This window comes from Streptomyces sp. NPDC002787, from assembly GCF_053592095.1.
Genome location: NZ_JBSFVC010000012.1, coordinates 1 through 112,943, shown reverse-complemented (window position 1 = coordinate 112,943; position 112,943 = coordinate 1). Strand labels below are relative to the sequence as shown.

Below are 112,943 nucleotides of genomic sequence, written 5' to 3'. Positions count from 1 at the left end.
GGTCACACGGCCGCCCTGGCCGGCGGCCGTCGTGCCGGAGGCGCGCCCGTCGGACACCGTGAGGGGGCGGTCGTACATCGCCTTGACGAGGTCGACGCCGGGATCGGTGAGCAGCGGGCCGACGATCCCGGAGACGAAGTCGGAGGAGAACTCCTTGAGGTCCGCGTCTATGAAGCAGACGATGTCGCCGCTCGTGACGAGGAGGGAGCGCCACAGGACCTCGCCCTTGCCGGGGGCGGTGGGCATACGGGGCAGGATCTCGTCGCGGTGGACCACCGTCGCCCCGGCCGCCGCGGCCACCTGGGACGTACGGTCGGTCGAGCCGGAGTCGACGACCACGATCTCGTCGACGAGCGGGACCTGCAGCATGAGGTCATGGCGGATGATCGCGACGATGTCGCCGACCGTCGCCTCCTCGTTCAGCGCGGGCAGGACGACGCTGATCGTCTGTCCCGAGGCCCGTTTCGCGGCCATGATCTTGTGGAGCGGGCGGTCGGCCATGGACCAGGAGCGGGTGCTCAGCCAGCGCTCGACTTCTTTCAGCACAGTGCGCGGCTCCTCTGCGTTCATCTCGCGGTTCGGACGGCTCTCTCAACTGTCCTGGCCTTCGGTTACAGTCTTGGACAACGCTGGTGACCATCGCATGTCGGTGTTCGTGTGCGTATACAACCAAATACCGCTCATCCAGAGGGGCAGAGGGATACGGCCCGATGAAGCCCCGGCAACCCTCCAGCCGGTCTCGTGACGATCACTGTCGATCACCCCGCGAGGCTCCCGGCTAGGGAAGGTGCCAAATCCGTCTCACGGCGAGATGCGTCGTGAGGAAGATGAGGAGAAAGGGCCTCGCCTCACATGGCTGCGCAGACTGTTGTAACCGAATCCACGAAGACCGTCGACCTCGGCCCCGCCGCCGCCCTCAGCTGTCGCGAGTGCGGTCACCGCGTTCCGCTGGGACCGGTCTTCGCCTGCGAGGAGTGTTTCGGGCCGCTGGAGATCGCGTACGACTACTCCGCCTACGAGGCGGAGGAGCTGCGGAAGAAGATCGAGTCCGGGCCCGCCAACATCTGGCGTTACGCGCCCCTGCTGCCCGTCCCGGCCGATGTCGCCGACAAGCCGAACATCAACCCCGGCTGGACCCAGCTCGTCAAGGCCGACAACCTGGCGCGTGAGCTGGGCGTGACCGGCGGGCTCTACATCAAGGACGACTCCGGCAACCCGACGCACTCCTTCAAGGACCGCGTAGTCGCCCAGGCCCTGGAGGCGGCCCGCGCCTTCGGCTTCACCACCCTCTCCTGCTCCTCCACCGGCAACCTCGCCGGTGCCGTGGGCGCCGCCGCCGCGCGCGCCGGTTTCCGGTCCTGTGTGTTCATCCCGCACGACCTGGAGCAGGGCAAGGTCGTCATGGCCGCGATCTACGGCGGCGAGCTCGTCGGCATCGAGGGCAACTACGACGACGTGAACCGCTTCTGCTCCGAGCTGATCGGCGACCCGGCCGGCGAGGGCTGGGGCTTCGTCAACGTCAACCTGCGGCCGTACTACGCGGAAGGGTCGAAGACGCTCGCGTACGAGATCTGCGAGCAGCTCGGCTGGAAGCTGCCGGACCAGCTGGTCGTGCCGATCGCCTCCGGGTCGCAGCTCACGAAGATCGACAAGGGTCTGCAGGAGCTGATCAAGCTCGGGCTCGTCGAGGACAAGCCGTACAAGATCTTCGGCGCGCAGGCGGAGGGGTGCTCGCCGGTGTCGGTGGCCTTCAAGGCCGGGCACGACGTGGTGCGGCCCCAGAAGCCGAACACCATCGCGAAGTCGCTCGCGATCGGCAACCCGGCGGACGGGCCGTACGTCCTCGACATCGCCCGGCGTACGGGTGGGGCCGTGGAGGACGTGAACGACGAGCAGGTCGTCGAGGCGATCAAGCTTCTCGCGCGGACCGAGGGGATCTTCGCGGAGACCGCGGGCGGGGTGACGGTCGGAGTCACCCGGAAGCTGATCGAGAACGGGGTGCTCGACCCCTCGCTGACGACGGTCGTCCTCAACACGGGGGATGGTCTGAAGACGCTGGACGCGGTGGCCGGGACCGGGCTCACCGCGACGATTCGGCCCAACCTTGATTCGTTCCGTGCGGCTGGTCTTGCGTAAGGCTCGTTACCGCTAGTTGTTCGGCTGCGGGCCTGTGAGGGCTGGTCGCGCAGTTCCCCGCGCCCCTCAGGTTCGCTGCACTTCCCGGAGGTTTCACATCATGTCCGTCAACGTACGCATTCCTACCATCCTTCGTACCTACACCGGTGGTCAGGCCGAGGTTCAGGCCGAAGGAGCGACCCTCGCCGAGGTCATCGCCGACCTGGAGAAGAACCACAACGGGATCGCCGCCCGGGTTCTGGACGATCAGGGCAAGCTGCGGCGGTTCGTGAATGTGTACGTGAATGACGACGATGTCCGGTTCGAGCAGGGGCTGGAGACGGCCACGCCCGACGGTGCGGGCGTGTCGATCATCCCGGCCGTCGCGGGCGGCTGACCCGCGGTCAGTACCGGCCGGTAGTAACCGTCGGTAACAATGATTACCGAGCGTTCATCGAATTGCCCCCTCCGCGAGAGAAGCGGAGGGGGCAATTCTCTATGATTGAGCACGGTACAGTTGGGGAACCCGGGCCGATCACCGTAGTGATTTCATGCCGGGCGCATATTTGATCGCGCCGCACGCCCTATATGAAGTAGCCAAAGTGTGCATGACTTTTGCGTGTTTCATTCCTTTTGTGGGGCCCGACTTGCCCTGAATTCGGGGGAATTGTTCGTACATTCCCGACCGGTCGTGTCCAGAATTCTCGTCCGATTGCCCTGTTGCAGAGGGCAGTTGGACAGATACATTCGGCCGCGGTCGACGCGTTCCGGCGCACACCCCCAACCGTTGGGGGGTGAGGTCTGACCCGGATCCACGAAGTGTGGATCTGTGCAAGGGCCAGTAATAGGGGAGTTAGGCATGGCTCAGGGCACCGTCAAGTGGTTCAACGCGGAGAAGGGGTACGGCTTCATCGCGGTCGACGGTGGTGCGGATGTATTCGTCCACTACAGCGCGATCCAGATGGACGGTTACCGCACCCTGGAAGAGGGCCAGCGGGTCGAGTTCGAGATCTCGCAGGGTCAGAAGGGGCCGCAGGCGGACATGGTCCGGCTGGCGGCCGGCTGAAGTACGCGCCGGGTTTCAACGCAGCGACGTTCTTCGTTCTTTTCGGGAGGGCTCGCACCCCGTACAGGGGTGCGGGCCTTCCTGCGTGTGGGGGTGACCTAGAGGCTCCGAGCCGCTGACGAGCCGCGTCGAGCCGCTGCCGGGAGGGCGCGCGGGGGCGCGTTCACCTGCGGATCACCGAGAGGCGCTTGCACTCGCAGGGGGCGAGTGCTAATCATTGGCGTTAGCACTCTGAAGGTGAGAGTGACAACGAGGACCGGGTCGGTGAGGCCCGCAGGCCATGTGGGGCAAGGAACCACGAGGCAGGCAGGCCGTCCGTCGCGGGCGCCAGCGCGGTCCGGAGCAATCCACCCCAGTCCGGGAGGACCACTTCACATGGCCAAGATCATCGCGTTCGACGAGGAGGCGCGGCGCGGCCTCGAGCGCGGCATGAACCAGCTCGCGGACGCCGTCAAGGTGACGCTCGGCCCCAAGGGCCGGAACGTCGTCCTCGAGAAGAAGTGGGGCGCCCCCACGATCACCAACGATGGTGTGTCCATCGCCAAGGAGATCGAGCTCGAGGACCCGTACGAGAAGATCGGCGCCGAGCTGGTCAAGGAAGTCGCGAAGAAGACGGACGACGTAGCCGGTGACGGCACGACGACCGCGACTGTCCTCGCCCAGGCGCTCGTCCGCGAGGGCCTGCGCAACGTGGCGGCCGGCGCCAACCCGATGGCCCTGAAGCGCGGTATCGAGAAGGCCGTCGAGGCCGTCTCCGGTGCGCTGCTCGACCAGGCCAAGGAGGTCGAGACCAAGGAGCAGATCGCCTCCACGGCCTCCATCTCCGCCGCCGACACCCAGATCGGCGAGCTGATCGCCGAGGCCATGGACAAGGTCGGCAAGGAAGGCGTCATCACGGTCGAGGAGTCGCAGACCTTCGGTCTGGAGCTCGAGCTCACCGAGGGCATGCGCTTCGACAAGGGCTACATCTCCGCCTACTTCGCGACCGACATGGAGCGCATGGAGGCGGTGCTCGAGGACCCCTACATCCTCATCGCCAACTCCAAGGTCTCCAACGTCAAGGACCTGCTCCCGCTCCTGGAGAAGGTCATGCAGTCGGGCAAGCCGCTGCTGATCATCGCCGAGGACGTCGAGGGCGAGGCCCTGTCGACCCTGGTCGTCAACAAGATCCGTGGCACCTTCAAGTCCGTCGCCGTCAAGGCCCCGGGCTTCGGTGACCGCCGCAAGGCCATGCTCGGCGACATCGCCATCCTCACGGGCGGCGAGGTCATCTCCGAGGAGGTCGGCCTCAAGCTGGAGAACGCGACCCTGGATCTCCTGGGCCGCGCCCGCAAGGTCGTCATCACCAAGGACGAGACCACGATCGTCGACGGCTCCGGCGACACCGACCAGGTCCAGGGCCGGGTCAACCAGATCCGTGCCGAGATCGAGAACTCCGACTCGGACTACGACCGCGAGAAGCTCCAGGAGCGCCTGGCGAAGCTCGCGGGCGGCGTGGCCGTCATCAAGGCCGGTGCCGCGACCGAGGTCGAGCTCAAGGAGCGCAAGCACCGCATCGAGGACGCCGTTCGCAACGCGAAGGCGGCCGTCGAGGAGGGCATCGTCGCCGGTGGTGGCGTGGCCCTGCTCCAGGCCTCCACGGTCTTCGAGAAGCTGGACCTGGAGGGTGACGAGGCGACCGGCGCCAACGCCGTGAAGCTCGCCCTGGAGGCCCCGCTCAAGCAGATCGCCGTCAACGGTGGTCTCGAGGGTGGCGTCATCGTCGAGAAGGTGCGCAACCTGCCCGTCGGTCACGGTCTGAACGCCGCGACCGGTGAGTACGTCGACATGATCGCCGAAGGCATCATCGACCCGGCGAAGGTGACCCGTTCCGCCCTGCAGAACGCCGCCTCCATCGCCGCGCTCTTCCTCACCACCGAGGCCGTCATCGCCGACAAGCCGGAGAAGGCCGCCGCGCCCGCCGGTGGCGGTATGCCGGGCGGTGACATGGACTTCTGATCGACCCTGGTCGATCACCGTCCCGCGTGTACCGAGGGCGGCACCCCCTGCCGAGTCAGGGGGTGCCGCCCTCGGGCGTGTCCGGGGTCACAGTCGGTGGGATGCCGCGGTGGAATTCCGTGACGGGCGGGGTGGTTGAGCAGAGAAGAACTTACATGCGTGCGCATGTAGTGCATCTTCCGCTCGATGTCCGTACGACCCACCGAGGAGCCCCCACGTGACCACCGCCTCCACCTCCCGTGCCGCCGAGGTGCTGTCCCGCCCCGTCACGATCAACGGTCTGACCATCCCCAACCGGATCGCCATGGCCCCCATGACGCGGGTGTTCTCGCCCGGCGGTGTGCCCGGCGCGGACGTGGCCTCGTACTACGGGCGGCGGGCTGCCGCGGGGGTCGGGCTGATCGTGACCGAGGGGACGTACGTCGGGCACGAGACGGCCGGAGACCTGGACGGGGTGCCCCGGTTCGCCGGGGAGGAGCAGCTCGCCGGGTGGGCGAAGGTCGCCGAGGCCGTGCACGCCGGGGGCGGCACGATCGTGCCGCAGCTGTGGCACATCGGCACCGTCCGGCAGCAGGGCAAGCTCTTCCCGGACGCCCCGGTGTTCGGTCCCTCCGGACTGAAGGTCGACGGCACCGAGGCCGAGGGCGGCCGGGCCATGACGCAGGCCGACATCGACGAGGTCATCGCGGCCTTCGCCAAGTCCGCCGCCGAGGCCGAGCGCATAGGCATGGACGGCGTCGAGCTCCACGGCGCCCACGGCTATCTGATCGACCAGTTCCTGTGGGAGCGCACCAACCGCCGTACGGACTCCTACGGCGGTGACCTCGTCGCCCGTACGAAGTTCGCGGCGGAGATCGTGGCGGCCGTACGGGACTCCGTGTCCGCGACCTTCCCCGTCATCTTCCGCTACTCGCAGTGGAAGCAGGAGGCGTACGACGGGCGGCTCGCCGAGACGCCCGAGGAGCTGGAGGCGCTGCTGAAACCGCTGGTCGCGGCCGGTGTCGACGCGTTCCACGCCTCCACGCGCCGCTACTGGCAGCCGGAGTTCGAGGGCTCCGAGCTCAACCTCGCGGGCTGGACGAAGAAGCTCACCGGCAAGCCCACCATCACCGTCGGCTCGGTCGGCCTGGACGGCGAGTTCCTCGCGGCGTTCACCGGTGAGGGGGCGACCCTCAAGGGGATCGACGACCTGTTGGACAGCCTGGAGGCCGAGGAGTTCGACCTCGTCGCCGTGGGCCGCGCGCTGCTCCAGGACCCCGAGTGGGCGGCGAAGGTGCTCGACGGCCGCTTCGGTGAGCTGAAGGCGTTCGAGCCGGCCGCGCTGGGCTCCCTCAGCTGAGGATCTTTCGCCAACTCTCCTCATTACCTGGCGGTAGTGATCTAATTCCGTCATATGCGTCGTTGTAGGGTCGAGCCCGCAGCGTCGCCCGGCACCCCAACGGCCGCTCTTCCGGTGGCAGTTGGGGTGTTCTGTTGTGTGCGGCCGCTCCCCTTCACCCCCCTCCAGGAACGGGACGAGAGATCCAATGGCACGACACAAGCTCACCCTCAGGAGCAAGCGCCTCATCGCGGCCGGTGCCGCCGTGGCGGCCGTGGCGGGCGGTCTCGCCGTCGCCGCCACGGCGGGAGCCAGCGAGACCGTCGGGAAGGCGTCCGCGAACGCGTCCGTGGACGCGTCGGTGAAAGCGTCCGTGAAGGCGCCCGTACAGAAGGTCGTCGTCAAGACGGTCTTCGCGCCGGCGGACACCGCCGACCTGGCTCCGGCGGTCACCTACAACACCGAACTCGTGCCACTAGCCGGGCGGGTGCAGGTCAAGGAGGAGCTGCGGCGGGACGGCGGTACGCGGATCGAGTTGCGGCTGCGGGACCTCGTCGCGAACCGTACGTACGGCGCCCACGTCCACACCAAGCCGTGCGGGAAGCTGCCCGCCGACGCCGGGCCGCACTACCAGGACAAGCTGGACCCGAAGCAGCCGTCCGTTGACCCGGAATACGCTAACCCCGAGAACGAGGTGTGGCTGGATCTGAACACCAACGACGACGGCTCGGCGCGTTCCGTCGCGGTCGTCGACTGGCGGTTCCGTGACGGCGGGGCCCGTTCCGTGGTGCTGCACGAGACGGCCACCTCCACCCACGAGGGCCACGCGGGCACTGCCGGTGCGCGGCTGGCCTGCGTGAACGTTCCCTTCAAGTAGTCCGTTTCCGGCTTCAGTTGGTTGACTCAGGCAAGCTCGCTGGGCTTGGGTGAGGCGGAAGACCGCTTCACCCTCAGCGAGGAGTCGACGAATGACAGCAGTCGGTGATCTTGTCGTGCGCACCCGGGCCGGTGCGGTGCGCGGACGGGGAGAGGATGGTCTCGCCGTCTTCCGGGGGATTCCGTTCGCCGAACCGCCCGTGGGGGAGGCCCGGTTCGCGGCGCCGAAGCCCGTGCGTGCCTGGGAGGGGACCCGGGAGGCGTACGACTTCGGCCCGCCGCCTCCGCAGGAGTCGGGCATCCAGGGCCGAATGGGCACACTGGACGGGCCCCTGGGTGACGACTGGCTGACGGTCAACGTCTGGACCCCGGAGGCGGACCCGGCCGCCCGCCGCCCGGTGATGGTGTGGATCTACGGCGGCGCCTACAAACTCGGCCACTCCGGCAGCCCCGGCTACGACGCGCGGCATCTCGCGCGGGCCGGTGATCTGGTCGTCGTCACCTTCAACTACCGCGTGGGTATCGAGGGTTTCGCGAGCATCGACGGGGTGCCCGCGAACCGGGGCCTGCTGGACCAGGTCGCCGCGCTGGAGTGGGTGCGGGACAACATCGAGGCGTTCGGCGGTGACCCCGGGCAGGTCACGGTCTTCGGGGAGTCGGCGGGAGCGGGTTCCGTCGCCTCGCTGCTGGCCATGCCGAGTGCGCGCGGTCTGTTCGGGCGGGCCATCGCGCAGAGCGTGCCCGGTACGTTCTTCTCCGACGCGCTCGCCCGGGACATCGCGGCCGAGATAGCCAAGGAGGCGGGCCTCTCCCCGACGGCCGCCGCGCTGTCCTCCGTCGATCCGCGCCAACTCACCTCGGTGGGCGAGGCGGTGGGCGCGAAGATGCGACAGTACGAGGACCGGTGGGGGCAGGTCGCGCCCACCGCCACGCCCTTCTCGCCGGTCGTCGACGGTGAGGTGCTGCCGTGCACCCCGTGGGAGGCGCTGGCGGCGGGTGCGGGCCGGGACGTGGAGCTGCTGGTCGGCCACAACCGCGACGAGTTCCGGCTGTTCCTCGTCCTGGCCGGGCAGCTCGACAAGATCGGCGAGGAGCAGGCGGCCTGGGCCCTGCGGACGTTCGCGCCGGGCGGCCCGGACGGTGAGCGGGCCTACCGCGCGGCCTACCCGGACGCCACGCCCGCCGCGCTGTTCGAACGCGTGCAGACGGACTGGCTGTTCGGCATACCCTCGCTCCGGCTGGCCGAGGCGCAGGTCGCGGGCGGCGGCCGGGCGCACCTGTACGAGCTGACCTGGCCGGCCCCGGGCTACGGCGGTGTGCTCGGCGCGTGCCACGGCCTGGACATCCCGCTGGTGTTCGGCACGTACGAGGCGGACCTCGGTCAGCTGCTGTTCGCGGGCAGCGGGGTCCCGCCGGAGGCGAAGGCGCTGACCGACCGCTTCCAGACGGCGTGGACGGCGTTCGCGCGCACCGGGGAGCCGGGCTGGCCGGCGTACGAGGGCGGCGACGGTGGCCGGCTGACGCAGGTGCTGGATGTGGAGCCGGAGGTGAGGCCGTATCCGGAGGAGGTCTCGCGGCGGCTGTGGCAGGGGTACGAGTTCGCGGCGCTGCCTCTGCGGTCGGCTCCCTCGGCCTGACCCGCGCTCATGAACCTTCCCTTGGATTCCCGCCAAGATTGCTGACAGGACGGGGCGAGCGATGATGCCGGTCCCGCGAGTGCTGCGGGCCCGGCGCCGTGGATCAGGCGTAGTCCTTGAGCTTCTCGGTCTTGAGGGTGATGTTGACGGGGGCGGGTAGCTCGACGGTTGCCCCCCAAGGGTAGGTAGCGGCCTGCTGGTAGCGGCCGTCCTTGGGCTCGCTGAAGACCTTGAGGGTGTTGTCGTCGCGGTCGATCAGCAGGTAGACGGGGATGCCGGCCGCCGCGTAGCCGAGGGGCTTGTCGGTCCTGCGACGGTGGTTGGTGTCCTGGTCCCGTGAGGTGATCTCGAGAGCCATGAGGAGTCCGTCGGTGTCGGACCACTCGCCGTGGCCCTTGAAGTGGCCCCGAGGGGCGAGGATCCCGTCCGTGCGGGTGCGGCCGTTACGGTCGGCCTCGCTCCTGACGCCGGAATTCGGGTAGAGGCTGAGGTCCGGCCGAAGCTGCAGGAACCGACGGCACAGCCACATGTAGATGCAGCTGTGAGTGCCGTCCCCCGGCAATTTCACCTGCAGCTTCCCGCTGATGTACTCAAGCCGGAAGGTCTCGGGGCAGCGGCGCTCCAGTTCCTCGAACTCCTCGACGCTGAGGGGCTCTTTCGTTCGGACCTGCCCGTCGACGAATTCGAGGCGTACGTGCGCCGGGGCCGCGTCGGCCAGTTCCTCGAAGTCCTCAGCAAACCACTTCGGGCCTTCCGTCATACAGGTGTCCTGTCTTGTCGGCGGTTGTACATAGCGGCACGGATCTCGGCTGCGTGGGTGTGGACTGCCGCTGCGGGCAGGGGCGTGTTGGCGTGGGCGGGGGCGCGTTCGCCTCGGCAGGCGCCGCACATGCCGCCCGGCAGGGCCTCCGGGGGGCCCGGCGTGCCGCACTCGGCGCACTCCAGCATGCGGAGGGGCGGGCGTGCCGCTTCCGGGTTTCGTTCCGGTTCCGGTGGGAGCTTGCTGAGGAGACGGGTGCGGAGGATGGCCGCCGGGCTGTGGACCGGGGTGGGGAGGCCGGCGGTGAGGGCCCGGTGGATGGACTCGTCGGTGGCGCCGCGTTCGAACCAGGGCAGCAGGAGCGGGGCCAGCGCCGCGCAGTCCGCCTGGGAGAGGGAGAGCGCGGGGGTCGCGCGGCCCAGGGCCGCGAGGAGGATGTGGGCGCGGGAACGGGTCGGGGCCTTCTCCGGCTCCCGCGGTACGTCGCCCCGTGTGAACCTCGCCCACCAGTCGTCGTCCCGTGCCGTCCGGGAGAACCACGATCGGGTGATCCAGCGCTCACTGCCCGAGGCGGCGGTCACGCGCTCACGGCCCCGGCGCAAGTGGCCCGCCTCCTGGAGCCTGTTGAGGGCGGTGCGCAGGGCGCACTGGCCGTACGGGAGGGTCTTGGCCAGCGTCTTCACGCTGATGTCGGCGCCGTTGGGGAGGCGGTCGATGAACGCGGCGATGGCTGCTTCGCGGGGTGGGAGATCGGCGAAGTCGTGGGCCGTACGGGGAAGTTGGCCGGGGGCGGCGCGCTTGCCGTAGCCCGGGTTGGCCATGGGGTGGCGGGTATCGGGGGCCGGGAGAGCGTGCGCGGGCAGGAAGGCGGCACTAAGCTTGGCAGTAGCCATGGGGATCGAACTTGTCCTTCGATCTCGTAGGTCAAGCCCCCGCAGGTGCTGGTAACACCTGGCGGGGGCTGTTTCGTCTGCGCGCACGCTATCAGCAATGTCACCGTGCGTGGCAAGCCGAATGCGGCAAGTCAACACGCCGGGTGGGAGGGTGGGTTGAGGCCCACCCTCCCCATCCTTACAGAGAGGGCTCGGGGCTCGGGGCTTGAGCTTCGGGGCCGGTTCGGCCGGTTCGGTCCGTGCGTCAGCCCATGCTCTTGGCGCCGTCCAGGGACTCCCGGATGATGTCGGCGTGGCCGGCGTGCTGGGCGGTCTCGGCGATGATGTGCATCAGCGTCCTCCGGGCCGACCACCATGCGTCGCCCTCGAACCACGGGGCCTTGGGCAGCGGATGCGAAGCGCCCAGGTCGGGCAGGGCGGCGACGACTTCGGCCGTCCGGTCGGCCGTCTCGGCGTACGCGGCCAGCACGTCGGCCAGCGTCTCGCCGGGCAGCATCCGGAACTCGTCGGCCCGCCGGGCCCAGTCCTCCTCCGTCATGGCGGTGAAGTCACCCATCGCCGACGGGCCGTTCTGGATGAAGTCCACCCAGTTCCGTTCCACCGACGTGACGTGCTTGATCAGGCCGCCGAGGCACAGTTCGCTGGCGGTGGTCCGCTGCCCGGCCTGCTCGTCGGTGAGGTCGCGGGTGGTGAAACGCAGGAAGTGGCGGTTGTTGGCCAGCGTTTCCAGCAGGTCGGTGCGCTCGTCGGTGGTCAGGGCCGGGGCGTTCTCGGTGGTGTTCATGACTGAACGGTAGGGGCCATGTAGGCCAGATCCTGACCGCTTGGGTCGGGAGTGCCGGAGATCTTCGACGAACGCGGTCCAGGCCTGGGCCCGGAACACGAGCTTCGGGCCGAGGGGGTCCTTGGAGTCGCGCACGGGGATGAGGGCGGCCACGGTTCTACCCCGTGGACGTACGTGACGGCCGGCTCGGCGAGGTGATGGGCCGCGAGGGCGGTTACGTACAGCTGCGGCCCGTCGGCGGCGGCCGGGAGTGGGACTGCCCGCCGGACGCCTTGCGGGACGTACCGCCGCCTGAGCTGCGGCCCAGGTCGGTTACCGGTTCACCTTGAAGTGGTGAGTGGCCTGCTCGTTCATCCAACTCAGGCGGTCGATCTTGGCGTCGAGGTAACCCGCTGCGAAGAGCCGGGCGACGATTCCGGTCGGGGTCCGGTACGACTGCTCGTCGCGCTTGTGGCGTTGTATCGCCTGGTCGAGCCAGACCTCGGGAGGGGTCTGGTGCGCGTTGCGGAGTTCCGTTCGGCGCATCCGGGGCGCGTCGAAGCCGAGATGGGCGTCGAGCTGCGCGACTGTACGCAGGTGGTCGAACCGTTCCCACGCGTCCGCGTACGCGGCCTCGCTGAGGGCCAGGTGTTCGGTGAAGACCGGGCGGAGCTGTCCGTGCAGATGCTCGGCGCCCGCCTGGCGGCCGAGCGTTCTGCGGGGGCCGAGGAGCAGGGCCGCGGGCCCCGGCTCCCCGCTGACCGGCGAGTGGGCCTGGGGCTCGGTGAGGACGCGGACCAGGGTGTGCCAGCGCTCGGCGGCGAGCGCGGCGACCCCGGCCGCGTAGATCACCGTCGTGGCGGAGGCCCGCGCGAGCAGCAGCAGGGCCTCGTCGCCGTCGCCGTCGACGGACTTGCCGAGCTGCTCGATGTCCCGCATCCACCAGCGGTCCGTCGTCTCGCCGCCCCAGTACGCGGCGGTGGCGACCAGGGAGAGGAGGAGTTCGGACTCGGCCTCCAGGACCTTCAGCCGGCGCTGGTGCTCGGCCTCGGCGTCCGGGACTCTCCAGGGGCCGGTGGTGTGGACCGGCAGGGTGGCGATGCGGCTGAACTCGCGACGCAGGGTGTCATGCAGGGTGATGGCCTGCTGGGTGCCGGACAGGGCGCGCTTGGCGGAGGCGACGGCGATGGCGATGCTCGCGGGGTGGCGGCGCTCGGTGTCGACGAGGGCGTCCACGGCGTCGGCGACCTGGCCGAAGAAGGTGTCGGCTTCGGCCTGGACGTACGTGGCGCGGCGGTGCGCGAGCAGGTCCTGGGCGTGGGTGGAGAGTTCTTTCGGGTCGGTCCAGTAGGAGGCGAAGACGCGGTCGGTGCTGCGGGCGAGCGCGTTGCGCAGGGCGGGGTCCCAGGTGGCGGACCAGCCGGTGACGACGAGGCCGTAGTCGGCGAAGACGCGGTCGAGGAGCGCGTCGACCTTCGGCGTGTAACGGTCCAGCTCCTCGGGGGTGTTGAGCATGCTCGTCGGGTTGAGGTAGTCGCCGTGGACATGCACCACGAGGCAGTTGAGGGTGTGCGGCGGGGCCAGGCCGACCGCGTCGTCCGGGTGCGCCACGACCGTCGGCTCGACCCCCGCCTCGCGCAGCGCGCTCTCCATCAGCCGGTCGAAGTTGGTCGTCAGCACGATCCGTACGTGCCCGGCGGCGACCAGGCGCGCGATCGCCCGGTGCGCGGCCGTGGGCTGCTTGCGGCCCTCCTCGCGGTCCTGCTCGTTCGGCTCGAAGTAGGACCGCAGCAGCGCCTGCCGCTCGTACGGGGTGCTCGTCAGCGCGGCCAGCAGGGAGTCGTAGGTGGCGGGGTGGCCGAAGCGCTCCTCGTACCAGGCGTGCGGGTCGCCGATCTCGGTGGCGCCCTCCGCCGACGCCAGCCGCTCGATCAGGTCCTGCTGCACGTCCCACGCCGACGGCATTCCCGCCGAGATCGAGGCCCCGGCCCCGAGCAGGACGGCGTACCCACCGGGGGTGGCGCGCAGGGCGAAGGCGAGTTGTACGTACGGTTCCACGGCTGACCTCCACGTACGGCGGCACGACGGGGCACGACGGGGCACGGCGGGGCATGACGGAACGGCGGTCGCGCGAGGGCGGGACGTCCTGCTGTCCAGCTTACCGTCATGCTGACGAGAAGTGGAGGTGTGAGGGATCGTGTGGGGCGTCGTGCGGGGCTCCATGTGGTGGTGAAGTCCCGTGGGATTGCTACAAGTTGCCCAGCGGTTCGATGTCCATGCGGATCGGCTCGCCCCAGATGCGCAGCACCTCGTAGTCGGTGAACTCGTAGACCAGGCGGTAGGCGATCGCCGGGCGGGGGCCTCTGCGCTGGGCGGCGAGGTAGAGCTCGGCCTCGCGGCGGTCGCGGCGGGGGGTGCCGCAGAGCTGCCAGACCTGGCCGTTCCACGCCTCCGGGAGCCAGCGCTGCTGGGGTTGGGGGCGGTCGTCCCGAACGCCGTAGCGGGACGGGGTCGGGGTGGCCGGGCCGGTGGGGCGGGGCGGACCGTAGCTGTCGTTCAGCTCGGTGCGGCGGGCGGTGCGGCGGCGGGTCTCGCAGAGCAGGCAGAGGTCGGGGGCCTCCTCGTCGACCGGGCCGTTCGGATGCTCCGCGCAGCGCGTCGTCGGAGCGGCCGTCGAGACCGTGTCGTCCAGCAGCTCCAGGGCTCGTCTGATGTCGGCCTTCACCTCGTGCAGCCGCGCGTCCGGCGTGTCGGCGTTCAGCGCCTCGCCGTGCTCCCCGAGCAGACGCAGGGCACGGCCGAGGGCGGTGAGCTGGGCGTGGTTCACGGGGCTCGGTCCTTCCCTGGGAGACATCCGAGACATCTGAGATATCCGGGACATTCGAGATGTCGGAGACGTCAGCGATCCCCACCACCGTGCCACACGCCACTGACAGTGGCCCCGGAGGCCGGGCTTCCGCCTGCCTCGCCGCGCGGGCTCAGCCCCTGGCCGCCGCCAGGGCCGCCCGCAGGTGCCCCTCGTTCTCCGTCAGCAGGCGGGTGGCCGTGGGCGCGTCCACGCCGCTCAGGAGGATGAGGATGGCGTTCTTCACCTGGCCGCCCGAGGCGGTGAGGGCCGTGTCGATCTCGTCGTCCGTCGCGCCCGTGGCGAGGGCGACGATGCGGTGGGAGCGGGCGCGGAGTTTGTCGTTGGTGGCGCGGACGTCGACCATCAGGTTTCCGTAGGTCTTGCCGAGGCGGATCATGGTGATCGTCGAGAGCATGTTGAGGACCAGCTTCTGCGCCGTGCCCGCCTTGAGACGGGTCGAGCCCGTCACCAGCTCGGGGCCCACGACGATCTCGATGCCGTGGTCGGCGGCGGCCGCGAGCGCGCTGGCCGCGTTGCAGGACAGGCCGACCGTCAGCGCGCCGGCCGCGCGCGCGTGCTCCACCGCGCCGACCGCGTACGGCGTGCGGCCCGAGGCGGAGACGCCGACCACCGTGTCGTCGGGCGTCAAGCCGAGCGCGTCGAGGTCGGCGCGGGCCAGCTCCGCCGAGTCCTCCGCCCCCTCGATCGAGGTGACCACGGCCTCCCGGCCACCCGCGATGAGCCCCACGACCTGGGACGGCGCCGTATTGAAGGTCGGCGGGCACTCGGAGGCGTCCAGAACTCCCAGGCGGCCCGCCGTGCCCGCGCCTGCGTAGATCAGCCGGCCGCCCCGGGCCATCCGCTCGGCGATCGCGTCGATCGCCGCCGCGATCAGCGGCAACTGCGCGGAGACGGCCGTCGGCACCGCCGCGTCCTCGGTGTTCATCAGCTTCGCGATGTCGAGGGTCGGAAGCTGATCGATGTCCGCGAGCTCCGGCCGGAACGCCTCGGTGGTCAGCGACTCCAGCTCGGCGCGCACGGAGAGGTGGTTGGGAAGAGCGGAGGCGTTGGGGGAGGTGGCCATGGTGACTCATTCCGTACGGTGCGGTGCGGTGCGACTGTGTCTTCAGGGCGGACGCCGTGGTCGTCTGCGGGGGCGGGGGCCTTGCGGTCGTCTGCGGGTGCGTCGTGGTTGGTCGCGCGGTTGCCCGCGCCCCTGACGGGGCCCTACCGCGAAGGCCCTCCGACCCGGTGCCGATGAGCCAGCGCCTCGTACGACGCCGACAACGCCGGGGCCGCCGACTCGTACGTCTTCTGCGCCACTCCGATGAACAGGCAGTCCACCACCAGCAGTTGGCTCGTCCGGGACGACATCGCCGCCGGCCGCAGCTCGCTCTCCCGGGCCGTCGACGTCGTCAGGACGTGGTCGGCGTACTGGGACACCGGCCCGTCCGGCCGCCCGGTGATCGCGATCGTGGTGGCCCCGTGGTCGAAGGCGACCCGCAGCGGCTCGATGACGTCGCCCGTCGAACCGGAGTGGGTGATCGCTATGGCCACGTCCTTCGCGCGGAGCTGCACGGCGTTGGTGACGGCGAGGTGCGGGTCGCTGTGCGCGTGGGCTATCAGCCCGATGCGGAGCAGTTTCTGCGTGAGGTCCTGGGCGACGAGGCCGGACGCCCCGACTCCGTAGATGTCTATGCGGCGGGCCCCGGCGAGCGCCCCGACCGCCGCGCCGAGCTGGGCCATGTCGAGTCCGGCCGCCGTGTCCGCGAGGGTCTGCTGCTCGTCGTAGGCGAGCTTGGCGACGACGTCCGGCAGCGGGTCGTCGACCGCGATGTCGGCCGTGACGGAGGGTGCGCGGCCCGACTCCTGGTGGGCGGCGAGGCCGGCGAGGGCGAGGCGGAGGTCGCGGTAGCCGGGGTAGCCGAGGAGGCGGGCGGTGCGGACGACCGTGGCCTCGCTGGTCCCGGTGAGCTCGGCGAGGCCGGTGACCGTGAGCGCCGCGCAGCCCGCCGGGTCGGCGGCGACGGTCTCCGCGACGCGCTGCATCGAACGGGTCATGGAAGGGGCCAGCGTCCGCACCTTCGCCGCGAGGGCGGCGGGGGCGGGCGGCGCGGACGTGCCGTGCCCTCCGGCCGGGCGGCCTGCGGCTTCCACCGGTCCTCCAGGTGCGAAAATTTCCTTCACGTCATCGCTCACCTTATGAAAGATATTTTCTGTTCGGTCGTGTGGTCAAGGGTGCGCACAATGGACGCATGAGTACCGGCAGTGACCCCGTGAGCCCCCTTGAGCAGGCGCTGCACGCGGCCCGCGCCCTCGTGATCGCCGATCTGGTGGCCGGGCAGGTCGCCGAGGCGGACGTCGTGTCGATGGTCGAGGAGTCCGTCGTGCAACGCCGCTGGTGGGTCGAGCAGTGGCCGGACGGCGCGGCCTACGTCGCCGGGCTCGTCGCCCAGGACGTCCAGGACGCCCTGCTCGAACGGTACGGCCGTTGGCCCCTCTGCCCGGTCTGCGGCGCCGGCGACCCGCACGCGCTCGACGTGGAGCCGGCGCTGGGGCCCGACCCGCAGTGGGTGTGCCACAAGGCGGGCGTGCGGGTCTCGGCCGTGGGCTCGCTGGCCACCGCCTCCGGAGGGGCGCCGCCCTCGTGACCCTCTACATCGACCCGCCCACCTGGCCGGGGCACGGGCGCATGTGGTCCCACCTCGTCAGCGACGTGTCCTTCGACGAACTGCACGCCTTCGCCGGGCGACTGGGCATCCCCGAGCGTGCCTTCGAACGCGACCACTACGACATCCCGTCCCACCGCTACACGGAGGTCGTACAGGCGGGCGCCGTCGAGGTGGGCTCGAAGGAACTCCTGCGCCGACTGACCGGGGCGGGCCTACGCAGACCGAAACGCCGGGGGCCACCGGCCTGAGGGGGCCGGCCGGCCCCGGTCAGCCGACCGCCGGGCCGCCCGTGTACGCCCGGCCCCTGCCTCAGGCCCGCAGGCGCAGTTCGTATGCGTACTGCTGTCCGTGTTCGGCGTCGTCCCAGTCGTCGCTCACCTTTTCGAAACCTGCCCGGGAGACCACGCCCTGTGACGGGGTGTTGGTCTTTTCGACGACTGCGAACAGGGAGCGCACGTCTCCCCGCTCGCGGGCCCGTTCCCGCGCCCAGGCGGTCAGTGTGCGGAGGGCCTCCGTCGCGTAGCCGCGGCCGCGCGCCCCCTCGACCAGGTCGTAGCCGATCTCGACGCGGCCCTCCTCGTCCGGCGCCCCGTGGTAGCCGAGCGCGCCCACGGCCAGCCCGTCCTCCTTGCGGACCAGGACGAACATGCCCCACTCCGGCCGGTGCACCCCCGCCTCGTACGCCTGGAACACCAGGCCCGCCCCGACCCGCGTCCCCTCGACCGGTCCGCCCTCGATCCACTCGAAGCCGCCCGTGCCGCCCTCGGCGAGATCGGCCGCGGCCGCCGGGTGGACGCCCTGGAGGACGACGCGCTCGGCGTCGATGTGCAGTGGGTTGCTCCACCGCCACTCGGTGACGGGCGCGCGCCCCGGCAGCTCGCCCCGGCCGGTGGCCCACAGCAGCGTCGCCCAGGGGTCGTCACCGGGCCTGACGTGCGGGAAGAGACGCGCGAGAACGGTCTCGCACAGCTCGACGGGCGGTACGGACGCGGACGCCGGGAGCCCGAGGCCCTCCGCGATGTCGTACGTGTGCAGCAGCACCTCGGTGACACCCATCGCCGCGAAGCCCTCACGGTCGGCCGCGCGGAACGGATACGGATGGAAGGCCCGCACCGAGCGGGGGGTGGTGTGCAGGGTGGCGGCGAACAGCACGCCGGTCGTCCGGATCACCTCCAGCACGTCGGCGTTGCCCTCGCACTCCTCCATCGCGATCTCGAACGGTACGTACCGCCCGGTCGGCCGCCCGGCCAGCTGCCCCGCGTACGCGATCAGATCGGACGCGATGTGCTCCGCCGTCCCACGACAACTCCACTCCAGACGCCCGGCCCTGGTCCCCTCCCAGTCCCGCTCGACCACCGTCCCCAGCACCGCGAGGCTGTGTTCGACGGCTTCTCGTACCTGTTCCCCACCCATTGGTCGCATGGCGGCGAGGATAGGAGGCATCAGCGGTCGGTACGTACCGGATTTACGGCGCCGGCGCCGCTCCCGGCCACGAGACGGGACGCCCTCGTACGGCGGTGCAGGCGCAGCGACACGGCCGTCGTCCCGACGGCGGCCGCGGTGATCGCGCCGCCCGCCCAGGCCGTGGACGCGAAGCCGAAGCCCGCGTCGATGACCGCACCGCCGACCCAGGGCCCGCCGGTGTTGCCGAGGTTGAACGCGGCGGTGGTGGTGGCACCGGCGAGGGTCGGCGCGGCGCCGGCGACGTTGAACATACGGGCGTTCAGGGCGGGCGCGGTGTAGAAGCAGGACACCCCGAGGAGGAAGGAGAGCAGGACGGCTGCGACGGCGTACTGGGCGAGCAGCGCCAGGGCGACGAGGAGAACCGTCGACGCGGCGACACCGCTGAGCAGCACCCCGAAGAGGTGCGCGTCCGCGAACCGCCCCCCGACCGCCGTACCGAGCAGCGCACCGATCCCGAACAGCGCGAGCACCGTCGGCACCCACCCGGCGTCCAGCCCCGCCACCTCCGTGAGCAGCGGCGCGAGATAACTGAACGCGCAGAAGACCCCGCCCGCGGCCAGCGCCACGATCGTGATGGAGAGCCAGACCTGGGGTTCGCGGTAGATCCGCACCTCCTGCCCCAGCCGGGGCCGTTCCTCGGGCCGGGGGATGGCCGGCACGAGCGTCACGACCCCGACGAGCGCGATCGCCGAGGCGACGGTCACCGCCCAGAACGCCGACCGCCACCCGAAGTGCTCCCCGAGGAACGCCCCCGCCGGCACGCCCAGCACATTCGCGATCGACAGCCCGCCGATCATGATGGCCAGCGCGCGGGCACGCGCGTTGACCGGCACCATGGCGACGGCCACGGCCGCCCCGACCGCCCAGAACCCCGCGCAGGCGAACGCGCTCACGATCCGGGAGGCGAAGAGAACACCGTAGTTGGGCGCGACGGCGCCCGCGACCTGCCCGAACCCGAAGACCGTGATCAGCGTGATGAGGGTCGTACGGCGGGGGAGGCGCAGCGTCGCGACCGCCAGCAGGGGCGCCCCGACGACCATGCCGATCGCGAACGCGGAGATCAGCAGCCCCGCCCGTGGAATGGACACGTCCATGTCCTCGGCGATGGGCGGCAGCAGCCCCGAGAGCATGAACTCGCTGGTGCCGAGCGCGAAGACGGCGAGCCCGAGGACGTAGACGGAGAGGGGGACGCGGAAGCCGGGACGCTGGGGACGGTGGGGATGGTGGGGGCTGTGGGGACGGCCGGGATGTCGGGGATGGTCTTCCGGAGCGGCGGAGGAGGACATGTTCATGGGCAACCGGCGGCTCCGGGAACGCATTCCCCGGCTATAGGGGAGGCGTGACGGGGCACTCGTGTTCTCCCGACCAGCCGAGGGAGCAGAATCTTGATCATCGCCATCATCGTCGGAGTGTGTGTGGTCCTGGCCGCGCTGGCCTTCCTCGTCCCGCGTCTGTCCCGCCACCCCGAACGCGGTACCCAGCGTTCGCTCGGCACCGGCGCACGGGCCGGTGGCAAGGCGCCGGGCGTGCTGGGCAGGCTGTTCAGCAAGCCGTTCCGGACGAGTTCCCGCGCCGTGGGCCGCAGCGGCGCGGCCGGCCGCCGCACCCGTGGCCGTATGCCCTTCTGACCTCCATACTGAGCGGCAAGATCGCGTTCCTCGTCCGGCCGTAGGAACGAACAGGAGGAGACGCGCTCGACAGGAGGAGCCGTCCCGACACGAGGAGACGCTCCCGACAGGAGGAGACGCTCTCGATGGGGACCGTTGTGCATGTCCCGCAGACGCGGGACATGATCGGGGACGAGCTCTCCGGGGACGAGGCGCTCACCGCGCTGCGGCACTACGGAGGCCGTCGGCTGCTCCTCGACGCGTTCGCCCGGTTCCGCTACGCCGACGGCTTCACCAACTCCCGTTCGCTCGCGTTCCAAGTGGTCCTGGGACTGGTGCCGTTCACCATCGCGCTGGTCGGTGTGGCCACCACCGTGCACACGGAGAGCGTGGGACGGATCATCGAACTCACGCTGGGCCGGATCGTGCCGGGCGCGAGTGCGAGTCTGGTCGAGGACGCGCTGGACGCCACCGCGCGCAGCGCCGGTTCCGGGGTGTGGAACGCCGTCGCCATGTGGCTGGGGCTGGCCTTCGCCCTGCTCAACCTCGCTTCGGCGATGGGGCAGGTCGAGCGGGGCGCCAACCGCATCTACGGCATCGAACGGGACCGGCCGTTCCTGGCCAAGTACGGGCGGTCCCTGCTCCTCGCCCTCACGGCGGGCATGCCGATGGTCCTGGGGTTCCTCGTGCTCGTCGCGGGGGACGCCGTCGGGGAGGCGGTGGTTCAGGCCCTCGGCTGGCCTCAGGGCCTGCTCGACTGGTGGCGGCCCCTCGAAGTGCCCCTGGGCGTGGCGCTCGCCTGGGTCGCGTCGGCGGTGATCTTCCGCTGGGCTCCGCGCAGGGACCAGCCGGGCTACACCTGGCTGGCGTTCGGCTCGGCGGTCCACCTGGTCCTGTGGATCACGGCCACGTGGCTGCTCGCGCTCTACGTGGCCGAGAGCGGCTCCTTCGGCGCGGTATACGGCCCGCTGACAGCGTTCGTCGCCCTGCTGCTGTGGGCCAACCTGACGGGTGTGGCCCTGTTCCTGGGCATCGCCTTCGCCGCCCAACTGGAAGCGGCCCGGGCCGGCATCACGGAGGCCATCCAGCCGGATCCGGGGCCGGGTCCGTGACACCGGGCCGCGGGGCCGGGCTGTGAAGCTCGGTCCGCCGTCGAAGCTCAGGTCGCCGTCAGCTCGGTCAGCTCCGTCCGCAGGTTCTCCCGTGCCCGGTCCTCCCACTCCCGTTGCCCGTACGGTGTCCTGAACAGCCGTGGCAGGGCGAGGAGTTGGCCCAGTACGGCCGCGCGCCCCGTGCGGAAGGCGTCGTCCGGGACGAACCCGTACTCCTCGCGGACGGCGGCGGCGTAGGCGGCGTACGCCTCCGGTGCCGACGCGAGAATCGCGAGATCCGCGTCGCAGAGCACCTGCCCGTTCGGGTCGTCGTCGGCCGGGTCGTGCGTGACGGTGAGGCGCACCAGGCGGGCGACCTCCGCCACCTTCTCCTCCGGCACCCCGGCCTCCGGCAGCGCCCGCTCCGCGAGCCGCGCCGACCGCTCCTCGTTCGTCGACCGCTCCGGCAGGTACACCGCGTCGTGGAACCACGCGGCCAGCCGCACCAGGTCCGCGTCCGCCGCGTACTCCTCCAGCAGGTCGATGTGGTCCAGCACCGCCGTCAGATGCTCCACTGTGTGGTACTTCCGCTGCGGCTCCGACCACCGCTTGATCAGATTCGCCGAGTAGGGCAACGGGTCCGGGTGGCACGCGCCCTCGCGGGCGGAGAGCAGAGCCTGAAGCCAGCGGGCTTCCAGCGGATCGAGGGACATGGGGCCATTGTGCCGTGGCGGGAAATCCCGGGCGCCCTGGCCCCGACGAGGCCCTAGCGTGGATCCCATGACTACTGCTGACGCACACGACGTACGTGACCCCGAGCTGCCCGGGCGGCTGCTGACCGGTGAGCGGGATGTGCTGGTGCCGTTGTTGCGGGGGCGGCCGGAGGGGGACTTCGGGGCGGGGACCTGTTGTCCGGGGTGGAGTGTGCGGGATGTGCTGGCGCACTGCTCGGCCGCGCTGTCACGGGTGGTGGAGGGGCGGTTCGAGGAGGGCGTGTTCAGCCCGGAGTCGAACGGCCGGGACATCGCCGAGCGGGACGAGTGGCCGGTCGCGCGGATCGTGGACGAGCTGGAGCGGGGCATGACCGACGCGGGCCCCGTCATCGCCGAGGCCGGCGGCGCGCTGGACGGCATCGCCCTCGGGGAGTGGGTGCACGCCGGTGACGTACGCGAGGCCTGGAACCTGCCCGGAGCGTACGGCGGCGCGCAGCTCGGGCCCGCTCTGGAACTGCTGGCCCACCTCACGCGCGTACGCGGCACCCTGCCGCTCCACGCCGACCTCGACGACCTGGACGAGCCCCTGCGGCTGGGGGCGGCGAGCGGCGACGCCCCGCCCGCGCGCTACATCGGCGATGCCACCACCCTCGTACGGCTCTGCTCCGGGCGGCGCCCGCCCTCCGGCACGGCGTACGAACTGGCCGGCGCCACCGAGGCCGAACTCAACCTGTACGGCTGAACCCGGCCCTGGAGGCCGCGTGCGTCAGCCCCAGACGGCCAGGAACTTCGCCGCGTAGCCCTTCTCCTGGCCGGCCGCGTTGGGGTGGAAGGACGCCGTCGCGTCGGACGTGTTGACGCCGTGGACCCACGGGTCGGTGCCGCAGGCCCCGTGGCCGGTGAACTGCTTGCGCATGTCGACGCGTACTCGGGGTTGGCCGCCGCCCACAGACGCGGGTAGTTCTTCGCATTCCCCGCTGTTGCCGCCGCTGTAGCTGCTCTTACGCCATGCCGCGGTCCTCCGTCCTTACGTACGCCCCACTGATGACATCGCCGCCCCCAGATCTCCTGGGACATCCCGGCCCGCTCGTGCCGGTGGCGCAGTTCCGCGCCGGGCATCGCTCGCGTGGACTGGGACGGTCGATGGTCTTGGGCTTCGGTATGGGGAAACTCCCTCTCGCGCAGCCGGACTTGTTGCGGCGCGCCCCAACAAGGGTAGACGCGGAGGGTGGTCGTCCGCGTGCGAACCGTGACGGCCGCGTCCAACACTCCGGGTTGTTGCTAAATTGGACTAGACCTGTTGTCGTCCTTCGTAGCCCGACGGAAGGGGCCCCATGACCACGCGCGCGCTTCTGGAGGTGATCGCCCTCGACGCCGAGGACGCCGTCGCCGCCCAGGCCGGAGGTGCCGACCGGCTGGAGCTGGTGGCGGACATGGCGGCGGACGGGCTCACCCCGGCGGTCGCGACGTTCGTGGAGGTGCGGGCCGCCGTGGACATCCCGGTACGGGTCATGCTGCGGCTGGCCGACGGGTTCGCGGCGGGGAACGTGGACGCGCTGGTGCGGGTGGCGTGTGACATGCGGGCGGCCGGGGCGGAGGAGTTCGTGCTCGGCTTCCTCGACGCGCGGGCCGAACCGGACCTGCACGCGGTGGAGCGGGTGGTCGCCGAGCTGGACGGGCGGCCGTGGACCTTCCACCGGGCGATCGACCGCGCCGCCGACCGGGACGCCCTGCGCAAGCAGCTCGCGGACCTGCCGGGGCTGGACACGTACCTCACGGCGGGTTCGGCGAAGGGGGTCGACGACGGCCTGCCGGTGCTGCTGGCCGAGGCCGCGCTCCGGGGTGAGCCGGGCTATGCCCAACGTCTCCTCATCGGCGGGGGCCTCCGCCTCGACCACGTCCCCGGCCTACGCGCCGCCGGGGTCGACGCGTTCCACATCGGCGGCGCGGCCCGCCCCGCCGGCTGGACCACACCGGTCGCCGCCGACGCCGTACGGCAGTGGCGTACGGCCCTGGACACGCGCGTCGGCCGCGCCGCCCGGACGGCGTCACGCTGAGCGTGGCTGTTCCGAAAAGCAGGGGGCGCAGCCCCTGCTTGTCAGGGGCGCGGGGAACTGAGCGAGCAACCACGCACCACCCGCAGTCGCCCACGTACCTCAACCCCCCACCCCCTCACCCCCCGAGCAACCCGCAGGGCTTACGCGTTCGGGTCGAACGAGATCCCCGACGGCATCGCCGCCGCGAGGTTGGACGCGAAACTTCCGTCCTTGAGGCCGAAGTTGGCGCTGCCGAAGTTGTACGCGACGAGGGTGTCGCGGATGGCGGTCGACGGGTAGCCGTTCCAGCCGACCAGCGGCGGGTACTGCCACGTGCCCTCGTGGTTCTCCGGCGGCTCGTCGTTCGAGCCCGCGAGGCGGAAGCAGTGCGTGCTGATGCCGTCCTTGTGGTAGACGATCTTCGGGTGGGTGCCGTCCCAGCGGACCGAGGACGCGGCGTGCACGGTGAAGTCGCCGTGGTTGGACGTCGAGACGTACCGCGCGCTGCCGTTCTGCACCCAGACGACGACGTGCTCCCAGTCGTGCCGGTGGCCGCCGATGCTGCTGTTCGCGAGCGCCTGGTCCTTCTCGAAGTAGAGGTCGTACATGATCGCGCACCAGCCGTTGTTGCACTTGTGGCGCGAGTAGCCGTTGGTGTTGTTCAGGTCGGAGGCGTCGCGGCAGTCCCCGCTGAGTGAACCGGTCGGGCGGAGGCCCCCGTTGACCGTGCCGGTGGAGCCGATCGCGGGGGTCGGGTAACAGCCGTCGGTGTCGTAGTCGTACGCCGGCTGCCAGGTCGTCTCCAGGGCCTCCGCGTTGGCGGGCAGCGCGGCCGGCGGAGCCGCGTACGCGCTGCCGGCGATGCCGACGACCAGCGCGAGGGCGCCCCCGACGGTGAGCACGGATCTTCCTGTGCGGGAGCTTGTCTTCACTGCGTCCTCCTGGTGGACGGCGGCGTGGGGGATGCCTGCGTGGGGATGGCGGGATGGCATGCGCAGGTCAGATTCGCCGTACTCGCCGGTAGTCCACAAGTGTCGGGAGGTGTCGGAGTGATGAAGAATCAATCAATGTGGAAACCCTGTGAGTTGGGCTTCCGAGGCGCGGAGGGCCCCGCCGCACGGCGTGACATGACGTCACATCACGGATCGATATCCGCCACGTAGTTGTTGTGTGCGAAGTCGCCGCGCGGACCGTCCCGGAGATCATTTCGCGCCCGCCCACGTGCATAGTTGTCTCGCCCCAGCCAAGCGGGGGCATGACAAGTTTCAGTCACACGGGGACGGGCTCCATGCCATTCATACGCCGCCGCGGCCTCACGGCCGCAGCCGCCGTGATCGCCGCGATCATGGTCACCACCACTGCCTGCAGCAAGACCGAGGAGAACGGGGCCCAGGCCTCGTCCTCGACGACCGCCCAGGCGGACGCGGGCGACAACATCGACACCGGCGAGAACGAGAGCGGCGGTGACACGACCGTCGGCGGCTTCAAGCTCCCCAAGGGCGTGCCCACCGACCTCACCGGTGACGATCTGCAGAAGTGGAAGAACGGTGGCTGGCAGGACTTCGGCGACTGGGCTTCGAAGGCGGAGGACTTCGCCAACCCGTACATCGAGAACTTCTGGACCCCGGAGCGCATCGCCGAGGCCGAGGAGCGGATGGCGGACCTGCCGAACATCGCGGAGGCGGGCAACACGGCCAAGGGCGGCGGCAAGACCACCCAGGCCTGGATGCCCGACGGCAAGGTCAAGAAGCAGACGGCCACCAAGGTCAAGGCGACCTACCACAAGAACGCCGCCCCGGTCGGCAAGCTCTTCTTCACCACACCCCAGGGGTCGAGCGTCTGCTCCGCCGCCGTCGTGAAGGACCCGGCGCACCCCGGCAAGTCCAACCTCGTGTGGACCGCCGGGCACTGCGTGCACGCGGGCAAGGGCGGCGGCTGGTACCGCAACATCGCCTTCGTCCCGTCCTTCAACAACACGGGCAAGCTGAACATCAGCCAGGCGTCGAAGAACTTCCGCGCGAAGAACGTCTCCCCGTACGGCATCGCCTGGGCCGACTGGGCCACCACCTCCGGCACCTGGATCAAGGGCGGCGCCGCCAGCCAGGGCACCGTGGCCGCCGCGTACGACTACGCCGTCCTCCACGTGAAGCCGGAGAAGGGCTCCAAGTCACTGGAGGAGCGCCTCGGTTCGGCCCTGCCGGTGTGGTTCAACGCCCCCGCCGCCAACAAGGTCAAGAACATGAAGGTCCGGGGCTACCCGGCCGAGGCCCAGTACGACGGCTCGAAGATGTACCACTGCCAGGGCGCCACCAAGCGCTTCGTCCTCGGCTACAGCTACCCGAGCGACTACCCGGCCCAGTACATGGTCGGCTGCACGATGAACGGCGGCGCCTCCGGCGGCCCCTGGTTCATGAGCCACAAGGGCCGCACCTACCTGGTCTCCAACAACTCCCTCAGCGACCGCGCCTCGTTCATCACCGGGCCACGCCTCGGCAAGAACGCCAAGCAGGTCTACCTGGCGACCAGCAACAAGTTCAAGTAGAGCGCCCTCGCACCTGATCGGCCCCTGGTGACCCTCGGTCGCCGGGGGCCGTCGCGCGTGCACGGCCACGTACATTTGGTGGCATGAGCACGTCTGAGAGGTGGGAGCTGTTGCCCGCCGGCATCCGTGAACAGGTCGACGGGTACGTCCTCCAGGACGCCTACTTCCAGGCGGTGCGCGTCGTCTTCAGGGCCGGTCGCGCTCTGGGCCTGGGCCTCCATGACGCCGAAGGCGTCGTCCACGACCGTTACGCCCACCACGGCGACCGCGTCGCCCGCACCCCCGACAGCCCCCTCGACCCGGAGTCCCTGGCCGCCCTCGCCGCCGGCTGCCCCGGCCGCGTCACCGCCATCGAGGCCGTGTGGGACGGCGACACGGTCCACGACTGGTTCGTGGAGTTGCTTGCCCTGACGACCGACCCGTCGGGGGAACACCGGCTGGCCACCATCTACGGGAAGACGGCCAAGCGCTACCTCGGTGAGGAGGGGGAGGGGGCCGGGGGCGGGGGCCACCCGTCGGCTTTGGCCGCCGACCGCTGCGGCCGAGCCCTGGCCGCCCGCCTCTCGGTGCCCTTCCACTTCGCGAGCCCCGACATCCCGGACGAACAGGCCAGGTGGACCGGCTGACCCGTTCGCGTACGGCCGACCTCGTACGGCGACCCGTACGGCGACACCCATCCGGGTGGCCACCGGTCCTCGGGTGACGGCCCTGGCGTCGCGGGAGTAGGCGAGGCGTGTCGTGGCGGCCATCATCTCCCTCATGACCGAGCCGGCCGGGCTGAGCGATCTGAACGGTCTGGCCGGTCTGGCCGGTCGGGCCGACGAACCTCGACCAGCGGATGAAAGGGAGTCACCAGCCATGTCACTCGCCCGCGTCCACAACTTCTCCGTCTCGCTCGACGGCTTCGGCACCGGTGAGGGCCAGAGCCGCGACGCGCCCTTCGGCCATGCCGGTGAGGGGCTGCACCAGTGGATGTTCGCCACTCGTTGGTGGCACGAGGCGACCGGCCGGTCGGGCGGGACCGGCGGCCTCGACGACGCCTTCGCACGGCAGTTCAAACCGGGGATCGGCGCGGAGATCATGGGCGCCGGGAAGTTCGGCTATCCCGGATGGCACGAGGACCCGGAGTGGAAGGGGTGGTGGGGACCCAACCCGCCCTTCCACACACCGACCTTCGTCCTCACCCACCACCCCCGCCCGTCGATCGAGATGGAGGGCGGCACGACGTTCCACTTCCTCGACGCCTCACCCGCCGAGGCACTGGAGGCGGCCCGCGAGGCAGCGGACGGCCGGGACGTACGCATCGGCGGAGGGGTCACCGTGATCCGCGACTTCTTCACCGCCGGGCTCATCGACCACATGCACGTCGTGGTGGCCCCCGTCCTGCTCGGCCGAGGCGTACGCCTCTGGGACGGACTGGAGGGCCTGGAGAAGGACTACGAGGTCGAGGCCGCCTCCTCGCCCAGCGGGGTCACGCACCTGACGTTCACCCGCGCCGGTCTGCCCGCCAAGCCCTAGACGAGGTCCTGGACGAGGCCCTGGACGAGCTGCGGCGGCAGGGGGGCCGCGTGGGTGACGATCAGGCCCGAGACCGCCCGGGTGAGGGTCACGTACAGGCGGCGCAGGCCGGTCCGTTCGTCCGGCTCGCCGTCGACGACCGCGCGCGGCTCGTCCAGCACCACGTAGTCGTACTCCAGACCCTTGGCGAGCGACGCCGGTACGAGGGTGAGGCGCGTGTCGTACGTGGTCTCCTCGCCCGGCGCGAGATGGCCGATCCCGGCCGCCGCGAGCGCCTCGGCGAGCGCGGGCACCCGGGCGTCGGCGGCGATGAGCCCCACCGACCCCTCGTTGCGCAGCAACTCCTCGCAGGCGTCGACCACTTGGGAGTCGTCCGTGCTGGGCCGTACGTCGAAGAAGCCCGGGTTCTCACGCACCGACGCCACCGGCGTCAGGCCCGGCGCGATGTGGGGGAGGAGGCGGGAGGCGTAGGTGATGACGTCGGTCGGGACACGGAAACCGGCGGTCAACTCCTCCACATGGGCCTCTACCTTGCCGAGGTGCGTCAGGGCCTCCTCCCAACTCCGCGTCGCCCAAGGGGTGGTGCCCTGCGCGAGGTCGCCGAGGACGGTCGCGGAACCGGTGGTGCAGCGGCGCCCGACCGCCCGGTACTGCATGGGGGACAGGTCCTGCGCCTCGTCGAGGACGACATGCCCGAGGGAGTGGGTGCGCTGCACGAGGTCGGTGGTCTCGTCGATCAGCACGGCGTCGGCGGCCGACCACCTGGCCGACTTCACGCTCCGCGCGGGCTTCGCCCAGAGGATCGTCTTCTGCTCGTCCTCGGTCAGGATCCCGTCCGCGTGCGCGGCGAGGAAGTCCGCGTCGGAGAGGAGCCGCAGGACGAGCCTGGCGGGCTCGACGGGCGGCCAGATCGCCTTGACGGCCGCCTTCACGGCGGTGTTGCGGGCCACCGCGTCCTGCACCCGGTCGTCGGGCGCCTCGCCGGACCGTTCCATCTGCACCAGCACGGCGTGCGCGATCCGCTGCGGCAGGGCCTCGCGCGCGGCCCCGTAGCGGATGTCCCGGTCCAGCAACTCCCGCACGATCTCCTCGAGTTCGTACGCCGGGACCCGCCAGCGCCGCGAGCCCCGGACGACCACGACGGGCTCGGTGGGGAGGGTGACGTGCGACCGTACGGCCCGCCGGAGCACCTCGGCCATCCGGGCGTCGCCCTTGACGACGGCGGCCGCCGCCTCGTCCGTGCCCCGGACCTCCACATGGGCGACGAGGTCGTCGACGGTGGCCTGCTTGACCTCCAACTCGCCCAGCGCCGGGAGGACCTGCTCGATGTAGTGCAGGAAGGAGCGGTTCGGGCCGATGACGAGGGTGCCGGTGCGGGAGAGGCGCTCGCGGTGGGCGTAGAGGAGGTAGGCGACCCGGTGCAGGCCGACGGCGGTCTTTCCGGTGCCGGGGCCGCCCTGGACACAGAGGCTGCCGGACAGGTCCGACCGGACGATCTCGTCCTGCTCCGGCTGGATCGTCGCCACGATGTCCCGCATCGGGCCGACGCGCGGGCGCTCGATCTCCTGCTGGAGCAGCTTGCTGGTGGCTGCCGCCTCGGACGGGTCGGACAGGTGCTCGTCCTCGTACGCGGTGAGGTCGCCGCCGGTGTAGCCGAAGCGTCTCCTGAGGCCGACGTCCATCGGGTCCTTCTTGGAGGCCCGGTAGAAGGGCTGCGAGACGGGAGCGCGCCAGTCGATGACCATCGGGTCGCCGTCCGCGTCGTGCACATGCCGACGCCCGATGTAGAACCGCTCCCCGTCCGCTCCCTCGGCCTGGTCGGCGCCGGGGGCGTGGAGGTAGTCGAGGCGGCCGAAGAAGAGCGGGGTGTGGCTCAGGTCGGCCAGTGCCTTGATCCGCTCGTCGATCTGGTGCGCCAGCACCTCCGCGTTGACCCAGTTCGCGGTGACGTCCCTGATGTCCAGCGCCTCCACGTCCTCCCGCATGGCGCGGAGGGCTGAACGGGAGGCGGCGAGGTGGGAGCGCTCGCGGGAGAGGGGGTCGGCGGGGTCGGTCGGGCCGGTGGGGTCGGTCGAGTCGGTGGCGCTGGCGGTGTGCGCGGACAAGGGGGTGCCTCCGGGGGCCTACGGGACCTAGGGGTCTGCCTGGCGGTGGGGCTGCCTGGCAGTGGGTTCGCCTGGCGGCGGTGACCGACCGGTTTCCGTCCGGGCGGTGGCGCTCCACGGGCGGGAGGCGGGCAAGAGCGGAGAGTTTAGGTGAGGGGACGGGGCGGAGGCCAACGGATTTTCCGCGCGTGGCCCGGATCTGCCCGCGCCGTACCCCTAGGGGCTTGTACGTCGCCAGTACCACGGGTGGGCAGGACCTGAGGGCGAGCCGGGGCTCAGCGGGTTCACTCCGGAGACCGACGCAATCCAAAGGCGCGCGTTCCACCATGGAGACATGAGTGCAGCGACCTTCATCCCAGCCTCGGCCTCCGGCCGACCCGGTCCGCCGCCCGGCGCGACCGGCCTCGACGACCACCACAACCGCCACCGCCTCGCCGACGCCCTCCGTGCCGTCAAGGTCTTCGCGGGCGCCGCCTTCAGCGTGATCGTCCTCGGCGAGTACGCGGAGGAAGCGGGCATACGCCGCCGGTGAGGCCCCGCCCACCGCACTGAGATCCCGTGAGACCCGCTGAGCCCCGCGCACGACAGGTCCAGCGTCCACGGGCCGACCACCCCTGCAGACCTTCGTCCCGACGGCAGACCCTCGTCCTGACGGCAGACCCTCGTCCCGACGACAGACCCTCGTCCCCGATGACCCGGCACCGCTGCCCGCACTCAAGGCGGCCTCGGTCCTCGGCGACGCGGTACGGCCCGGCAGCCGCCCAGGCCAACGCCCCTCAGCCGCCCGGCCCCGTCCCGCAGCCGCCCCGGCCTCCCCTCAGCTCTCCGTCAGCAGCTCGTCCGCGTCCATGATCCGGTAGGCGTAGCCCTGTTCGGCGAGGAAGCGCTGGCGGTGGGCGGCGAAGTCCTGGTCGATGGTGTCGCGGGCGACCACGGAGTAGAAGTGGGCCTGGTGGCCGTCGGCCTTGGGGCGCAGGACGCGGCCGAGGCGCTGCGCCTCCTCCTGACGGGAGCCGAAGGTGCCGGAGACCTGGATGGCGACGGTGGCCTCCGGAAGGTCGATGGAGAAGTTGGCGACCTTCGACACGACCAGGACGTTGATCTCGCCCTCCCGGAAGGCGTCGAAGAGCTTCTCGCGCTGCGCGTTGCTGGTCTCGCCCTTGATCACGGGCGCGTCCAGGTGGGCGCCCAGCTCGTCGAGCTGGTCGATGTACTGGCCGATGACGAGGATCTGCTGCCCCGCGAACCGGCGGACGATCGCCTCGGCCACCTTCCGCTTGGTCGCCGTCGTGGAGCAGAAGCGGTACTTCTCCTCCTGCTCGGCGGTGGCGTACGCGAGCCGCTCGGAGTCGGTGAGGTTCACCCGGACCTCGACGCAGTCGGCGGGCGCGATGTAGCCCTGCGCCTCGATCTCCTTCCAGGGCGCGTCGAACCGCTTGGGCCCGATGAGGGAGAACACGTCCGACTCGCGCCCGTCCTCCCGGACGAGCGTGGCCGTCAGCCCCAGCCGCCGCCGCGCCTGCAGATCGGCGGTGAACTTGAAGACCGGAGCGGGAAGGAGATGCACCTCGTCGTAGACGATGAGTCCCCAGTCACGGGAGTCGAACAGCTCCAGGTGCGGGTAGACGCCCTTCCGCCGGGTCGTCAGCACCTGGTACGTGGCGATGGTGACCGGCCGGATCTCCTTCCTCGTCCCGCTGTACTCGCCGATCTCGTCCTCGGTCAGCGACGTCCGCTTCACCAGCTCGTGCTTCCACTGCCGGGCGGAGACGGTGTTCGTGACGAGGATGAGGGTGGTCGACTTGGCCTGGGCCATGGACCCGGCCCCGACCAGCGTCTTGCCGGCACCGCAGGGCAGCACGACGACGCCGCTGCCGCCGTGCCAGAAGTTCTCCACCGCCTGCTTCTGGTAGGGCCGCAGCGCCCAGCCGTCCTCGGCCAGCTCGATCGGGTGGGCCTCACCGTCCACGTACCCGGCGAGGTCCTCGGCGGGCCAGCCCAGCTTCAGCAGCGTCTGCTTGATCTGCCCGCGCTCGGAGGGGTGCACGGCGACGGTGTCCGGGTCGATCCGGGCGCCGACGAGCGGAGTGACCCTCTTCGACCGCAGGATCTCCTCCAGCACCGGCCGGTCGGTGGTGGTGAGGACCAGCCCGTGCGTCGGGTGCTTGGAGAGGGTGAGCCGGCCGTAACGGTCCATCGTCTCGGCGACGTCCACGAGGAGCGCGTGCGGCACCGGATACCGGCTGTACTGCACCAGCGCGTCCACGACCTGCTCGGCGTCATGCCCGGCGGCCCGCGCGTTCCACAGCCCGAGCGGCGTCACCCGGTAGGTGTGAATGTGCTCCGGCGCCCGCTCCAGCTCTGCGAACGGCGCGATGGCCCGCCGGCACTCGTCCGCCTGCTCGTGGTCTACCTCCAGAAGCAGCGTCTTGTCGGACTGGACGATGAGTGGACCATTCACGCGCGACACCCTTTCGATTCGGCCCGGACCAGCGGCTGGTCATCGTGGGCTCCCCGGCGCTACGGCCAAACGTCCAGTGTGCCTGATCGTTCCGCCTGGTCGCCGGTCTCCCCGTACGGCCCGCCCCATCTCACCAGTGTTATTGGATGTCTATTCATTCCCCTGAGTGGCGGGAATTCAGATTTGCGGCAATGGTTCCGAAGAATGGCGAACCGTGCAGCCACCCACCCCGGCCGACCCCGCCGATCCGGTCACCCCGTCCGTCTCCCCGCAGGGCACCACCCTCGGCTACGCCCTGTTCGCCACGCGCTGGCTCCAGGCGCCGCTGTACTTCGGTCTGGTGGCGGCGCAGGGGGTGTACGTCTACAAGTTCTTCAACGAGCTGTGGACGTTAATCGTCCGGTGCGTGAGCGGGAGTGCCACCGAGACGTACGTCATGCTCGCGGTGCTCAAGCTCGTCGATGTCGTCATGATCGCCAATTTGCTGATCATGACGATCGTCGGCGGCTATGAGACCTTCGTCTCCCGCATCGGCCTCCAGGGCCACCGCGACCAGCCGGAATGGCTCTCGCACGTCAATTCCAACGTGCTGAAGGTCAAGCTGGCCACCGCCATCGTGGGCATCTCCTCCGTCCATCTGCTCCAGATGTTCGTGGACGTCCACCACACCTCGCACCACTCGCTGCTGTGGGGCACGGTGATCCACATGGCGTTCATCGCCTCGGCCGTGCTCCTGGCGTACATGTCGGGCCCGATGCTGCGCGAGGACAAGGGGCACGAGACCCACCACGGCGCGCCGTCCGGCCCGCCGCCCGGCGATCCGAAGGGCCCGCACGGGCCGAAGGAGCCCACGGAGCCCAGGGATCTGCAGGAACCGCCGGGGCCGGTGGAACCGGCGGAGCCGGCCGGGCCGAGGGCGGCCGGTGCCGCCACCGCCGGGCCGCGGCCCCCGGCCACCCCGGCGGCGCCCCCGGCCCCCGCCCCGGCCGGGCCCTCCGCCCCCGTCCTCTTCCGGGCTCCGCTGCCGATCCCGGCCCAGGCCACCTCGTACGAGAACTACGAGACGTACGAGAGCCGGGGCGCGCCCACCCCCTACGAGCCCTACGAGACACGGTTCACGCAGGGCGGGACGGGGCTCGTGCAGTACGAGACCCGGCGCACGGCCCGCGGGGCCGAGACGGGGGTCGAGGGACGGGTGCGGGCGGCCGGGTTCCCGGCGCGGAAGCTGCTGGAGGAGTTCGACGAGAGGCACCCGCGCTCCTTCGACCGGCGGCTGCTCGCCCGGCTCGGGACGCTGGACTTCGTCGCCGCCGCGCGGAACGTGGTGTTCGTCGGCGCCCCCGGCACCGGCAAGACGCACCTGGCGATCGGGCTCGGTGTACGGGCCTGCCAGGCCGGGCACCGGGTGCTGTTCGCGACCGCCACGGAGTGGGCCGCGCGGCTGGCCCGGGCGCGGGCCGAGGGCAGGCTCGCCGAGGAGCTGTCCGCGCTCGACGCCTGCCCCCTGCTGATCCTCGACGAGGTCGGCTACCTCCCCTTCGACCCCGACACCGCCCGGCTCATCTTCCAGCTCGTCGCACACCGCTACGAGCGGGCCTCGCTGATCGTGACCAGCGACCGCCCGCTCGGCCGTTGGGAGGAGATCTTCGGCGGGGCCGCCCCGGCGATGGTCGACCGCCTCGCGCACCACGCCGAGATCGTCCGCCTCGAAGGGGAGAGCTACCGGCTGCGCCGCGCTACTTCAGCAGGCTGACGTTCTGGATCAACGGCCCCTCCACACCGACGCCCTCGCCCACCAGCGTGCCGAGTTCGGGGAGGGGCAGGGGCGGGTTCGCCGCGGCCGGAGAGGCGAGCGCGCCCACCAGGGCGACGGCGGCGACGGCGGAGAGGAGCGTGGCGAGGGGACGCATGCGTACGGGTAGGCCTTTCGAGCGGAGCGAGTCGATCTCGATCGGACACAGGGTGGCTGCCCCGCCACCCGCGCCACGATGCGTACGCCCCCGCACGACCGCTCATCGGGGGGAATCCGGGGGTTGGCCTGCATGAACGCAGGTATACGTCCGAATGGGTGATGAGCGGGAAACGCCTTGATCAACTCGGTCGAGGCGGTCGAGGCGGTCGACTTGGTCAGATCGCGTCGTCCGCCAGTTCCGCGACGCCCGTGATGCGGTGCAGCGGGTACGTCCGCACCTCGTCCGCCGTGTGGTCGTACGCCGTCACGAAGCCGCCCTCGACGCGGACCGGGGCGATGACGCGCTGGCTGGCGGAGCCCTCGGCGTTGACGTAGCCGATCCACAGGGCCTCGCCGGTGAGGACGGCGGCCTGCATGGTGGCGAGGGTCTCGGCGGAACTGGTGCGGGGCATCTCCCCGGCCGGGGCCATGCCGCCGCCGGTCGTCTTGTGGGGCGTGGTGGAGGCGAGGTCACCGGCGCGGATCGCGCGGATCGCGGCGCCCAGCAGCGTGTCGTCCGGGGACGGAGGGCCGTCCGGGACCGGCTCCGGGGGCGTGCGGGGCGGGGTGCGGCGGGCGTGGGCCCGGGTGATCAGGACATCGCCCTCCGCGGACTCGGCGGCCGGCGCGTACCCCATCCCGCGCAGCCCGTCGAGCAGCGTCGCCGGGTCGGCCTGGGCGGCGAGGACGGTCGGCGCGAGACGGCGCAGCCCGAGCCCCTGCGACCGCTTGTCGGCGAGGATCTCGCTGAGCATCGCGTCGTCGTCACAGCGCACGTACGCGGACGCCGCGCCGATCCGCAGATGGCCGTGGCGCCGGGCGACGTCGTCGATCAGGTACGCGAGCGGCTGCGGAACCGGCGTACGGGAGTGCGCGGTGAGGAAGTCGTGCAGGTCGGAGGCGCTGCGGCCCGCGTCCAGCGCCCGGCGCACCGAGCCCGGCGTGAACCGGTACACCGTCGCGCCACCCTTCGACTCCACGTCCGCCAGTACGCCCAGCATGTCGGCCAGCGGACGCTTCAGCGGGCCGGGCGCGACGGCCGTCAGGTCCGCCTGGAGCAGGACGTGGTCCAGCGGCTCGGGCAGCAGCGGCGCGAGCAGCCGGGCGGCCCGGGAGGCGGCCGCGGCCTGCTCGGCGACGGGGTCGGGAGCGGGCACCGCGTGGGCCGGCAGGGGGACGTGGTGGGCCGGGAGCTTGTCGCCGGGGGTCTCCGGCAGGTCGGCCGGGGCCGCCGGCTCGTGGGGGAGGCCGAGGAGGGCGCGGCCGTGCGTGGACAGGGCGCCGCGGCCGGTGACGCCGAGCGACTCGGCCTCGGAGAGGGTCCACCGGGCGATGCGGGCGCGCAGGTCGTCGGGGCGATGGGCCTGCGCGGCCTGCGGGGACTGTGAGGACTGTGCGGGCTCTGAGCGCTGCTGTGGCTGGGACTGCGGGGCCGGGGATTGCCGGCCGCCGCGCGTGGGGCGTTCCCAGTGGAGGCGGGCCAGTACGGAGTCGGGGGTGGCCGAGGTGCCCTCGGGGAGCCCGGCGAGGAGGGCGAGGACGCGGTGGCGTACCTCGGGCGCCGCGGAACGGTCCAGGCCCGGGCCCAGCGCCGACAACGTACGGTCCTTGGCGTCCCGTTCCCCGATCACGCCCGGCGTGCGGGTCGCCGTCAGCCAGGCCGTGGCGAGCCGCGCCCAGCGCTCGGCGGCGGGCAGCTCCAGCCACTCGTCGTACGCGGGGGTCGCGGCGTACCGTTCGTCGGCCTCGCCGTCCGAGGCCAACAGCCCGGCGGCGTAGGCGAGTTCGACCCAGAAGGCGGCGACCGGCTCGGGCAGGTCGAGGGCCGCGGCCGTCCGCTTCAGGTCCCGCACGCTGAGCCCGCCCGCGCGCAGGACGCCCGGGCCGCCCTCGTCCCAGTCCTTCATCAGCTCCTCCACGGTCGCCAGCGCGGTGTACGCCTGGCCGGCCGCCGTCGCGTCCACAACCTGTGGACGGTGCGCGGCCGAGGCCTCGACGGGCGGGGGTACGGGCTGGACCTCCCGGTGCGCGCGGCCCCCGCGCAGGTGCAGGGCGACCTCGCGGGGGATGACGACCGTGCCGGGGGCGGTGGGCAGGAGGAGGCCTCGGTCCAGGAGCCAGCGGAGGTGGGGCGCCGGGTTGGCGGTGACCTGGCCGTACGGCGGGCCCCAGACGAGGCGGGAGAGGACGTCGAGGGACTCGGCGGGTGCGGAGGAGAGGAGGGCCGCCATACGGGGGCGGTCGGTGAAGAGGGTGGTGAGGGAGGTGACCGCCGAGACCGAGTCGTGGGTGCTCGGGAGGCCGACCGTCCCGACGATCTCCTGGACCCGGCCCGGTGACATGCCCGAAGTGGCCTCCGCGACGGTCGGGCCGAGGCCGGTGGGGGAGGGGTGCTGGGGGGAGGGGGCGAGGAGCTCGCGGGCCGTGCGGACGAGGCGGAGGCGGGTCTCGGGACCCCAGACGAGGGCCTGGTCGCGGAGCGTGCCGAGGGCGCGGGGCAGGGCGGCGGTGACGGCGGGGTCCGCGTCGTCCCCCGCCAGGAGGGAGGCGAGGTCGTCGTACGACGCCGGGTCGGGGGCGACGGCCAGGGCCTGGGCGGTCTGCAGGGCGAAGCGGTCGAGGCGTTCCAGGGCGCGGACGACCGAGGCGCGGGTGCCGGCGCGGGTGGCCAGCTGGGTCAGGTCGGTGGGGACGGGCGTGATGAGATCCGGCCGTGCCCTGAGCAGCACGGCGAGCGAACGGTCGTCGCGTCCGCGCAGGGCTTCCGCCAACGAACGGGGGGCTCCACCGGCCGGCGCCGCCTCCGTGGGGGTGTGCTCCTCGGTGCTCATCCGGCCAACGGTAGCGGAGGGGTGCCGCCGAACTGGGGCGCCCAGTAGCTCGGGGGCGCGTTCTTGTGTGGCGGGTGGGGGTGCGGGCGTGGGTGTGTGTGCGGGTGCGGGTGCGGGTGCGGCCTAGCTGGTTGGCCTGGCTCCCGCCCAGCCTTGGTCATGAGCTCCGGGTGCGGGGAAGCGATACGGTCGGAGGAGTATGCGCGCCAACCCCGGAGGGGCTTCGTGGGGATTGAGAGCGACCAGGTCGTCTATGAGTACCTGAGCCGGGTCGGTGACCTGGCCCAGCAGCGGCAGTTGCCGTCGGCGACGCGGATGCGGCTCGTGTCGGGGCTGCGGGACGAGATCGACCGGCGGCGGGCGAAGGCGCCGGTGGACAGTCCGGCCGCCGTGCGGCGCATCATCGCCCGCCTCGGCACCCCGGACGAGGTCGTCGAGGCGGTGGGTGCCCCCGGGGACGTACCGGAGCCGCGGGCCGCCGCCGTGCCCGTGCAGCGGGCGACGAGTGGTGAGGGCGAGGACGAGGCGCCGCCCAAGGGGTTGGCCAAGGGCCTGCGGCGGGTCGTTCCCCGGCCGCGGCCCGCGGCCGACGTGCCGCCGCCCGTGATGCGGGACGGGGCCGCTCCTCCGCATCTCGCTCCGCTGCACGAGGTGGGTGGCGGGGATGCGCAGCCCGACTGGTGGCGGGTCGGCGGGGGTGCCGGGCCGGGGGGTGGTGATCTCGGGTTCGGGCTCGGGGATGCCGTGCCGGGGTTTGTCGGGGGTGTGGAGATTCCGGAGTTGTTGAAGCCGCCGCCGGTGAAGGAGGAGGGGGAGGGCGAGGGGAAGGCCGTCGAGAAGGCGGAGGTTGCCGCGGCGGTCGTGGCGGAGGAGGACGGGGGGCGGCGGCGGTGGGTGCCTCTGCCGCGGTTGCGGCCCGCGGGTGGGGGGTGGAGTAATCCGCTGTTGTTGCTGGCCGCCGCGTTGTTGGTGGCGGGGGCCGTCATGGGGAGCCTGGTGCCGTTGGGGCTCGGGTGGTTGATCGCCTATCTGTCGCGGCGGTTGTCGGCTGCCGAGTCCAAGTGGGCGGTCATGGGGATCCCGGGGGTTGTGGCTGGTGGGTGGGTGGTCTGGTTGTGGGGGCGGAGTGAGGGGCGGTGGGGGGATCCGATCGCGCGGGGGCATATGAACGACGCGCTCGTGGAGACCTGGCCGTGGGTGCTTCGTGTGGCTGCCGTGTCTTCCGCGCTGTATCTGCTCTGGCGTTCCCAGCGGGCTCTGTGACCAGGGGTTTTTCTCGCCCCCGCCGCCCTTACCCGTCCCATCCCCAGGGGCGGTGCCCCTTCGACCCCCGTCCGCGGGTTCGGTGGGGGTTCTTGCGCAGTTCCCCGGGCCCCTGAAAAGCGGGGGCGGTGCCCCTTCGACCCCCGTCCGCGGGTTCGGTGGGGGTTCTTGCGCAGTTCCCCGCGCCCCTGAAAAGCAGGGGCTGGGCCCGTGCTTTTCGTCACCACGACCCACCCGCACCCGAGTCGCGGCCGCCCGCCGACCACAATGGGCGCATGGACTCTCGCGTGTTGACCGTCGGGTTTGATCTCGACATGACGTTGATCGACTCGCGGCCGGGGATCCACGCCTGTTACGAGGCGCTGGCGGCGAGGACGGGGACGTACATAGACGCCGACCTGGCGATCACACGGCTCGGGCCGCCGCTGGTGGACGAGCTGGCGTACTGGTTCCCCGCGGCGGACGTCCCGGCGATGGCGGACCTCTACCGGGGGATGTACCCGGCGATCGCGATCGCCGCGACCCCCGCGATGCCGGGCGCGCCGGAGGCGATAGCGGCGGTCCGGGCCGCCGGTGGACGGGCGATCGTGGTCACCGCCAAGTACGAGCCGAACGCCAAGCTGCACCTGGAGCACCTCGGCATCGAGCCGGACGTGGTCGTCGGCGACCTGTGGGCGGAGGCCAAGGCGGCGGCGCTGCGCGAGCACGGCGCGAGCGTGTACGTCGGCGACCACACCGGCGACGTACGCGGCGCCCGCACGGCGCGGGCGTACGCGGTCGCCGTCGCCACCGGGCCCTGCGACGAGCGGGAGCTGCGCGAGGCCGGCGCCGATGTCGTCCTCACCGATCTGACCGGCTTCCCGGAGTGGCTCACCGGGCACCAGCGGACGCGCTCCCGGTAACGCCTAGAAACGCGCCTCGCGCGCCCTTCTGCGCCCCGCCGCGACGGACTGGAGGACTCCGGCGCCCGCGAGAAGGAATCCCACGCCCATGAGCATGCTCAGGACGAACATGTAGGTGGGGAACGGAGTCGTTCCGAGGAACAGCGGGGCCACGGTGACGAGTGTGGCCACGGCGCCGACGATGAAGACGACGCCACCGGCACGGATCAGTCGGTCACCGGGTTCGGCGGAATTCGGTTGGGTTTTGTCACGCACCCGACCAGGGTAGTTCCCAGCGCGAGGGAACAGTCGGCCGACGTCTTGTCACCTGCCGCCGGACCAATAGGCTGGGACCGGCGGGTCCGACGACCCGCTGTAGCGCTGTCCAGAGCAGTTTGCGCACACCCAGAACACCTTCAGAACACGTTCACCACACCTTTCAGACGCAGTTTCCGACGAGTACGAGGACGAGGACAGACGTGCCTACCGGCAAGGTCAAATGGTTCAACACTGAGAAGGGCTTCGGCTTTCTCTCCCGCGACGACGGCGGTGACGTCTTCGTCCACTCCTCCGTACTGCCCGCCGGTGTCGACACCTTGAAGCCGGGCCAGAAGGTCGAGTTCGGAGTCGTCGCGGGTCAGCGCGGCGACCAGGCGCTTTCCGTGACGATCCTGGAGCCGGCCCCCTCGGTGGCCGCCGCCCAGCGCAAGAAGCCCGACGAGCTCGCCTCGATCGTGCAGGATCTGACGACACTCCTGGAGAACATCACGCCGATGCTGGAGCGGGGCCGCTATCCCGAGCGGACCGCGGGCAAGAAGATTGCGGGGCTACTGCGCGCTGTCGCCGACCAGTTGGACGTGTAGCCCCGCCGACTCCCGGAATCCTCAAGGGAATTCGAGCGCGTCCGGGCCGAGGGGCGGTACCAGCCCCTCGGCCGCCGCGCGGGTGAGCAGTCCCCTGACCGCCGCGTAGCCGTCCTCGCCCAGGTCCGCCGTGAACTCGTTGACGTACAGGCCGATGTGCTGGTCGGCGACGGCCGGGTCCATCTCCTGGGCGTGTGCGAGGACGTACGGGCGGGAGACCTCGGGGTCGTCCCAGGCCGCGCGGACGGACGTACGGATCGTCTCGGCGACCTTCCTCAGCGTCTCCTCGCCCAGCGAGCGCTTGGCGATGATCGCGCCCAGCGGGATCGGCAGGCCCGTCGTGTCCTCCCAGTGCTCGCCCATGTCGGCGAGCTTGTGGAGCTTGTAGTTCTGGTAGGTGAAGCGGGCCTCGTGGATGACGAGACCGGCGTCGACCTTCCCGTCCCGCACCGCCGGCATGATCTCGTGGAACGGCATGACGACGATCTCGCCGACCCCGCCGGGCAGCGTGTCCGCCGCCCAGAGGCGGAACAGCAGATACGCGGTCGACCGCTCGCTCGGCACGGCCACCGTACGGCCGGTCAGGTCCGTGCCCGGCTCCCGCGTCAGCACCAGCGGGCCGCAGCCCCGGCCCAGCGCGCCGCCGCAGGGCAGCAGGGCGTACGTGTCGAGGACGTACGGCAGGACGGCGTACGACACCTTCAGTACGTCGAGGTCGCCGCGCTCGGCCATGCCGTTGGTGATGTCGATGTCCGCGAACGTCACGTCGAGCGCGGGCGCGCCGGGGATGCGGCCGTGGGCCCAGGCGTCGAAGACGAAGGTGTCGTTGGGGCAGGGCGAGTACGCCATCCGCAGGGTGGCGGTGGCCGCGGGGCTCGGGGGCGTCGTCTCAGGGCTCATGGGGGTCCCAACTCTCCAGTACGGGCGTCAGCTTCCCGAAGGCCTCGGTGAGTGCGGTGAGCGCGTCGCCGATGCGCCAGGCCGCGCGGTCGCGGGGGCCGACGGGGTTGGAGACGGCGCGCAGTTCGAGGACGGGGGTGGTGTGCGCGGCGGCGGCCTCGGCGACTCCGAAGCCCTCCATCGCCTCGGCCAGGGCCCGGGGGTGACGGGTGCGCAGGTCAGTGGCGCGCGCGGCGCTGCCGGTGACCGTGGAGACGGTGAGCACGGTGCCGGTGCGGGCGGCGGTGGCGGTCGCGGCGGCGCGTACGAGGGCCCGGGGCGGGTGGTGGGTGACGGTGCCGAAGCCCAGGTCCGTGACCGGGAGGAAGCCGTCCGGCGTCTCGGCGCCGAGATCGGCCGCCGTGATCTCGTCGGCGAGGACGAGAGAACCGAGGGGTGCCTCGGGCAGGAAGCCGCCCGCGATACCGGCGGACACGACCAGCCCGTACGGCCTGCCCGCCAGCGCCGCCGCGGTCAGCGCGCCGGCGGTGGAGGCGGCGGCGAGGGCGGGGCCCACACCGGCGGCGAGGAGGTCGACGTCGTGCGGGGGCGTCCCACGGCGGTGGAGCGTTGCCGCCGGGAGCCCCACCTCGGTGGCGGGGCCCGGAAACGCCCGCGCCACCGCGTCCCGTTCGGCGGGGACCGCGGTGGCTACGAGGATGCGCATGGGCGGCGGGCGGGGATCAGGCGTCCGGGTTCGTGAGCTTGAAGTTCCACACGCCCTTGATCGCCGTGCCCTCGGGGTTCTGCTCGACGACGCTGATCGTCAGCGACTTCTGGGCGGTCTGACCGGGCTGGGTGGCGAAGAGCGCGGCGTCCTCGAAGGACCAGTACGTCTCCTTGTACGTGTTGCTGGTGGCCTGCTCCCCGTTGATCCACAGGGCCCAGCCCGTCTTCGCTACCTCCGTGTCGACACCGATGCGCAGGACCTCGCCCTGCGCCAGCTCGATCGACTTGGAGGGCTTCTTCTCCGCGCACTCCTTGGCCGCGGCGGCGTCGAGGGTCCGGTAGCACGCGGCCTCGGAGCTGATCGAGTCGGTGCCGATCGTGACGGTGGCCATCGGCGTCGGCTCATCGCAGGCCGACAGGACGAGAAGTCCGGCGGAAACAGCGCCGAGAGTGGCTGCGGCGCGACGGGAACGCTGGAGGGTCATGGGCGAAGGCTATCTGGCCCGTCCAGGGGTGCCCCTACGTGGGGTACGGCGTGCCGGGTCCGGCGGCGGGGCGGGCTCCGTTTCACCGGGTCACACGGGCCGCGGCACGGGGCACGGGGCGAGGTGGGTCGTCCGCGCCGGGTCAGGCCACGCGGGCGCGGGGTGCGCCGCCGTGGCGGGCGGAGGAGAGGAGGCCGCGGACCGTGGTGAGCCAGCCGGCGGCGACGATCACGGCGGCCACGGTCAGACCGAGGGTGCCGTTGAGGGGGAGGGCGATGCCGACGGCGCCGCCGACCACCCAGGACATCTGGAGCAGGGTCTCGGAGCGGGCGAAGGCGGAGGTCCGGACGAGTTCGGGGACGTCCCGCTGGATCAGGGCGTCCAGGGACAGCTTGGACAGGGCCTGCGAGAAGCCGGCGACCGCGGCGAGGCAGGCGATGAAGAACGTGCCGAAGAACAACGCCGCCGTGACCGCCACGGCGAGTTCGCCGGCGACGACGGTCACGATGATCAGTTCCGGCGAGCGCTGCCTCACCCATGCCCCGACGGCCGTGCCGAGCGCGTTCCCCGTGCCGGCCGCCACGGCCACCATGCCCAGCGAGAAGGCGGCGCTCTGCCCGTGCAGCGGGTGGACGCGCAGCAGGAACGCCAGGAAGAAGATCAGGAAGCCGGAGAGACAGCGCAGGGCGGCGTTCGCGCCGAGCGCGTGCGTGACCGCCGGGCCGACCGTCCGCAGCCCCGGGCGCTTGAGGGTGTTGCTGCGGTGCGGGCCGTGCAGATGCTCGGGGTCGGCGGCGAGCAGGGCCCGGTCCTCGCCCTTCGCCGAGTCGACCTTCGCGGGGAGCGTGAAGGAGAGGAACGTACCCGCGACGAAGATCACGAAGGCGCCGTAGAGCGGCCAGCGCGGGCCGAGCGCCTGCAGTCCGGCGCCGATGGGCGCGGCGACGCCGGTGGCGAGCAGACCGCACAGGGTGACCCGGGAGTTGGCCTTCACCAGGGAGAACCCGGGCGGCAGGAGCCGTGGCACGACCGCGCTGCGGACCACGCCGTACGCCTTCGACGCGACCAGGACGCCGAGCGCGGCGGGGTACAGCTCCAGGCCGCCGGTCTCCACCGCGCCGACGAGGATCAGGGCGAGCAGGGCGCGGGCCAGCATGGCGCCGGCCATCGCGGCGCGGCGGCCGTGCGGGAGGCGGTCCAGGAGGGGGCCGATGACGGGGGCGAGGAGGGCGAACGGGGCGAGGGTGATGGCGAGGTAGAGGGCGACCCGGCCGCGGGCCTCGTCGGTGGGGACGGAGAAGAAGACGGTGGAGGCGAGGGAGACGGTGATCATCACGTCGCCGGCGCCGTTCACTCCGTGCAGTTCGATGAGTTTGCCGAGGCCGGATTCACCGGCGCCGTGGGCGTGGGTGGCCTTGCGGATGCCTCGGGCCGGGCCGGTGAGGGGGAGGTGCAGGGCGCGGCCGACCGAGCGGACGGCGCCGGTCACCCGACCCGATCCGCCCGCTCCGCTTCGCTCGCCGGCGGTCACCTCGTCATAGTGCCCCGAGAAAGGGGGACGTAGTGCGTTTACCGCTCGGATGGCCCCGGGCACGGGTGGGTGCGGAGGTGTCCGGAGCGCGTTTGCCGTCTGCGGGTCTGAAAAGCACGGGGCGCAGCCCCTGCTTTTCAGGGGCGCGGGGAACTGCGCGATTAGCCCCCACTCACCCGCACCCGCCCCACAACCCCACGCCCCCACCCCCTCCGCGGCCAAAGCCGAGCGCAGCGGAATCGCGGAACCCTTACGTCGGTGTGGGCGCCGAGCCTCGGAGAAGGTAGCGTGCATAGCGCGCCTGCGGCGGTTGTTCTCGGCCGCGCGCCTCTCGTTCATCCCGCAGAATGGATGACATAGGTGCGCCCGAGTGCGATCGGGCGCGGACGTCGACGCGGCCCTCCGGTCCGCTCCGTCCGCACCCCCGCCGAGGGAGGCGCACTCGTGAGACGGCGTAGGAGAGAAGCGATACCTGTGAGCGCAGCGACCACGCGAAGCCGCACCCCCGACCGCCTGTGCGCCGAGGCCGTCGACCTCGCCCGCGCCGCCGCCGAGGAAGCGGCCGCACCAGGGGTGGTGGGTGAGCACGCCGGCCTCGTCTCCGAGGGCGACCGTGTTGTGACGCACTTCTTCGAGTGCAAGGAGATGGGGTACCGCGGCTGGCGCTGGGCCGTCACCGTCGCCCGGGCCTCACGGGCGAAGTTCGTGACGCTGGACGAGGTCGTCCTGCTGCCCGGCCCGGACGCGCTGCTCGCGCCGGAGTGGGTGCCGTGGAGCGAGCGGCTCCGGCCCGGCGACATGGGGCCCGGCGATCTGCTGCCCACCGACGCCGAGGACCTGCGTTTGGAGCCCGGGTTCTCCGGCGAGGACGAGCCGCTGCCGAACTCCCCGGTCTCGCACGACATGGCCGAGCTGGTGGAGGCGGAGGACGCCGAGGTCACCGCCGGGGTGCCGGCGCATCTGCCGCTCGCGCCGACCCGTGGATCCATCGCCGCCGTCGCCGAGGAACTGGGCATGCGGCGCGCCCGCGTCCTGTCGCGGTACGGGCTGCACACGGCCGCGGACCGGTGGGAGGAAGGGTTCGGGGCGAAGACCGCGATGGCCCAGGCGGCGCCCGCGTCCTGTGTGAGCTGTGGGTTCCTCGTACCGATCGGGGGGTCGCTCGGGCAGGCCTTCGGGGTGTGCGCGAACGAGTTCGCGCCGGCGGACGGGCGCGTGGTCTCACTGACGTACGGATGCGGCGGGCACTCGGAGGCGGCCGTGATGCCGAAGCCGCCGCGGCCGGCCCCGCCGCGCCTGGACGAGACCCGCGTGGACCCCTTCCCGCTGCGGCCGTCGCCGGACTCCGGGTCGGTGCCGGTGGAGGAGGCCGAGTCCGAGGCCGACCTGGGGCACTCGTAGGCCGCCTGCCGGGAGAAGTCAACCTGCCCTTCTGGACAATGTGTGCCGCCTGGGAAACCTGCTGTGATGTGTACACGCCCTGAGCGTCGCCTCGGGGCCCACACACAACGGGGAGTTCCAAGTGAAGACCAGACTGACGGCCGCTCTCGCCACGACCGGTGTCGCCACCTCGCTGCTGGTGGCCCTGCCCGCGGCGGGCACGGCCAGTGCGGCTCCGCTGATCTGTGAGCCGGGCTCGCGGTCGGTGAGGTGGGTGACCACCGACCGGGCGCGGGTGCTGACGCACAAGGTGAAGGGGTACGAGAAGGGCTACTCCGGCGGCAGCCGGACCGTCTCCCGGACCCTGGGCCACGACAAAACCGTCACCTCCGGTTACAGCATCGGCGGCGGTGCCAGCGCCGGATTCGGCGTGAAGAAGGTCCTCGTGAGCCTTGACGCGAACGTCGAGGGCTCTTACACGCACTCGAAGTCGAAGACCACGACCAGGAGCGTCACCGTCACCGACACGCTGACGAAGAAGGGCCAGTACTTCTTCTACCGGGGCACGGTGAAGGCCTCCGGCACCTGGCAGGGCTTCTACTGCGACAAGGGCACCAAGTGGATCGAGAAGACGTGGGGGAAGGCCCAGACCTTCAGCGCCCAGGTCGACGGCGCCGTCCGCTGCGGTGAGAGCGTGAACAGCAAGAGTCTCGGGCGCCTGGTCCAGCAGAAGTACTGCTAGCGATGTGAAATTTCCCCGCGCCCCCGTTTCGTCGGAGGGCCGCAGGCCCTCCAGGGACGCGGGGAACTGCGCGACCAGCCCCCACCGACCCGCACTCGCCCGGACGACCCGAGCCCCCCACCCCCTGGGCGCCCGGCGTAAGCGGCGCAGCCACCCGGTACCTTCGTGCACCAGGCGACAGGGAAGGTGAACCGTGAGCAAGTTCGTGCGGCCGGCGGCCGAGGGTGCGGACCCGTTCGGGACGGCTCGGCTGCGGCGGGGAGTGCTGGACGCCTGGGCGACCAGTCCGGCCCGGTTCCGCGAGGACGCCAACGCCGAGGAGGATCTCGTCCTCGGCGGTTACCGGGACCGTCTCGTCGTGGAGCTGGCGCAGAACGCCGCCGACGCGGCGGCCAGAGCGAAGGTCCCCGGGCGGCTGCGGCTCACCCTCCGGGACGGCGTCCTCGTCGCCGCCAACACCGGCGCCCCGCTCGACGCGGCCGGCGTGGAGTCGCTGTCCACGCTCCGCGCCTCCGCGAAGCGGGAGCCCACCGATAGCGCTGCCGGCGCGGTGGGACGGTTCGGCGTCGGCTTCGCCGCCGTGCTCGCCGTGACCGACGAGCCCGCCGTCGTCGGGCGGCACGGCGGTATCCGCTGGTCGCTCGGCGAGGCCCGGCTGCTCGCCGCCGACACCGCCCGGCACAGCCCCGGCCTGGGGGACGAGATCCGCCGGCGTGACGGGCATGTGCCGCTGCTGCGGCTGCCGTTCGCGGCCGAGGGGTCCGCCCCGGACCCGTACGACACCGTCGTCATCCTGCCGCTGCGCGACGCGGCCGCCGCCGATCTCGCCGAGCGGCTGCTGCACGCGGTCGACGACGCGCTGCTCCTCGCCCTGCCCGGCCTCGACGAGGTCGTCATCGAGGTCGGCACCGGTGACGTACGGACGTTGCGACGGAGCGTGGAGGGGGCGCACGTCGTCGTGGAGGACTCGCGGGACGGGGTCACGCGCTGGCGTACCGTCGCCGCGCACGGGGCGATCGAGGCCGGGCTGCTCGCCGACCGGCCCGTCGAGGAGCGGCTGCGGCCGCACTGGTCGGTGACCTGGGCCGTACCGACCGGGCCCGACGGCGCGCCGGTCCGGCCTCGCACCAGCCCCGTCGTGCACGCGCCCACACCCAGCGACGAGGCCCTCGGCGTGCCCGCGCTGCTCATCGCCTCCTTCCCCCTGGACACCACCCGGCGGCACGCCGCGTCCGGGCCGCTCACCGACTTCCTCGTCCAGCGCGCGGCGGACGCGTACGCCGAACTCCTCGCCGCCTGGGAGCCGGTGAGCGAGGGGATCATCGACCTCGTGCCCGGCCCGCTGGGCAAGGGCGAGCTGGACGGCGCCCTGCGCCAGGCGATCCTGGAGCGGCTGCCGCGTACCGCGTTCCTGCCGCGTGCGGTGGCGCCCGCGCGGGACGGCCGCCTCCAGGACACCGCGGCGGCGGTGGAGGCCCCGGAGGCCGACACCTGGCCCGACGTCCCCAACCCCTTCCGGGGTCACGAGGACTCCGGCGCCCCGTCGGTGGAGGGCGCCGAGGCCGACGAGTGGGCCGACGCCCCCTTGGCCCTCCGCCCCCGGGACGCCGAGGTCGTCGAGGGCGCCGGTGCCGAGACCGTACGGGTCCTCGCCGACGTCCTGCCCAGCCTGCTGCCCGCCGGGCTCGAACGGCGCGCGGAGTTGCGTACGTTGGGTGTCGCGCGCCTGCCGCTGGGCGACGCGATCGACCGGCTCGCGGGGCTGGAGAAGGCGCCCGACTGGTGGCGGCGGCTCTACGACAGCCTCGCCGGGGTGGATCCGGACCGCCTGTCCGGCCTTCCCGTCCCGCTCGCGGACGGCCGCACGACCATCGGGCCCCGGCAGGTGCTCCTGCCGACCCCCGACGGGCCGCAGACCGCGCCCGAGACCCTCGCCCGCCTCGGTCTGAAGGTCGCCCATCCGGACGCCGCGCATCCGCTCCTGGAGAAGCTGGGCGCCCTGCCCGCGACCCCGCGCGCCGTGCTCACCACCCCGCAGGTACGGGCCGCCGTGGCCGCGTCCCTGGACGACGACGGCGGCGTGTGGGACGAGGAGGACGGACGGCCGGACGCCGACGAACTGGCCGACCTCGTCCTCACCCTGGTCCGCGACGCCGCACTCGACCCCGGCGACGAACCCTGGCTCGGCGCCCTCGCCCTGACCGACGAGGACGGCGAACTGGCCCCCGCCGGTGAACTCGTCCTCCCCGACAGCCCCTTCGCCCGCGTCATGCGCGAGGGCGAACTCGCCTTCGTGGACGCCGAGTTGGCCGACCGCTGGGGCGAACAGCCCCTGGCCGCCTGTGGAGTGCTGGCCAACTTCGCCCTCGTACGCGCCACCGACGTCGTCCTCGACCCCGACGAACTGGAGCCGCGAGACGGGGACTTCGCCGAGCCCGACGACGCCGGGCTGCTGGACGCGGTGGACGTGTGGTGCGAGGACATCCTCGACCGGTTCCCGGACAGCCCCGTACCGCCCGTCGCGACCGAGATCGTCGCCGTGCGCGACCTGGACCTCGTCGACGAGGACCGCTGGCCGGAGGCGCTCGCCCTGCTCGCCCGCCCGCCGCTGCGCGACGCGCTCGTCCAGCCGGTACGGATCCTGCTGCCGGACGGCACCCACGAGGTCGTACGGCCCTACACCGCCTGGTGGCTGCGCGGCCACCCCGTCCTCGACGGCCGCCGCCCGGCGGGCCTCCTCGCGGCCGGCGGCGACCCGCTCCTGCACGGCCTGTACGACGAGGCCGACGCCACCGGCTTCGACGACGAGCAGGTCCTGCGGGCGCTGGGTGTCCGTACGTCGGTGGCCGCGCTCCTGGACGAGCCGGGTGGCGCCGCCGAGCTGCTGGACCGCCTGGCCGACCCGGACCTGCCCGTGGGAGCCGCCCAACTGCACGGTCTGTACAGCGCGTTGGCCGAGCTCGACCCCGAACAGGTGACGCTTCCGGACGAGTTGCGTGCGGTGGTGGACGGCGAGGTGACCGTCGTGGACGCCGCCGACGCCGTGGTCGTCGACTCGCCCGACCTGCTGCCCTTCACCTCCGGCGTGCCGCTCCTCCCCGTACGGCCGTCGCGGACCGCCGAGTTGGCCGAGCTGTTCCAGGTGCGGCGGCTCAGCGAGTCGGTGACCGGGGAGGTGGACTCGGAGGGCACGGAGCACGACGTACCGGAGCCGGTACGGGTCCTGCTGGGCTCCCGGACCCCCGCGAGCTACTTCGAACACGAGGAACTGATCGTGGACGGCGTCGAGCTGGACTGGCGCAGGACCCGGGACGGCGTCCTGCACGCCGCCACCCTGGAGGGCGTCGCGGCCGGCCTGGCCTGGGCGGCGGGCCAGTGGCCCCGTCGCTTCGAGGTGGCCGCGCTGCTGGAAGGCCCCTCCAGGACGGAGGAGTTGGCGCGGGACCGCTGGTTCGACTGAACATGTCCGAACAGCGGGCCGAATCCGAGAACGTACGGGCAGGAGAGGCGGGTACCACGATGGCCGCACGGGTCACGGCGGTGAGCGCGAACGCGACGTACTCCTTCAGCAAGCCGAACCGCACGAGCATCACGCTGCTCACCGGCCTCGGCGTCGAGGGCGACGTCCACGCGGGCGAGACCATCAAGCACCGGTTCCGTATGACGTACGAGCCGGACGCGCCCAATCTGCGTCAGGTGCACCTCATCCACGAGGAACTCTTCGACGAACTGGCCGCGAAGGGCTTCACCGTCGCGGCCGGTCAACTCGGCGAGAACGTCTCCACGCGCGGGATCGACCTGCTCGGCCTGCCCACCGGCGCGCTGCTGCACCTCGGCGACGAGGCGATCGTGGAGGTCACGGGGCTCCGTAACCCGTGCTCACAGATCAACACGTTCCAGAGGGGGCTGCTGCAGGAGGTCGTCGAACTCGACGCGGTGACGGGGGACTTCACCTTCAAGTCCGGGATCATGGGTGTGATCAGGCAAGGGGGCACGGTCCGCCCCGGCGACGCGATCGACGTCGAACTTCCCGTCGGCCCGCATCGTCCGCTGGAGCGCGTATAGCGGCTTTTGCCGGAGGTGGGGGAGGCCACTGTGATCCGGGCAACATCTTCACGAGAACCGCAAAACTCGTACAACCATTCGCAACACTCGTGGATCTGATCACCCGAGCCGACGGCTTTCTCCGGAGTCACTCGACTCCCGGAAGGCGACCGGGGCTCATCAGACCTGAACCGGATCCCGCGCGACCGACCTGTCCGCGAGATCCCTTCCACGTGGGGAACACATTTTGCACAAGCGTGCCATCGTGGGTGCCGTCACCGGCGCCCTGGCTCTGACCGCCTTCATCGCGCCGGCCGCGCAGGCGGACAACATCACGAGCGGCAACACCAAGATCTCGAACGTCGTCGTCAACGGCGGCAAGTCCGTCGTCGTCGGCGCGACGGCCAAGAAGTCGGTCAAGCTCAAGTTCACCGTCACGGACAACTCCGGTGTCTGGCGGGCCGCCGCGTTCCTGTACCGCGGTTCGAGCACCAACAGCATGGACACCGCCGCGCCGTCCAGCGGGACCTGGATCAAGTGCACCAAGGTCAGCTCCACGAAGGCGACCTGCTCGGCGACCTACACCATCGAGGCCGGGAACAACGCCTTCAACGCGCACGCCGGCACCTGGAAGACCTGGGCGATCGCCCAGGGCAAGGACGCCGACTTCGTCGAGCGGGAGAACATCAAGTCCTTCAAGGTCCTGCGCGCCGGCCAGCTCGTGGGGACGAACGCCGCGCCGGAGCCGGTCGCGAAGGGTGCGACCGTCACCGTCACCAGCAGGCTGACCCGCGCCAGCTGGGACGCCGGCAGGAACGCCTCGTTCGGCGCCCAGTCGGTGCAGCTGCAGTTCAAGGCGAAGGGCGCCTCCGCCTACAAGACGGTCAAGACCGTCAAGTCGGCTGCCACGGGTGACCTGAAGACCACCGTCAAGGCGACCGTGGACGGTACCTACCGCTACGTCTTCGCGGGCACGTCGACCACGGCGGGCGCGACGGCCACGGGCGACTCCATCGACGTGAAGTAAGCAGCGAGCCCAAGGGTTCACCCCCTCTCGGACGCCATGGCGTCCTGAGGGAGGCAGGGGGGAGGCGCCGGGCGCACCGGTGCCTCCCCCCAACCTGCCGGATCACGCGGGTCAACGGACCCGCGGTCACCCCGGGCCCGATGTGACGACGACCGTCGGGCCCCACTTCTCCACCGGGGGAACACATGCGTATTCGAGCCACCGTGGCCGCCGTCTCCGGCGCCCTCGCTCTCTCCGCCCTCGCCGTGCCGGCCGCGCAGGCCGACGACTCGGCGGTTCCGGCGTGGGGGACGGTCTCCGCCGGTGCCGGGCAGTCCGCCTTCGGCGCCGCCACCGCCGCCGACGCGGCCGTCGGGGACCTCGACGTCTCCTTCTCCGCCATGAAGGTGAACGGCGGCAAGCCGATCGTCGTCGGCGCCACCAAGCACCGCAAGGTGTCGGTCACCTACAAGCTCACGCACGCCGCGGGCCTCGACATCACCTCCGAGGACTTCGCCAACGGGCCGTTCCTCTACCTCAAGTCGATGCCCGGCTCGGTGCTGGACGACTTCGAGGAGCCGGTGCTCTTCGGCGACAACGCCGCGACCTGCAAGGCCGCCTCCTCGACCACGGCCACCTGCAAGGCGGTCATCGACATCAGGCCGGGCGCGGGTGACCTCACTAACGCATACGCCAAGACCTGGAAGGTCGGTGGCCTCGCCATCCGCGGCGACGAGGCCACCGGCCAGCTGGACGAGGCCTGGCAGGGCAACCTCGGCACCGTGAAGCTCCAGCGCGAGACGAGGCTCACCGGCGCCAACGCCGCCCCCGAGCCCGTCAAGAAGGGCAAGACCATCACGGTCACCAGCAAGCTGACCCGTGCCAACTGGGACACCAACAAGTTCCCGGGTTACGGCGGCCAGCCCGTGAAGCTGCAGTTCAAGAAGAAGGGCACGTCCACCTACAAGGACGTCAAGACGGTCAAGACGTCCTCCACGGGCGCCCTGAAGACCACCGTCAAGGCCACCGTCGACGGCACGTTCCGCTATGTCTTCGCGGGCAGCTCGGGCACGGCGGCCGTGACCTCGGCGGCCGACGCGATCGACGTGAAGTAGATCGCGGCAGCCGTAGGAGGAGTTGGCGCCGGCTTCGGGTTCTCCCGGGGCCGGCGCCCTTTCCGTAAGACGGGAATCCGATCTCCGTAAGAGCTGCGCCAAGGGTTTCGTATACGTGATCCAAGAGTGCGTATGTCCGGGCCAAATTCCCGTCTGCGGTGGATTCGCTCCGGGGAACGCGTGTTCAGATCATCCGGGCCAACAGGCCCCACGATCACTCTTTCTCCACTTGGGGAACATATGCGCACAAGAGCCACTGTGGCTGCCGCTGTCGGCGCCCTGGCCTTCTCCGCCCTCGGGGTACCGGCCGCGCAGGCGGCGGACTCGGCGGCGGCGAGCGGTACTCCGTACACGCTGAACGTCAGCTTCTCGAACTTCAAGGTCGCCAAGTCGGTCAGGGTCGGCGTCGGCGGCAAGGTCAGCACGGCGGTCTCGTTCACGCTGACCCACGGTTCCGGCGTCGACATCACCGCGAAGGACTTCTACGCCGAGCCGTTCCTGTACCACGGCACCTTCGGCGACGACGACACCCCGCAGCTCTTCGGCGACGACTTCGCCACCTGCGAGGTCACCTCGTCGACGACCGCGAGCTGCACGGGCACCATCGACATCCGGCCCGGCGAGGGCGATCTGCTCAACTCGCAGGCCGGGACCTGGAAGGCGGGGGCCGACGCCATCGCGTTCAACGGCCAGGACCCCGCTCAGGGCCAGATCGACTACGGCAAGGTCGGCTACAAGGAGCAGGGCGGGCTCGCGTCCACCCTCGTCCAGCGCCTCGCGAAGCTCACCGTCAACGCCGGGCCGGAGCCGGTCGTGAAGGGCAGGACCGTCACCGCGACGGGCCGGCTCACCCGCGCCGACTGGCAGAGCCACACCTACAAGGCCTTCGCGAAGCAGCCGGTGAAGCTGCAGTTCCGCAAGGCGGGCACCAGCACGTACACCACGGTCAAGACGGTCTACTCGGACGCCTCCGGCAATGTGAAGGCCACCGGCACCGCCAGGTACGACGGCTACTGGCGCCTCAGCTACGCGGGGACCACCACAACCGCGCCGGTCAACGCCACGGGCGACTACGTCGACGTGAAGTAGGCCGTGACGTAGGACGTGAAGCGGTGACGGGACAGGGGGTGGGCCGTGGCGGTCCTACGCCGGGAACCGCCGGTCCACCCACTTCCACAGGAACTCCAGGGCGGCCGAGGCCGTCGCCGCGATGGCGACCGCTGTCCACGGCATCGTCGTGCCGACCAGGCGCAGGGCGAAGAAGTCCTGGAGCCAGGGGACGACGAGGACCAGCAGGAAGCCCGCGCCCATGGTGGCGACCAGGCCGAGGCGCCACCAGGTGTAGGGGCGGGCGATGATGGCCAGCACCCACATGGCGATCAGGAAGAGGGTGAGGGTGGCGGCGCTGGTCTCCGCCTCCAGCGCGCCCTCGCCGGTGTAGTGGTGGCGGGCGATCAGATACGTGGCGAAGGTGGCCACGGCCGCCAGGACGCCGCCCGGGATCGAGTAGCGCATGACCCGCCGGACGAAGTGCGGTTTCGCCCGCTCCTTGTTGGGGGCCAGGGCGAGGAAGAAGGCCGGGACGCCGATGGTGAGGGTGGAGAGCAGGGTCAGGTGGCGGGGGAGGAAGGGGTATTCGACCTGCCAGCAGACCACCAGGATGGCCAGGAGCACCGAGTAGACCGTCTTGACCAGGAAGAGCGTCGCCACGCGGGTGATGTTGCCGATCACCCGGCGGCCCTCCGCCACCACCGACGGCAGCGTCGCGAAGCTGTTGTTGAGGAGGACGATCTGGGCCACGGCCCTCGTCGCCTCCGAGCCCGACCCCATCGACACACCGATGTCGGCGTCCTTCAGGGCCAGGACGTCGTTCACTCCGTCGCCGGTCATCGCGACCGTGTGGCCGTGGGACTGGAGGGCGCCGACCATGTCCCGCTTCTGCTGGGGGGTGACCCGGCCGAAGACCGTGCCGGAGTCGAGGGCCTTCGCCATGTCGTCGCGCTCGGCGGGGAGCCGGCGGGCGTCGACGACCTCGCCGCTGAGGCCCAGTTTGCCGGCCACCGCGCCGACCGAGACCGCGTTGTCGCCGGAGATGACCTTCGCCCGTACGTCCTGCTCCTCGAAGTAGCGCAGGGTGTCGGCCGCGTCCGGGCGCAGCCGCTGTTCGAGGACGACGAGGGCGGTGGGGTGCGCGCCCCGGGCGACCTCGGGGTCGTCCAGGTCCCGCGTCACGCGGGCCAGCAGCAGGACCCGCAGTCCCTCCTCGTTCAGGCGGTCGGTCTCGGTGAGGGCCGGGTCGTCGTCGGGGAGCAGGACGTCGGGTGCGCCGAGCAGCCAGGTACTGGACTGGCCGTCGCCCTCGCTGAAGGACGCGCCGCTGTACTTGCGGGCCGAGGAAAAGGGCAGCGACTCGGTGCAGCGCCAGTCCTCGCTGTCCGGGTAGGCGTCGATGACGGCCTGGAGGGAGGCGTTGGGGCGGGGGTCCGACTCACCGAGCGCGCCGAGGACACGGCGTACGTACGCCTCGTCCGCGCCGTTGAGGGAGCGCAGCTCGGTGACGTCCATGCCGCCCTCGGTCAGCGTGCCCGTCTTGTCGAGGCAGACGGTGTCGACGCGGGCGAGGCCCTCGATGGCCGGCAGCTCCTGCACCAGGCACTGTTTGCGGCCGAGGCGGATCACGCCGATCGCGAAGGCGACGGAGGTGAGGAGGACCAGGCCCTCGGGGACCATCGGCACGATGCCGCCGACCGTGCGGGCGACGGAGTCCTTGACGTCGTTCTCCTTCACGATCAGCTGGCTGATGATGAGGCCGACCGCGGTCGGGACCATCATCCACGTGACGTACTTGAGGATCGTGGAGATGCCGGAGCGCAGCTCGGAGTGGACGAGGGTGAAGCGGCTCGCCTCCTCGGCCAGCTGGGCCGCGTACGCCTCGCGCCCGACCTTCGTCGCGGTGAACGCGCCGCCGCCCGCGACCACGAAGCTGCCCGACATCACCTGGTCGCCGGGTTGTTTGACGACCGGGTCGGCCTCGCCGGTGAGCAGTGACTCGTCGATCTCCAGGCTGTCCGTCTCGACGCACTCGCCGTCGACGACGATCTTGTCCCCCGGTCCGATCTCGATGAGGTCGCCGAGGACGATGTCGGAGGTGCCGACGGAGGCGGCGACCCCGTCCCGCCGGACCGTCGGTTTCGCCTCGCCGATCACCGCGAGGGAGTCCAGGGTCTTCTTCGCCCGCCACTCCTGGATGATGCCTATGCCCGTGTTGGCCAGGATCACGAAGCCGAACAGGCTGTCCTGGATCGGCGCGACGGCCAGCATGATCACCCAGAGCACGCCGATGATCGCGTTGAACCGGGTGAAGACGTTCGCGCGGACGATGTCGACGGTGGAGCGGCTGCTCCGCACGGGGACGTCGTTCACCTCGCCGCGGGCCACTCGTTCGGCCACCTGGGCGGCCGTCAGACCCGGCGCCCGCCCCGGGGCCGTCCGGGAGGAGGCGGCGGTGGGGTGCACGGGATCGAGGTCGGTGCCCGCGTCGATGTGCGTCATGCATTCGACGGTACGTGCGGAGTTGGGGGTTCACCCGCCGAGTGCGCCAAAGATCCGACCAGGGGAGGACCGGGGGGAGGGCGGGATGGTGCCGTGGTCGTACGAGCCCGTGAGGCCCCCTACCGGGGTGCTACTCGACAGGTTCGACCGGCGTCACGCCGGCCGTGTCCGCCTCGGCGGTGGCCTTCCGCTCGGCCTCCCGCCTGAGGGCCGCGTCCCGTCTGCGCACGTAGTAGATGCCGATGAACCCGAGCCCGCCGCCCGCCAGGCAGGTCCACACCCACCACGTGTGCCCGTGGTCCTCGTACCAGCCGTAGAAGGGGAGCTGGACGACGAAGAGGACGAGCCACAGGATCGTGCCGCCGATGATGGTCGGCACGATGGGGCCCTCCAGGGGCTCCGGTGCCTCGTGCTTGGGGGTCCACTTCGCCATGGGCACAGCTTACGAGGCGCATGGGTCTACGCGCGGAGATGGCGTCGGCCGCATCATATGTTCATACTGAAACGGTTTCTGGTCGACTGCTTTCGTTCGTAGAAAACTCCAACAGCATCCGGGGGGCCTGTTGGGGATGAGGTTCCCCGCATGTCCACCTCGGCTCCCGCCAAGGTCCCCGCGCAGAGCGCCCTCGATCGCCACTTCAGGATCTCCGAACGCGGCAGCACGCTGTCGCGCGAGGTCCGGGGCGGTTTCGCCACCTTCTTCGCGATGGCCTACATCATCGTGCTGAACCCGATCATCCTGAGCAGCGCGAAGGACATGTACGGGCACCAGCTGGACTACGGCCAGCTGGTCACCGCGACCGCGATCACCGCCGCCTTCACCACGCTCCTCATGGGGGTCATCGGCAATGTGCCGATCGCCCTGGCGGCGGGCCTCGGCGTGAACACGGTCGTCGCGCTGCAGCTCGCGCCGCGCATGTCGTGGCCGGACGCGATGGGCATGGTCGTGCTGGCCGGCTTCGTCGTGATGCTGCTGGTGGCGACGGGTCTGCGGGAGCGCGTGATGAACGCCGTGCCGCTGGGGCTGCGCAAGGGCATCTCCATCGGTATCGGTCTGTTCATCATGCTGATCGGGCTGGTGGACTCCGGCTTCGTCACCCGCATCCCGGACATCGCGAAGACGACCGTGCCGCTCCAGCTGGGCGCGACCGGGCATCTCAACGGCTGGCCGGTGCTCGTCTTCGTCCTCGGCGCGCTGCTGACGCTCGCGCTGATCGTGCGCAAGGTGCCGGGCGCGATCCTCATCTCGATCGTCGCGATGACGCTGCTCGCGGTCGTCGTCGAGGCCGTCGCCAAGCTGCCGGCCGGTTCCTGGGGCCTGACGACCCCGAAGTGGCCCGGCAACCCGATTGCCACCCCCGACTTCGGGCTGCTCGGCGAGGTCAGTCTCTTCGGCGGCTTCTCCGAGGTCGGCCTGCTGACGGGCGTCCTCTTCGTCTTCACGGTCCTGCTGTCGTGCTTCTTCGACGCGATGGGCACGATCATGGGCGTCGGCGACGAGGCCAAACTGACCGACGCGGACGGTCAGATGCCGGGCATCAACAAGGTGCTTTTCGTCGACGGCATCGCCGTCGCGGCCGGTGGTGCCAGCTCCTCGTCCGCCACGACCTGCTTCGTGGAGTCGACGGCCGGTGTGGGGGAGGGGGCGCGCACCGGCTTCGCGAACGTCGTCACGGGCGCCCTCTTCGCCGTCGCGCTGTTCCTCACGCCGGTCGCCACGATGGTCCCCTCCCAGGCGGCGACCCCGGCGCTGCTCGCGGTCGGGTTCCTGATCCTCGCGAACTCCGTCCGGGACATCGACTGGGCCGACTACACGATCGCGGTCCCGGCCTTCGTGACGATGGTGATGATGCCGTTCACCTACTCGATCACCAACGGCATCGGCATGGGCTTCATCACCTTCGTCGTCCTGCGCCTGGCCGCGGGTCGCGGACGCGAGGTCCCGGCCGCGATGTACGTGGTGTCGGCGGTCTTCGGCTTCTACTACCTGATGCCGGCGCTGGGGCTGACGTGAGCGGCGGATCGCCGCGGGCGCGCCGGGCGCGGGCCGGTCACGTCACCCCGTAGAACTTCTCCGTCTCGTCGACGGCGGTCTGGAACCGCTCGTCGAAGTCGTCCCGGATGAGCGTCCCGATCACGTAGTCCTGGACGCTCATTCCCCTTTTCGCCGCGTGGGTGCGGAGCCGGTCGAGCAGCTCCCCGTCTATCCGCAGGCTGAGCACAGTGGTCCCCATGGGTACCAGGGTCGGGTGCGCTACGGCCCTTCGTGTCACGTTCTGCGTACTAGTCACTCATATGAGTGACGTGATCGCTGGGGTGGCCTGAGTGGCGGGTCTCACGGGCGTCGCTGCGCCGTTCCGGTGGTCTTTAGCGAGGGTAATGAGTTAGGCTAAAGAACATGCCTGATCTACACCATGGCGACGACGAGGCCGCCGTGAACGCGCTCCGCTCGGCCGTGATGCGCCTGTCCCGCCGGCTCAAGCACCAGCGGGTCGACGAGTCGCTGAGCCCGACCGAGATGTCGGTCCTGGGCACCCTGGCCCGCTGCGGCACCGCCACCCCCGGTGAGCTGGCCCGCAAGGAGCATGTGCAGCCGCCGTCGATGACCCGCATCGTCGCCCTGCTGGAGAGCAAGGGGCTGGTGAAGCTGGAGCCGCACCCCGAGGACCGGCGGCAGAAGGTGGTCACCCAGACCGAGCGCGCCGAGGCGATGTTGGAGGAGAGCCGCCGCAAGCGCAACGCGTTCCTCGCCTCGCTCGTCGAGGGCCTCGACGAGGACGAGTGGGAGAAGCTGCGCGCGGCCGCGCCGGTGCTGGAGAAGCTCGCGCATCTCTGACGGGGCGCCCGGCCGCCGGGTGCGCCGGAGACCAGGGGCGCGCCGGATCGGACGCCGGTACGCCCCGGCCTACAGCCTGTGCGCCGTCCGGTGACGGGCATGCACGGACCCGAAAACCAGCAGACAGAACAGGAGCGGTGAGGCTCACGCAACCGCAGGACACGCACGCGTACCACGCAAGGAGGCGAACCCTTTTGAGTACGGGCCCCGGAGCAGCTTCCGTCCCCGCACCCCCGACCGCCCACGAACCCCCGCCCACCCCCGACGTCCGGGAAGCACCGCCGGATACCACCGGCCCGGTGAAGAGGGACCCCGCAGGCTTGCTGAAGCGGAACCCCGCCGACTCCACGACGCCGACCCGCCCCGCCGTGCCGGAGCAGGCCGCCCCTGCCGTGCCGAGTCCGACCGCTCCTGCCGTGCCGAGCCCGACCGCTTCTGTGGTGCCGGAGCAGGCCGCTCCTGCCGCACCGAGTCCGACTGCTTCTGTCGTGCCGGAGCGGGCTGCTCCCGGCGCTTCGGTGCCGACTGCTCCCGCGCTTTCGGCGCAGGCTGCTTCTGGGGCTTCGGTGCCGACCTCTCCCGCCGTGCCGACGCAGGCCGCCCCCGCCCCGTCGGATACCGCCCCGGCCCCCTCGGGAAGTGTCTCTGGCTCTTCGGCCGGTGACTCCGGACCCGCCGCCTCCGCGACGGCCGTCGCTTCCGAAGCCCGCGCCGCCTCGTCGGCGGCCGTCGCTTCCGAAGTCCCCGCCGACTCCACGACGCCGGCCCGTCCCGCCGTGCCGACGCAGGCCGCCCTCGCCTCGTCGGGAACCGGCTCCGCCCCCTCGGGAAGTGTCTCCGGCTCTTCGGCCGGTGACTCCGGACCCGCCGCCTCCGCGACGGCCGTCGCTTCTGAAGCCCCCGCCGCCTCGTCGGCGGCCATCGCTTCCGAAGCCCCCGCCGGCCGCGAGCGCGTGTCCATGTTCCGTTCGTTGCGGATCCGGAACTACCGGCTGTTCTTCGTGGGGCAGGTCGTGTCGAACATCGGCACGTGGATGCAGCGGATCGCGCAGGACTGGCTGGTCCTGAGTCTGACCGGGTCGTCCACCGCCGTCGGTGTGACGATGGCGCTGCAGTTCCTGCCGATGCTGCTGTTCGGGCTGTACGGCGGTGTGCTCGTCGACCGGTTCCCCAAGCGGCGGCTGCTGTTCCTCACGCAGACGGCGATGGCCGTGACGGGGCTGGCGCTCGCCGCGCTGACCCTCTCCGGACACGTCCAGGTGTGGCACGTGTATGTGGCCGCCTTCGCCGTGGGCATGGCCACCGTGGTCGACAACCCGGCCCGGCAGTCGTTCGTGTCCGAGATGGTCGGGCCGGACCAACTGCAGAACGCGGTCAGCCTCAACTCCGCGAACTTCCAGTCGGCCCGTCTGGTCGGTCCCGCCGTCGCCGGCGTGCTGATCACCACCATCGGCACGGGCTGGGCCTTCCTCTACAACGGCCTCTCCTTCATCGCCCCCATCGCCGGCCTGCTGCTGATGCGGACCCGCGACCTGCACCCCGTCCGCCGCGCCCCGCGCGCCAAGGGCCAGCTCCGCGAGGGCCTGCGCTACGTGGCCGGCCGCCCCGAACTGCTCTGGCCCATCGTCCTCGTCGGCTTCATCGGCACCTTCGGCTTCAACTTCCCCGTCTGGCTCTCGGCCTACGCGGACGACGTCTTCCACGCCGACGCCGGCTCGTACAGCCTCTTCAACACGCTCATGGCGGTCGGCTCGGTCGCCGGCGCGCTGCTCGCGGCCCGCCGGGGCACCGCCCGGCTGCGCGTGCTCATCGGGGGCGCGCTCGCCTTCGGCCTGCTGGAGATCGTGGCCGCGCTGGCACCGGCGTACTGGATCTTCGCCCTGCTCATGGTGCCGCTGGGGATGTTCGGCCTGACGGTGAACGTCACCACCAACACGGCCATCCAGATGAACACCGACCCCGCGATGCGCGGCCGCGTCATGGCCCTCTACATGATGGTCTTCCTCGGCGGTACGCCGCTGGGCGCGCCGATCGCCGGCTGGGTCACCGACGCGTACGGCGCCCGGATCGGTTTCATCGCCGGCGGCGTCGTCGCCACGGCGGCCGCCGTCACGGTGGGGCTCGTCCTCGTGCGGGCCGGCGGGATGCGGCTGTCGGTGGGGTGGAACCAGGGGCATCCACGGGTGCGGGTCCTGTCCCAGGAGCGGGCCGACGAGAAGAAGCCGGTGGCGGTCTGAGCGGTGCGCTCCGCCGGGGGGGGCGGCCGTGACGCCAACAGCGGTGACGCCAACGGCGGTGACGCCAACGGCGGTGACGCCGACGGGGGTGCCGCGATGGGCCGTCGGGCGTCTGTGGCGTCGGGCGGCTGCGGCGTCGTCGTGGTCGGTCGCGTGGTTCCGCGCGCCCCTCTCGGGCGGCGCGGTGGTCGCCGAGGGATCCGGTGCCCTGAAAAGGTGGCGGGTATGAGACTGTTCGCCGCTGTGCTCCCGCCCGCTGACGTCGTCGATGAACTCGGCCTGGCGGTGGGGGAGTTGAAGAGCCTCGCCGGTGCGGACCGGTTGCGGTGGACCGGCCCGCCCGGCTGGCACTTCACGCTCGCCTTCTACGGCGAGGTGGACGAGGACGTCGTACCGGAACTGTCGCGACGGCTGGAACGGGCCGCGCGGCGGAGTGAGCCGTTCCCGCTGGCGGTGCGGGGCGGCGGGCAGTTCGGGCACGGCCGGGCGCTGTGGGCGGGGGCGGAGGGCGACCTCGACGCCCTGCGGCTGCTGGCCGACCGGGCGGAGGCGGCGGCGCGGAAGGCGGGGGTGCCGATGGGTGAGCACCGCCGGTACACGCCCCACCTGACGGTGGCTCGCAGCCGGGAGAGCTTCGACGTACGGCCGTACGTCGCGGCTCTCGACGCGTTCGCCGGACGTACGTGGACGGTGTCCGACCTCGCGCTGGTGCGCAGCAATCTGCCGACGTCCGGGGTGGCGGGGGAGCAGCCGCGCTACGAGGCGGTGGGGCGCTGGGAGCTCGGGGCGGCGGGATAGCCGTTCGAGCGGCCGGTTAGTCTCGAGGGGTGGACCCGAAGACCCGTAACCGGATCATGGCCGGTGTGCTTGTGCTGATGTTCGCCGTGGTCGCTCTCGCGGCGGCGCTCGGTAAGTAGCCGTACCCTGTGGCGGAGCCGGGGAACCGCGCGTTGTTCGTCGGCTGCTGCCCGGTGGGGGCTTGTCGCGCAGTTCCCCGCGCCCCTTACGGGGCCCTACCAGGCGAAGGCCTCCGGGGACGGGCCCGGGCCCGGGAAGATCTCGTCCAGGCCGGTCAGGACCTCCTCGCCCAGCTCCAGCTCGGCCGCCCGGATCGCGGACCGGAGCTGCTCGGCCGTGCGGGGGCCGACGATCGGGCCCGTGACGCCGGGGCGGGTCAGGAGCCAGGCGAGGGCTGCCTCGCCGGGTTCGAGGCCGTGCTTGTCGAGGAGGTCCTCGTACGCCTGGACCTGGGCGCGTACGGCGCTGTCGGCGAGGGCGTCGGCGGCACGGCCGGAGGTACGGCGGCCGCCCTCGGCCTCCTTCCTGATCACCCCGCCGAGCAGGCCGCCGTGCAGCGGTGACCAGGGGATGACGCCCAGGCCGTACTCCTGCGCGGCCGGAATGACCTCCATCTCGGCGCGGCGCTCGGCGAGGTTGTAGAGGCACTGCTCGCTGACGAGGCCGATGGTGCCGCCCCGGCGGGCGGCGATCTCGTTGGCCTGGGCGATCTTGTAACCGGGGAAGTTGGAGGAGCCGGCGTAGAGGATCTTGCCCTGCTGGACCAGGACGTCGATGGCCTGCCAGATCTCCTCGAAGGGGGTGGCCCGGTCGATGTGGTGGAACTGGTAGACGTCGATGTGGTCGGTCCGCAGCCGCTTGAGGCTGGCGTCCACGGCCCGCCGGATGTTCAGCGCGGAGAGCTTGTCGTGGTTGGGCCAGGCGTTGGCGGAGGCCGCCATGTTCCCGTACACCTTGGTCGCGAGCACGACCTTGTCGCGGCGCTCGCCGCCCTTCGCGAACCAGCTGCCGATGATGCTCTCGGTGCGGCCCTTGTTCTCGCCCCACCCGTACACGTTCGCCGTGTCGAAGAAGTTGATCCCCGCGTCCAGCGCCGCGTCCATGATCGCGTGACTGTCCGCTTCGTCGGTCTGCGGCCCGAAGTTCATGGTCCCGAGAACCAGTCGGCTGACCTTGAGGCCCGTGCGTCCGAGCTGTGTGTACTTCATGACTGCTAGCCAAGGCGCTGGAGTGGGCTCTAGGCAAGGGGGATCCGATCGGGCGGAGGAGCCGTATGTCCGACCACTCGCACGACGACACCGAATTCCTCGGTGTCGAAGTCGATCCTGGGTTCGACCTCGATCATGTCGCCGAGTCTCCCGTGCAGGGCCAGCACGGCTCCGAGCTGCATCACCTTCCCACCGAGCCCGGTGTCGAACAGGTGGCGGAACAGGACTTCGGCATCGTCGACGCGGCCGTCCTGGACCAGCGACGCACCCAGCACCTGCGCCATCTCGCAGGCGGCCGCGCGGTGACCGTCTCCCGCTTCGAGTGCGCCGCGGAGCAGGGCAAGGGCCTCGTCGTGCGCACCCCTGCCGACCAGTGTGCGGGCAAGGGTGACGGCCGTTCCTTCCGGGCTGCCGGTGCCGGCGGTTTCCCGCAGCCACGGTTCGGCTTCGTCCGTTGCGAGGTCTTCCCGCAGCAGCCGGGCGGCGAACCGGTCGGCGAGATACGGGCGAATGACGTGGTCGCTGTCGCGGAACAGGTCCTCGGCGTCCTTGGTTTCGCCGTGGTCAGCCAGCGCGAACATGAGGGCGTGGACGGCCCGACCGAGGCCCACGATGCTGACACCCGATATCGCCCGCCACGAGATGTGGGGAGCCGAGGCGATGGCGCTCAGGCTGATGCGCAACCTGTCGGTGTCACCGGCCGCGTGTGCCAGTGCCGCCTCCCACACCGCATCCTGCACCGGCGCCCCGCTGTGGTCCAGCAGATAGTCGAAGGCCACCCACCGATCCCCGTCAGCGGGCATGAGCAGACTCGTGACCCCGTACCGCACGTGCGCCGCCCACTCGAACGCCGCCTCCAGAGGCTCGGGGCGCAGGACGGCCCCTCCCGCCGCCGTGAGGTGGTGTTCGTGCAACTCGGCCAGCAGCTCACGGGGATACGGCCCGCGCAACCCGCTACGTGCCAGATCCACCGCGGCCGCCACGAGCGCCGCACCCCGGGCGTGCCCGATCGAGGTGCGGGCCTGCCGCCAGTCGCGGAGCAGCACGGGGCCCGCCGCCAGATACTCGGCGATCCCGTGGGGCCCGTGGTGGGCGACGGCGTCGGCGATGCGGGAGTCGTCGCAGGCTCCGGCCCGCTCCAGCTCGGCCGTGCTCCACAGGCGGCCCAGTTCGATGACCGAGGCCCGGCGCAGGACCCGGTCGCCGAGGTCGGCCAGGTCGGCAAGGGGATGACTGCCGCCGTCACCGTCACCCGGCGCGTAGAACTTCGCACACTCCTTGCGCCGCATCGTCGCGATCACCGGCACTCCGAGGGCGACGAGTTCATCGAGGACATCGGCTTCGAGGCCGTCCGGGCCGAGGTGCCGTTCCAGGTCGTCGAGCCAGACCAGACACGGGACGCCGGCGCGCTCAACCGCGTCGGGCGCCGCTTTGAGGTGGGCCGAGCGGCTGGGCGGGACGATCACCCGGTGGTCGGGCAGTACCTGCCGTACGGCCTCGAACGCGGCCCGCGTCTTGCCCGCCGTAGAGTCGCCGAGGACCAGTACGAGTCCGCCGTGCTCCGCCGCCGTGCGGACCCGGTCGCGCAGTTCGTCGTCCACGTCGCGGCGTACGTAGGGCGGGAGTTCGGTGCCGTCCTCGCCGGGGCGTGCCCGGTGGGCGCCGGCGGCCCGGGCGTTCCAGACGCGGACGAGGGGCCAGCGGTCGGCGCTCTGGAGGTAACGGGGCAGGACGGCGGAGGCCTCCGCGGTCGAGTGGACGGTCAGGTTCCGGATCGCGCGGGCCTGGACGACGTGGCCCTGGCGGCCACCGGAGACGCTGTTCTCCCCCATGCCTCCCTACGCTAACCGGACTTTGGGTGATCGGCGGGCCACGGGTACCGCCCTTGACGCTGTCTGAAAGTTAGTGCTTTCCTTCGGTGAGTGGCATCTTGAAACTTCAAGTTGCTGTCCGGACCTCAGATGGGAGCATCGTGACCCCCACCACGCCCGCCCGCCGTGCCCTTGTCGCCGCCCTCGCGGCCGTCGCACTCACCTCGACCGTCGCCGTCGTACCCGCCATAGCGGCCCCGGCGGCCTCAGCGGCCGCTGTCGAGCGTGTCTCGTACGGGGATGCCGCGCGGCTCGGCTACCAGAAGACCGTTGCCGTGCGGGTGCTGAAGGGGGTGTTCGAGGACGGGGACACGGCGGTCGTCGACCGGTACGTGCGGCCGGACTACATCCAGCACAACCCGATCGCGCCCGACGGGGCGGAGACGTTGAAGGGGCTCGCGGGGGTGATGAGCCAGCAGTTCCCTGACGCCGCGTACGACGTCAAGCGGGTCGTCTCGCAGGGCGACCTCGTCCTCGTGCACTCCAACGTCGTGCTGGCGCCCGGCACCCGGGGCTCCGCCGTCTTCGACATCTTCCGGTTCCAGGGCGGGCGCATCGCCGAGCACTGGGATGTCGTGCAGGAGGTTCCGGAGTCCTCGGTGAACGGCAACGACATGTTCTCCACGGTCAGCCGGCCGCGTACCGGCGAGCCGGGGCCGGCGTGGCTGACCTCGTACAACGAGAAGCTGGTGACGAAGGCCTTCGACCGGCTGCTGGTGCGCAAGGACCTGTCGGCGATCGACAAGTACTGGGGGCCCGAGTACCACCAGCACAACCCGAACATGCCCGACGGGGTGGAGGGGGTCAGGGCCGGGCTGGGCGGCTACTTCCAGCAGTTCCCCTCCCTCACCGTCTCGCGCAAGCGCGTCATCGCCGAGGGCGACCTCGTCGCCGTCCACAGTCACTACGTGAACGCGCCGGGGGAGCGCGGCCAGGCCGTCATCGACCTGTTCCGGGTGCGCCACGGGAAGATCGTCGAGCACTGGGACGCGCTTCAGGACGTACCGGAGACGTCGGCCAACGACAACACGATGTTCTGACGGCGGTGTTCTGACGGCGACGCCTCAGGACTTCGGGCGGTCCTGGGCGTTCGTCGGCAGCGGCTGGGCGGGACCGGCTCCCGTACCGCCCCGGCGGTGCGGGAGCAGCAGCAGAGGCGTCGCCAGGAGGAGGACACCGGCGACGGTGATCGCGGTGCGGGGGGTGGTGACGGCGGCGAGGAGTCCCCAGAGGGCGGTCAGGGCCGCCGTGGTGAGTTTGCTGGTGACGGACCAGGCGGAGAGCGTGCGGACGACACGGTCCGGCGGGGTCTGGGTGAGGCGTTGCGTGGCCAGTACCGGGGTGAAGACGCCGATGCAGGTGATCAGGCCGAGTTCGACGACCATGACGAGGACGAGGCCGGCGGGGCCGGGCCCGACGAACGCCAGCCCCAGCGGCCACAACGCCCGCAGGGTCCCGGCGGCCAGCAGGACCCGGTGATCGCCGTACCGGGCCACCAGGCGGCGGGACAGGCGCGAGCCGATCAGACCGCCGACACAGGGGACGGCGAACGCGAGGCCGTACTGCCAGGGGGCGAACCCGAGTTGGCCGACCATGAGGATGACCATCAAGGGCGAGCTCAACATGATCAGCCCGTTGACCAGGGTGGTGTTGAGGAAGAGGGGCCGCAGGGCCGGGTTGGCGAGGATGTAACGCCAGCCGTCAAGGAGGTCGCCGGGGTGGAGGCGGGGGGAGGGGCTGGTCCGCGGGCCGGGTTCTGTCGGGGTGGGTTCTGTCGGGCCGGGTTCTGTCGGGCCCGGTTCTTTCGGGGTGGGCTCCTTGTGGGCGATCGTTCGGATGCCCGCCGCTGAGAGGAGATAGCTGACGGCGTCGGTCACCAGCGTGGTCACCGGGCCGAAGAGGCCGATCGCGGCGCCGCCGAGGGGCGGGCCGAGCATGGTGGTGGTCCAGGTCGTGGCCTCGAAGCGGGCGTTGGCGGCGAGGAGGTGTTCCGGGGGGACCAGGGACTTCAGGAAGGCGCCGCTCGCCGAGGTGAAGATGATGTCGGCCGCCGCGACGACCCCGGCCACCAGCAGGAGCTGGGGGAAGGTGAGCACGTCGAGGGCGTACGCCGCCGGGATGGTCAGAAGGGCCGCGCAGCGGAGCAGGTCCATCGCGATCATCACCGGACGCTTGCGGCGGAACTCCACCCAGGGGCCGAGCGGTACGGCCACCGCCGCACCCACCGCGAGGCCGGTGGCCGCCAGTGCGGAGACCTCGGTCGGGCCGACGTGCAGGACCAGCACCGCGAGCAGCGGAACCGCGTCGAACGCCAGCCGCGTACCGAACGCGCTGACCGTGTACGCCCCCCACAGCCACCGGAATTCGCGCCCCAGCGCTCCGCCTCGCCCCGCTCGCGCCATCCCCGCCCCGCCTCCCGCCACCGCGCCGCTCGACGTGGCGTGAGCCATCATGGCCGACCGGGCCGACCGGGCGAGCGGGCGAGCGGGGAAGCGCCGATCAAGTCACCGAGCGCGGGACGGGCTCACCGCGCGATGCGAGGGGTCAGTCGCGCGGGAACTCGTCGGTCTTGAGGACGAGACCGACCACCGTGTCCGAGAGGTCCAGCTCATCGCCGAAGGGGACGGTCGTCTCGGTGATGTAGTCGCCCTTCTTGGGGTTCGTGTAGACGTGGCACCTGCCCTGGTACGGGTCCGCGATCAGGTAGACGGGCACCTCGGCGGTGGCGTACGCCGTCTTCTTGGGACCGTAGTCGTTGGCCGCGGTCCCCTTGGAGATGACCTCGGCGACGAACTCCACGTCCTGGTGTCGCCACTGGCCCTTGGCGTCCTTGACGGCTTCTTCGGAGACGAGGGTCACGTCGGTGGAGAAGCCGTTGAGGTGGCCCGGATAGTCGATGCGGACGTCGGACTTCAGGCGCTTGCGGGGATGACGGGTGCGCAGCTGGTCGTAGATGGCTGCGATGATCTCCCAGTGAGTGTCCCGCTGCGGCGACATGTAGATGGCCCCCTCGACGATCTCTACCTTGAATCCCTCGGGGACGGGCATCTGCTCCAGCCACTCGAACATCGTGTCGAGCGTGAGTTCGTCGCCGTGCTCGGCCATCTCGATCCTGTCTTCAAGGACGGTCATCGTGGCGCTCCTCCCCGGCCGCCCCTGGAGCGAAGGCGGCCGCGCAGTACAACGATACGCACGGTGACCGGGACACGGGCGGCGCGCGACTCCCTTGTGGGGGCGTGTGCCGACCCCGCTCGTCACGGCAGCTCGTACGCTCCTCCGAGCCCCCACGCCTCGTGCATCGCGCTCGCGAAAGCCGCCGCGATCTTGTGTTCGCCGGAGGTGTTGGGATGGGTGCCGTCGTAGGTGTCCGCGTGGATGTCGTACGACGGGGGCGGGGACGCCAGGAGGAGCGGGGAGCGGGGTTCGTCGAGGTCGGCGGCCGTCTTGGCGAGGAGTTCGTTGAACCGGGAGACCTGGGCCGCGAAGGGGGCGTCGGACTCGGCGCGGACGTTCGGGGTGACCGGGAGGAGGACCATGCGGACGCGCGGGTTCGCGTCGCGGGCCGCCGTGACGAAGCGGCGGGTGTTCTCGGCGGTCTGCTCGGCGTTGGTGTAGAAGCCCAGGTCGATGAGGCCGAGGGAGACGAGGAGAACGTTCGCCCGGTGCTCGCGGACCGCGTCGGCGATCAGCGGGGCCATGTGGAGCCAGCCCTCGCCCCAGCCGGCGAGATGGGCGCGGGGGAAACGCGGGTCGGTGTCGGCGTACTCGTACGACGTCGGGGCGTCCGTCGCCTTGTCGTGGAGCGTCTCGCGCGGGCCGACGATCTTGAAGGGGCCGTCGTGTGTCGCGCACAGGTGCTGCCAGAAGCGGTAGCGCCATGTGTGTTCGCCCGCGCTCCCGATCGTCATGGAGTCGCCTACGGGCATGAACCTGAGCATTCGCACATCATGAACGATCGCTACCGGCTGGTAGGGCGTCTTGGGGCCGGGCCGCGCTGTGAACCTTGCCACGTGACGGCGTCGAGTGGGTGTTGAACATGGGGTGTGTTTCGGGATGTACCGAGGACGGGATCCCCGCCTACCGCGTCACCGTCGTCCTGACCGACCTCGAGCGCCGGGCGCACGCCGCGTACTGCCGCCACCCGGCCGTCCTCCCGGCCGACGGCGAGAAGGTGCCGGACTGGGCGCAGACCGGGGTGGAGGACCTGACCCTGCACGTGCCCGCCAGTTGACACGGGCTGACCGGACGGCCGAGGAGATTCACGGAGGGACTGCGGCTCTTCCGCGAGTCGGCGCCCGACATCGCGCTGCTCGACGTCATGCTGCCCGGCCTCGACGGGGTGTCCCTGGCGGCGCACATCCGGGCCGAGAGCGGGGTGCCGGTGCTGCTCATGTCGGCGCGCTGCGACCCCGTCGACGTCGTCCTGGGGCTGGAGGCCGGGGCCGACGACTACGTCACCAAGCCGTTCGAGAGAGGAGGAGGGTGAGGGTCGGCGGGGCGGCCGGAGACGCCGGTGAGGATGTCCAGGAGGGTGGACGGTTGGCGTGGGGGTTCGTCGGTGAGGAGCCGCGCGGCGTCGTGGAGGACGATCGTCAGCGGGGTGGAGCGGGCCACCGCGAACATGGCGTCCTCGAAGGTGTCCCAGTTGTGGCCGAAGTAGCCGGAGAAGCCGAGCGCCTCCGACCACTCGGCGAACACGTCGAGGGTCGTACGGCAACGGTCCCCGCGTACTCGTACGCCGACGGGGAGGGTGTGTCGCCCGGCTTCCACGGCCGTATCCACCGCACGGTCTCTCTCGTCTCGCTCACCCGCACAGCGAATCCACGCCATGTGACAGCGGCCCAACAGCCACATCACAACCACCGATCAGAGCCGGGTGTGCGCCGGCGCCCGTGCCCTCAGGGGCGGGGGGAACTGCGCGACCAGCCACGACGAACCAGCACCCGACCACGTACCAGTACCCCCACGGCGCTCCCCGCCCCCACCCAGCGGAGCGAGATGGCAGGCTTGGGACCATGCGCCGTCGACCCCTCCGCCTCCTCCGCCCTGTCCGCTCTCTCGGCCCGTTCCGCGCCGGCTTCGCCGGTCTCGCCGCGATCCTGCTCGCCGCCCTCCCGGCCGCGCCCGCGGTCGCCGACGACGACGGGTTCACGATGAAGGACACGCGGATCACCGAGTCGAGCGGCCTGGCCGCGTCGCGTCAGCACCCGGGGGTCTACTGGACCCACAACGACAGCGACGACGGGGCCTTCCTCTACGCCGTCGACAGCGAGACCGGCGAGACGGTCGCCACGGTCACCCTGACGGGCGTCGGCACCCCGCGCGACGTCGAGGCGATCTCGATGGGGCCGGACAACAGGCTCTACGTCGGCGACATCGGCGACAACCTCGGCGGCACCTGGGAGTACGTGTGGATCTATGAGCTGCCGGAGCCGAAGGAGCTGAAGGACCAGACGATCCGGGCCACCCAGTACGTCGTGAAGTACGCGGACGGGGCGCGGGACGCGGAGGCGCTGATGGTGCATCCGAAGACCGGGCGGGTCTACATCGCCGACAAGAACGAGGCGGGCGGATCGCTGTACGAGGGCCCGGCCGAGCTGTCCGCCTCCGGCACGAACGTCTTCGAGAAGGTCGCCGCCGTCCCCGATCTGGAGGTCACCGACGGCGCGTTCTCGCCCGACGGCAAGCAACTCGCCCTGCGCGCCTACTTCGGCGGCATCCTCTACGACTGGAACGACGGCAAGATCAAGAAGGCCGAGCGGCTGAGCGTGCCGTTGCAGCGGCAGGGGGAGTCGGTGACCTTCACCCCCGACGGATCGAAGATCATGTACGGCAGTGAGGGGTCCGGCAGTTCGGTCGTGACGCGGGACGTGCCCGGCGGCTCCGGGAGCGGCGGCGGCTCCGGCTCGTCCTCCTCCGACGAGGGCGGCTCCGGCACCACCCAGGCGGACGGCGACGGCACCAGTTCCACCTTCAAGGTCGGCGCCCTCGCCGTCGCCGGGGCCGTCGTGGTCGTATGGGGCTTCAAGCGGCTGCTGCGCCGGCCGTCCTGACGCCGATGCGGTTCCGTTCCCCGGGTGTGGCCGTGGCGGGAGACCATCGGTACCACGGACGGCGGCCGGAGCGCGGGCCGAACGAGGGGACCGGACAGGGGAGTTGGGGCATGGCGGCAGAGAACATCGACGAGGTCGTGGACGGGCTTGCCGGGGTCGTGCGGGAGGCCCGCCGCGCCGGTGACCGGGTCGGGTACTTCGCGGCCCTGTACCGGCAGGTGACCGTCGAGGTCCGCACGGCCATCCACGGGGGGCTGTTCGACGACGGCGCCCGCATGGACCGTTTCGACACGCACTTCGGCAACCGCTACTTCGACGCGTACGACGCCTGGCGCCGGGACCGGAGCGGGCCGCGGTGCTGGCGCGAGACGTTCGGGCTGCTCGACGACACCGACACCGTCATCGTCCAGCACCTGATCCTCGGCGTGAACGCGCACATCAACCTCGACCTGGCCGTCGCCGCCGCGCGGACCAGCCCGGGCGAGGCCATCCACGCGTTGCGGCGCGACTTTCTGCTGATCAACGACATCCTCGCGCGGGTGGCGCTGGAGGTGCAGGACTCGGTCGGCGCCCTGTCGCCGCTCATGTCGCTGCTGGACCAGATCGGAGCCCGCACCGACGAGCGGATCCTCGACTTCAGCGTGCGGCGGTCCCGCGAGGAGGCGTGGTACAACGCCGTCCTGCTCGCCGGCCAGAGCGAGGAGGAGCGCGAGGCCACCATCGAGCGGCTCGACATCCGGGCCGCCGTGCTCGCACGGCTGGTGGGGCGACCGGGCGGCCTCGTCCGGCCGGCCCTGCAGCTGATCCGGAGCACCGAGAGCGATGACGTGCCGGCCGTCATCGCCCACCTGGACAAGGCCGTGGCCCTGCGGAGCAGGCCCTAACCTTCCCCCTCACCCTCACCCTCGCCCTCGCCCTCACCACCCGCCAACCTCCCGAACCGCCTCGCCACGAGCACCTCCAGGCCGTCCAGGAGGCGCTGCAGCCCGAAGTCGAAGTGGTCGAAGTCCGCCTCCGTGGAGAAGGCGTCGTCGGAGAGGCCGGCGAGGAGGGGGTAGCGGCCGGACGCCATGAGTTCTTCGAGGACGGGTGCCTGGGCCTGCCAGAACTCCGTGTCGGTGAGGCCGGTCCGGTGCTCCGCCTCCTGCTGGTAGAGCCGGGTGCGGGCGGCGCCGACGACATAGCCGTCGACGGCGATGATCGCGGAGATCAGCTCGCGGTCGGTCAGGCCCATGGACTTGATGCGTGAGAGCACCTTCTCCATGCCGTCGAGGGCGCTCGGGCCGAGGATCGGGCGGGACTGGTTGACCTGGAGCAGCCAGGGGTGGCGCTGGTAGAGGGCGAGGGTCGCGTGGCCCAGGGCCTCCAGGGCCGAGCGCCAGCCGCCGTCGCCGAGGTCGGCGGGGTTCTCCGAGGGGCGCTGGACGCGGTCGAGCATCAGGTCCAGCAGTTCGGCCTTGCCGGGGATGTAGCGGTACAGGGACATGGTCCCGGTGCCGAGTTCGGTGGCGACGCGGCGCATGGAGAGGGCGTGGAGGCCCTCCGCGTCGGCGACCTGGACGGCCGCCTCCACGATGCGGTCCAGGGTGAGTCCCGGCTTGGGGCCGCGGCTGGGGCGCGGGCCGGTGTCCCACAGCAGTTGCAGGGTGCGGAGGATGTCGCCGCTGCCGCTCGTCTCCGTACCCGCTGCGGTGCCGGAGCCGGTGCCGCCTCCGGTGCCGCGGCCCCGAGCACCGCCCGCGCCGTCGCCCGTACCGTCCTTGCCCCTCGTCATGGGCCCGAGTGTAGATCCTCGCGAAAAAACTGGGTACGTCGTACGCGTAATCGGGTACGCTGTACTCAATTAAGGAGAAGGGGGAGCCATGAACGACGGGAACGGCACCGGAAGCGGTGGCGGTGACGGTGGTGGATACGCGGTGCGGGCGGAGGGCCTGCAGAAGCGGTACGGGGAGAAGCATGCGCTCGACGGCTTCGATCTCACCGTCCGCGAGGGCACGGTGCACGGCCTCCTCGGGCCGAACGGGGCGGGCAAGACCACGGCCGTACGCATCCTGTCCACGCTCCTGCGGCTGGACGGCGGCCGGGCGACGGTGGCCGGCCTCGACGTGGCCCGGAACCCGCGCGAGGTCCGGGCCAGGATCGGGCTCACCGGCCAGTACGCGGCGGTGGACGAGGTGTTGACGGGACGTCAGAACCTGGAGATGTTCGGGCGGTTGTTCCACCTCGGCGGGAAGGCGGCGAAGCTGCGCGCGACCGAGCTGCTCGACCAGTTCGACCTCAGCGACGCCGCCGACAAGGGCGTCGGCAAGTACAGCGGCGGGATGCGGCGCCGGCTCGACCTCGCCGCCTCGATGATCCTCGCCCCGGCCGTCCTCTTCCTCGACGAGCCGACGACCGGCCTCGACCCCCGCAGCCGGGGCGAAGTCTGGGAGTCTGTCAGGGAGTTGGTGGCGAGCGGCACGACCGTACTGCTCACCACGCAGTATCTGGAGGAGGCCGACAAGCTCGCCTCGCACATCACCGTCATCGACCAGGGGCGCGCCATCGCGGACGACACCCCGGACGGGCTGAAGAACCGGATCGGCGGTGACCGTATCGAGGTCGTGGTCGCCGAGCGGTCGGAGATCCCGCGCGTGGTGAAGGTCGTATCCCGGGTGTCGGACGGCGAACCCGAGGCGGACGAGGGGGAGTTGCGGGTGCAGGCGCCCGTCACCGACCGGGTCTCCGCCCTGACCGAGGTCGCCCGCACCCTCCAGGACGAGGGTGTGCGGGTCGAGGACATCGGGCTGCGCAGGCCGAGCCTCGACGACGTCTTCCTGCGTCTGACCGGACACCGTACCGAGTCCGCCGGGTCCGCCAAGTCCGCCGGTTCCGCGGAGAAGGAGGCCGTCGCATGACCGCCGTAGACCTGACCGTCCCGGCCACGCACGGCCGCCTGTACTGGGTTCTCGCCGACGTCTGGAACGTCGTCCGCCGCGGCCTGACCCACTACCAGCGCCAACCGGTCAACATCGCCTGGCAGCTGGGCTTCCCGATCCTGTCCGTCCTGCTCTACGGCTATGTCTTCGGCAGCGCGATGAAGGTGCCCGGCGGTGGGAACTACACGGACTTCCTGATGCCGGGCATGTTCGTGATGACGATGGCGTTCGGCTTCATCAACACCGCCACCCTCGTCGTCTACGACTCCACGAAGGGCGTCATCGACCGTTTCCGCTCCATGCCGATGGCCTCGTCCGCAGTGGTCGCGGGGCGCGGGATCACCGATCTGCTCGCCGCCTGTGCCGAGTTGGCGATCATGATGCTGACGGCCTTCGCGATGGGCTGGCGCCCGGACGGCGGCCTCGGCTTCCTCGGCGCCTTCGGTCTGCTGCTGTGGCTGCGGTTCGCGCTGATCTGGGTCGGGGTGTGGCTGGGCCTGCTGGTTCCCAACCCGGAGGCCGCCGGTGGCCTGTTCGCCGTAGCCTTCCCGCTCACGATGATCTCCAGCATCATGGTCGCCCCGCAGCTGATGCCCGACTGGCTGGGCTGGGTGGCGGCCTGGAACCCGATCTCCTCCACGGCGGCGGCCAGCCGCGAGCTGTTCGGGGTGCCGGGCACGGTGGTGGCCGGGGACTCCTGGGTCGAGCAGCACGCGCTGCTGATGGCGTGGGTGTGGCCGGTGATTCTGACGGCGATCTTCCTGCCACTCGCGGTACGGAGGTTCCAGAAGCTGAGCCGGTGACTCAGGTCGCCGACTCCGTGTGCCGAGGCGTCCGGTGTCACCCGGTGTACCAGGTGACGCCGGACGCCTTGACGTGTTCATGCGACCTGTCTTCCATGGGAGGTGCGGGTGATGGGAGCGCTCCCATCCGTTCCGGGCCCGCGCCTCCCGAGGAGGAAGCAGCGACATGTTCCGCAGCTTACGGAGAACCCTGGGCGCCCTGTGCGCGGCTGCCGCCGTGCTCGCGCTGCCCCTGACCGGCGGCGCGCGCCCGGCGGTCGCGGCCGTCGCATCGCAGGTCGGCGTGGCTCCCGCGTCGCAGGTCGGCGCAGCCGCCGCCGGCGCCGGTTACTGGCACACCGACGGCCGTCGGATCCTGGACGCGTCCGGCCAGTCGGTCCGTATCGCCGGCATCAACTGGTTCGGCTTCGAGACCGCCAACCACGTCACCCACGGCCTCTGGGCGCGCGACTACAAGAGCATGATCGACCAGATGAAGTCGCTGGGCTACAACACCATTCGGATGCCCTACAGCGACGACATCCTCAAGCCCGGCACCATGCCCGACAGTGTCAACTACTCCGACGGCAAAAACGCCGACCTGCAGGGTCTGACGTCCCTCCAGGTCCTGGACAAGATCGTCGCGTACGCCGGCCGGAGCGGGCTGAAGATCATCCTCGACCGGCACCGTCCGGACGCGGCGGGCCAGTCCGCCCTCTGGTACACGTCGGCCGTCCCCGAGACGACGTGGATCACCAACCTGAAGGCGCTGGCCACCCGTTACAAGGGCGACTCGACCGTCATCGGCATCGACCTCCACAACGAGCCCCACGACCCCGCCTGCTGGGGCTGCGGCGACACGGCGAGGGACTGGCACCTGGCCGCCCAGCGCGCCGGCAACGCGGTCCTCTCCGTCAACCCCGACCTGCTGATCCTCGTCGAGGGCGTCCAGACGTACAACGGCGTCTCGGGCTGGTGGGGCGGCAACCTGATGGGTGTGGCCCAGTACCCCGTGCGGCTGGATGTGGCGAACCGGGTGGTGTACTCGGCCCACGACTACGCCACGAGCGTCGCCCAGCAGAGCTGGTTCAGCGACCCGTCCTTCCCCGCCAACATGCCCGGCGTCTGGGACAGGTACTGGGGCTACATCTTCAAGCAGAACATCGCACCGGTGTGGGTCGGCGAGTTCGGTACGACGCTCCAGTCGACGATCGACCAGCGGTGGCTGTCGGCCCTGGTCACCTACCTGCGCTCGACCTCCACCCACGGCAACGACTCCTTGCACTGGACCTTCTGGTCCTGGAACCCCAACTCCGGTGACACGGGCGGCATCCTGAAGGACGACTGGCAGACGGTGGACACCGTCAAGGACGGCTACCTGACGAGCATCAAGGCCCCGGGCTTCCCGCCGGGCGGAGGCACCGACCCCGGTGACCCGGAAGATCCCGGTGACCCGGGCGGCGGGACCCCCGCCTGCACCGCCGCGTACACCGTCACCAGCGACTGGGGCGGCGGCTTCAACGCCGACGTCAAGGTCACCAACACCGGTACCACCGCGATCAGTTCCTGGAAGGTGACCTGGACCTGGCCCGGCTCCCAGCGGATCACCAACATCTGGAACGCGTCGCACACCCAGAGCGGACCGACGGTGACGGCGACGAACGCCGCCCACAACGGCACGGTACCCGCAGGCGGTTCAGCGACCTTCGGCTTCGGGGGCACGCCCGGGGGTGGTGCTGTGCCGAGGTTGAGCTGTACGGCGATCTGAGGCACGGGCCGTGAGGCAGGGGTGCCCGGTACGTCGCTCCGGGTGCCCCTGGACGCTCCGCAGCCGGGGCCACATCGGCACGTTGATCGTTCGTGCGGACGTCAGCCCTGGGTGAGGTGATCGAACTCCCCGGCCTTGACGCCCGCGAGCATGGCGGCGGTCTGGGCCAGGCGGGCCGAGCGACTGCGGTGGAGTGGGCGGGGGTTGACGTCGCTGCCCGATGAGGAGTGCTGGGGGGCGGGGGCCGGGGTGTCGGGCCGAGGTGCCCGACTGCGGGGCGTGGGGGAGCGCGCACCCGTTGCGTGAGGCCCTGCGCGAGGCGCGTGCCAGGGAAGACCGAACGGTTCGATGAGCTTCGGCTCCGGAGATCCGCCCGGGTGCTCGCGGGCCTCATCGTCGAAGGTGTATCCCGGATCGACGCAACTGCCCCTTCCTGTGAGGCGTTTGAGAGTAATCAATGAATCAGTTCGGTCAAATCTTGGTCGAATGTGTTCTTCTGCGGCGTGCTCTTCCGGAACCATGCGGCACGGGTCGCGTACCTCGCGGCCCGTGAACCCCCCTCATCGTTGCGAGAGAACTCCATGAGAAGAAGCGCAGCCGTGTTGAGCGGCGCCGTAGTCGTCCTGGCGGGGACGCTCACAGCCGTACCCGCCAACGCCAGCGCGTCGCAGTCCGCGAACACCGCCCAGGCCGCCGCCGCGAAGGTCGCCTGGAAGAAGTGCGCCACGGACCAGTACCCGACGCTCCAGTGCGCGTCGGTGAAGGTGCCGCTCGACTACGCGAAGCCGAACGGGAAGAAGATCACGCTGGCGCTGTCCCGCGTGCCGCACACCTCGAAGACGTACCAGGGCCCCCTGCTGGTGAACCCGGGCGGCCCCGGCGGCAGCGGTCTGACGCTGGCCGGCTTCGTCGCCTCCTCGCTGCCGAAGAAGGTAGCGGCGCAGTACGACGTCGTCGGCTTCGACCCGCGCGGCGTGGGCGCCAGCAAGCCCGCCCTGAACTGCAAGCCGGGTTACTTCAACCCCGTGCGCCCGGACTCCGTGCCCAGCACCGCCGCGATAGAGAAGGCGAATGTCGAGCGGGCCAAGGGCTTCGCCAAGGCCTGCGGCACGAAGTACAAGGACGTCCTGCCGCACATCAACACGATCAACGCCGTGAAGGACCTGGACTCGATCCGCAAGGCCCTCGGCGCGAAGAAGATCAACTACTTCGGCTACTCGTACGGCACCTACCTCGGCGCGGTCTACGCCAAGCTCTACCCGCAGCGCGTACGGCGCCTGGTGCTGGACTCGATCGTCGACCCGACGGGCGTCTGGTACGAGGACAACCTCGACCAGGACTACGCCTTCGACAAGCGCCACAAGGCGTTCATGAAGTGGGTCGCCAAGAACAACGCCACGTACAAGCTCGGCACCGACCCGAAGAAGATCGAGGCCAAGTGGTACGCCATGCGGGCCGCACTCGCCAAGAAGCCGGTCGGCGGCAAGGTGAAGGTGGGCGCCTCCGAGCTGGAGGACACCTTCCTCCCCGGCGGCTACTACAACGGCTACTGGCCCTTCCTCGCCGAGGCGTTCGCCGCCTACGTGGGCGACAAGAACGCCGACCCGCTCGTCGAGGCGTACCAGAACTTCGCCGCCGTCGACTCCTCCGGTGACAACGGCTACAGCATCTACACCTCGGTGCAGTGCCGTGACGCGTCCTGGCCGCGCGACTGGAAGAAGTGGACCAAGGACAACTGGGCGGTCTACAAGAAGGCGCCCTTCATGACCTGGAACAACGCCTGGTACAACGCGCCGTGCGCGTTCTGGCCGACCAAGTCGCTGAAGCCGGTGAACGTCGCCAACTCCAAGCTCCCGCCGGTGCTGCTGTTCCAGGCGACGGACGACGCGGCCACCCCGTACCAGGGCGGTGTCACCGTCCACAAGCTGCTCAAGAACTCCAGCCTGGTCGTCGAGCAGGGCGGCGGCAACCACGGCATCTCGCTGAGCGGCAACAGCTGCCTCGACAAGTACCTGGCGACGTACCTCACCAACGGCAAGGTGCCGCGCGGCAAGGGCAAGGTCGACGCCACCTGCAAGAAGCTGCCCGACCCGAAGCCGGCGGTCCCGCAGGAGGCTTCGGCCCAGTCGACGCTGAGCTCGACGCAGGGGCCGGCCGCGACCGGCGGTGAGACCCTGCACGACATCCTCGGCTACCGCGGCTGAGCACGCCTGTCTGAGCATCACCCCGTACGGCAATGAGGGGCGCCCGGCGATACGCCGGGCGCCCTTCACCGTACTTGGACCTCGGTCACGGCGTACCGGCCGAAGCGGGAGCGCAGTCGTTGCCAGATGGGCAGCTGTAGCTGCCGGGAAGCGTTCGGCGAGTTCCGCGAGTTCCGCGAGTTCCGCGAGTTCGGCGAGTTCGGTGTGTCCGGTACGACCGGAGCGTTCGGTAGGGCCGAGAGGGCGTCGGCCTTCGTGAGCCAGGCGTCGAACACGCCGCGGAACAGGGGGTGGGCCTGGGTGGTCGGTATGGAGCGCCTCACGGAAGCCACGACGTTCTCCTCGTCCTCGTAACTGGTTCTCGTACCTGCGAAGTTACTGAGAAATGGCTCGCTGATACCGTCCAATGGCATGCGGGAATCACAGACCAATCTGGCAGGGGACCTCCTGCTCAACCTGGGACGGACCGGCGACGGGCCGCTGCACGAGCGGGTGAAGCGGGCGTTGCGTGCGGCGATCAGGCAGGGGCGGATCGAGGTCGGTACGGCGCTGCCGCCCAGTCGGCAGCTCGCCGCCGACCTCGGCTGTTCGCGGTGGGCGGTGACCGAGGCGTACAGCCAGCTCGTCGCCGAGGGTTACTTGGAGGCTCGTACCGGATCGGCCACGCGGGTGCGGTGGTCGAACGAATCCGAGGTCGACTCCCGGCGGCCCGCGCCGCACCAGGCTCCCGTGGTCCGTTTCGACCTCGCACCGGGCCTGCCGGACCTGCGGGCGTTTCCGCGCCGACGGTGGGCCGACGCGGTTCGCGCGCAGGCGACGACCATGGCGTTCACGGAGTTCGGCTACCCGCCGCCCGGCGGTCACCCCCGGCTGAGGAGGCTGCTCGCCGAGCATCTGGGCCGTTCCCGCGGGGTCTCCGCGGCCCCGCATGACGTGACGGTGTGCACGAGCGTGACCGACGGAGTACGCCGTATCTGCCACGCCCTGCGGGCCCACGGCATCACCGCCGTGGGGTGCGAGGAGCCGGGCTGGACACGGCTACGCGAAGTGGTCGGCGCAGCCGGCCTCGACACGGTGCCCATCCGCACGGACGCCGGCGGTCTGCGCACCGACGACCTGGCCCGGCACCCGGGCCTCCGAGCCGTGCTGACGACGCCGGCGCACCAGTTCCCCCTCGGTACCGTGCTCGTCCCCGAGCGCCGCGCCGCACTTTTGCGCTGGGCGCGCGAAGTGGACGGCGTCGTCCTGGAGGACGACTACGACGCGGAGTTCCGCTACGACCGGCGTCCGGTGGCGACCGTTCAGGGCATGGACCCGTCCCGGGTCGTGTTGTTCAAGTCGCTCAGCAAGATGCTGTCCCCGGCGCTCGGCATCGGCTGGATCGTGGCACCGCCCCGCTGGACCGATCACCTCCACCACACCGACCAGGCGGCGACCCAGCCCTCCACCCTCGACCAGCTCGCCTTCGCCGCACTGCTGGAATCGGGCGCGTACGACCGCCACCTCCGCGCCTGCCGGCAGCGGTACCGCAACCGCCGCGACACCCTCGTCCAGGCCCTCGCCGATCAACTGCCCGACGCCTCGGTCTCCGGCATCGCCGCCGGTCTCCATCTGATCCTCCGGCTGCCCGCGACCGTGGACACCGCGGCCGTCGTCAACGCCGCGGCCTCCCGTTCCCTGCGCGTCGCCGACCTCGCCGCCTACCACTCCACCGGCCACCGCGCCGACCACGGCCTCGTCCTCGGATACGGCAACCTCGCCGACAGCATGGTGAAGGAGGCGGTCCGCCATCTCCGCGAGGCGATCGAGCTCTCCGGCGACCACTGAAAATACGTCGTTGCCGCTGTTGCACGCGAAGGGCGCCCGGCGGTGGTCGCCGGGCGCCCTTCGGTGTCGTACGAAAGTCACTGTCGTACGGGACTCACTGTCGTACGGGAGTGATCAGAGCTTCTCGATCACGTAGTCGACGCACTTCGTCAGCGCCTCGACGTCCGCCGGGGCGATCGCCGGGAACATGGCGACGCGGAGCTGGTTGCGGCCGAGCTTGCGGTAGGGCTCGGTGTCGACGATGCCGTTGGCGCGCAGGACCTTGGCGACGGCGGCGGCGTCGATCTCGTCCGCGAAGTCGATCGTGCCGATGACCTGCGAGCGCTTGGCCGGGTCGGAGACGAACGGGGTCGCGTACTTGCTCTCCTCGGCCCAGGTGTAGAGGCGGGTCGAGGAGTCCTTCGTCCGGGCCGTGGACCAGGCCAGGCCGCCCTGGCCGTTGATCCACTCCAGCTGCTGGTTCAGCAGGAAGAGCGTGGCGAGGGCCGGGGTGTTGTACGTCTGGTTCTTGCGGGAGTTGTCGATCGCCGTGGGGAGGCTGAAGAACTCCGGGATGTGGCGGCCGGAGGCGTGGATCCGCTCGGCGCGCTCGATGGCAGCCGGGGAGAAGACGCCGATCCAGAGGCCGCCGTCGGAGGCGAAGGACTTCTGCGGGGCGAAGTAGTAGACGTCGGTCTCGGTGATGTCGACGGGGAGGCCGCCGGCGCCGGACGTGGCGTCGACCAGGACGAGGGAGCCCTCGTCGGCGCCCTGGACGCGGGCCAGGGGGGCCGCGACGCCCGTCGAGGTCTCGTTGTGGGTGAAGGCGTAGACGTCGACGCCCGCCTCGGCGACCGGCTCCGGGTGCGTGCCGGCGTCGGAGGAGACGACCGTCGGCTCGGCCAGCCAGGGGGCGAGCTTCGCGGCCTTGGCGAACTTCGAGCTGAACTCACCGAAGGTGAGGTGCTGGCTCTTGTTCTCGATCAGGCCGTGGGTCGCGATGTCCCAGAACGCGGTGGAGCCGCCGTTGCCGAGGATGACCTCGTAGCCCTCGGGGAGGGAGAACAGCTCGCTGATGCCCTCGCGGACCTGGCCGACCAGGTTCTTCACCGGGGCCTGGCGGTGGGAGGTGCCGAGCAGGGAGGTACCGGTCGCGGCCAGCGCGTCCAGCGCCTCCGTCCGCACCTTGGAGGGGCCCGCGCCGAAACGTCCGTCGGCGGGCTTGATGTCAGCGGGGATCTGGATATCAGCCACGACCGCGAGCCTATCGGCTCCACGAAACGCGGGCGAAACGTCGTCCGTCGGGTGAGACGGGGCTGCGCCCCTGGGCCGGGTGCCTCATAGCTCGGGAGTTCGGGTTGGTTGGCGGGTGCGGGTGGGTGGGGGTTGTTCGCGCAGTTCCCCGCGCCCCTGAAAGACCAGGCCCTGCGGGCCTGAAAAGCACGGGGCGCAGCCCCTGCTTTTCAGGGGTGCGGGGAACTGCGCGACCAGCCCCCACCGGAGGCGCGGCTGGGGGTCGAAGGGGCACCGCCCCTGGTGGGGCACCTCCCGCTCGAGCGAAGCCGAGAGTGGGGGAGGGACGGGTAGGGGCGGCGGGGGCGATGACGCCGCGCTCAAGCCCCGCGCGCCGGCCCCGGCGTGAACCGCACCGGCAGTTCCACCCACCCCCGCAGCCAAGGCGACGCCCGGCGCCTCAGGGACCTTGCCGGGACGGCGAGGTCCAGGTCGGGGAGGCGGTCCAGGACGACTTCTATACCCGTTCGGGCGATGACCTCGGCCGTTTCCTGGGCCGGGAAGGGGCAGCGGTGGGAGCCGTGGCCGAAGGAGAAGTGGGCGTTGTTGCCGCCGGTGAGGGCGGAGCCGGCGGTGCGGACGCGGGGGTCGGAGTTGGCGCCCTGGAGGCCGAGGAGGACCAGGTCGCCGGCGCGGAGCACGCGGCCGCCGAGCCGGGTGTCACGGGTGGTCCAGCGGCCGGCCGCGTTCTGGATGGGGGCGTCCTCCCACAGCACTTCGTTCATGGCCTCGGCCACACTGCTGCGGCCACCGAAGAGCGACGCCGCGAAACGGTCGTCCGTCAGCATCAGATGCAGGGAGTTGCCGATCCAGTCGGTGGTCGGCTGGTGGCCCACCGCCAGCATCACCATCACATCGTGGGTGACCTCGTCCACCGTGACCTCGTACGCCGGCGCCTTCGCGAGGAGCCGGGAGACCACGTCGTCCCCGGGCCGCCGCAGCCGCTCCGCCACCATCGCGGCCACCGCCGTCCGTAGATACCTCTCGGCCGGCATCGCCCGGTCCTGGCCGTCGAGGATGTCGTTCAACGCCGTCACCAGCCCCGGCCCCTGCTCGTCCCGGAACCCGAAGAGGAAAGCGAGCACCCGTACGGGCAGCAGCGCCGCGTACTGCGCCACCAGGTCCGCCGCGCCCACCCCGCACACCACGTCGATCAGCTCGTCCGCGAAGCGCTCGGCGTGACCCCGCAGTTCGAGCGGGTCGACCGCCTCCAGCGCCTCCCCGATGAGCGCGGCGCGCTGCCGGTGCCGTTCGCCGACCGTGCCGAGGACCGACGGCTGCTCCCGGCTGATCACGGGGAGCAGCGGCCAGTCGGCGGGGATGTTCGGCCACTGGTTCCACAGCTGGGGGTCCCGGCTGAACAGCTCCGGATCACTCGTCACCTGGTGCAGCTCGCGATACCCGAGTACCAGCCACGCCGGTACGCCCCCGTCCAGCAGCACGGGCACCACCTCGCCGTACTCCCGCCGCAACTCCCGGTACAGGGCGCCGGGTTCGGACCGGAAGCGGGCACCGAAGAGGGGCACGGGCTCGGACCCGGGCAGGGGCTCGGGCATGGGCTCGGACACGGGCATGGGCACCGGCTCCGACGCAGGCATGGATGCGGGGACGGATACGGGCATGGATATGGGCATGGATACGGGGACGGAGTGGCCCCCGCCGCTGCCGTTCTCAGAGGTTGCGAAGTCCAACTAGCACCTGCTCCAGAATGTCCAGATCGATCAGCTCGGCCTTGTGCGGATGCCGGGCGCTGACCCGGCCCGCCGTGAGGAGGTCGGAGAGCAGGACCTTGGTGATGCTCACCGGCAGCCGCAGCTTGGCGGCGATCTCCACCACCGCCGTCGGCCGCTCCGTCAGCCGCAGGATCGTCACATGCTCCGACTGCATGCCCGGCACCGGCTGGCTCTCCGCGACCACCAGGGTCACCAGGTCGAACGGCGTCCCGGGCGCGGACCGGCTGCGCCCCCCGGTGAGGGTGTACAGCCGGTCGGGCCGATCGTCCCTGCCGGGCCGGCTCATGACGTACGGGGCCCCAGAGCCGTAGCCGCGGTCGTCGTCGTACCCGTCGTGGTAGTCGTATCCGTCGTGGTAGTCGTACGCGTCGTACCCGTCGTACTCGCCGTAGTCGCAGTGCCTGAAGCATGCGGCGTGGTCGCCCCGCCGGGCCCGCCCGGCCTGCTCGCCCCGTCCGCCCCGCTCGACGTGTGCGGCGCGCGGCGCGGTTTCGCGCTCAGGTGTTCGCCGAGCTGCTCGACCAGCTCGCTCATGTTGTGTCCGACGAGCCCGGCGTCCGCCTCCTCGTCCGTCACCACGGCCAGATGCGCGCCCTCGCCCGCCTCCACGATGAAGAGGACCCCGCCGTAGAACTCCGCCATCGCCGACCGCACGCCACCGCTGCCGTCGCCGAACTCCACGGACGCCCCGTGCGACAGCGACTGGATGCCGGCGGCGATCGCGGCGAGCTGGTCGGCCTGGTCGACGGAGAGTTCCGGCGTACGGCACAGCTTCAGGCCGTCCCGGGAGAGGACGAGCGCGTGCCGGGCGCCCGGAGTGCGTTCCAGCAACCCCTCCATGAGCCAGGTGAGCCTGTCGTCGGCGGTGGTGCCGGTGCCGGTCATGGGGTGTCGTCGCCTTCCGGGTGGGGGTGCGTGCGCGGGTCGGGGGTCCAGGGGGTGGGGCCCCACTCCCCGGACGGGTCCGGGGTGGGGTCAGGGTCCGGCTGCGGGTAGGAGGGGGTGTGAGCGGTGCCGTCGTCCGGGGCGGGGCGTGTGTCCCGTACGGGTTCCCACGCGAGTTCCCGTACCGGGTCGAGCTCCCACTTCGCCTCCCCCACGGGGTCGGGCGCCCACGCCGGCTCTCTGACGGCCTCCGCTTCCCACGCCGGCGCGATCGCCGCTTCCGGCTCCCACGCGAGTCCCCGCGCGGGTTCGGGGTCCCATCCGGTCTGCCATCCGGTCTCCTGTACGGCCTCCGGCTCCGGCTCAGGCTCCGCCTCCCGCTGGGGCCCGGGTTCCCACGCCGATCCCCCTACGGCACCCCACTCGGGCTCCCGGACCGGCTCCAGCTCGGGCTGCCGTCCGACCTCTTCGGGCAGCGCGGCACCCCGTACGGGCTCCGGGGCGGTCTCCCGTCGGGGTTCCAGAGCGGCCTCCCGTACGGGTTCGAGGGCGGCCTCCTGGGCGGGCGCCCCGGCGGCCGGGTTCGGGTTCCCGGTGGCCTCGGTGACCCCGGGGGCTGCCGCCGTCCGCATCCCCGTGGTGTCCTCGTCCCCCGCGGCCGTCCCCTGGACGAACGCCTGGTCCAGGCCGCCCGTGCCGCGTACCGCCCGGCGGAAGCTGCTGAAGCGGACGGCCCCGGTGCTGGCGTCCTCGGCGGGGCTGGAGGTCCGCTGCGCGCGGGCGGAGGCGTCGGCGGCGCGGGCGCGGGCCTCCGCACCGGCGAGGGACTGGCCACGCCGGCGCCGGGGGAGGGCGTCGGGGGCGGAGGACGTCCCGTCGGCGGAGAGCGGAGAGCCGAACTCGGAGCCGGCGCCGGAGCCGAGTCGGGGGTCGGGCTCGGAGCCGAATTCAGAGCTGAACGACGAGGTGAAGGAGGAGCTGAAGGAGGGGTCGAAGGAGGGAGCGGGCGAAGGGGTGGGCGAGGGGTCGAACGAGGGGGCGTACGGGGAGCCGAAGGCCGGCGCGCCCGTCGGGGCCTCCGGCGGGGTCGAACTCTCCGTCCTGAAGCCGGACAGGGAGTCGATCAAGGCGTCGGCCACGGGGTCCGCCACCGGCGCGGCCGGCGCGTCCGTCGGGGACTCGTGCGTGGGCGTCGGCTCGGTGTCCAGGTCGTGCGGGGCCCGTGCGGCGGCGTAGGGACGTGACCGGTCGGCCCCGTCGTGGGCGGCGGGCGCCGCGGACGGGAGCGTGCTCGCGAGGACGTCCTGGGGGATGAGCATGAGCACGCCCGTGCCGCCACGGGCGGACGGCCGGAAGGAGATCTTCAGGCCGTGCTTGCGGGCGAGACGGCCGACGACGGCGAGGCCGAGGCGGGTGCCGGAGAGGCTCGTGAGGTCGGCGGACTCGCCCGACACCGCGCGTTCGGCGCGCCGGAGCTGGACGTCGCCCATGACGAGCCCGGAGTCCTCGACGGAGATGATCGCGCCGGCCGGGACCTCCTCGACGTACACATGGACCTCGGCGGTCGGCGGCGAGAAGTTCGCCGCGTTGTCGAGGAGTTCGGCGAGCGCGTGCATGACGCCCTCGGCGGCGTGGCCGGCGACGGCGGCCTCGCTGGAGGAGTGCAGCCGGACCCGGCGGTAGGCGCCGATGCGGCCCATCGCGCCGCGCAGGATCGACTCCATGGGGATCGGCCGCGCCCAGCGGCGGCCCGAGCGCGCGCCCGCAAGCACGGCGATGGAGTCGGCGAGACGGCCCGCCTGGGCGGTGCGGTGGTCGAGGTGGAGGAGGTCGGCGAGGACGTCCTCGTCGGCGTGACGTTCCTCCATGGCGCGCAGATCGGCGAGCGTGCCGGTGGCGAGGGCCTGCATCCGTCCGGCGACGTTGGCGGTGACGGCGAGGAGGGCGGCGTGGTCGGCCGCGGCCCGCTCGGCGCGTTCGGTGAGGCGGGCCCGCTCCTGGGCGGTCTCCTGCGCCGTACGGTCCCGCTCGCCGGACAGCCGTTCGCGCTCGCGCTCGGCCTCCGTGGTCAGCCGCGCCCGTTCCCGCGCGAACTCGGCCGCGATCCGCGCCCGCTCCTGCACGAACTCCTCGGTCAGCCGGACCCGTTCCTGACCGTACTCCTCGGCCGTCCGGGCGCGCTCCTGGAGCAGCAGGCCGGCGTCCCGGGACACGGCGTTCAGCCGGTGGCGCAGCAGCTTCGCCGACACGCGCGCGTGGACGGCGATCGTGACGGCGACCGTGAGCAGCAGCCCGGCCGCGCCGGCGCCGCCCGCCAGGGGCAGCCGTACGGCCTGCGGAGACAGCGCGACCGAGGTGCCGACGACGGCCGCGGCGAGCACGCCGGTCACCAGGGAGAACGGCAGGACGGAGCGCAGAGTGGGGCGTTCGCCTGGTGAGTGTGGGGGGCTGGGCGCGGTCATCGGCTGGTGTCCTCGGTCGGTTCTGAACTCGGTAACACAGTCGGTTCCTGGAGTCGGTAACTCGGTCGGTCCCTGAACGAGAAGCGACGTCTGGTGCTCAATTGGGCGTCACTATATGGGAGTTCGTGACGGGGGTTGGCCGGTTTCCGGTGAGCTCTCCGGAATCCAGCCAACGTCCCCGGTGAGCGGCGCGCCGTCTTTCCACCGGCCGCCTCGTCACCTCACGGTCACTGTCAGTGGTCGGGTGCATCCTGGGACGCATGACGGAACTCGGGGCTCATGGGGACGCGGCGGAGCTGCGGGCCGCGCTGTCCGCCTCGCTGCGGGCGGCGGGCGTGCGCGGCGAGGCCGGCTTCGACGCGACCGCACGCGCGCTGATGACGATGGACGCGTCCAACTACCGGCGGGTGCCGCTCGGCGTGGTCGCGCCCCGGGACGCGGACGACGTGGCGGCCGTCCTGTCCGTCTGCCGGGAGTACGGCGTACCGGTCGTCGCGCGCGGCGGCGGCACGTCGATCGCCGGTCAGGCCACGGGCACGGGCGTGGTCCTGGACTTCACCCGCCATATGAACCGGCTCGTCTCCCTCGACCCCGAGGCGCGTACGGCCGTCGTCCAGCCCGGCCTCGTCCTGGACCGCCTCCAGGAGGCCGCCGGCCCGCACGGCCTCCGCTTCGGCCCCGACCCCTCCACCCACAGCCGCTGCACCCTCGGCGGCATGATCGGCAACAACTCCTGCGGCTCGCACTCGGTCGCCTGGGGCACGACGGCCGACAGCGTGCGCGAGCTGTCGGTGCTCGGGGCCGGAGGGGCCGCGCTGCGGCTCGGGCAGGGCTGGGCGGGCGCACCGGACGGCCTCCGGCCCCTCGTGGAAGGGGAGTTGGCGCGCCTGCGCACCGGCTTCCCCGACCTCCCCCGCCGTATCTCGGGCTACGCCCTCGACGCCCTCCTCCCCGAGAAGGGCGCGGACGTGGCCCGCTCCTTCTGCGGCTCCGAGGGCACGCTCGGCGTGCTCACCGAGGCGGTCGTACGGCTCGTCGAGGCGCCCCGCGCGCGTGCCCTCGCCGTCCTGGCGTACGCCGACGAGAGCGCGGCGGCAGAGGCGGCCCCCGGTCTGCTGCCGCACCGCCCGCTCACCGTGGAGGGCATGGCGGCGGACCTCGTCCCGCCCGGGGTGACCGGCCTCCCGGCGGGCGGGGCGTGGCTGTTCGTGGAGACGGGCGGCGACACGACCGCCGAGGCACGGGCGCACGCCGGCGCGATCGTCCGCGCGGCCACCGCCTCCGACGCGCTCGTGGATTCCCTCGTGGTGACGGACACCGCCGCCCAGCGCGCGCTGTGGCGCATCCGGGAGGACGCGAGCGGTACGGCCACCCGGCTGCCCGACGGCAGCGAAGCCTGGCCCGGCTGGGAGGACTGCGCGGTGCCGCCGGCCCGACTCGGCACGTACCTGAAGGGCTTCCGGGGTCTGCTCCGAGCCCACGACCTGCGCGGCACGCCCTACGGCCACTTCGGCGACGGCTGCATCCACGTCCGCATCGACTTCGACCTCCTGACCGCCCCGGGCATCGCCCGCTTCCGCCGCTTCTCCGAGGAGCTGGCCGAGCTGGTCACCTCGCACGGCGGTTCCCTCTCCGGCGAGCACGGCGACGGCCAGGCCCGCGCCGAGCTCCTGCCGAAGATGTACGGCCCCGAGCTGGTCCGGCTGTTCGAGCGGGTCAAGGGCGTCTGGGACCCGGACGACCTACTCAACCCCGGCATGCTCGTCCGCCCCGCCCCCCTCGACTCCCACCTGCGCTTCGCGGTCCTGCCGCGCGAGCCGGTGCCGGTGGAGTTCGCCTACCCGGACGACAGCGGTGACTTCTCGGCGGCGGTACGACGCTGCGTGGGCGTCGCGAAGTGCCGTACGACCGAGGTGAGTCCGGCGTCCGGCGCCGTCATGTGCCCCTCCTTCCGCGCCACGGGAGAGGAGGAGCACTCCACCCGGGGCCGGGCCCGCCTCCTGCACGAGATGCTGGCCGGCGAGGTGGTCACCGACGGCTGGCGCTCACCCGAGGTACGGGACGCCCTCGACCTCTGTCTGTCCTGCAAGGGCTGCCGCTCCGACTGCCCGGTCGGCGTCGACATGGCCACGTACAAGGCGGAGTTCCTCCACCACCACTACGCGGGCCGCCGCCGCCCGGCCGCCCACTACGCCATGGGCCGGCTGCCGGTGTGGCTCCGCCTGGTCGCCCGTACGCGCACGGCAGGGCTGGTCAACTTCCTTGCCGGGGTCCGCCCTCTGGCCTCGCTGGCCAAACGGCTGGGCGGGATCGCGGAGGAGCGGGAGCTGCCGCGGCTGGCGAGGGTGCCGTTCGTGCGGTGGTACGAGCGGTTGATGCGGGAGCGGGGGGAGCTGGAGGAGGGGGCGGGAGAGAGCACGGTCGGCGAAGGGGGTCCGCTCCGTCCCCTCCGTCCCGATGAGGCGGCGGACGGGTTCGCCGGGGCGGATGCGGACGGCGACTTCAAGGCCGGCGGCGCTTCGAGGGCCGCCTCCGCTGCTGAGACCGGCGCCGACTCCGACGACGAGGACGACGAGGGGTACGAGGGGCATGAGGCACCAACAACCGTGCTGCTGTGGACGGACACCTTCACGGAGTACCTCTCGCCGTCCGTGGGGCAGGCGGCGCTGCGGGTGCTGGAGGCGGCCGGGTTGCAGGTGATGGTGCCGCCGGCGCTGCGGATGAAGCGGAAGCCCGCCTGGCTGAGGAGGGCGGAGGCGGGCGAGGAGGTCGCCCTCACCCAGTGGAGGCTCACCCGGACCCTGTTCACGATGCGGCAGGGCCGGGTCTGCTGCGGCCTGACGTACATCTCGACGGGCCAGCTCGACCAGGCCCGCGCGGTGCTGCGCCGCACGCTCGACCTGCTCGAAGTGTTCCTGAACCCGGTCCCGCAGTGGATGCTGGACGAGGACCCGTCCCTCGCCGCGCCCCCCATCCCCATCGTCGTCCTCGAACCGAGCTGCGCCGCGACGCTCCGCACCGACCTCCCCGAACTCCTCCCCGACGACCCCAGGGCCCACCGACTGGCCGCCTCGGTCATCACGTTCGCCGAGGCGCTCGAACGCCACGCCCCCCGCTGGACGCCGCCCGCCCTGAACCGCCCGGTCGTCGGCCAGACCCACTGCCACCAGCACGCGGTCCTCGGCGACGCCCCCGACCGCCGCCTCCGCGCCGCCGCCGGCCTCACCGGCGACCTCAGCGGAGGCTGCTGCGGCCTCGCCGGCAACTTCGGCTTCGAGAAGGGCCACTACGACGTATCCGTCGCCTGCGCGGAGGACCAACTCCTCCCGGCGGTGAGGGGCGCCGCCGACGACGCGATCGTCCTGGCGGACGGCTTCTCGTGCCGGACGCAGCTGAAGCAGCTCGCGGGGAGGAGGGGGCTGCACTTGGCGGAGGTGCTGGCCGAGGGATTGGCGGAGGGATTGACGGAGGAGCGGCGGCTGCCGTGACCCCACCCTGGTGATCGTCCCGAGAAAGTCCGGAAATGCACCCTTCGTTGCCGGAGGGGCGAAACAGCGGTCGCCTGCTGTGGGTTCCCGGGCGCCTGAACTCCCGGAGAGGTCTGCGGACGGCCACCCCTCATCACCCCAGCCGTCACGCGACCCCACAAGCGCACCGCGGCGTACTGGACGTTCGCGTTCCTGATCATGTGAGGCACCCTCGACATCATGGAGGCGCCCTCAACATCGCGGAGGCGCCCTCGACATTCGCGGAAGCGGCCACGCCCCGGCGCTAGCTCGCCCCGAGCCCCGACGCGCGCCCCTCCTCGTCCCACCGGACCTCCAGGATCCGCTCGACGGCGTCGCGGTTGAGCGGCCCGAACACATGGGGGAACAGCACGCCCGCTCCGACCCCCGGAGGCGGAGCGGGAGCCGCCGCCTCGAACTCCACCCTGGCGTCCAGCCGTCCCTCGTCGAGGACCAGCACGTGCAACGGCTTCGGCGCGTCCCGGTAGAACGCGTTGACGACGGCCAGAGTCGTCGCCTCATCGGGCGAGCAGTGAACGAAACCGTCCTCCGTGAGCGAGGCGGGGGCGTACGGCCGCTCGGGCCGGGCGTTCCAGGCTTCGAGTGACACGACGTGGTAGATCACAAGCCGGTTATACCGCACCGCCCGGCGACGGCGACGGACAGCGCCCACCTACGCCGGCGCTCGACGACAGACCTCGGCCGCTGCCTTCGCTGCCCTGAGCGAGGGCGCCCGACGTACGGTCGTAGGCATGCGGAGGTCAGCGTGAGCGTGAACAGGTGGGTCAGTACCTCGATGCCGTATCTGACGGCGCGGGAGCAGGGGCAGGGCGATGTCTGGGGTGCCGACGCGGCGGCCCAGGGCCGGCGGGGCACCCAGCGGATTCTGTACGCCGGGGAGGTGCCGGCGCCTGCTGAGGTGGCGCGGCTGTTCGGGCTGGCCGAGGGTGAGACCGTCGTCGTACGCCGACGGCTGATCCTCCTCGACGACCAGCCGAACGAGCTGACCGACACCTACTACCCCGTGGACATCGCCCGCGGTACCCCCCTCGCCGGGACAGCCAAGATCCCCGGCGGAGCCGTCACCCTGCTCGCACGACTGGGCCACGTCGGCGCCCTCGTCCGCGAGGACGTGACGGCCGACAACCCGGACGACGAGGAACGGGAGACCCTGCGGACCGCACCGGGAGAACCGGTGCTCCGGCTGACCAGGGTCACTCTGGACCACGACGACCGACCGATCCAGGTGGACGTCATGGTGATGCCGGCGTGCCGACAGCGGCTGAGCTACGAGATCGCGATCGAGCCCAAGTCGTAGTCCCAAAGCCAACTCCGCCGGTCTTCGCCGTGGCGGTCTCGCCGTCGTCGCGGCCGGGCTCGCCGCCGTGGCTCCGCTGGCGTGCCCGTCCCCGTCCCCGTCCGCGCGTGCGTGTGGCGAGGCAGCGCACCGGTCGGCCCCTACCGCCGCCCTGCCCGGCCCGGCAGTGAGGCGAGCCACGTGGTCAGGAGGTGGTTCGTCTCCTCGGGGCGTTCCTGCTGGACGAAGTGGCCGGCGCCGTCGAGGAGATGGGGCGCGGCGAGGCCGGGGAGGGTGGTGGGGGAGGACTCGATCGCGTCGGCCAGCCAGTTGGTCGAGGCGTCCCGGGTGCCGCCGATGAAGAGGGAGGTCTGGGGGCACCGGCGTGGTCGGCCAGTTCCTCCCCAGTCGCGATCCATGTTCCGGTAGCGGTTCAGGGCCCCGGTCGGGCCCGTGCGCTCGAACTCACCCGCGTAGAAGTCGAGTTCGTCTTCGCCGAGCCAGGCCGGCGCGCGGCCGGTGGGGAACCTGTCGCGTAACCGCCCGCAGCGCCTGACAAAATGCGGGTCGGGGGAGAACTCACCCCGGCACCCCCGCCTTCCCCCGCCCCACCTGCGTCCGCACCGCCCCCATGCTCGCCCCGATGACCAGCGCGATCGCGAGGGATTCCGTGGCGGACAGGGCCTGGTCGAGGATCAGGAACCCGGCGGTCGCGGCGATCGCGGGCTCCAGGCTCATGAGGATCGCGAACGTGGAGGCGGGCAGGCGGCGCAGGGCGAGCAGTTCCAGGGTGTAGGGGAGGACGGAGGACAGTACGGCGACGGCGGCGCCCAGCGCGATCGTCGTCGGGGCGAGGAGCCTCGTCCCGGATTCGATGATCCCCAGCGGCAGGAACAGCACCGCCGCGACCCCCATGGCCAGCGCCAGCCCGTCCGCCTGCGGGAACCGCCTCCCCGTACGCGCGCTGAAGACGATGTACAGGGCCCACATCGCCCCGGCCGAGAGGGCGAAGGCGATGCCCAGCGGGTCGAGGCCGCCGAAGCCGCCTCCTCCGCCGAGGAGGAAGACACCGCAGAGGGCCAGCCCCGCCCACACCAGGTTCACGGCTCGACGGGAGGCGAGGACGGACAGTACGAGCGGGCCCAGCACCTCCAGGGTGACGGCGGGGCCGAGTGGGATTCGGGCGACGGCCTGGTAGAAGAGGCCGTTCATCGCGGCCATGGTGACGCCGAAGACGATCACCGTGCCCCAGTCGGTCCGTGAGTGCCCGCGCAGCCGGGGCCGGCAGATCACCAGCATCACCAGCGCGGCGACCGCGAGCCGCAACGTCACCACCCCGAGCGCCCCGGCCTGCGGCATCAGACCCACCGCCAACGCCCCGCCGAACTGCACCGACACCCCACCGGCCAGCACCAGCCCCACGGGGCCGAGGGCGCGCGGGCCGCGCAAGCCGCGGGAAGGTGTCCTCGGCGTCGCGGCGGCGGGCGCGGACTGATCAGCGCTGGGGAGTGTCACAGGGGCCGTCCAGGTAGAGCGGAGAGGAGTAGGGTTCTTCGTTCAGTATGAGGTACTGCGCAGTCCAAGGCAATGGACTAAGTCAGGTGCGTGGCAGCCTTTACTACTGACATTGACGAAGTGCCCTCCCAGGTGAAATCAAAAATGCAAGCACGCTTGCTTGGTTTCATCCTGGCTGCCATGCTCCCCCCATGGCCGACCCCACCCCAGTGATCGACGATCTCCATGCGGAGAGCGAGGAACTCGACCTGCTCGTAGCCGAGTTGAGCGCGGAGCAGTGGGCGCTCGCGACGCCCGCGTCCGGCTGGACCGTCGCCCACCAGATCGCCCACCTCGCCTGGACCGACCACTCCTCCGTGCTGGCCGTGACCGACCAGGGCGCCTTCGCCCGCGAGGTCGAGAACGCGCTGACCTCGCCCGGGGACTTCGTGGACACGGGCGCGGAGGAAGGGGCGGGGAAGCCGCCCGCACAGCTGCTCGCGGACTGGCGGGCCGGGCGCAAGGCCCTGGAGGACGCCCTGCGCGCGGCCCCCGGCGACGCACGCTTCCCCTGGTACGGCCCGCCCATGTCCACCGCCTCCATGGCGACCGCCCGCCTGATGGAGACCTGGGCCCACGGTCTGGACATCGCCGACGGGCTGGGTGTCCCCCGGACCGCCCCCAGCGACCGGCTCCGCCACATCACCCGACTCGGCGTCCGCACCCGCGACTTCGCCTTCGGAGTGCACGGGCTGACGTCGCCGTTCGAGGAGTTCCGCGTGGAACTCACCAGCCCTACCGGTGAGTTGTGGGTCTACGGCCCCGAGGACGCGAGCGACCGCGTCACCGGCCCCGCCCTCGACTTCTGCCTCCTGGTCACCCAGCGAGCCCACCGCGCCGACCTCGCCCTCCACGCCGAAGGCTCCGACGCCGACCGCTGGCTGGACATCGCCCAGGCCTTCGCGGGGCCACCGGGGACGGGACGAAAGCCCAAGGGAGCCGAGGGGACCGAGGGAGCTGAGGAAGCTGAGGGAGCCGAGGGGGTCGAGGGGGCCGAGGGGGCCCCGCAGTGACCCCGCTCCGCATCGGCAACGCCTCCGGCTTCTACGGCGACCGCTTCGACGCCATGCGCGAGATGCTCACCGGCGGCGAACTCGACGTCCTCACCGGCGACTACCTCGCCGAGCTGACCATGCTCATCCTCGGCCGCGACCGCCTCAAGGACCCCACCGCCGGGTACGCCCGCACCTTCCTCCGCCAGTTGGAGGAGTGCCTGGGGCTGGCACAGGAGCGGGGGGTGCGGATCGTCACCAACGCGGGCGGCCTCAACCCCGCCGGACTCGCCGACGCCGTACGGCAGTCGGCCGACCGGCTCGGCATCCCCGTACGCGTCGCACACGTCGAGGGCGACGACCTCACCGCCCGGCACCCCGGCAGCCTCGCTGCCCACGCCTACCTCGGCGGCTTCGGCATCGCGGCCTGTCTGCGGGAGGGCGCCGACATCGTGGTCACCGGCCGGGTGACGGACGCGGCCCTGGTCACCGGCCCCGCCGTCGCCCACTTCGGCTGGGGGCCGACGGACTACGACCGCCTCGCGGGCGCGGTCGTCGCCGGGCACGTACTGGAGTGCGGGGCGCAGGCGACCGGCGGCAACTACGCCTTCTTCGGCGAGGGCGGCGCCATCCGCCCCGGCTTCCCGCTCGCCGAACTCCACGCGGACGGCACCTGCGTCATCACCAAGCACCCCGGCACCGGCGGCCTCGTCGACGTCGGCACCGTCACCGCCCAGCTGCTGTACGAGACGGGCGGCGCCCGGTACGCGGGGCCCGACGTCACCGCCCGCCTCGACACGGTCAGGCTCACCCAGGACGGTCCCGACCGCGTCCGTGTCGACGGCGTACGCGGCGAGGCGCCGCCCCCGACCCTGAAGGTCGGCGTCAACCGGCTCGGCGGCTTCCGCAATGAGGTCGTCTTCGTGCTGACCGGGCTGGAGATCGACTCCAAGGCCGCTCTCGTACGACGGCAGATGAGGGACGCGCTCGCCAAGTCACCGCCCGCCAAGGTCCGTTGGAGTCTCGCTCGCACCGACCGGCCCGACGCCTCATCCGAGGAGACCGCGAGCGCCCTGCTGCGGCTGGTCGTACGGGACCCGGACCCGGAGAAGGTCGGACGGGTGCTCGGCGCGGCCGCCGTGGAGCTGGCGCTCGCCAGTTACCCCGGCTTCCATGTGCTCTCCCCACCGGGGAAGGGCACGCCCTACGGGGTCTTCGAGGCGGTGTACGTCCCCCAGGGCGACGTCGCCCAGGTGGCCGTCCTCGACGACGGACGCGAGGTCCCCGTGCCCCCGGCCCACGACACCGCCGTACTCGACGACGTACCCGAGCCGGTCCTGCCGGAGCCGCTGTCACCCGGGCCCACGAAGCGTGCCCCGCTGGGGCTGGTCGCCGGTGCCCGCAGCGGTGACAAGGGCGGGGACGCCAATGTCGGGGTGTGGGCGCGGACGGACCAGTCCTGGCGCTGGCTCGCCCATGAGCTGACCGTGGACCGGTTCCGGCAGCTGATCCCGGAGAGCCGCACGCTGACCGTCACCCGGCACACCCTCCCGAACCTCCGCGCCCTCAACTTCGTGATCGAGGGGATCCTCGGCGAGGGCGTCGCCTCGCAAGCCCGTTTCGACCCCCAGGCCAAGGCCCTCGGCGAATGGCTCCGCTCCCGCCACCTGGACATACCGGAGGTTCTGCTGTGACAGCCCGCCGTCCGCGCCGCCCTGAAGGTTCTGCTGTGGCAGCCCGCGGTCCGCGCCGCCCTGAAGGTTCTGCTGTGGCAGCCCGCGGTCCGCGCCGCCCTGAAGGTGCTCCTGTGACAGCCCGCCGTCCGGACGCCCCGGAGGTGCTCCTGTGACCGTCCTCGCCTCCGCCCTCGACCCGCGCGCCCCCGACCACACCGCCAACCGCGAAGCCATGCTGGCCAAGCTCGCCGAACTCGACGCCGAGCACGCGAAGGCCCTCGCGGGAGGCGGCGAGAAGTACATCGCCCGACACCGCAAACGCGGCAAGCTGCTCGCCCGCGAGCGCATCGAACTGCTCCTCGACCCGGACACGCCCTTCCTGGAGCTGTCCCCGCTCGCCGCCTGGGGCAGCGAGTACACGGTCGGCGCCTCCCTCGTCACCGGCATCGGGATCGTCGAGGGCGTCGAGTGCCTGATCACCGCCAACGACCCGACCGTACGCGGCGGCGCCAGCAACCCGTGGAGCCTGAAGAAGGCGCTGCGGGCGAACGACATCGCGCTCGCCAACCGGCTGCCCTGCATCAGCCTCGTCGAGTCGGGCGGCGCCGATCTGCCGTCCCAGAAGGAGATCTTCATCCCGGGCGGCGCGATCTTCCGCGACCTCACCCGGCTCTCCGCCGCCGGTATCCCCACCATCGCCGTCGTCTTCGGCAACTCCACCGCCGGCGGGGCCTACATCCCCGGGATGTCCGACCACGTGATCATGGTCAAGGAACGGGCGAAGGTGTTCCTCGGCGGACCGCCCCTCGTGAAGATGGCCACCGGCGAGGAGAGCGACGACGAGTCGCTGGGCGGCGCGGAGATGCACGCGCGTGTGTCGGGCCTCGCCGACCACTTCGCCGTCGACGAGCCCGACGCCCTCCGCCAGGCCCGCCGCGTCGTCGCCCGCCTCAACCACCGCAAGGCCTACGCCGATCCCGCCCCGGCCGAACCCCCCAAGTACGACCCGGAGGAACTCCTCGGCATCGTCCCCGGAGACCTCCGCACACCCTTCGACCCCCGCGAGGTGATCGCCCGGATCGTCGACGCCTCCGACTTCGACGAGTTCAAGCCCCTCTACGGCACCAGCCTCGCCACCGGCTGGGCCGACCTCCACGGCTACCCGGTCGGCATCCTCGCCAACGCCCGAGGGGTCCTCTTCAGCGAGGAGTCCCAGAAGGCCGCCCAGTTCATCCAGCTCGCCAACCAGCGCGACATCCCGCTCCTCTTCCTCCACAACACCACCGGCTACATGGTCGGCAGGGAGTACGAGCAGGGCGGCATCATCAAGCACGGCGCGATGATGATCAACGCGGTCAGCAATTCGAAGGTCCCCCATCTCTCCGTCCTCATGGGCGCCTCCTACGGCGCCGGCCACTACGGCATGTGCGGCCGCGCCTACGACCCCCGCTTCCTCTTCGCCTGGCCCGGCGCCAAGTCGGCGGTGATGGGCCCGCACCAGCTGGCGGGCGTGCTCTCGATCGTGGCCCGGCAGTCGGCGACGGCGAAGGGACAGCCGTACGACGAGGACGCGGACGCCGCACTGCGCGCCATGGTCGAGCAGCAGATCGAGTCGGAGTCGCTCCCCATGTTCCTGTCCGGGCGGCTCTACGACGACGGGGTCATCGACCCCCGCGACACCCGCACCGTCCTCGGCCTGTGCCTGTCCGCGATCCACACGGCGCCCTACGAGGGCGCACGCGGTGGCTTCGGCGTCTTCCGGATGTGAGGGAACCAGTGATCACTGCTGTGCTCGTGGCCAACCGGGGGGAAATAGCCTGCCGGATCTTCCGCACCTGCGCCGAACTGGGCATCCGCACCGTCGCCGTGCACTCCGACGCCGACGAGAACGCCCTCCACGCGCGCGTGGCCGACACGACCGTACGACTGCCGGGCGCGACCCCCGCCGACACCTACCTGCGTGGCGACCTGATCGTGAAGGCCGCCCTCGCCGCCGGCGCCGACGCCGTCCACCCCGGCTACGGCTTCCTCTCCGAGAACGCCGACTTCGCCCGCCAGGTCCTCGACGCGGGCCTGGTCTGGATCGGCCCGCCCCCCGAGGCCATCGAGGCCATGGCGTCCAAGACGCGCGCCAAGGAACTGATGGGCCTCGAACCCCTCACCGAGGTCACCGAGGACGACCTGCCGGTCCTCGTGAAGGCCGCCGCGGGCGGCGGCGGACGCGGCATGCGCGTCGTACGCCGCCTGGACGACCTGGACACCGCCCTGGAGAGCGCCCGCGCCGAGGCCGCGAGCGCCTTCGGCGACGGCGAGGTGTTCGTCGAGCCGTACGTCGAGAACGGCCGCCACGTCGAGGTCCAGATCCTCGCCGACACCCACGGCACCATCTGGCCCCTCGGCACCCGCGACTGCTCCCTCCAGCGCCGCCACCAGAAGGTCGTCGAGGAGGCCCCCGCCCCGGGCCTGGCACCCGAACTGACCGACTCCCTGCACACGATGGCCGTACGCGCCGCCCGGGCCGTCGACTACGCCGGCGCGGGCACGGTCGAGTTCCTGGTCGCCGACGGCAAGGCGCACTTCCTGGAGATGAACACCCGCCTCCAGGTCGAACACCCGGTGACGGAAGCCGTCTTCGGCCTCGACCTGGTCGCCGAACAGATCCGCGTCGCCGAGGGCCACGCCCTGCCCGCCGAACCCCCACGCGCGCGTGGCCACGCGGTCGAGGCCCGCCTGTACGCCGAGGACCCGTCCCGCGACTGGACCCCGCAGACGGGCACGGTCCACCGCCTGTCCGTGCCCGGTATCCGCCTGGACACCGGCTACGAGGACGGCGACGCGATCGGCGTCCACTACGACCCCATGCTCGCCAAGGCCGTCGCCCACGCACCCACCCGCGCGGAGGCGATCCGCACCCTGGCGGGTGCCCTGGAGCAGGCGGCCGTCCACGGCCCGGCCACGAACAGGGCCCTGCTGGTGAACTCCCTGCGCCACCCGGAGTTCACGTCGGCCCGCATGGACACCGGCTTCTACGACCGCCATCTCACCGCCCTCACCGCCCCCGCCCCCGATCCGCACGCCCCGCTGGCCGCCGCTCTGGCCGACGCCGCCACCGAGGGCCACCCCCGCTTCGGCGGCTGGCGCAACATGCCCTCCCAGCCACAGATCAGGCGGTACGCGACGGCGGGGGAGGAGCACGAGGTCCACTACCGGCACACCAGGACCGGCCTTGAGGTGGACGGGGTCCGTGTCGTCCACGCCGACGCCCGTCGCGTCGTCCTCGAAGTGGACGGCGTGCAGCGGAAGTTCGAGGTGACGCGGTACGGCGACCAGGTGTACGTCAACACCACGCCCCTCACCGCCCTCCCCCGCTTCCCCGACCCCACCACCCAACAGGCCACCGGCTCCCTCCTGGCCCCCATGCCGGGCACGGTCGTACGCCTGGCGGAAGGCCTGAAGCCGGGGTCGCACGTGGAGGCCGGAACCCCCCTCCTGTGGCTGGAGGCGATGAAGATGGAGCACAGGATCACAGCCCCCACAACAGGAACGCTGACAGCCCTGCACGCGACTGCCGGCCAGCAGGTCGAGATGGGCGCCCTCCTGGCCATGGTCGAGGAGCAGCCCACCTAAGGGGCGCGGGGAACTGCGCGACAAGCCCCCACAAGCCCGCACCCTCCGAACAACGACCGGACCCTCCCCCTTAGGAGCCCCCAATGTCCCCGATCCTGGAATCCGAGGAACACAAAGCCCTACGATCCGCCGTCTCCGCCCTCGGGAAACGTTACGGCCGCGACTACATAGCCACGATCAACAAAGAGAACCGCCACCCCGACGAACTCTGGTCCGAGGCAGCCGAACTCGGCTACCTGGGCGTCAACCTGCCGGAGGCTTACGGCGGTGGAGGCGGCGGCATAGCCGAACTCTCCATAGTTCTGGAAGAACTCGGCACCGCAGGCTGCCCCCTCCTCATGCTGATCGTCTCCCCGGCGATCTGCGGCACCGTCATCGCCCGCTTCGGCACGGAAACACAGAAACAGACCTGGCTCCCCGGACTCGCCGACGGCTCGCGCCTCATGGCCTTCGGCATCACCGAACCCGACGCCGGCTCCAACAGCCACCGCATCACCACCACGGCCCGCAGGGACGAGACCGGAGACTGGCTCCTCACCGGCCGCAAGGTCTTCATCTCCGGCGTGGACAGGGCGGACGCCGTCCTCGTGGTCGGCCGCACCGCGGACGCCCGCACCGGCACTCTCAGGCCCTGCCTCTTCATCGTCCCCACGGACACCCCCGGCTTCGAGTACCGCCGGATCGACATGGAACTCCGCGCCGCCGAGAAGCAGTTCGAGCTGACCTTCGACGACATCCGCCTCCCCGCCGACGCGCTCGTCGGCGACGAGAACGCCGGCCTCCTCCAGCTCTTCGCCGGCCTCAACCCCGAGCGGATCATGACGGCCGCCTTCGCCATCGGCATGGCCAGGTACGCCCTCGCCAAGGCCGTCGAGTACGCCCGCGACCGCACCGTATGGAGCCGCCCCATCGGCGCCCACCAGGCGATCGCCCACCCCCTCGCCCAGTCCCACATCGAACTCGAACTGGCCCGTCTGATGATGCAGAAGGCGGCCCACCTCTACGACTTGGGTGACGACGCGGCGGCGGGCGAGGCCGCCAACATGGCCAAGTACGCGGCGGGGGAGGCCTGTGTGAAGGCCGTCGACCAGGCCGTGCACACCCTCGGCGGCAACGGCCTCACCCACGAGTTCGGCCTCGCCGCGCTGATAACGGCCGCGCGCGTGTCTCGTATCGCACCGGTGAGCCGGGAGATGATTCTCAACTACGTCTCCCACCAGACCCTGGGCCTGCCCAAGTCGTACTGACCGGCACCGTGTGGCGCGAGGAGGAACCATGTTCCGCAGCGAGTACGCAGACGTCCCGCCCGTCGAACTCCCCATACACGACGCCGTGTTGGGCCACGCCGCCGAGTTCGGCGACCTGCCCGCGCTGATCGACGGCGTCGACGGCACGACCCTCACGTACGAACAGGTCGACCGCTTCCACCGCCGCCTCGCCGCCGCGTTCGCCGAGGCCGGCGTCCGCAAGGGCGACGTCCTCGCCCTGCACAGCCCCAACACGATCGCCTACCCGACGGCGTTCTACGCGGCCACCCGCGCCGGCGCCACGGTCACCACCGTGCACCCGCTGGCCACCCCGGACGAACTGGCCAAACAGCTCCAGGACTCCAGGGCGAGCTGGATCGTCACGGTCTCACCCCTCCTCGAAACCGCCCGCACGGCCGCCGAACGCGTCGGCGGCGTACGGGAGATCTTCGTCTGCGACAGCGCCCCCGGACACCGTTCGCTCATCGACATGCTGGCCTCCGCCGCCCCCGAACCGGCCGTCGACATCGACCCGGTGACGGACCTCGCGGCCCTCCCGTACTCCTCCGGCACGACCGGGCTCCCCAAAGGCGTCATGCTCACCCACCGGTCCGTCGCCACCAACCTCGCCCAGCTCGAACCGGTGATGCCGGCCGGGCCCGGCGACCGCATCCTGGCCGTCCTGCCGTTCTTCCACATCTACGGCCTCACCGCCCTGATGAACGTCCCGCTGCGGCTCGGCGCCACGGTCGTCGTGCTGCCCCGCTTCGACTTCGAGGTCTATCTCGCGGCCGTCGCCAAGTACCGCATTACCCACCTCTACGTGGCCCCGCCGATCGTCCTCGCCCTGGCCAAACACCCGGCCGCCGAGCGCTACGACCTCTCCTCGGTCCGCCACATCCTCTCCGCCGCCGCACCCCTCGACGCGCAGCTCGCCACCGCCTGCTCCACCCGCCTCGGCCTGCCACCCGTCGTCCAGGGCTACGGCATGACCGAACTCTCCCCCTGCTCCCACCTGGTCCCCCTCACCCAGGCGTCCGCCGCGCCCCCCGGCACCGTCGGCAAGCTCATCGCCGGCACCGAGATGCGGATCGTCTCCCTCGACGACCCCGGCAAGGAGGTCGGCGTCGGCGAACAGGGCGAGATCGTCATCCGGGGCCCCCAGGTCATGAAGGGCTACCTGGGCCGCCCGCAGGCCACCGCCGACATGATCGACGCCGACGGCTGGCTCTCCACCGGCGACATCGGTCACACCGACGCCGACGGTTGGCTGTACGTCGTCGACCGCGTCAAGGAACTCATCAAGTACAAGGGCTTCCAGGTCGCCCCCGCCGAACTCGAGGCCCTCCTCGTCACCCACCCCGGCATCGCCGACGCCGCCGTCATCGGCCACTACGACGACGACGGCAACGAGGTCCCGCACGCCTTCGTCGTCCGCCACCCCACCGCGCACGCACTCTCCGAGGGCGAGGTGATGATGTACGTCGCCGAACGCGTCGCCCCCTACAAACGCGTCCGCCGCGTCACCTTCATCGCCGGCGTCCCCCGCGCGGCCTCCGGGAAGATCCTCCGCCGCGAACTCAGGGAACGCCCATGACGGACACCGAACCCCTCGTACGAACCGCACACCACCGGGGCGTCACCACGCTCACCCTCGACTCCCCGGCCAACCGCAACGCGCTCTCCGCCGGCCTCGTCACCGAACTCCGCGACGCCCTCAAGCGGTGCGGCAAGAACGACACCGTACGAGCCGTCGTCCTCACCCACACCGGCACCACCTTCTGCGCCGGCGCCGACCTGCGCGACCCGCCCGACCCCAAAGCGCTGGTCAGGCTGTTCCGTCAGCTCCTCAAACTGCCCCAACCCGTCGTCGCCCGCGTCACCGGCCACGTCCGCGCGGGCGGCCTCGGCCTGCTCGGCGCCTGCGACATCGCCGCCGCCGGAGCCGAGGCCACCTTCGCCTTCACCGAGGTCCGCATCGGCGTCGCCCCCGCCGTCATCTCCCTCACCCTCCGCCCCCGCACCGACCCCCGCGCCCTCGCCCGCTACTACCTCACCGGCGAGACCTTCGGCTCCGCCGAGGCCGCCCGCATCGGCCTGCTCACCGAGGCCGGCGCCGACGTCGACGACGTCCTCGCACCCGTCCTCGACGGACTGCGCCGAGCCTCCCCGAGGGCCCTGGCGGAGACGAAACACCTGCTCACGGCTAAGGTGCTGGAGAACTTCGACCTGGACGCGGGCGAACTGACCCGCCTCTCGTCCCGGCTGTTCGCCTCCGCCGAAGCCCGCGAGGGCATGACCGCCTTCCTCGAAAGACGGGATCCGGGATGGGTGTTGTGAGCATGACGGAAGCCGCCACGGTAGTGGATCGCGGCCCCAAGCAGGACCGCAGCCGGGCCACCCGCAAACGCCTGCTGGAGGCCGCCGTGGCCTGCCTCGCCGAACACGGCTGGGCCGGCTCCACGGTCTCCGTCGTCGCCGAACGCGCCGGCGTCTCCCGAGGCGCCGCCCAGCACCACTTCCGCACCCGCGAGGACCTGTTCACCGCCGCCGTCGAGTACGTCGCCGAAGAGCGCTCCCTCGCCCTGCGCGCCCTCTTCCCCGAGGGCCCCGCCGACCGCCGCGCCGTCGTCGCCGCCGTCGTCGACCTCTACACCGGCCCCCTCTTCCGCGCCGCCCTCCACCTCTGGGTCGCCGCCTCCAACGAGGACCAGCTCCGCCCCCGCGTCACCGAACTCGAGGCCCGCGTCGGCCGCGAGACCCACCGCATCGCCGTCGACCTCCTGCACGCCGACGAGTCCGTCCCCGGCGTCCGCGAAACCGTCCAGGGCCTCCTCGACATGGCCCGGGGCCTCGGCCTCGCCAACCTCCTCACCGACGACACGGGCCGCCGCGACAAGGTGGTGGCCCAGTGGGCGACGCTGCTGGACGAGGCACTGGACCGCCCCTAGGACCCTGTCGACGGGCCAGGGAAACTCAGGGGCTCAGCCGCTCCACCCGCCACGACCCGTCCGCCTCCGCCTCGTAGCGCAGCCGGTCGTGCAGCCGGTTCCAGCGCCCCTGCCAGAACTCCACACTCCGCGGCGCCACCCGGAAACCACCCCAGTTCGGCGGCACGGGCACCTGCTCGCCCTCCGGATAGCGGGCGTGCAACTCCGCGTAGGCGGCGTCCAGTTCGGCCCTCGAGGAGATCACCGAGGACTGCGCGCTGGCCCACGCCCCCAGCTGCGAACCGTGCGGCCGCGTCCGGAAGTACGCCGCCGTCTCGTCCCGCCCGGTCCGCCGCGCCGTACCCGTCACGATCACCTGCCGGGCGACCGCGTGCCACGGGAAGAGCAGCGAGACGTACGGGTTCTCCGCCAGGTCACGGGCCTTGCGGGAGCCGTAGTTCGTGAAGAAGACGAAGCCCTGGGCGTCGTACGCCTTCATCAGCACCGTACGAGAACTGGGGCGTCCCTCGGCGTCCGCCGTCGACACGACCATGGCGTTCGGCTCGAAGACGGCGCCCTCCTGCGAGGCCTGCCAGAACCACCGCGAGAACTGCTCCATCGGATCACCGGCAAGCTCGCTCTCGTCGAGCCCGTCGGCGCGGTACTGCTTGCGCATGAGAGCGGGGTCGGGCACGGGTTCCAGGCCGGGATCGTTCACGCGGTCATCTTGCCGTACCGACGGCCGACCGGAACGCTGGTGGCACTGAGTGCCGCACACTCTCCCCAAACCTGGCACTCAGGCGTATGGTGCTGGAACAGCCTGGCTGGGCCCACGCGCCCGCCGCCCCCTGCCGACCGCACCCCTGTCGCACACATCACGAGGAGCCGCCTGATGTCCGACTTCGTACCCGGGCTCGAAGGAGTCGTCGCGTTCGAGACGGAGATCGCCGAACCGGACAAGGAGGGCGGCGCACTCCGGTACCGGGGCGTCGACATCGAGGACCTGGTCGGCCACGTCTCCTTCGGCAACGTCTGGGGCCTCCTCGTCGACGGCGCCTTCCGCCCCGGCCTTCCGCCCGCCGAGCCGTTCCCCATTCCCGTCCACTCCGGTGACATCCGCGTGGACGTCCAGTCCGCGCTGGCCATGCTGGCCCCGGTCTGGGGCCTCAAACCGCTCCTGGACATCGACGAGGAGCAGGCCCGAGCCGACCTGGCCCGCGCCGCCGTCATGGCCCTCTCCTACGTCGCCCAGTCCGCGCGCGGCCAGGGCCTGCCCATGGTCCCGCAGCGCGAGATCGACAAGGCCCAGTCCGTCGTCGAACGCTTCATGATCCGCTGGCGCGGCGAGCCGGACCCCAAGCACGTGGCGGCGGTCGACGCGTACTGGACGAGCGCGGCCGAACACGGCATGAACGCGTCCACGTTCACGGCGAGGGTCATCGCGTCGACCGGCGCGGATGTCGCCGCCGCGCTGTCCGGCGCGGTGGGAGCCATGTCGGGTCCCCTCCACGGGGGCGCCCCCTCCCGAGTCCTCGGCATGATCGAGGAGATCGAACGCACGGGCGACGCCGACGCCTACGTCAAGCAGGCCCTGGACAAGGGCGAACGCCTCATGGGCTTCGGCCACCGCGTCTACCGCGCCGAGGACCCCCGCGCCCGCGTCCTGCGCCGCACCGCCCGCGACCTCGGCGCCCCCCGCTTCGAGGTCGCCGAAGCCCTGGAGAAGGCCGCCCTCGCGGAACTCCACGCTCGCCGCCCCGACCGGGTCCTGGCGACGAACGTCGAGTTCTGGGCCGCGATCGTCCTCGACTTCGCCGAGGTCCCGGCCCACATGTTCACGTCGATGTTCACCTGCGCCCGCACGGCCGGCTGGTCGGCCCACATCCTGGAACAGAAGCGCACGGGCCGCCTCGTCCGCCCGTCCGCCCGCTACGTCGGCCCGGGCACGCGCAGCCCGCAGGAGATCGAGGGGTACGGGGACATCGCCCGCTAGGTGTGTTGAGCCGCAGGGTGTGGTCGTCGATGGCGGAGTGGACGTGGCCGACGCCCACTCTGCTCCGCCGGGCCGGTTGCGTTCGTAGCGGCGGACGGGCTGGCCGGTGGGCCGGCTCAGGTGCGTCAGCCGGTTCAGGCCGTACCGGGTGAGGATGCGTGCACGGTCGAGGCGGGCAGGCCAGGATCGGTCCGATACGTGCCGGGCCCAGCTGCGGTCCTGCCGCAGCCGGGGCTCAACCGCCCCTTTCAGGCGTCGAAGCGGTGGCGGGAAGTCTCGATGTGGCCGAGGTATCGGTGGGTCCAGTCGCACAGTCCGTCGATCGTCACCCGCAGGGCCTGGCCCGGCTCGGTGAGTGTGTACTCGACCCGCGGCGGCACGACGGGGTGCACGGTCCGCTCGACCAGGCCGTTGCGCTCGAGCATGCGCAGGTTCTGGGTGAGCATCTTGTGACTGATGCCCTGGATTTCGTTCCGCAGCTCGCCGAAGCGCAGGGTGTGCTCCCCCAGGGCCTCGATGATCAGGAGCGCCCATTTGTTGGCAACGTCCGAAAAGATCTCCCGCGCCAGAGAATCCGCGCGCCTCAGGTCCGCTTCGTCGGGCGAGCCTGTGAACTGCTTGGTCACCGTGAGGTTCTCCAGTCACTGAAAAGTGCGTACTTCCACGCCAGCAGCCACTCTCCTATGGTTCCTGAGTAACCACAAGAGACCAAGGGCGTCTTGGTCCGGTGGCGGTGAGCCCACGGGCTCCCGAGGCAAGGAGGCAGACAGCATGGCCATCGCACTGGTGAACCCCAGCGGGTTGCCCAAGATCGATGTCTATCGGCAGGTGTCGGTCGGGACGGGGACGAAGCTCGTCTTCATCGCCGGGCAGGTCGCCTGGGATGCCGAGGGGGTCACGGTCGGCGAAGGCGACCTCGCAGCCCAGGTCGAGCAGTGTTACCTCAACATCGCGACCGCCTTGGCCGAGGTCGGCGGCTCCTTCGACGATGTGGCGAGACTGACCGTTTACGTCGTCGACTGGACCCCTGACAAAATGCCCCAGCTCATGGAGGGGATCCGTCGGGCGTCCGCGAAGCTGGGGGTCACCCCGGTCCCGCCGGCCACGCTGCTGGGCGTTGCGGCATTGGACATACCCGACCATCTCGTAGAGATCGAAGCCACCGCGATCCTGGGCTGAACGCGATTCCTTTGCCCCTTGAGCACCGAAGCGGGATCATCGAGGCGCGGGAGGTAGGCGCGGTTGGCGCGGGACCAGTACGCCTCATGGGCAAGTGGGTTGGCCGGTCGGGTCGGTCGGCAGGTGCCAGACTCCCAAGCGGCTAGAGCCTTGGAGCTCTTCACGAGAGCGAGGACTTCGGGCAGGGCTGGGGGCCACGGACGGATGCGGGGCTTGTCGAGGCCCAGCCCGCCTCACCAGCGACAAGACGCATAGCACCTGCACGGACCAGCGAACGCAGACGACCCGCAAGCTCTGGGTCCCTCCGCCCCAAGGGGACGAAGAAGCCGGCCGGACGTACCGGCGAGCCTGCGGGTCGGGTGACTGCGTTGGATTAGGCCGGCTGCACGTTCAAGGTCACGTGCTGGTCCGGCACCGCACATCGTGTGGTGGCAGGCCGCTAGCCCGCAGCCACCTCGCGCGTCCGGGATTCATACATGTACCCGACCACCTCCTCTCTCACGTGGCCCCCACTGTAGGAAGCGGTCTCGACGTGCTCAAGCGATTTTCCGAGAGAATTACCCGGTGATGACCGTCCGGGTTGTTGCGTAGCTGTAGCCGTCGCCGCGCTGCAGCAGCCGCAGATTCCAGTGGCTGACGTTGATCCGGCCTTGTGGTGTGGTCAGACTGTGCTGGCCCCGGGCTCGGACAGAGATCCGCCCGGTCCATGTGCCCGCCCACTTTCCGGACGGCACAGTTGCCCGTACCAGGTCCCCGGTGACGTACCCGAAGTGTTGCTTGCTCCGTGCGTAACTGAACGCCGTCGACCTCGGACTCGGCGAGTGTGCGGTCCTTGAGCCGGATGGTGAAGGGAACCTGTTGGGCGACCACGGCTCGCCCCTTCTCGAGGAGTTCGCGGGCGCGGGCGGGATGGCACGGCATGAGCGGCTTGCCGCCCTTGGAGAGGACGTAGACCCTGCCCGCACCGATCCCACCCGCGTACGCGTGACCTTGTGTGGGAACGTCACCGTCCCCGTTCTCTGCCGCCTCCACTGAGCCCTGGTGCTGCGCCCGCCGGTCTCCCCTCGCCCATGTCTCCCGTCGGCGCCCCGCGCTGTGGCGGGATGTCCGTGAGCCGTTTCGTCCCTGCTCCCGGGGCTGTCTGCTCGCACGGATTCCAGAGCAGGCTGCTGAGGAAGCACAGCCTGGTGGGTCTGCTCACCTACGGGGAACGTAGCCATCGGGGCACCTCCCTGATCGTTGAGATCCTGATGGCTGAGGCTGGTCACTCGACGACCGTGCGAGGCCTGGAGCGAGTGACTTCCTGTCTCGTGTGCCTCAAGACATTAGCGATCAAGCGCCCACACAGCGCCGACCTCCCCGCAAAGCACTTATCCGTGCGAATCGGTCCGATTCTTCGAACGGATAGCCGTGTCTGCTGTAGGAGGAGTCATGGAGATCAGGACCTGCGCAATGTGGCGAAGACCGCGTGGGCCCGGGTGGTGTTCGGGAGGGTCCAGTGGCCTGTGACGTGGCCCTGCGCGTCGGCCGGGCGGTCGAGGGGGCCCGGCTGGAGGGTGCGGTTCAGGTGGAGGACGGTGGGGGTGGGGTGAAGAGGGAGTTCGGTGGCTTCGGGGGTGTCGGTGGGGGTGAGGGTGGCCACGGACAGGGGGCCGTCGCCCACGTAGGACCGGGTGATCTCGTGGTCGGGGGTGTCGGTGAGGCTCTGGGCCTGGGGTTCGGCCTTGCCTTCGAAGAGGGCCAGGAGCTGGGTGACGAGGACGGGGTCCTGGAGGCCGTCGTAGGCCCAGCGCTTGCCCAGGACGCCGTGTTCCATCGTGCCGACGAGGGCGTGTTCGGCGTCGGGGAGGGGCGCGCCCCGGTAGGTGAGGGGGGCCAGGTAGTGGACCGGGGCGGGCCCGGAGGTGTCGGTGACGACCATGAACTCGATGCCGACCTCGCCCTCCGGGTCGTCGAGCCGGAAGCCGCCGGCCTTGGTCAGCTCGGGTGCGGCGGTGTCGCCGGCGTACCAGGGGCGGGTGGGGAGCCAGGAGGCCAGGAGTTCGAGCTTGGTGGGCTTGACGGTGGTGTTGTGGATGATCGCCATGGTGCGGATTCTGCGCCGGGCCGACGACCGGACGCGAGCCCTTTGTTCATGCCGTCGCGACCGCCTGCCGTCGCCACTCGCCGGGCCTACGGACCCGTCCGCCCCGCAACCGCGCTCCCGCCCCGCTGTCTCGGCCGACGTGTGCTTCGCCGCCCGGTCGCGTTCTCGCGCAGCCGCCCCGCCGACCCCTCGCGGCCGTCCTGCGCCCCGCCGCTCGGCCGCCGTACCGGTCCGGTGCTGCACCGATCCGCCGGCCCGCACCTTCCTACTGCCGGACCCGCCCCCTGCTCGCCGGAGCCGCGTCCTGCCGTCGCGTTCGCCCTCGCCACCTGGCCCGCACCCGCGCCCGTCGTTCCTCGCCCGTGTCTACTCCGCCGACCTCTCCAGCGCCTCCAGGTCCAGCGCGGAGGCGATGTGTACGGCGACGTCCTCGGCGTAGATCGCGTCCGTCCGTTCGAACGGGATGCGTCCCGCTCCGCGGAGGAAGGTGACGACGCCGAGGGTGCGGCCGCGGCTGCGGAGGACGGCGCAGAGGGCGTGGACGGCGTCCGGGGGCCATTGCCGGCCGGTGGCCCAGTCGCGGGCCGCTTCCGGCGTGGCCGTACCGGCGCTGGCGCGGACCGAGCCGGCGCGCTCCACGCACTGCAGGGCGGGGTGGCCGTGGCCGTAGCGGATGGGGATGCCGGCGTGGCCGGAGAGATGGCTGGGCCCGGGCTGCCCGGAAGGGGTGGCGGCGGCGCGTACGAGGCGGGTGGGGCCTTCACCGTCGGCCAGTGAACCCCCTGCCACCCGGTCGATGAGGGCGTGGTCGGCGAACCCGGCGAGCGCGAAGTCGAGGTGGACGGTGGCGGCCTCGCCGGGGTCCTCGCACTCGGCGGCGGCCCGCGCGGCCCGGTGGAGCTGGTTCACGCGGAAGCGGAGCTGGGCGGCCTCCTGCTCGCTCTGTTTGGACTTGGTGATGTCCTGGAAGAGCCAGCCGACGCCGAGGGGCACCGGCTCCTCGGCGAGGGGGGAGGCGAGGCGGAGGAAGCCGCTGCGCCAGCAGCGGCGGGTCTCGCCGTCGGGCGTGCGGACGCCGACCCAGATCTCGGCGGGCGCGGGCGGCGCGCCCTCCGCGAGGACGTGGGTGAGCGCGCTCTCCAGTTCCTCGACGCCCTGCGTGAGCAGTTCGCCGAGGGGGCGCCCGAGGACGGACGTGCGGCCGATGCCGAGGGCGCGGGCGGCGTGCGCGTTGACGACGGCGGGGCGCAGGTCGGCGTCGACGAGGACGACGCCCCAGGACGCGTCCTCGAAGAGGGCCTCGCTGAGGGCGATGGACCGCTCCAGGTCGATCTGCGCGTGGACCTCGCTGAAGGCGCAGTACAGGCCGGCCGGCTTGCCGTCGGGCCCGAGTACGGCGGCGGACTGGGTGCGCACGAGGACGCGTCCGCCGTCCTTGGTGACCAGGGCGAACTCGTGGACCTGGCGGCCGGGCGCGTGCATGGCTGCCATCAGCCGCCCCTCGACCTCCTCGGCGTCGGCGGTGCGTACGGCCCATCCGGCGAATCCCCGGCGCCCGACGGCTTCCTCCGCGCTCCAGCCCAGGATGCGTTCGGCCTCGCGGTTCCAGTGGGTGACGACGCCGTCGGCGTCGAAGGCGCACAGGGCCGCGTCCATCCCGTCCAGCAGCGCGGCGAGCAGGTCCGAGCCACCGGAGTCCGCGGAGTCCATGGAGCCCTCGGTGCCTTCGACGTCCTCGGTGTCCTCGGTGTTCACCGTGCCCTCGATGTCTTCGATTTCTTCGGTGTCCTGGTCCGTCGGACCGTCCCGCTCGGGCTCGTCGGGCCCGAGCTCGTCGGTGGTCCCCCTACGCCGGGAAGCACTCACCTGAACCCCCTGCAGGCTGCGTTGCGTCCGCATGTACGGCTGGTACGGCGCGTCGGTTCGCTCACTCGTCATCATTCAACTCGAACGTGACCCAGCCCACATCCGCTTCACGCAAGATGTGGACGAAATCGTTGTACGCGGGATTTCCTCCTCACCCTTCTCAACGTTCCCACGAACCCGGGGTCGCAGTCAGCGCGGGTGGAAGTCAGCGCAGGTAGAAGATCCTGTCGCCGTACTCCCGCATCACCCGGTCGTTCCAGTCGAGCCCGCCGTCGACGTTGCCGGAGCGGAGCAGCGGCGGCTCGACGCCCCGGTCCGCGAGGGAGGCGGCGGCGGTGGCCATGACCGACTGCAGGATCGCGGAGGTGACGACCGTGGAAGCAGGCGCGAAGGGGGCGGGGATGGTGTCGAGGGTGAGCTCCGCGTCGCCGACCGCGATCTTCGAGTCGAGGACGAGGTCGCAGTGGTCCTTGAGGAACGTGCCGGAGGAGTGGCGGGAGCCGGTCTCCGTGGCGTAGGCGACGGAGGTGACGCCGATGACCTTCACGCCCAGCTCGCGGGCGTGCATGGCCATCTCGACGGGCAGGGCGTTGCGCCCGGAGAGCGAGATCACCACGAGCAGGTCACCGGCCCGCAGCGGACTGCTGTCGAGCACGGCGGTCGCCAGCCCGTCGACCCGTTCCAGCGCGGACCCGAGCGTCGCGGGCATCACGTCGACGCCCACCGCGCCGGGCACGGCCAGCAGATTCATCAGGGCGAGGCCGCCGGCCCGGTAGACGAGGTCCTGCGCGGCGAGCGACGAGTGCCCGGCACCGAAGGCGAAGAGCCGCCCGCCGTCGGCGACGGTGTCCGCGATCAGTTCGCCGGCCGCGGCGATCCGCTCGCCCTCCTCGCCCCGCACGCGTTCCAGCAGCCCGATCGCCGCGTCGAGAAACCGCCCGCCCGCCGTGTCGCTGCGCTGCCCCATCCGCCGACTCCTTCGCCCTCGTCGAGTCCCAGCAGTGTCGCGGATCACGTTAGTGGTCTGGACCACTGGGGTGTCAATACGGTGCGTCATACGGCGACGCGAGGGCGCCCCACGCTTTCAGGGGCGGGGAACCGCGCGCCCGGACACGACCCGCCCGCACCGCCCACGCACCCCGCCCACGCACCCTCCGAAAGGGGCAGAACGTCAGAAACTGGCCACCCGACAGCAGTCATACCGCCGTGGTTGCACCGCCACGGCCCGGTTGTCAGTCGGATGCGTAAGAATTGAGTCCAGGGCCAGCGCAGCAAGCCGCAACAAGCCGGTGTGGCCGTCGAAGCCTCCGGCTGAATCTCATCGAGGGGCACGTATGTCCGGACTGATCGACACGACGGAGATGTATCTCCGCACCATCCTCGAGCTGGAGGAGGAAGGTGTGGTCCCCATGCGCGCCCGGATCGCCGAGCGGCTCGACCAGAGCGGCCCCACGGTGAGCCAGACGGTCGCGCGCATGGAGCGCGACGGCCTGGTGTCCGTCGCCGCGGACCGCCACCTGGAGCTCACCGAGGAGGGCCGTCGGCTGGCGACGCGCGTGATGCGCAAGCACCGCCTCGCGGAGTGCCTGCTCGTCGACGTGATCGGCCTGGAGTGGGAGCAGGTGCACGCGGAGGCGTGTCGCTGGGAGCACGTGATGAGCGAGGCGGTCGAGCGCCGCGTCCTGGAGCTGCTGCGCCACCCCACCGAGTCGCCGTACGGCAACCCCATCCCGGGTCTGGAGGAGCTGGGCGAGAAGGACGGCGCGGACCCGTTCCTGGACGAGGGCATGGTGTCGCTCGCGGATCTCGACCCGGGCACGGAGGGCAAGACCGTCGTCGTACGCCGGATCGGCGAGCCCATCCAGACGGACGCGCAGCTGATGTACACGCTGCGTCGCGCGGGTGTGCAGCCCGGTTCCGTGGTGAGCGTGACGGAGGCGGCCGGCGGTGTCCTCGTGGGCAGCGGCGGCGAGGCGGCGGAGCTGGAGGCGGATGTCGCCTCCCACGTGTTCGTCGCCAAGCAGCTGAGCTGACGCGAGACCGTCAAGCGCTGACGAGGCGCGCAATCGTCAAGCGCTGACTCGCGCGTCGATCCCCCGGCACTGATTCACGGGCCGATCACCCGGCACTGATCCATGTCGACCCCAAGGGCAGGCGCCGACCGACCTCGACCACCCCGATCCACCCTTTGTCGTTCACTGTCCGACACGTGTCGGCGGATGTCCGTATCGTTCGCCAACTCCCGATGCGGGAGGGGAAGTTGTGACGCATTGGGCTCCATGTCCGCGATCCCGTCGAATCCAAGATTCAGCCTGATCTTGCGAGGAACCCCAGGGCTTCAGCCCTGGGAGGAATCGCATCCTCGTGTTCGCGGCGCGGAGCGCCGCGGTATCACTCGTGT

General features: G+C 71.3%; 100 protein-coding genes, 5 pseudogenes and 1 riboswitch (1 of these 106 running past the window's edge). Of the genes and pseudogenes, 56 read left to right on the top strand and 49 right to left on the bottom strand.

The features are described from left to right. Positions 1-546, bottom strand: the 5' portion of a protein-coding gene (locus ACWD26_RS18285) for a glucosyl-3-phosphoglycerate synthase (protein WP_451271175.1). Its footprint begins 426 nt before the window's first position; only the first 546 of its 972 coding nucleotides appear in the window; the start codon lies at positions 544-546; its stop codon lies off the left edge, out of view. 131 nt (positions 547-677) lie between these two features. Next, a riboswitch (SAM riboswitch) is annotated at positions 678-834 on the top strand. Between the two features lie 18 nt (positions 835-852). Here ACWD26_RS18285 and thrC point away from each other — a divergent pair. The 7 genes from thrC (at position 853) to ACWD26_RS18250 (ending at position 9,010) form a co-directional block, all read left to right on the top strand. Then, entirely contained in the window at positions 853-2,136 is a 1,284-nt protein-coding gene (thrC, locus tag ACWD26_RS18280) for a threonine synthase (protein WP_451271173.1), read from the top strand. Between the two features lie 100 nt (positions 2,137-2,236). Further along, positions 2,237-2,512, top strand: coding sequence for a MoaD/ThiS family protein (locus ACWD26_RS18275; RefSeq protein WP_046917988.1), 276 nt, complete (start codon positions 2,237-2,239; stop codon positions 2,510-2,512). 462 nt (positions 2,513-2,974) lie between these two features. Next, a complete protein-coding gene (locus tag ACWD26_RS18270) occupies positions 2,975-3,181 on the top strand; it encodes a cold-shock protein (protein WP_005486335.1) in 207 nt (68 codons plus the stop codon). Positions 3,182-3,556: 375 nt separating this feature from the next. Next, positions 3,557-5,179, top strand: coding sequence for a chaperonin GroEL (gene groL / locus ACWD26_RS18265; protein WP_451271171.1), 1,623 nt, complete (start codon positions 3,557-3,559; stop codon positions 5,177-5,179). Positions 5,180-5,396: 217 nt separating this feature from the next. Then, positions 5,397-6,518: an NADH:flavin oxidoreductase gene (locus ACWD26_RS18260; protein ID WP_451271169.1), complete on the top strand. Its 1,122-nt coding sequence runs from the start codon at positions 5,397-5,399 to the stop codon at positions 6,516-6,518. 187 nt (positions 6,519-6,705) lie between these two features. Next, positions 6,706-7,374, top strand: coding sequence for a superoxide dismutase family protein (locus ACWD26_RS18255; RefSeq protein WP_451271167.1), 669 nt, complete (start codon positions 6,706-6,708; stop codon positions 7,372-7,374). Between the two features lie 91 nt (positions 7,375-7,465). Further along, complete coding sequence (locus tag ACWD26_RS18250; protein WP_451271165.1) at positions 7,466-9,010, top strand: carboxylesterase/lipase family protein; 1,545 nt, start codon at positions 7,466-7,468, stop codon at positions 9,008-9,010. A gap of 103 nt (positions 9,011-9,113) precedes the next feature. On the opposite strand, the gene ACWD26_RS18245 is transcribed toward ACWD26_RS18250, so the two are convergent. The 4 genes and pseudogenes from ACWD26_RS18245 to ACWD26_RS18230 form a co-directional block, all read right to left on the bottom strand. Continuing rightward, positions 9,114-9,770: a Uma2 family endonuclease gene (locus ACWD26_RS18245; RefSeq protein WP_451271163.1), complete on the bottom strand. Its 657-nt coding sequence runs from the start codon at positions 9,768-9,770 to the stop codon at positions 9,114-9,116. Beyond that, on the bottom strand, positions 9,767-10,591 hold the full coding sequence (locus ACWD26_RS18240) for a hypothetical protein (RefSeq protein ID WP_451271470.1): 825 nt from the start codon (positions 10,589-10,591) through the stop codon (positions 9,767-9,769). Before ACWD26_RS18240 ends, ACWD26_RS18245 begins: the two co-directional genes overlap by 4 nt. Before the next feature lie 316 nt (positions 10,592-10,907). After that, positions 10,908-11,447 (bottom strand): DinB family protein, encoded by a 540-nt coding sequence (locus ACWD26_RS18235; RefSeq protein ID WP_451271468.1) that lies wholly within the window; start codon positions 11,445-11,447, stop codon positions 10,908-10,910. A gap of 66 nt (positions 11,448-11,513) precedes the next feature. Beyond that, positions 11,514-11,600, bottom strand: a pseudogene (locus ACWD26_RS18230) (DUF397 domain-containing protein); the annotation flags it as partial. A gap of 11 nt (positions 11,601-11,611) precedes the next feature. Here ACWD26_RS18230 and ACWD26_RS18225 point away from each other — a divergent pair. Beyond that, positions 11,612-11,776 (top strand): hypothetical protein, encoded by a 165-nt coding sequence (locus ACWD26_RS18225; RefSeq protein WP_451271488.1) that lies wholly within the window; start codon positions 11,612-11,614, stop codon positions 11,774-11,776. On the opposite strand, the gene ACWD26_RS18220 is transcribed toward ACWD26_RS18225, so the two are convergent. From ACWD26_RS18220 to ACWD26_RS18205, 4 genes are all read right to left on the bottom strand, one after another. Continuing rightward, a complete protein-coding gene (locus ACWD26_RS18220) occupies positions 11,760-13,484 on the bottom strand; it encodes an SIR2 family protein (RefSeq protein WP_451271161.1) in 1,725 nt (574 codons plus the stop codon). The genes ACWD26_RS18225 and ACWD26_RS18220 overlap by 17 nt on opposite strands. A 190-nt stretch (positions 13,485-13,674) precedes the next feature. After that, positions 13,675-14,253, bottom strand: a complete 579-nt coding sequence (locus ACWD26_RS18215; RefSeq protein ID WP_451271159.1) for a hypothetical protein — start codon at positions 14,251-14,253, stop codon at positions 13,675-13,677. A 151-nt stretch (positions 14,254-14,404) separates the two neighbouring features. Next, the gene (gene murQ, locus ACWD26_RS18210) at positions 14,405-15,358 is read right to left on the bottom strand and encodes an N-acetylmuramic acid 6-phosphate etherase (RefSeq protein WP_451271157.1); all 954 of its coding nucleotides are present in this window, start codon (positions 15,356-15,358) and stop codon (positions 14,405-14,407) included. Between the two features lie 143 nt (positions 15,359-15,501). After that, positions 15,502-16,473, bottom strand: coding sequence for a MurR/RpiR family transcriptional regulator (locus ACWD26_RS18205; protein ID WP_451271155.1), 972 nt, complete (start codon positions 16,471-16,473; stop codon positions 15,502-15,504). 56 nt (positions 16,474-16,529) lie between these two features. Here ACWD26_RS18205 and ACWD26_RS18200 point away from each other — a divergent pair, with 56 nt between their 5' ends. Continuing rightward, positions 16,530-16,925, top strand: a complete 396-nt coding sequence (locus tag ACWD26_RS18200; protein ID WP_451271153.1) for a hypothetical protein — start codon at positions 16,530-16,532, stop codon at positions 16,923-16,925. Beyond that, positions 16,922-17,194 (top strand): DUF4031 domain-containing protein, encoded by a 273-nt coding sequence (locus ACWD26_RS18195; RefSeq protein WP_451271151.1) that lies wholly within the window; start codon positions 16,922-16,924, stop codon positions 17,192-17,194. Before ACWD26_RS18200 ends, ACWD26_RS18195 begins: the two co-directional genes overlap by 4 nt. Positions 17,195-17,255: 61 nt before the next feature. Here the strand turns inward: ACWD26_RS18195 and ACWD26_RS18190 are convergent, their stop codons facing one another. Together ACWD26_RS18190 and ACWD26_RS18185 are read right to left on the bottom strand one after the other, a co-directional pair. Then, the gene (locus tag ACWD26_RS18190) at positions 17,256-18,359 is read right to left on the bottom strand and encodes a GNAT family N-acetyltransferase (protein WP_451271466.1); all 1,104 of its coding nucleotides are present in this window, start codon (positions 18,357-18,359) and stop codon (positions 17,256-17,258) included. 29 nt (positions 18,360-18,388) lie between these two features. Next, the gene (locus tag ACWD26_RS18185) at positions 18,389-19,540 is read right to left on the bottom strand and encodes a Cmx/CmrA family chloramphenicol efflux MFS transporter (protein ID WP_451271464.1); all 1,152 of its coding nucleotides are present in this window, start codon (positions 19,538-19,540) and stop codon (positions 18,389-18,391) included. 255 nt (positions 19,541-19,795) lie between these two features. Here ACWD26_RS18185 and ACWD26_RS18180 point away from each other — a divergent pair, with 255 nt between their 5' ends. Both ACWD26_RS18180 and ACWD26_RS18175 read left to right on the top strand, forming a co-directional pair. Next, positions 19,796-20,038 carry a DUF6411 family protein gene (locus ACWD26_RS18180; protein WP_451271149.1) on the top strand — a complete coding sequence of 81 codons (243 nt, stop codon included), beginning with the start codon at positions 19,796-19,798 and terminating at the stop codon, positions 20,036-20,038. 125 nt (positions 20,039-20,163) lie between these two features. Continuing rightward, a complete protein-coding gene (locus ACWD26_RS18175) occupies positions 20,164-21,129 on the top strand; it encodes a YihY/virulence factor BrkB family protein (protein ID WP_451271147.1) in 966 nt (321 codons plus the stop codon). Positions 21,130-21,176: 47 nt separating this feature from the next. Here ACWD26_RS18175 and ACWD26_RS18170 read toward each other — a convergent pair whose 3' ends face one another. Further along, positions 21,177-21,821: an HD domain-containing protein gene (locus ACWD26_RS18170; protein WP_451271145.1), complete on the bottom strand. Its 645-nt coding sequence runs from the start codon at positions 21,819-21,821 to the stop codon at positions 21,177-21,179. Positions 21,822-21,888: 67 nt separating this feature from the next. Here ACWD26_RS18170 and ACWD26_RS18165 point away from each other — a divergent pair, with 67 nt between their 5' ends. Next, entirely contained in the window at positions 21,889-22,563 is a 675-nt protein-coding gene (locus tag ACWD26_RS18165) for a maleylpyruvate isomerase family mycothiol-dependent enzyme (RefSeq protein WP_451271143.1), read from the top strand. 24 nt (positions 22,564-22,587) lie between these two features. Here ACWD26_RS18165 and ACWD26_RS18160 read toward each other — a convergent pair whose 3' ends face one another. Further along, positions 22,588-22,737 (bottom strand): hypothetical protein, encoded by a 150-nt coding sequence (locus ACWD26_RS18160; protein ID WP_451271141.1) that lies wholly within the window; start codon positions 22,735-22,737, stop codon positions 22,588-22,590. 418 nt (positions 22,738-23,155) lie between these two features. Between ACWD26_RS18160 and ACWD26_RS18155 the strand changes: the two genes are divergently transcribed. Continuing rightward, positions 23,156-23,878, top strand: a complete 723-nt coding sequence (locus ACWD26_RS18155) for a copper homeostasis protein CutC (RefSeq protein WP_451271139.1) — start codon at positions 23,156-23,158, stop codon at positions 23,876-23,878. A 140-nt stretch (positions 23,879-24,018) separates the two neighbouring features. Here the strand turns inward: ACWD26_RS18155 and ACWD26_RS18150 are convergent, their stop codons facing one another. Beyond that, entirely contained in the window at positions 24,019-24,789 is a 771-nt protein-coding gene (locus tag ACWD26_RS18150; protein WP_451271137.1) for an NPP1 family protein, read from the bottom strand. 356 nt (positions 24,790-25,145) lie between these two features. Between ACWD26_RS18150 and ACWD26_RS18145 the strand changes: the two genes are divergently transcribed. The 3 genes from ACWD26_RS18145 to ACWD26_RS18135 all read left to right on the top strand — a co-directional run bounded on the left by ACWD26_RS18145 (position 25,146) and on the right by ACWD26_RS18135 (position 27,917). Further along, positions 25,146-26,399, top strand: a complete 1,254-nt coding sequence (locus ACWD26_RS18145) for a trypsin-like serine peptidase (RefSeq protein WP_451271136.1) — start codon at positions 25,146-25,148, stop codon at positions 26,397-26,399. Positions 26,400-26,482: 83 nt separating this feature from the next. Beyond that, the gene (locus ACWD26_RS18140; RefSeq protein ID WP_451271134.1) at positions 26,483-27,025 is read left to right on the top strand and encodes a hypothetical protein; all 543 of its coding nucleotides are present in this window, start codon (positions 26,483-26,485) and stop codon (positions 27,023-27,025) included. A gap of 232 nt (positions 27,026-27,257) precedes the next feature. Beyond that, a complete protein-coding gene (locus ACWD26_RS18135) occupies positions 27,258-27,917 on the top strand; it encodes a dihydrofolate reductase family protein (protein ID WP_451271133.1) in 660 nt (219 codons plus the stop codon). Here ACWD26_RS18135 and ACWD26_RS18130 read toward each other — a convergent pair. Continuing rightward, complete coding sequence (locus ACWD26_RS18130) at positions 27,914-30,022, bottom strand: HelD family protein (RefSeq protein ID WP_451271131.1); 2,109 nt, start codon at positions 30,020-30,022, stop codon at positions 27,914-27,916. The two genes, ACWD26_RS18135 and ACWD26_RS18130, sit on opposite strands and share 4 nt — an antisense overlap. 334 nt (positions 30,023-30,356) lie before the next feature. Between ACWD26_RS18130 and ACWD26_RS18125 the strand changes: the two genes are divergently transcribed. Next, positions 30,357-30,554 carry a hypothetical protein gene (locus tag ACWD26_RS18125; RefSeq protein ID WP_451271129.1) on the top strand — a complete coding sequence of 66 codons (198 nt, stop codon included), beginning with the start codon at positions 30,357-30,359 and terminating at the stop codon, positions 30,552-30,554. A gap of 285 nt (positions 30,555-30,839) precedes the next feature. Here ACWD26_RS18125 and ACWD26_RS18120 read toward each other — a convergent pair whose 3' ends face one another. Continuing rightward, the gene (locus ACWD26_RS18120) at positions 30,840-32,483 is read right to left on the bottom strand and encodes a DNA repair helicase XPB (RefSeq protein ID WP_451271127.1); all 1,644 of its coding nucleotides are present in this window, start codon (positions 32,481-32,483) and stop codon (positions 30,840-30,842) included. A gap of 214 nt (positions 32,484-32,697) precedes the next feature. Between ACWD26_RS18120 and istB the strand changes: the two genes are divergently transcribed. Then, entirely contained in the window at positions 32,698-34,236 is a 1,539-nt protein-coding gene (istB, locus tag ACWD26_RS18115) for an IS21-like element helper ATPase IstB (RefSeq protein ID WP_451271125.1), read from the top strand. Here the strand turns inward: istB and ACWD26_RS18110 are convergent. Together ACWD26_RS18110 and ACWD26_RS18105 are read right to left on the bottom strand one after the other, a co-directional pair. Beyond that, the gene (locus ACWD26_RS18110; protein WP_451271123.1) at positions 34,220-34,393 is read right to left on the bottom strand and encodes a hypothetical protein; all 174 of its coding nucleotides are present in this window, start codon (positions 34,391-34,393) and stop codon (positions 34,220-34,222) included. The genes istB and ACWD26_RS18110 overlap by 17 nt on opposite strands. 217 nt (positions 34,394-34,610) lie before the next feature. Then, positions 34,611-37,265, bottom strand: coding sequence for a helicase-associated domain-containing protein (locus ACWD26_RS18105; RefSeq protein ID WP_451271121.1), 2,655 nt, complete (start codon positions 37,263-37,265; stop codon positions 34,611-34,613). Between the two features lie 225 nt (positions 37,266-37,490). Here ACWD26_RS18105 and ACWD26_RS18100 point away from each other — a divergent pair, with 225 nt between their 5' ends. Together ACWD26_RS18100 and ACWD26_RS18095 are read left to right on the top strand one after the other, a co-directional pair. Beyond that, positions 37,491-38,528: a hypothetical protein gene (locus tag ACWD26_RS18100; RefSeq protein ID WP_451271119.1), complete on the top strand. Its 1,038-nt coding sequence runs from the start codon at positions 37,491-37,493 to the stop codon at positions 38,526-38,528. 275 nt (positions 38,529-38,803) lie between these two features. Beyond that, positions 38,804-39,430 (top strand): HAD family hydrolase, encoded by a 627-nt coding sequence (locus ACWD26_RS18095; RefSeq protein WP_451271117.1) that lies wholly within the window; start codon positions 38,804-38,806, stop codon positions 39,428-39,430. Between the two features lie 3 nt (positions 39,431-39,433). Here the strand turns inward: ACWD26_RS18095 and ACWD26_RS18090 are convergent, their stop codons facing one another. After that, complete coding sequence (locus ACWD26_RS18090) at positions 39,434-39,685, bottom strand: hypothetical protein (protein WP_451271115.1); 252 nt, start codon at positions 39,683-39,685, stop codon at positions 39,434-39,436. 203 nt (positions 39,686-39,888) lie between these two features. On the opposite strand from ACWD26_RS18090, the gene ACWD26_RS18085 reads away from it, so the two are divergent. Continuing rightward, the gene (locus ACWD26_RS18085; protein ID WP_451271113.1) at positions 39,889-40,272 is read left to right on the top strand and encodes a cold-shock protein; all 384 of its coding nucleotides are present in this window, start codon (positions 39,889-39,891) and stop codon (positions 40,270-40,272) included. Positions 40,273-40,293: 21 nt separating this feature from the next. Here the strand turns inward: ACWD26_RS18085 and ACWD26_RS18080 are convergent, their stop codons facing one another. From ACWD26_RS18080 to ACWD26_RS18065, 4 genes are all read right to left on the bottom strand, one after another. Next, positions 40,294-41,172: a 1,4-dihydroxy-6-naphthoate synthase gene (locus ACWD26_RS18080; protein WP_451271111.1), complete on the bottom strand. Its 879-nt coding sequence runs from the start codon at positions 41,170-41,172 to the stop codon at positions 40,294-40,296. After that, complete coding sequence (locus ACWD26_RS18075; protein ID WP_451271109.1) at positions 41,162-41,878, bottom strand: futalosine hydrolase; 717 nt, start codon at positions 41,876-41,878, stop codon at positions 41,162-41,164. The genes ACWD26_RS18080 and ACWD26_RS18075 overlap by 11 nt, the downstream gene beginning before the upstream one ends. 16 nt (positions 41,879-41,894) lie before the next feature. Next, a complete protein-coding gene (locus tag ACWD26_RS18070) occupies positions 41,895-42,365 on the bottom strand; it encodes a hypothetical protein (protein WP_451271107.1) in 471 nt (156 codons plus the stop codon). Positions 42,366-42,507: 142 nt separating this feature from the next. Then, on the bottom strand, positions 42,508-43,854 hold the full coding sequence (locus tag ACWD26_RS18065; protein WP_451271105.1) for an MFS transporter: 1,347 nt from the start codon (positions 43,852-43,854) through the stop codon (positions 42,508-42,510). A 516-nt stretch (positions 43,855-44,370) separates the two neighbouring features. On the opposite strand from ACWD26_RS18065, the gene ACWD26_RS18060 reads away from it, so the two are divergent. The 7 genes from ACWD26_RS18060 to ACWD26_RS18030 all read left to right on the top strand — a co-directional run bounded on the left by ACWD26_RS18060 (position 44,371) and on the right by ACWD26_RS18030 (position 53,272). Then, the gene (locus ACWD26_RS18060) at positions 44,371-45,297 is read left to right on the top strand and encodes a DUF3027 domain-containing protein (protein ID WP_451271103.1); all 927 of its coding nucleotides are present in this window, start codon (positions 44,371-44,373) and stop codon (positions 45,295-45,297) included. A 121-nt stretch (positions 45,298-45,418) separates the two neighbouring features. Continuing rightward, positions 45,419-46,018, top strand: a complete 600-nt coding sequence (locus tag ACWD26_RS18055; protein WP_451271101.1) for a hypothetical protein — start codon at positions 45,419-45,421, stop codon at positions 46,016-46,018. Between the two features lie 193 nt (positions 46,019-46,211). Continuing rightward, positions 46,212-49,478: a sacsin N-terminal ATP-binding-like domain-containing protein gene (locus ACWD26_RS18050; protein ID WP_451271099.1), complete on the top strand. Its 3,267-nt coding sequence runs from the start codon at positions 46,212-46,214 to the stop codon at positions 49,476-49,478. A gap of 59 nt (positions 49,479-49,537) precedes the next feature. Further along, on the top strand, positions 49,538-50,083 hold the full coding sequence (locus ACWD26_RS18045; protein ID WP_451271097.1) for an MOSC domain-containing protein: 546 nt from the start codon (positions 49,538-49,540) through the stop codon (positions 50,081-50,083). 226 nt (positions 50,084-50,309) lie between these two features. Then, entirely contained in the window at positions 50,310-51,089 is a 780-nt protein-coding gene (locus ACWD26_RS18040) for a calcium-binding protein (protein ID WP_451271095.1), read from the top strand. 185 nt (positions 51,090-51,274) lie between these two features. Then, positions 51,275-52,183, top strand: coding sequence for a hypothetical protein (locus tag ACWD26_RS18035; RefSeq protein ID WP_451271093.1), 909 nt, complete (start codon positions 51,275-51,277; stop codon positions 52,181-52,183). A gap of 240 nt (positions 52,184-52,423) precedes the next feature. Next, a complete protein-coding gene (locus ACWD26_RS18030) occupies positions 52,424-53,272 on the top strand; it encodes a hypothetical protein (protein ID WP_451271091.1) in 849 nt (282 codons plus the stop codon). 54 nt (positions 53,273-53,326) lie between these two features. Here ACWD26_RS18030 and ACWD26_RS18025 read toward each other — a convergent pair whose 3' ends face one another. Next, positions 53,327-55,735 carry an HAD-IC family P-type ATPase gene (locus tag ACWD26_RS18025; protein ID WP_451271089.1) on the bottom strand — a complete coding sequence of 803 codons (2,409 nt, stop codon included), beginning with the start codon at positions 55,733-55,735 and terminating at the stop codon, positions 53,327-53,329. A 130-nt stretch (positions 55,736-55,865) separates the two neighbouring features. After that, the gene (locus ACWD26_RS18020) at positions 55,866-56,168 is read right to left on the bottom strand and encodes a DUF2530 domain-containing protein (RefSeq protein ID WP_451271087.1); all 303 of its coding nucleotides are present in this window, start codon (positions 56,166-56,168) and stop codon (positions 55,866-55,868) included. A gap of 150 nt (positions 56,169-56,318) precedes the next feature. Between ACWD26_RS18020 and ACWD26_RS18015 the strand changes: the two genes are divergently transcribed. After that, positions 56,319-57,749, top strand: a complete 1,431-nt coding sequence (locus tag ACWD26_RS18015; protein ID WP_451271085.1) for an NCS2 family permease — start codon at positions 56,319-56,321, stop codon at positions 57,747-57,749. Between the two features lie 37 nt (positions 57,750-57,786). Here the strand turns inward: ACWD26_RS18015 and ACWD26_RS18010 are convergent, their stop codons facing one another. Next, positions 57,787-57,969 (bottom strand): hypothetical protein, encoded by a 183-nt coding sequence (locus ACWD26_RS18010; RefSeq protein WP_045556385.1) that lies wholly within the window; start codon positions 57,967-57,969, stop codon positions 57,787-57,789. A gap of 164 nt (positions 57,970-58,133) precedes the next feature. On the opposite strand from ACWD26_RS18010, the gene ACWD26_RS18005 reads away from it, so the two are divergent. From ACWD26_RS18005 to thpR, 3 genes are all read left to right on the top strand, one after another. Further along, positions 58,134-58,571, top strand: a complete 438-nt coding sequence (locus ACWD26_RS18005; protein ID WP_451271083.1) for a MarR family winged helix-turn-helix transcriptional regulator — start codon at positions 58,134-58,136, stop codon at positions 58,569-58,571. A 920-nt stretch (positions 58,572-59,491) separates the two neighbouring features. Continuing rightward, positions 59,492-60,808 carry an MFS transporter gene (locus ACWD26_RS18000; protein ID WP_451271462.1) on the top strand — a complete coding sequence of 439 codons (1,317 nt, stop codon included), beginning with the start codon at positions 59,492-59,494 and terminating at the stop codon, positions 60,806-60,808. A 225-nt stretch (positions 60,809-61,033) separates the two neighbouring features. Continuing rightward, the gene (gene thpR / locus ACWD26_RS17995) at positions 61,034-61,606 is read left to right on the top strand and encodes an RNA 2',3'-cyclic phosphodiesterase (RefSeq protein ID WP_451271081.1); all 573 of its coding nucleotides are present in this window, start codon (positions 61,034-61,036) and stop codon (positions 61,604-61,606) included. Between the two features lie 215 nt (positions 61,607-61,821). On the opposite strand, the gene ACWD26_RS17990 is transcribed toward thpR, so the two are convergent. Together ACWD26_RS17990 and ACWD26_RS17985 are read right to left on the bottom strand one after the other, a co-directional pair. After that, positions 61,822-62,814, bottom strand: a complete 993-nt coding sequence (locus tag ACWD26_RS17990; protein ID WP_451271079.1) for an aldo/keto reductase — start codon at positions 62,812-62,814, stop codon at positions 61,822-61,824. A gap of 29 nt (positions 62,815-62,843) precedes the next feature. Continuing rightward, positions 62,844-64,646, bottom strand: coding sequence for a hypothetical protein (locus ACWD26_RS17985; protein WP_451271077.1), 1,803 nt, complete (start codon positions 64,644-64,646; stop codon positions 62,844-62,846). Positions 64,647-64,786: 140 nt separating this feature from the next. On the opposite strand from ACWD26_RS17985, the gene ACWD26_RS17980 reads away from it, so the two are divergent. Next, positions 64,787-65,725 carry a nuclear transport factor 2 family protein gene (locus ACWD26_RS17980; RefSeq protein WP_451271076.1) on the top strand — a complete coding sequence of 313 codons (939 nt, stop codon included), beginning with the start codon at positions 64,787-64,789 and terminating at the stop codon, positions 65,723-65,725. A 24-nt stretch (positions 65,726-65,749) separates the two neighbouring features. On the opposite strand, the gene ACWD26_RS17975 is transcribed toward ACWD26_RS17980, so the two are convergent. From ACWD26_RS17975 to ACWD26_RS17965, 3 genes are all read right to left on the bottom strand, one after another. Then, positions 65,750-67,087 (bottom strand): MFS transporter, encoded by a 1,338-nt coding sequence (locus ACWD26_RS17975; protein ID WP_451271074.1) that lies wholly within the window; start codon positions 67,085-67,087, stop codon positions 65,750-65,752. A gap of 142 nt (positions 67,088-67,229) precedes the next feature. After that, positions 67,230-67,817 carry a Uma2 family endonuclease gene (locus ACWD26_RS17970; protein WP_451271072.1) on the bottom strand — a complete coding sequence of 196 codons (588 nt, stop codon included), beginning with the start codon at positions 67,815-67,817 and terminating at the stop codon, positions 67,230-67,232. Positions 67,818-67,939: 122 nt separating this feature from the next. Then, complete coding sequence (locus ACWD26_RS17965; RefSeq protein WP_451271070.1) at positions 67,940-68,623, bottom strand: GDSL-type esterase/lipase family protein; 684 nt, start codon at positions 68,621-68,623, stop codon at positions 67,940-67,942. 98 nt (positions 68,624-68,721) lie between these two features. Here ACWD26_RS17965 and ACWD26_RS17960 point away from each other — a divergent pair, with 98 nt between their 5' ends. Further along, a complete protein-coding gene (locus ACWD26_RS17960) occupies positions 68,722-68,916 on the top strand; it encodes a hypothetical protein (protein WP_451271068.1) in 195 nt (64 codons plus the stop codon). Positions 68,917-68,949: 33 nt separating this feature from the next. After that, a pseudogene (locus ACWD26_RS17955) lies at positions 68,950-69,156 on the top strand (response regulator); the annotation flags it as partial. Here ACWD26_RS17955 and ACWD26_RS17950 read toward each other — a convergent pair. Beyond that, a complete protein-coding gene (locus ACWD26_RS17950) occupies positions 69,135-69,515 on the bottom strand; it encodes a barstar family protein (RefSeq protein ID WP_451271066.1) in 381 nt (126 codons plus the stop codon). The pseudogene ACWD26_RS17955 and the gene ACWD26_RS17950 sit on opposite strands and share 22 nt — an antisense overlap. 185 nt (positions 69,516-69,700) lie before the next feature. On the opposite strand from ACWD26_RS17950, the gene ACWD26_RS17945 reads away from it, so the two are divergent. Both ACWD26_RS17945 and ACWD26_RS17940 read left to right on the top strand, forming a co-directional pair. Continuing rightward, entirely contained in the window at positions 69,701-70,738 is a 1,038-nt protein-coding gene (locus ACWD26_RS17945; RefSeq protein WP_451271064.1) for a WD40 repeat domain-containing protein, read from the top strand. A gap of 110 nt (positions 70,739-70,848) precedes the next feature. Continuing rightward, positions 70,849-71,622, top strand: a complete 774-nt coding sequence (locus ACWD26_RS17940; RefSeq protein ID WP_451271062.1) for a DUF5995 family protein — start codon at positions 70,849-70,851, stop codon at positions 71,620-71,622. On the opposite strand, the gene ACWD26_RS17935 is transcribed toward ACWD26_RS17940, so the two are convergent. Further along, the gene (locus tag ACWD26_RS17935; protein WP_451271060.1) at positions 71,619-72,512 is read right to left on the bottom strand and encodes a TetR/AcrR family transcriptional regulator; all 894 of its coding nucleotides are present in this window, start codon (positions 72,510-72,512) and stop codon (positions 71,619-71,621) included. The genes ACWD26_RS17940 and ACWD26_RS17935 overlap by 4 nt on opposite strands. A gap of 88 nt (positions 72,513-72,600) precedes the next feature. Between ACWD26_RS17935 and ACWD26_RS17930 the strand changes: the two genes are divergently transcribed. The 4 genes from ACWD26_RS17930 to ACWD26_RS17915 all read left to right on the top strand — a co-directional run bounded on the left by ACWD26_RS17930 (position 72,601) and on the right by ACWD26_RS17915 (position 78,410). Then, a complete protein-coding gene (locus ACWD26_RS17930) occupies positions 72,601-73,635 on the top strand; it encodes an ATP-binding cassette domain-containing protein (RefSeq protein ID WP_451271058.1) in 1,035 nt (344 codons plus the stop codon). Further along, positions 73,632-74,459 carry an ABC transporter permease gene (locus ACWD26_RS17925; protein WP_451271056.1) on the top strand — a complete coding sequence of 276 codons (828 nt, stop codon included), beginning with the start codon at positions 73,632-73,634 and terminating at the stop codon, positions 74,457-74,459. Before ACWD26_RS17930 ends, ACWD26_RS17925 begins: the two co-directional genes overlap by 4 nt. A 166-nt stretch (positions 74,460-74,625) precedes the next feature. After that, on the top strand, positions 74,626-76,206 hold the full coding sequence (locus ACWD26_RS17920; protein ID WP_451271054.1) for a cellulase family glycosylhydrolase: 1,581 nt from the start codon (positions 74,626-74,628) through the stop codon (positions 76,204-76,206). A gap of 581 nt (positions 76,207-76,787) precedes the next feature. Further along, the gene (locus tag ACWD26_RS17915) at positions 76,788-78,410 is read left to right on the top strand and encodes an alpha/beta hydrolase (RefSeq protein ID WP_451271052.1); all 1,623 of its coding nucleotides are present in this window, start codon (positions 76,788-76,790) and stop codon (positions 78,408-78,410) included. Between the two features lie 65 nt (positions 78,411-78,475). Here ACWD26_RS17915 and ACWD26_RS17910 read toward each other — a convergent pair whose 3' ends face one another. Then, positions 78,476-78,742, bottom strand: coding sequence for a hypothetical protein (locus tag ACWD26_RS17910; RefSeq protein ID WP_451271050.1), 267 nt, complete (start codon positions 78,740-78,742; stop codon positions 78,476-78,478). 79 nt (positions 78,743-78,821) lie between these two features. Between ACWD26_RS17910 and pdxR the strand changes: the two genes are divergently transcribed. Further along, positions 78,822-80,237, top strand: coding sequence for a MocR-like pyridoxine biosynthesis transcription factor PdxR (gene pdxR / locus ACWD26_RS17905; protein ID WP_451271048.1), 1,416 nt, complete (start codon positions 78,822-78,824; stop codon positions 80,235-80,237). Between the two features lie 114 nt (positions 80,238-80,351). Here pdxR and serC read toward each other — a convergent pair whose 3' ends face one another. The 5 genes and pseudogenes from serC to ACWD26_RS17880 form a co-directional block, all read right to left on the bottom strand. Continuing rightward, a complete protein-coding gene (serC, locus tag ACWD26_RS17900) occupies positions 80,352-81,470 on the bottom strand; it encodes a phosphoserine transaminase (protein WP_451271047.1) in 1,119 nt (372 codons plus the stop codon). Between the two features lie 359 nt (positions 81,471-81,829). Beyond that, positions 81,830-83,083, bottom strand: a complete 1,254-nt coding sequence (locus tag ACWD26_RS17895) for a cytochrome P450 (RefSeq protein WP_451271045.1) — start codon at positions 83,081-83,083, stop codon at positions 81,830-81,832. Positions 83,084-83,180: 97 nt separating this feature from the next. Continuing rightward, positions 83,181-83,528 carry a DUF742 domain-containing protein gene (locus tag ACWD26_RS17890; RefSeq protein ID WP_451271043.1) on the bottom strand — a complete coding sequence of 116 codons (348 nt, stop codon included), beginning with the start codon at positions 83,526-83,528 and terminating at the stop codon, positions 83,181-83,183. 197 nt (positions 83,529-83,725) lie between these two features. Further along, positions 83,726-84,127 (bottom strand): annotated as a pseudogene (locus ACWD26_RS17885) (roadblock/LC7 domain-containing protein); the annotation flags it as partial. Then, a complete protein-coding gene (locus ACWD26_RS17880; protein ID WP_451271041.1) occupies positions 84,124-86,589 on the bottom strand; it encodes an ATP-binding protein in 2,466 nt (821 codons plus the stop codon). The gene ACWD26_RS17880 and the pseudogene ACWD26_RS17885, both read right to left, overlap by 4 nt. Before the next feature lie 260 nt (positions 86,590-86,849). Between ACWD26_RS17880 and ACWD26_RS17875 the strand changes: the two genes are divergently transcribed. Continuing rightward, positions 86,850-90,077 carry an FAD-binding and (Fe-S)-binding domain-containing protein gene (locus tag ACWD26_RS17875; protein ID WP_451271039.1) on the top strand — a complete coding sequence of 1,076 codons (3,228 nt, stop codon included), beginning with the start codon at positions 86,850-86,852 and terminating at the stop codon, positions 90,075-90,077. Positions 90,078-90,360: 283 nt separating this feature from the next. Here ACWD26_RS17875 and ACWD26_RS17870 read toward each other — a convergent pair whose 3' ends face one another. Further along, the gene (locus tag ACWD26_RS17870) at positions 90,361-90,720 is read right to left on the bottom strand and encodes a DUF952 domain-containing protein (RefSeq protein WP_451271037.1); all 360 of its coding nucleotides are present in this window, start codon (positions 90,718-90,720) and stop codon (positions 90,361-90,363) included. A gap of 141 nt (positions 90,721-90,861) precedes the next feature. Between ACWD26_RS17870 and ACWD26_RS17865 the strand changes: the two genes are divergently transcribed. Then, positions 90,862-91,413: a GntR family transcriptional regulator gene (locus tag ACWD26_RS17865; RefSeq protein ID WP_451271035.1), complete on the top strand. Its 552-nt coding sequence runs from the start codon at positions 90,862-90,864 to the stop codon at positions 91,411-91,413. Between the two features lie 140 nt (positions 91,414-91,553). On the opposite strand, the pseudogene ACWD26_RS17860 reads toward ACWD26_RS17865, so the two are convergent. Next, positions 91,554-91,964, bottom strand: a pseudogene (locus ACWD26_RS17860) (alpha/beta fold hydrolase); the annotation flags it as partial. Positions 91,965-91,971: 7 nt separating this feature from the next. After that, the gene (locus tag ACWD26_RS17855; RefSeq protein WP_451271033.1) at positions 91,972-92,907 is read right to left on the bottom strand and encodes an EamA family transporter; all 936 of its coding nucleotides are present in this window, start codon (positions 92,905-92,907) and stop codon (positions 91,972-91,974) included. 191 nt (positions 92,908-93,098) lie between these two features. On the opposite strand from ACWD26_RS17855, the gene ACWD26_RS17850 reads away from it, so the two are divergent. The 8 genes from ACWD26_RS17850 to ACWD26_RS17815 all read left to right on the top strand — a co-directional run bounded on the left by ACWD26_RS17850 (position 93,099) and on the right by ACWD26_RS17815 (position 103,439). Continuing rightward, entirely contained in the window at positions 93,099-93,959 is an 861-nt protein-coding gene (locus ACWD26_RS17850) for a TIGR03084 family metal-binding protein (protein WP_451271031.1), read from the top strand. Next, positions 93,956-95,632: an acyclic terpene utilization AtuA family protein gene (locus ACWD26_RS17845; RefSeq protein ID WP_451271029.1), complete on the top strand. Its 1,677-nt coding sequence runs from the start codon at positions 93,956-93,958 to the stop codon at positions 95,630-95,632. The genes ACWD26_RS17850 and ACWD26_RS17845 overlap by 4 nt, the downstream gene beginning before the upstream one ends. Positions 95,633-95,783: 151 nt before the next feature. Next, the gene (locus tag ACWD26_RS17840; RefSeq protein WP_451271027.1) at positions 95,784-97,382 is read left to right on the top strand and encodes an acyl-CoA carboxylase subunit beta; all 1,599 of its coding nucleotides are present in this window, start codon (positions 95,784-95,786) and stop codon (positions 97,380-97,382) included. Between the two features lie 8 nt (positions 97,383-97,390). Next, complete coding sequence (locus ACWD26_RS17835) at positions 97,391-99,241, top strand: acetyl/propionyl/methylcrotonyl-CoA carboxylase subunit alpha (RefSeq protein WP_451271025.1); 1,851 nt, start codon at positions 97,391-97,393, stop codon at positions 99,239-99,241. A gap of 83 nt (positions 99,242-99,324) precedes the next feature. Beyond that, positions 99,325-100,488, top strand: a complete 1,164-nt coding sequence (locus tag ACWD26_RS17830) for an acyl-CoA dehydrogenase family protein (RefSeq protein ID WP_451271023.1) — start codon at positions 99,325-99,327, stop codon at positions 100,486-100,488. Between the two features lie 28 nt (positions 100,489-100,516). Beyond that, on the top strand, positions 100,517-102,085 hold the full coding sequence (locus ACWD26_RS17825; RefSeq protein ID WP_451271021.1) for a 4-coumarate--CoA ligase family protein: 1,569 nt from the start codon (positions 100,517-100,519) through the stop codon (positions 102,083-102,085). Continuing rightward, positions 102,082-102,828 (top strand): enoyl-CoA hydratase family protein, encoded by a 747-nt coding sequence (locus tag ACWD26_RS17820; protein WP_451271019.1) that lies wholly within the window; start codon positions 102,082-102,084, stop codon positions 102,826-102,828. The genes ACWD26_RS17825 and ACWD26_RS17820 overlap by 4 nt, the downstream gene beginning before the upstream one ends. After that, the gene (locus tag ACWD26_RS17815) at positions 102,816-103,439 is read left to right on the top strand and encodes a TetR/AcrR family transcriptional regulator (RefSeq protein WP_451271017.1); all 624 of its coding nucleotides are present in this window, start codon (positions 102,816-102,818) and stop codon (positions 103,437-103,439) included. Before ACWD26_RS17820 ends, ACWD26_RS17815 begins: the two co-directional genes overlap by 13 nt. Positions 103,440-103,464: 25 nt before the next feature. Here the strand turns inward: ACWD26_RS17815 and pdxH are convergent, their stop codons facing one another. After that, positions 103,465-104,094, bottom strand: a complete 630-nt coding sequence (gene pdxH, locus ACWD26_RS17810; RefSeq protein WP_451271460.1) for a pyridoxamine 5'-phosphate oxidase — start codon at positions 104,092-104,094, stop codon at positions 103,465-103,467. Between the two features lie 216 nt (positions 104,095-104,310). On the opposite strand from pdxH, the gene ACWD26_RS17805 reads away from it, so the two are divergent. Continuing rightward, positions 104,311-105,411 carry a citrate synthase 2 gene (locus ACWD26_RS17805; protein ID WP_451271015.1) on the top strand — a complete coding sequence of 367 codons (1,101 nt, stop codon included), beginning with the start codon at positions 104,311-104,313 and terminating at the stop codon, positions 105,409-105,411. A 66-nt stretch (positions 105,412-105,477) separates the two neighbouring features. Here the strand turns inward: ACWD26_RS17805 and ACWD26_RS17800 are convergent. Continuing rightward, a pseudogene (locus tag ACWD26_RS17800) lies at positions 105,478-105,639 on the bottom strand (IS481 family transposase); the annotation flags it as partial. Between the two features lie 20 nt (positions 105,640-105,659). Next, positions 105,660-106,037 carry a winged helix-turn-helix transcriptional regulator gene (locus ACWD26_RS17795; protein WP_037729042.1) on the bottom strand — a complete coding sequence of 126 codons (378 nt, stop codon included), beginning with the start codon at positions 106,035-106,037 and terminating at the stop codon, positions 105,660-105,662. 145 nt (positions 106,038-106,182) lie between these two features. On the opposite strand from ACWD26_RS17795, the gene ACWD26_RS17790 reads away from it, so the two are divergent. Continuing rightward, complete coding sequence (locus ACWD26_RS17790; RefSeq protein WP_451271013.1) at positions 106,183-106,590, top strand: RidA family protein; 408 nt, start codon at positions 106,183-106,185, stop codon at positions 106,588-106,590. Between the two features lie 498 nt (positions 106,591-107,088). On the opposite strand, the gene ACWD26_RS17785 is transcribed toward ACWD26_RS17790, so the two are convergent. From ACWD26_RS17785 to ACWD26_RS17770, 4 genes are all read right to left on the bottom strand, one after another. Then, on the bottom strand, positions 107,089-107,622 hold the full coding sequence (locus tag ACWD26_RS17785) for an RRXRR domain-containing protein (protein WP_451271011.1): 534 nt from the start codon (positions 107,620-107,622) through the stop codon (positions 107,089-107,091). 406 nt (positions 107,623-108,028) lie between these two features. Further along, positions 108,029-108,676, bottom strand: coding sequence for a maltokinase N-terminal cap-like domain-containing protein (locus tag ACWD26_RS17780; protein WP_451271009.1), 648 nt, complete (start codon positions 108,674-108,676; stop codon positions 108,029-108,031). 366 nt (positions 108,677-109,042) lie between these two features. Beyond that, on the bottom strand, positions 109,043-110,542 hold the full coding sequence (locus ACWD26_RS17775; protein WP_451271007.1) for a PAS domain-containing protein: 1,500 nt from the start codon (positions 110,540-110,542) through the stop codon (positions 109,043-109,045). 205 nt (positions 110,543-110,747) lie between these two features. Beyond that, positions 110,748-111,509 (bottom strand): SIS domain-containing protein, encoded by a 762-nt coding sequence (locus ACWD26_RS17770; RefSeq protein WP_451271005.1) that lies wholly within the window; start codon positions 111,507-111,509, stop codon positions 110,748-110,750. A gap of 367 nt (positions 111,510-111,876) precedes the next feature. On the opposite strand from ACWD26_RS17770, the gene ACWD26_RS17765 reads away from it, so the two are divergent. Further along, a complete protein-coding gene (locus ACWD26_RS17765) occupies positions 111,877-112,575 on the top strand; it encodes a metal-dependent transcriptional regulator (protein WP_451271003.1) in 699 nt (232 codons plus the stop codon). The last annotated feature ends 368 nt before the right edge of the window (positions 112,576-112,943 follow it).

What these genes read in the sequence shown, in the direction of transcription:
- thrC (WP_451271173.1), top strand. Translation starts at nt 853, where the DNA reads ATGGCTGCGCAGACTGTTGTAACCGAATCCACGAAGACCGTCGACCTC.
- ACWD26_RS18275 (WP_046917988.1), top strand. Translation starts at nt 2,237, where the DNA reads ATGTCCGTCAACGTACGCATTCCTACCATCCTTCGTACCTACACCGGT.
- ACWD26_RS18270 (WP_005486335.1), top strand. Translation starts at nt 2,975, where the DNA reads ATGGCTCAGGGCACCGTCAAGTGGTTCAACGCGGAGAAGGGGTACGGC.
- groL (WP_451271171.1), top strand. Translation starts at nt 3,557, where the DNA reads ATGGCCAAGATCATCGCGTTCGACGAGGAGGCGCGGCGCGGCCTCGAG.
- ACWD26_RS18255 (WP_451271167.1), top strand. Translation starts at nt 6,706, where the DNA reads ATGGCACGACACAAGCTCACCCTCAGGAGCAAGCGCCTCATCGCGGCC.
- ACWD26_RS18250 (WP_451271165.1), top strand. Translation starts at nt 7,466, where the DNA reads ATGACAGCAGTCGGTGATCTTGTCGTGCGCACCCGGGCCGGTGCGGTG.
- ACWD26_RS18245 (WP_451271163.1), bottom strand. Translation starts at nt 9,770, where the DNA reads ATGACGGAAGGCCCGAAGTGGTTTGCTGAGGACTTCGAGGAACTGGCC.
- ACWD26_RS18240 (WP_451271470.1), bottom strand. Translation starts at nt 10,591, where the DNA reads ATGGCCAACCCGGGCTACGGCAAGCGCGCCGCCCCCGGCCAACTTCCC.
- ACWD26_RS18235 (WP_451271468.1), bottom strand. Translation starts at nt 11,447, where the DNA reads ATGAACACCACCGAGAACGCCCCGGCCCTGACCACCGACGAGCGCACC.
- murQ (WP_451271157.1), bottom strand. Translation starts at nt 15,358, where the DNA reads ATGGCCACCTCCCCCAACGCCTCCGCTCTTCCCAACCACCTCTCCGTG.
- ACWD26_RS18200 (WP_451271153.1), top strand. Translation starts at nt 16,530, where the DNA reads ATGAGTACCGGCAGTGACCCCGTGAGCCCCCTTGAGCAGGCGCTGCAC.
- ACWD26_RS18190 (WP_451271466.1), bottom strand. Translation starts at nt 18,359, where the DNA reads ATGGGTGGGGAACAGGTACGAGAAGCCGTCGAACACAGCCTCGCGGTG.
- ACWD26_RS18185 (WP_451271464.1), bottom strand. Translation starts at nt 19,540, where the DNA reads ATGCTCTCGGGGCTGCTGCCGCCCATCGCCGAGGACATGGACGTGTCC.
- ACWD26_RS18175 (WP_451271147.1), top strand. Translation starts at nt 20,164, where the DNA reads ATGGGGACCGTTGTGCATGTCCCGCAGACGCGGGACATGATCGGGGAC.
- ACWD26_RS18170 (WP_451271145.1), bottom strand. Translation starts at nt 21,821, where the DNA reads ATGTCCCTCGATCCGCTGGAAGCCCGCTGGCTTCAGGCTCTGCTCTCC.
- ACWD26_RS18165 (WP_451271143.1), top strand. Translation starts at nt 21,889, where the DNA reads ATGACTACTGCTGACGCACACGACGTACGTGACCCCGAGCTGCCCGGG.
- ACWD26_RS18160 (WP_451271141.1), bottom strand. Translation starts at nt 22,737, where the DNA reads ATGCGCAAGCAGTTCACCGGCCACGGGGCCTGCGGCACCGACCCGTGG.
- ACWD26_RS18155 (WP_451271139.1), top strand. Translation starts at nt 23,156, where the DNA reads ATGACCACGCGCGCGCTTCTGGAGGTGATCGCCCTCGACGCCGAGGAC.
- ACWD26_RS18145 (WP_451271136.1), top strand. Translation starts at nt 25,146, where the DNA reads ATGCCATTCATACGCCGCCGCGGCCTCACGGCCGCAGCCGCCGTGATC.
- ACWD26_RS18140 (WP_451271134.1), top strand. Translation starts at nt 26,483, where the DNA reads ATGAGCACGTCTGAGAGGTGGGAGCTGTTGCCCGCCGGCATCCGTGAA.
- ACWD26_RS18135 (WP_451271133.1), top strand. Translation starts at nt 27,258, where the DNA reads ATGTCACTCGCCCGCGTCCACAACTTCTCCGTCTCGCTCGACGGCTTC.
- ACWD26_RS18125 (WP_451271129.1), top strand. Translation starts at nt 30,357, where the DNA reads ATGAGTGCAGCGACCTTCATCCCAGCCTCGGCCTCCGGCCGACCCGGT.
- ACWD26_RS18110 (WP_451271123.1), bottom strand. Translation starts at nt 34,393, where the DNA reads ATGCGTCCCCTCGCCACGCTCCTCTCCGCCGTCGCCGCCGTCGCCCTG.
- ACWD26_RS18105 (WP_451271121.1), bottom strand. Translation starts at nt 37,265, where the DNA reads ATGAGCACCGAGGAGCACACCCCCACGGAGGCGGCGCCGGCCGGTGGA.
- ACWD26_RS18095 (WP_451271117.1), top strand. Translation starts at nt 38,804, where the DNA reads ATGGACTCTCGCGTGTTGACCGTCGGGTTTGATCTCGACATGACGTTG.
- ACWD26_RS18080 (WP_451271111.1), bottom strand. Translation starts at nt 41,172, where the DNA reads ATGAGCCCTGAGACGACGCCCCCGAGCCCCGCGGCCACCGCCACCCTG.
- ACWD26_RS18075 (WP_451271109.1), bottom strand. Translation starts at nt 41,878, where the DNA reads ATGCGCATCCTCGTAGCCACCGCGGTCCCCGCCGAACGGGACGCGGTG.
- ACWD26_RS18070 (WP_451271107.1), bottom strand. Translation starts at nt 42,365, where the DNA reads ATGACCCTCCAGCGTTCCCGTCGCGCCGCAGCCACTCTCGGCGCTGTT.
- ACWD26_RS18045 (WP_451271097.1), top strand. Translation starts at nt 49,538, where the DNA reads ATGGCCGCACGGGTCACGGCGGTGAGCGCGAACGCGACGTACTCCTTC.
- ACWD26_RS18035 (WP_451271093.1), top strand. Translation starts at nt 51,275, where the DNA reads ATGCGTATTCGAGCCACCGTGGCCGCCGTCTCCGGCGCCCTCGCTCTC.
- ACWD26_RS18030 (WP_451271091.1), top strand. Translation starts at nt 52,424, where the DNA reads ATGCGCACAAGAGCCACTGTGGCTGCCGCTGTCGGCGCCCTGGCCTTC.
- ACWD26_RS18025 (WP_451271089.1), bottom strand. Translation starts at nt 55,735, where the DNA reads ATGACGCACATCGACGCGGGCACCGACCTCGATCCCGTGCACCCCACC.
- ACWD26_RS18020 (WP_451271087.1), bottom strand. Translation starts at nt 56,168, where the DNA reads ATGGCGAAGTGGACCCCCAAGCACGAGGCACCGGAGCCCCTGGAGGGC.
- ACWD26_RS18015 (WP_451271085.1), top strand. Translation starts at nt 56,319, where the DNA reads ATGTCCACCTCGGCTCCCGCCAAGGTCCCCGCGCAGAGCGCCCTCGAT.
- ACWD26_RS18010 (WP_045556385.1), bottom strand. Translation starts at nt 57,969, where the DNA reads ATGGGGACCACTGTGCTCAGCCTGCGGATAGACGGGGAGCTGCTCGAC.
- ACWD26_RS18005 (WP_451271083.1), top strand. Translation starts at nt 58,134, where the DNA reads ATGCCTGATCTACACCATGGCGACGACGAGGCCGCCGTGAACGCGCTC.
- thpR (WP_451271081.1), top strand. Translation starts at nt 61,034, where the DNA reads ATGAGACTGTTCGCCGCTGTGCTCCCGCCCGCTGACGTCGTCGATGAA.
- ACWD26_RS17990 (WP_451271079.1), bottom strand. Translation starts at nt 62,814, where the DNA reads ATGAAGTACACACAGCTCGGACGCACGGGCCTCAAGGTCAGCCGACTG.
- ACWD26_RS17985 (WP_451271077.1), bottom strand. Translation starts at nt 64,646, where the DNA reads ATGGGGGAGAACAGCGTCTCCGGTGGCCGCCAGGGCCACGTCGTCCAG.
- ACWD26_RS17975 (WP_451271074.1), bottom strand. Translation starts at nt 67,087, where the DNA reads ATGGCGCGAGCGGGGCGAGGCGGAGCGCTGGGGCGCGAATTCCGGTGG.
- ACWD26_RS17970 (WP_451271072.1), bottom strand. Translation starts at nt 67,817, where the DNA reads ATGACCGTCCTTGAAGACAGGATCGAGATGGCCGAGCACGGCGACGAA.
- ACWD26_RS17965 (WP_451271070.1), bottom strand. Translation starts at nt 68,623, where the DNA reads ATGCTCAGGTTCATGCCCGTAGGCGACTCCATGACGATCGGGAGCGCG.
- ACWD26_RS17960 (WP_451271068.1), top strand. Translation starts at nt 68,722, where the DNA reads ATGGGGTGTGTTTCGGGATGTACCGAGGACGGGATCCCCGCCTACCGC.
- ACWD26_RS17950 (WP_451271066.1), bottom strand. Translation starts at nt 69,515, where the DNA reads ATGGCGTGGATTCGCTGTGCGGGTGAGCGAGACGAGAGAGACCGTGCG.
- ACWD26_RS17945 (WP_451271064.1), top strand. Translation starts at nt 69,701, where the DNA reads ATGCGCCGTCGACCCCTCCGCCTCCTCCGCCCTGTCCGCTCTCTCGGC.
- ACWD26_RS17940 (WP_451271062.1), top strand. Translation starts at nt 70,849, where the DNA reads ATGGCGGCAGAGAACATCGACGAGGTCGTGGACGGGCTTGCCGGGGTC.
- ACWD26_RS17935 (WP_451271060.1), bottom strand. Translation starts at nt 72,512, where the DNA reads ATGACGAGGGGCAAGGACGGTACGGGCGACGGCGCGGGCGGTGCTCGG.
- ACWD26_RS17930 (WP_451271058.1), top strand. Translation starts at nt 72,601, where the DNA reads ATGAACGACGGGAACGGCACCGGAAGCGGTGGCGGTGACGGTGGTGGA.
- ACWD26_RS17925 (WP_451271056.1), top strand. Translation starts at nt 73,632, where the DNA reads ATGACCGCCGTAGACCTGACCGTCCCGGCCACGCACGGCCGCCTGTAC.
- ACWD26_RS17920 (WP_451271054.1), top strand. Translation starts at nt 74,626, where the DNA reads ATGTTCCGCAGCTTACGGAGAACCCTGGGCGCCCTGTGCGCGGCTGCC.
- ACWD26_RS17915 (WP_451271052.1), top strand. Translation starts at nt 76,788, where the DNA reads ATGAGAAGAAGCGCAGCCGTGTTGAGCGGCGCCGTAGTCGTCCTGGCG.
- pdxR (WP_451271048.1), top strand. Translation starts at nt 78,822, where the DNA reads ATGCGGGAATCACAGACCAATCTGGCAGGGGACCTCCTGCTCAACCTG.
- ACWD26_RS17895 (WP_451271045.1), bottom strand. Translation starts at nt 83,083, where the DNA reads ATGCCCGTGTCCGAGCCCATGCCCGAGCCCCTGCCCGGGTCCGAGCCC.
- ACWD26_RS17890 (WP_451271043.1), bottom strand. Translation starts at nt 83,528, where the DNA reads ATGAGCCGGCCCGGCAGGGACGATCGGCCCGACCGGCTGTACACCCTC.
- ACWD26_RS17880 (WP_451271041.1), bottom strand. Translation starts at nt 86,589, where the DNA reads ATGACCGCGCCCAGCCCCCCACACTCACCAGGCGAACGCCCCACTCTG.
- ACWD26_RS17875 (WP_451271039.1), top strand. Translation starts at nt 86,850, where the DNA reads ATGACGGAACTCGGGGCTCATGGGGACGCGGCGGAGCTGCGGGCCGCG.
- ACWD26_RS17850 (WP_451271031.1), top strand. Translation starts at nt 93,099, where the DNA reads ATGGCCGACCCCACCCCAGTGATCGACGATCTCCATGCGGAGAGCGAG.
- ACWD26_RS17830 (WP_451271023.1), top strand. Translation starts at nt 99,325, where the DNA reads ATGTCCCCGATCCTGGAATCCGAGGAACACAAAGCCCTACGATCCGCC.
- ACWD26_RS17825 (WP_451271021.1), top strand. Translation starts at nt 100,517, where the DNA reads ATGTTCCGCAGCGAGTACGCAGACGTCCCGCCCGTCGAACTCCCCATA.
- ACWD26_RS17820 (WP_451271019.1), top strand. Translation starts at nt 102,082, where the DNA reads ATGACGGACACCGAACCCCTCGTACGAACCGCACACCACCGGGGCGTC.
- ACWD26_RS17815 (WP_451271017.1), top strand. Translation starts at nt 102,816, where the DNA reads ATGGGTGTTGTGAGCATGACGGAAGCCGCCACGGTAGTGGATCGCGGC.
- pdxH (WP_451271460.1), bottom strand. Translation starts at nt 104,094, where the DNA reads ATGCGCAAGCAGTACCGCGCCGACGGGCTCGACGAGAGCGAGCTTGCC.
- ACWD26_RS17805 (WP_451271015.1), top strand. Translation starts at nt 104,311, where the DNA reads ATGTCCGACTTCGTACCCGGGCTCGAAGGAGTCGTCGCGTTCGAGACG.
- ACWD26_RS17790 (WP_451271013.1), top strand. Translation starts at nt 106,183, where the DNA reads ATGGCCATCGCACTGGTGAACCCCAGCGGGTTGCCCAAGATCGATGTC.
- ACWD26_RS17780 (WP_451271009.1), bottom strand. Translation starts at nt 108,676, where the DNA reads ATGGCGATCATCCACAACACCACCGTCAAGCCCACCAAGCTCGAACTC.
- ACWD26_RS17770 (WP_451271005.1), bottom strand. Translation starts at nt 111,509, where the DNA reads ATGGGGCAGCGCAGCGACACGGCGGGCGGGCGGTTTCTCGACGCGGCG.
- ACWD26_RS17765 (WP_451271003.1), top strand. Translation starts at nt 111,877, where the DNA reads ATGTCCGGACTGATCGACACGACGGAGATGTATCTCCGCACCATCCTC.